The 113,188-nt window shown below is 50.4% G+C and carries 96 protein-coding genes and 2 tRNA genes (1 of these 98 running past the window's edge); 70 read left to right on the forward strand and 28 right to left on the reverse strand.

All coding sequences use genetic code 11. The annotated features are described in order from the left end of the window. The 3 genes in view from thrA to thrC are tightly spaced (at most 2 nt apart) and all read left to right on the forward strand, a layout consistent with a single transcriptional unit that may run on beyond the window. Positions 1-1,215, forward strand: the 3' portion of a protein-coding gene (thrA, locus tag L4C36_RS02525; protein WP_428476207.1) for a bifunctional aspartate kinase/homoserine dehydrogenase I. It extends 1,245 nt beyond the left edge of the window; 1,215 of the gene's 2,460 nt are visible here — the last part of the coding sequence; its start codon lies beyond the left edge, outside the window; the stop codon is at positions 1,213-1,215. A 1-nt stretch (position 1,216) separates the two neighbouring features. After that, the gene (gene thrB, locus L4C36_RS02530) at positions 1,217-2,173 is read left to right on the forward strand and encodes a homoserine kinase (protein ID WP_428476208.1); all 957 of its coding nucleotides are present in this window, start codon (positions 1,217-1,219) and stop codon (positions 2,171-2,173) included. A 2-nt stretch (positions 2,174-2,175) separates the two neighbouring features. Beyond that, positions 2,176-3,459: a threonine synthase gene (gene thrC / locus L4C36_RS02535; RefSeq protein ID WP_428476209.1), complete on the forward strand. Its 1,284-nt coding sequence runs from the start codon at positions 2,176-2,178 to the stop codon at positions 3,457-3,459. A gap of 149 nt (positions 3,460-3,608) precedes the next feature. On the opposite strand, the gene L4C36_RS02540 is transcribed toward thrC, so the two are convergent. Continuing rightward, positions 3,609-4,811, reverse strand: coding sequence for a dicarboxylate/amino acid:cation symporter (locus L4C36_RS02540; RefSeq protein ID WP_428476210.1), 1,203 nt, complete (start codon positions 4,809-4,811; stop codon positions 3,609-3,611). A 234-nt stretch (positions 4,812-5,045) separates the two neighbouring features. Further along, a complete protein-coding gene (gene grcA / locus L4C36_RS02545; RefSeq protein ID WP_428476211.1) occupies positions 5,046-5,423 on the reverse strand; it encodes an autonomous glycyl radical cofactor GrcA in 378 nt (125 codons plus the stop codon). A gap of 359 nt (positions 5,424-5,782) precedes the next feature. Here grcA and nfo point away from each other — a divergent pair, with 359 nt between their 5' ends. The 3 genes from nfo (at position 5,783) to L4C36_RS02560 (ending at position 8,005) form a co-directional block, all read left to right on the forward strand. After that, on the forward strand, positions 5,783-6,631 hold the full coding sequence (gene nfo / locus L4C36_RS02550) for a deoxyribonuclease IV (protein ID WP_428476212.1): 849 nt from the start codon (positions 5,783-5,785) through the stop codon (positions 6,629-6,631). A gap of 20 nt (positions 6,632-6,651) precedes the next feature. Beyond that, the gene (gene ung / locus L4C36_RS02555) at positions 6,652-7,332 is read left to right on the forward strand and encodes a uracil-DNA glycosylase (protein ID WP_428476213.1); all 681 of its coding nucleotides are present in this window, start codon (positions 6,652-6,654) and stop codon (positions 7,330-7,332) included. A gap of 136 nt (positions 7,333-7,468) precedes the next feature. Next, positions 7,469-8,005 (forward strand): hemerythrin domain-containing protein, encoded by a 537-nt coding sequence (locus L4C36_RS02560; RefSeq protein ID WP_428476214.1) that lies wholly within the window; start codon positions 7,469-7,471, stop codon positions 8,003-8,005. Between the two features lie 87 nt (positions 8,006-8,092). On the opposite strand, the gene L4C36_RS02565 is transcribed toward L4C36_RS02560, so the two are convergent. After that, positions 8,093-8,275 (reverse strand): DUF3545 family protein, encoded by a 183-nt coding sequence (locus tag L4C36_RS02565; RefSeq protein WP_428476215.1) that lies wholly within the window; start codon positions 8,273-8,275, stop codon positions 8,093-8,095. 572 nt (positions 8,276-8,847) lie between these two features. Here L4C36_RS02565 and L4C36_RS02570 point away from each other — a divergent pair. Together L4C36_RS02570 and yaaA are read left to right on the forward strand one after the other, a co-directional pair. Beyond that, positions 8,848-10,284 carry an alanine/glycine:cation symporter family protein gene (locus L4C36_RS02570; RefSeq protein WP_428476216.1) on the forward strand — a complete coding sequence of 479 codons (1,437 nt, stop codon included), beginning with the start codon at positions 8,848-8,850 and terminating at the stop codon, positions 10,282-10,284. 108 nt (positions 10,285-10,392) lie between these two features. Continuing rightward, positions 10,393-11,169, forward strand: coding sequence for a peroxide stress protein YaaA (gene yaaA, locus L4C36_RS02575; protein WP_428476217.1), 777 nt, complete (start codon positions 10,393-10,395; stop codon positions 11,167-11,169). 114 nt (positions 11,170-11,283) lie between these two features. Here the strand turns inward: yaaA and srmB are convergent, their stop codons facing one another. Next, on the reverse strand, positions 11,284-12,504 hold the full coding sequence (gene srmB / locus L4C36_RS02580; protein ID WP_428476218.1) for an ATP-dependent RNA helicase SrmB: 1,221 nt from the start codon (positions 12,502-12,504) through the stop codon (positions 11,284-11,286). A 171-nt stretch (positions 12,505-12,675) separates the two neighbouring features. Beyond that, positions 12,676-13,395, reverse strand: coding sequence for a tRNA1(Val) (adenine(37)-N6)-methyltransferase (locus L4C36_RS02585; RefSeq protein WP_428476219.1), 720 nt, complete (start codon positions 13,393-13,395; stop codon positions 12,676-12,678). 448 nt (positions 13,396-13,843) lie between these two features. Between L4C36_RS02585 and brnQ the strand changes: the two genes are divergently transcribed. Then, positions 13,844-15,160 (forward strand): branched-chain amino acid transport system II carrier protein, encoded by a 1,317-nt coding sequence (brnQ, locus tag L4C36_RS02590; RefSeq protein ID WP_428476220.1) that lies wholly within the window; start codon positions 13,844-13,846, stop codon positions 15,158-15,160. A gap of 93 nt (positions 15,161-15,253) precedes the next feature. On the opposite strand, the gene fldB is transcribed toward brnQ, so the two are convergent. Beyond that, positions 15,254-15,772 carry a flavodoxin FldB gene (gene fldB, locus L4C36_RS02595; RefSeq protein WP_428476221.1) on the reverse strand — a complete coding sequence of 173 codons (519 nt, stop codon included), beginning with the start codon at positions 15,770-15,772 and terminating at the stop codon, positions 15,254-15,256. Positions 15,773-15,958: 186 nt separating this feature from the next. On the opposite strand from fldB, the gene xerD reads away from it, so the two are divergent. The 7 genes from xerD to L4C36_RS02630 all read left to right on the forward strand — a co-directional run bounded on the left by xerD (position 15,959) and on the right by L4C36_RS02630 (position 25,004). Then, on the forward strand, positions 15,959-16,855 hold the full coding sequence (gene xerD, locus L4C36_RS02600) for a site-specific tyrosine recombinase XerD (protein WP_428476301.1): 897 nt from the start codon (positions 15,959-15,961) through the stop codon (positions 16,853-16,855). A 214-nt stretch (positions 16,856-17,069) separates the two neighbouring features. Continuing rightward, complete coding sequence (gene dsbC / locus L4C36_RS02605; RefSeq protein WP_428476222.1) at positions 17,070-17,792, forward strand: bifunctional protein-disulfide isomerase/oxidoreductase DsbC; 723 nt, start codon at positions 17,070-17,072, stop codon at positions 17,790-17,792. A gap of 265 nt (positions 17,793-18,057) precedes the next feature. Continuing rightward, the gene (gene recJ, locus L4C36_RS02610) at positions 18,058-19,782 is read left to right on the forward strand and encodes a single-stranded-DNA-specific exonuclease RecJ (protein ID WP_428476223.1); all 1,725 of its coding nucleotides are present in this window, start codon (positions 18,058-18,060) and stop codon (positions 19,780-19,782) included. A gap of 198 nt (positions 19,783-19,980) precedes the next feature. Then, positions 19,981-21,079 (forward strand): peptide chain release factor 2 gene (gene prfB / locus L4C36_RS02615; protein ID WP_428476224.1). Its coding sequence is split into 2 segments (ribosomal slippage): positions 19,981-20,055 and positions 20,057-21,079, totalling 1,098 coding nucleotides; the frame shifts between segments, so codons are not numbered across the junction. Positions 21,080-21,112: 33 nt separating this feature from the next. Next, entirely contained in the window at positions 21,113-22,621 is a 1,509-nt protein-coding gene (lysS, locus tag L4C36_RS02620) for a lysine--tRNA ligase (protein ID WP_428476225.1), read from the forward strand. A gap of 365 nt (positions 22,622-22,986) precedes the next feature. Then, the gene (locus L4C36_RS02625) at positions 22,987-24,321 is read left to right on the forward strand and encodes a sigma-54-dependent transcriptional regulator (protein ID WP_428476226.1); all 1,335 of its coding nucleotides are present in this window, start codon (positions 22,987-22,989) and stop codon (positions 24,319-24,321) included. A gap of 437 nt (positions 24,322-24,758) precedes the next feature. After that, positions 24,759-25,004, forward strand: coding sequence for a hypothetical protein (locus L4C36_RS02630; protein WP_428476227.1), 246 nt, complete (start codon positions 24,759-24,761; stop codon positions 25,002-25,004). A 98-nt stretch (positions 25,005-25,102) separates the two neighbouring features. Here the strand turns inward: L4C36_RS02630 and L4C36_RS02635 are convergent, their stop codons facing one another. Continuing rightward, positions 25,103-26,137 carry an NADP(H)-dependent aldo-keto reductase gene (locus L4C36_RS02635; protein ID WP_428476228.1) on the reverse strand — a complete coding sequence of 345 codons (1,035 nt, stop codon included), beginning with the start codon at positions 26,135-26,137 and terminating at the stop codon, positions 25,103-25,105. Positions 26,138-26,319: 182 nt separating this feature from the next. Here L4C36_RS02635 and L4C36_RS02640 point away from each other — a divergent pair, with 182 nt between their 5' ends. Beyond that, complete coding sequence (locus L4C36_RS02640; RefSeq protein ID WP_428476229.1) at positions 26,320-26,622, forward strand: DUF6482 family protein; 303 nt, start codon at positions 26,320-26,322, stop codon at positions 26,620-26,622. 103 nt (positions 26,623-26,725) lie between these two features. On the opposite strand, the gene mutH is transcribed toward L4C36_RS02640, so the two are convergent. Beyond that, positions 26,726-27,418 carry a DNA mismatch repair endonuclease MutH gene (gene mutH / locus L4C36_RS02645; protein WP_428476230.1) on the reverse strand — a complete coding sequence of 231 codons (693 nt, stop codon included), beginning with the start codon at positions 27,416-27,418 and terminating at the stop codon, positions 26,726-26,728. Positions 27,419-28,195: 777 nt separating this feature from the next. Here mutH and rppH point away from each other — a divergent pair. The 5 genes from rppH to L4C36_RS02670 all read left to right on the forward strand — a co-directional run bounded on the left by rppH (position 28,196) and on the right by L4C36_RS02670 (position 33,734). Then, on the forward strand, positions 28,196-28,714 hold the full coding sequence (gene rppH / locus L4C36_RS02650; RefSeq protein WP_428476231.1) for an RNA pyrophosphohydrolase: 519 nt from the start codon (positions 28,196-28,198) through the stop codon (positions 28,712-28,714). Positions 28,715-28,742: 28 nt separating this feature from the next. After that, positions 28,743-30,998: a phosphoenolpyruvate--protein phosphotransferase gene (gene ptsP / locus L4C36_RS02655; RefSeq protein WP_428476232.1), complete on the forward strand. Its 2,256-nt coding sequence runs from the start codon at positions 28,743-28,745 to the stop codon at positions 30,996-30,998. 15 nt (positions 30,999-31,013) lie between these two features. Then, the gene (locus L4C36_RS02660; protein ID WP_428476302.1) at positions 31,014-31,847 is read left to right on the forward strand and encodes a sulfite exporter TauE/SafE family protein; all 834 of its coding nucleotides are present in this window, start codon (positions 31,014-31,016) and stop codon (positions 31,845-31,847) included. A 46-nt stretch (positions 31,848-31,893) separates the two neighbouring features. Then, complete coding sequence (lgt, locus tag L4C36_RS02665; RefSeq protein WP_428476233.1) at positions 31,894-32,700, forward strand: prolipoprotein diacylglyceryl transferase; 807 nt, start codon at positions 31,894-31,896, stop codon at positions 32,698-32,700. Positions 32,701-32,882: 182 nt separating this feature from the next. Further along, positions 32,883-33,734, forward strand: a complete 852-nt coding sequence (locus L4C36_RS02670; RefSeq protein ID WP_428476234.1) for a thymidylate synthase — start codon at positions 32,883-32,885, stop codon at positions 33,732-33,734. Positions 33,735-33,856: 122 nt separating this feature from the next. Here L4C36_RS02670 and L4C36_RS02675 read toward each other — a convergent pair whose 3' ends face one another. After that, on the reverse strand, positions 33,857-35,005 hold the full coding sequence (locus L4C36_RS02675; protein ID WP_428476235.1) for a Na/Pi symporter: 1,149 nt from the start codon (positions 35,003-35,005) through the stop codon (positions 33,857-33,859). Between the two features lie 480 nt (positions 35,006-35,485). Here L4C36_RS02675 and nhaA point away from each other — a divergent pair, with 480 nt between their 5' ends. From nhaA to L4C36_RS02695, 4 genes are all read left to right on the forward strand, one after another. Next, positions 35,486-36,646, forward strand: a complete 1,161-nt coding sequence (gene nhaA / locus L4C36_RS02680) for a Na+/H+ antiporter NhaA (protein ID WP_428476236.1) — start codon at positions 35,486-35,488, stop codon at positions 36,644-36,646. Between the two features lies 1 nt (position 36,647). Continuing rightward, positions 36,648-36,917, forward strand: coding sequence for a hypothetical protein (locus L4C36_RS02685; protein ID WP_428476237.1), 270 nt, complete (start codon positions 36,648-36,650; stop codon positions 36,915-36,917). Between the two features lie 121 nt (positions 36,918-37,038). Further along, on the forward strand, positions 37,039-37,926 hold the full coding sequence (nhaR, locus tag L4C36_RS02690; protein ID WP_428476238.1) for a transcriptional activator NhaR: 888 nt from the start codon (positions 37,039-37,041) through the stop codon (positions 37,924-37,926). Between the two features lie 105 nt (positions 37,927-38,031). Beyond that, complete coding sequence (locus L4C36_RS02695) at positions 38,032-38,337, forward strand: ArsR/SmtB family transcription factor (RefSeq protein ID WP_428476239.1); 306 nt, start codon at positions 38,032-38,034, stop codon at positions 38,335-38,337. Positions 38,338-38,443: 106 nt separating this feature from the next. Here L4C36_RS02695 and rpsT read toward each other — a convergent pair whose 3' ends face one another. Next, positions 38,444-38,704, reverse strand: coding sequence for a 30S ribosomal protein S20 (rpsT, locus tag L4C36_RS02700; protein ID WP_428476240.1), 261 nt, complete (start codon positions 38,702-38,704; stop codon positions 38,444-38,446). Positions 38,705-38,911: 207 nt separating this feature from the next. On the opposite strand from rpsT, the gene murJ reads away from it, so the two are divergent. The 10 genes from murJ (at position 38,912) to L4C36_RS02750 (ending at position 53,803) form a co-directional block, all read left to right on the forward strand. Continuing rightward, positions 38,912-40,471: a murein biosynthesis integral membrane protein MurJ gene (gene murJ / locus L4C36_RS02705; RefSeq protein WP_428476241.1), complete on the forward strand. Its 1,560-nt coding sequence runs from the start codon at positions 38,912-38,914 to the stop codon at positions 40,469-40,471. Positions 40,472-40,634: 163 nt separating this feature from the next. After that, positions 40,635-41,606, forward strand: coding sequence for a bifunctional riboflavin kinase/FAD synthetase (ribF, locus tag L4C36_RS02710; RefSeq protein ID WP_428476242.1), 972 nt, complete (start codon positions 40,635-40,637; stop codon positions 41,604-41,606). Next, complete coding sequence (ileS, locus tag L4C36_RS02715) at positions 41,603-44,434, forward strand: isoleucine--tRNA ligase (protein ID WP_428476243.1); 2,832 nt, start codon at positions 41,603-41,605, stop codon at positions 44,432-44,434. The genes ribF and ileS overlap by 4 nt, the downstream gene beginning before the upstream one ends. Next, positions 44,434-44,964, forward strand: coding sequence for a signal peptidase II (gene lspA / locus L4C36_RS02720; RefSeq protein WP_428476244.1), 531 nt, complete (start codon positions 44,434-44,436; stop codon positions 44,962-44,964). The genes ileS and lspA overlap by 1 nt, the downstream gene beginning before the upstream one ends. Positions 44,965-45,074: 110 nt before the next feature. Continuing rightward, on the forward strand, positions 45,075-45,518 hold the full coding sequence (fkpB, locus tag L4C36_RS02725) for an FKBP-type peptidyl-prolyl cis-trans isomerase (RefSeq protein WP_428476245.1): 444 nt from the start codon (positions 45,075-45,077) through the stop codon (positions 45,516-45,518). Between the two features lie 3 nt (positions 45,519-45,521). After that, entirely contained in the window at positions 45,522-46,463 is a 942-nt protein-coding gene (gene ispH, locus L4C36_RS02730) for a 4-hydroxy-3-methylbut-2-enyl diphosphate reductase (protein ID WP_428476246.1), read from the forward strand. Positions 46,464-46,616: 153 nt separating this feature from the next. After that, positions 46,617-47,426, forward strand: coding sequence for a 4-hydroxy-tetrahydrodipicolinate reductase (gene dapB, locus L4C36_RS02735; protein WP_428476247.1), 810 nt, complete (start codon positions 46,617-46,619; stop codon positions 47,424-47,426). A gap of 560 nt (positions 47,427-47,986) precedes the next feature. Beyond that, positions 47,987-49,126: a glutamine-hydrolyzing carbamoyl-phosphate synthase small subunit gene (carA, locus tag L4C36_RS02740; RefSeq protein WP_428476248.1), complete on the forward strand. Its 1,140-nt coding sequence runs from the start codon at positions 47,987-47,989 to the stop codon at positions 49,124-49,126. A gap of 16 nt (positions 49,127-49,142) precedes the next feature. Continuing rightward, positions 49,143-52,370 carry a carbamoyl-phosphate synthase large subunit gene (gene carB / locus L4C36_RS02745; protein ID WP_428476249.1) on the forward strand — a complete coding sequence of 1,076 codons (3,228 nt, stop codon included), beginning with the start codon at positions 49,143-49,145 and terminating at the stop codon, positions 52,368-52,370. Between the two features lie 545 nt (positions 52,371-52,915). Next, entirely contained in the window at positions 52,916-53,803 is an 888-nt protein-coding gene (locus tag L4C36_RS02750; RefSeq protein ID WP_428476250.1) for a magnesium transporter, read from the forward strand. Positions 53,804-53,904: 101 nt separating this feature from the next. Here L4C36_RS02750 and dacB read toward each other — a convergent pair whose 3' ends face one another. Together dacB and L4C36_RS02760 are read right to left on the reverse strand one after the other, a co-directional pair. Next, complete coding sequence (gene dacB, locus L4C36_RS02755; protein WP_428476251.1) at positions 53,905-55,377, reverse strand: serine-type D-Ala-D-Ala carboxypeptidase; 1,473 nt, start codon at positions 55,375-55,377, stop codon at positions 53,905-53,907. Positions 55,378-55,479: 102 nt separating this feature from the next. Further along, the gene (locus L4C36_RS02760; RefSeq protein ID WP_428476252.1) at positions 55,480-56,502 is read right to left on the reverse strand and encodes a porin; all 1,023 of its coding nucleotides are present in this window, start codon (positions 56,500-56,502) and stop codon (positions 55,480-55,482) included. 508 nt (positions 56,503-57,010) lie between these two features. Between L4C36_RS02760 and greA the strand changes: the two genes are divergently transcribed. Continuing rightward, entirely contained in the window at positions 57,011-57,484 is a 474-nt protein-coding gene (greA, locus tag L4C36_RS02765; RefSeq protein ID WP_428476253.1) for a transcription elongation factor GreA, read from the forward strand. 84 nt (positions 57,485-57,568) lie between these two features. Here the strand turns inward: greA and yhbY are convergent, their stop codons facing one another. Then, positions 57,569-57,865: a ribosome assembly RNA-binding protein YhbY gene (gene yhbY, locus L4C36_RS02770; protein WP_428476254.1), complete on the reverse strand. Its 297-nt coding sequence runs from the start codon at positions 57,863-57,865 to the stop codon at positions 57,569-57,571. A 138-nt stretch (positions 57,866-58,003) separates the two neighbouring features. On the opposite strand from yhbY, the gene rlmE reads away from it, so the two are divergent. From rlmE to nlpI, 15 genes are all read left to right on the forward strand, one after another. Further along, positions 58,004-58,633, forward strand: coding sequence for a 23S rRNA (uridine(2552)-2'-O)-methyltransferase RlmE (rlmE, locus tag L4C36_RS02775; RefSeq protein WP_428476255.1), 630 nt, complete (start codon positions 58,004-58,006; stop codon positions 58,631-58,633). 49 nt (positions 58,634-58,682) lie between these two features. Next, positions 58,683-60,632, forward strand: a complete 1,950-nt coding sequence (gene ftsH / locus L4C36_RS02780) for an ATP-dependent zinc metalloprotease FtsH (RefSeq protein WP_428476256.1) — start codon at positions 58,683-58,685, stop codon at positions 60,630-60,632. A gap of 147 nt (positions 60,633-60,779) precedes the next feature. Further along, positions 60,780-61,610 (forward strand): dihydropteroate synthase, encoded by an 831-nt coding sequence (gene folP, locus L4C36_RS02785; RefSeq protein WP_428476257.1) that lies wholly within the window; start codon positions 60,780-60,782, stop codon positions 61,608-61,610. A gap of 51 nt (positions 61,611-61,661) precedes the next feature. Continuing rightward, on the forward strand, positions 61,662-62,999 hold the full coding sequence (glmM, locus tag L4C36_RS02790; protein WP_428476258.1) for a phosphoglucosamine mutase: 1,338 nt from the start codon (positions 61,662-61,664) through the stop codon (positions 62,997-62,999). 189 nt (positions 63,000-63,188) lie between these two features. After that, positions 63,189-63,521 carry a preprotein translocase subunit SecG gene (secG, locus tag L4C36_RS02795; RefSeq protein WP_428476259.1) on the forward strand — a complete coding sequence of 111 codons (333 nt, stop codon included), beginning with the start codon at positions 63,189-63,191 and terminating at the stop codon, positions 63,519-63,521. Between the two features lie 12 nt (positions 63,522-63,533). Beyond that, a tRNA-Leu gene (locus L4C36_RS02800) sits at positions 63,534-63,618 on the forward strand. A 62-nt stretch (positions 63,619-63,680) separates the two neighbouring features. Beyond that, positions 63,681-63,757, forward strand: a tRNA-Met gene (locus tag L4C36_RS02805). A gap of 179 nt (positions 63,758-63,936) precedes the next feature. Beyond that, positions 63,937-64,392: a ribosome maturation factor RimP gene (rimP, locus tag L4C36_RS02810; protein ID WP_428476260.1), complete on the forward strand. Its 456-nt coding sequence runs from the start codon at positions 63,937-63,939 to the stop codon at positions 64,390-64,392. A gap of 22 nt (positions 64,393-64,414) precedes the next feature. Then, positions 64,415-65,902, forward strand: coding sequence for a transcription termination factor NusA (nusA, locus tag L4C36_RS02815; protein WP_428476261.1), 1,488 nt, complete (start codon positions 64,415-64,417; stop codon positions 65,900-65,902). Positions 65,903-65,928: 26 nt separating this feature from the next. Further along, the gene (gene infB, locus L4C36_RS02820) at positions 65,929-68,673 is read left to right on the forward strand and encodes a translation initiation factor IF-2 (RefSeq protein WP_428476262.1); all 2,745 of its coding nucleotides are present in this window, start codon (positions 65,929-65,931) and stop codon (positions 68,671-68,673) included. A gap of 114 nt (positions 68,674-68,787) precedes the next feature. Continuing rightward, positions 68,788-69,186: a 30S ribosome-binding factor RbfA gene (gene rbfA / locus L4C36_RS02825; protein ID WP_428476263.1), complete on the forward strand. Its 399-nt coding sequence runs from the start codon at positions 68,788-68,790 to the stop codon at positions 69,184-69,186. Positions 69,187-69,189: 3 nt separating this feature from the next. Continuing rightward, complete coding sequence (gene truB, locus L4C36_RS02830) at positions 69,190-70,137, forward strand: tRNA pseudouridine(55) synthase TruB (protein WP_428476264.1); 948 nt, start codon at positions 69,190-69,192, stop codon at positions 70,135-70,137. A 409-nt stretch (positions 70,138-70,546) separates the two neighbouring features. After that, entirely contained in the window at positions 70,547-70,816 is a 270-nt protein-coding gene (gene rpsO, locus L4C36_RS02835) for a 30S ribosomal protein S15 (RefSeq protein ID WP_006646210.1), read from the forward strand. 241 nt (positions 70,817-71,057) lie between these two features. Continuing rightward, complete coding sequence (gene pnp, locus L4C36_RS02840) at positions 71,058-73,181, forward strand: polyribonucleotide nucleotidyltransferase (RefSeq protein ID WP_428476265.1); 2,124 nt, start codon at positions 71,058-71,060, stop codon at positions 73,179-73,181. 91 nt (positions 73,182-73,272) lie between these two features. Continuing rightward, positions 73,273-74,235, forward strand: coding sequence for a lipoprotein NlpI (gene nlpI / locus L4C36_RS02845; RefSeq protein WP_428476266.1), 963 nt, complete (start codon positions 73,273-73,275; stop codon positions 74,233-74,235). 135 nt (positions 74,236-74,370) lie between these two features. On the opposite strand, the gene L4C36_RS02850 is transcribed toward nlpI, so the two are convergent. The 3 genes from L4C36_RS02850 to L4C36_RS02860 form a co-directional block, all read right to left on the reverse strand. Continuing rightward, positions 74,371-75,249 (reverse strand): U32 family peptidase, encoded by an 879-nt coding sequence (locus L4C36_RS02850; protein ID WP_428476267.1) that lies wholly within the window; start codon positions 75,247-75,249, stop codon positions 74,371-74,373. Between the two features lie 9 nt (positions 75,250-75,258). Further along, complete coding sequence (gene ubiU, locus L4C36_RS02855) at positions 75,259-76,266, reverse strand: ubiquinone anaerobic biosynthesis protein UbiU (RefSeq protein ID WP_428476268.1); 1,008 nt, start codon at positions 76,264-76,266, stop codon at positions 75,259-75,261. 139 nt (positions 76,267-76,405) lie between these two features. Then, the gene (locus L4C36_RS02860; protein WP_428476269.1) at positions 76,406-78,439 is read right to left on the reverse strand and encodes a putative bifunctional diguanylate cyclase/phosphodiesterase; all 2,034 of its coding nucleotides are present in this window, start codon (positions 78,437-78,439) and stop codon (positions 76,406-76,408) included. Positions 78,440-78,644: 205 nt separating this feature from the next. On the opposite strand from L4C36_RS02860, the gene ubiT reads away from it, so the two are divergent. From ubiT to deoD, 14 genes are all read left to right on the forward strand, one after another. Next, positions 78,645-79,166 (forward strand): ubiquinone anaerobic biosynthesis accessory factor UbiT, encoded by a 522-nt coding sequence (ubiT, locus tag L4C36_RS02865; protein ID WP_428476270.1) that lies wholly within the window; start codon positions 78,645-78,647, stop codon positions 79,164-79,166. Continuing rightward, positions 79,156-79,659, forward strand: a complete 504-nt coding sequence (locus tag L4C36_RS02870) for a GNAT family N-acetyltransferase (RefSeq protein ID WP_428476271.1) — start codon at positions 79,156-79,158, stop codon at positions 79,657-79,659. Before ubiT ends, L4C36_RS02870 begins: the two co-directional genes overlap by 11 nt. Before the next feature lie 124 nt (positions 79,660-79,783). Beyond that, positions 79,784-80,185: a DNA polymerase III subunit psi gene (locus L4C36_RS02875; protein ID WP_428476272.1), complete on the forward strand. Its 402-nt coding sequence runs from the start codon at positions 79,784-79,786 to the stop codon at positions 80,183-80,185. Continuing rightward, positions 80,175-80,621, forward strand: coding sequence for a ribosomal protein S18-alanine N-acetyltransferase (gene rimI, locus L4C36_RS02880; RefSeq protein ID WP_428476273.1), 447 nt, complete (start codon positions 80,175-80,177; stop codon positions 80,619-80,621). Before L4C36_RS02875 ends, rimI begins: the two co-directional genes overlap by 11 nt. 302 nt (positions 80,622-80,923) lie before the next feature. Then, positions 80,924-82,504 carry a peptide chain release factor 3 gene (gene prfC, locus L4C36_RS02885; protein ID WP_428476274.1) on the forward strand — a complete coding sequence of 527 codons (1,581 nt, stop codon included), beginning with the start codon at positions 80,924-80,926 and terminating at the stop codon, positions 82,502-82,504. A gap of 181 nt (positions 82,505-82,685) precedes the next feature. Further along, positions 82,686-84,830, forward strand: coding sequence for a glycogen debranching protein GlgX (glgX, locus tag L4C36_RS02890; RefSeq protein ID WP_428476275.1), 2,145 nt, complete (start codon positions 82,686-82,688; stop codon positions 84,828-84,830). A gap of 45 nt (positions 84,831-84,875) precedes the next feature. Further along, complete coding sequence (locus L4C36_RS02895; RefSeq protein ID WP_428476276.1) at positions 84,876-85,049, forward strand: DUF5363 family protein; 174 nt, start codon at positions 84,876-84,878, stop codon at positions 85,047-85,049. Continuing rightward, on the forward strand, positions 85,033-85,830 hold the full coding sequence (locus tag L4C36_RS02900) for a TatD family hydrolase (protein WP_428476277.1): 798 nt from the start codon (positions 85,033-85,035) through the stop codon (positions 85,828-85,830). The genes L4C36_RS02895 and L4C36_RS02900 overlap by 17 nt, the downstream gene beginning before the upstream one ends. 218 nt (positions 85,831-86,048) lie before the next feature. After that, positions 86,049-87,338 (forward strand): NupC/NupG family nucleoside CNT transporter, encoded by a 1,290-nt coding sequence (locus tag L4C36_RS02905; protein WP_428476278.1) that lies wholly within the window; start codon positions 86,049-86,051, stop codon positions 87,336-87,338. A gap of 401 nt (positions 87,339-87,739) precedes the next feature. Then, entirely contained in the window at positions 87,740-87,910 is a 171-nt protein-coding gene (locus L4C36_RS02910; protein ID WP_428476279.1) for a XapX domain-containing protein, read from the forward strand. A gap of 440 nt (positions 87,911-88,350) precedes the next feature. Further along, a complete protein-coding gene (deoC, locus tag L4C36_RS02915) occupies positions 88,351-89,124 on the forward strand; it encodes a deoxyribose-phosphate aldolase (protein ID WP_428476280.1) in 774 nt (257 codons plus the stop codon). A 192-nt stretch (positions 89,125-89,316) separates the two neighbouring features. After that, positions 89,317-90,648 carry a thymidine phosphorylase gene (gene deoA, locus L4C36_RS02920; protein WP_428476281.1) on the forward strand — a complete coding sequence of 444 codons (1,332 nt, stop codon included), beginning with the start codon at positions 89,317-89,319 and terminating at the stop codon, positions 90,646-90,648. 11 nt (positions 90,649-90,659) lie between these two features. Continuing rightward, positions 90,660-91,880, forward strand: coding sequence for a phosphopentomutase (locus tag L4C36_RS02925; protein ID WP_428476282.1), 1,221 nt, complete (start codon positions 90,660-90,662; stop codon positions 91,878-91,880). A gap of 139 nt (positions 91,881-92,019) precedes the next feature. Further along, the gene (deoD, locus tag L4C36_RS02930) at positions 92,020-92,745 is read left to right on the forward strand and encodes a purine-nucleoside phosphorylase (protein WP_428476283.1); all 726 of its coding nucleotides are present in this window, start codon (positions 92,020-92,022) and stop codon (positions 92,743-92,745) included. Positions 92,746-92,865: 120 nt separating this feature from the next. On the opposite strand, the gene L4C36_RS02935 is transcribed toward deoD, so the two are convergent. Next, entirely contained in the window at positions 92,866-93,480 is a 615-nt protein-coding gene (locus L4C36_RS02935) for a YtjB family periplasmic protein (RefSeq protein WP_428476284.1), read from the reverse strand. Between the two features lie 104 nt (positions 93,481-93,584). Here L4C36_RS02935 and serB point away from each other — a divergent pair, with 104 nt between their 5' ends. Next, positions 93,585-94,535 (forward strand): phosphoserine phosphatase, encoded by a 951-nt coding sequence (gene serB / locus L4C36_RS02940; RefSeq protein WP_428476285.1) that lies wholly within the window; start codon positions 93,585-93,587, stop codon positions 94,533-94,535. 35 nt (positions 94,536-94,570) lie between these two features. Here serB and L4C36_RS02945 read toward each other — a convergent pair whose 3' ends face one another. Further along, positions 94,571-96,940 carry a PilZ domain-containing protein gene (locus tag L4C36_RS02945; RefSeq protein WP_428476286.1) on the reverse strand — a complete coding sequence of 790 codons (2,370 nt, stop codon included), beginning with the start codon at positions 96,938-96,940 and terminating at the stop codon, positions 94,571-94,573. Between the two features lie 140 nt (positions 96,941-97,080). Between L4C36_RS02945 and radA the strand changes: the two genes are divergently transcribed. Further along, positions 97,081-98,463, forward strand: a complete 1,383-nt coding sequence (gene radA / locus L4C36_RS02950) for a DNA repair protein RadA (RefSeq protein WP_428476287.1) — start codon at positions 97,081-97,083, stop codon at positions 98,461-98,463. Between the two features lie 68 nt (positions 98,464-98,531). Here the strand turns inward: radA and ettA are convergent, their stop codons facing one another. Beyond that, entirely contained in the window at positions 98,532-100,199 is a 1,668-nt protein-coding gene (gene ettA, locus L4C36_RS02955; protein WP_428476288.1) for an energy-dependent translational throttle protein EttA, read from the reverse strand. A gap of 516 nt (positions 100,200-100,715) precedes the next feature. On the opposite strand from ettA, the gene sltY reads away from it, so the two are divergent. Both sltY and trpR read left to right on the forward strand, forming a co-directional pair. After that, positions 100,716-102,644: a murein transglycosylase gene (gene sltY, locus L4C36_RS02960; RefSeq protein WP_428476289.1), complete on the forward strand. Its 1,929-nt coding sequence runs from the start codon at positions 100,716-100,718 to the stop codon at positions 102,642-102,644. 115 nt (positions 102,645-102,759) lie between these two features. Further along, on the forward strand, positions 102,760-103,074 hold the full coding sequence (gene trpR / locus L4C36_RS02965) for a trp operon repressor (protein WP_428476290.1): 315 nt from the start codon (positions 102,760-102,762) through the stop codon (positions 103,072-103,074). A 114-nt stretch (positions 103,075-103,188) separates the two neighbouring features. Here trpR and yjjX read toward each other — a convergent pair whose 3' ends face one another. The 9 genes from yjjX to L4C36_RS03010 all read right to left on the reverse strand — a co-directional run. Continuing rightward, positions 103,189-103,725, reverse strand: coding sequence for an inosine/xanthosine triphosphatase (gene yjjX, locus L4C36_RS02970; protein ID WP_428476291.1), 537 nt, complete (start codon positions 103,723-103,725; stop codon positions 103,189-103,191). Positions 103,726-103,846: 121 nt separating this feature from the next. Further along, entirely contained in the window at positions 103,847-104,485 is a 639-nt protein-coding gene (locus L4C36_RS02975; protein ID WP_428476303.1) for a helix-turn-helix domain-containing protein, read from the reverse strand. A 516-nt stretch (positions 104,486-105,001) separates the two neighbouring features. Further along, positions 105,002-106,108: a M20/M25/M40 family metallo-hydrolase gene (locus L4C36_RS02980; protein ID WP_428476304.1), complete on the reverse strand. Its 1,107-nt coding sequence runs from the start codon at positions 106,106-106,108 to the stop codon at positions 105,002-105,004. A gap of 171 nt (positions 106,109-106,279) precedes the next feature. Next, entirely contained in the window at positions 106,280-106,957 is a 678-nt protein-coding gene (locus tag L4C36_RS02985) for a Crp/Fnr family transcriptional regulator (protein WP_428476292.1), read from the reverse strand. Between the two features lie 202 nt (positions 106,958-107,159). Next, positions 107,160-107,885 carry a nucleoside phosphorylase gene (locus L4C36_RS02990; protein WP_428476293.1) on the reverse strand — a complete coding sequence of 242 codons (726 nt, stop codon included), beginning with the start codon at positions 107,883-107,885 and terminating at the stop codon, positions 107,160-107,162. Positions 107,886-108,036: 151 nt separating this feature from the next. Further along, positions 108,037-109,242 (reverse strand): NupC/NupG family nucleoside CNT transporter, encoded by a 1,206-nt coding sequence (locus L4C36_RS02995; protein WP_428476294.1) that lies wholly within the window; start codon positions 109,240-109,242, stop codon positions 108,037-108,039. Beyond that, a complete protein-coding gene (locus L4C36_RS03000; RefSeq protein WP_428476295.1) occupies positions 109,239-109,790 on the reverse strand; it encodes an NAD(P)H-dependent oxidoreductase in 552 nt (183 codons plus the stop codon). Before L4C36_RS03000 ends, L4C36_RS02995 begins: the two co-directional genes overlap by 4 nt. A 686-nt stretch (positions 109,791-110,476) precedes the next feature. After that, a complete protein-coding gene (locus L4C36_RS03005; RefSeq protein ID WP_428476296.1) occupies positions 110,477-112,675 on the reverse strand; it encodes a ParB N-terminal domain-containing protein in 2,199 nt (732 codons plus the stop codon). Continuing rightward, positions 112,675-113,188, reverse strand: a 514-nt coding sequence (locus L4C36_RS03010) for a hypothetical protein (RefSeq protein ID WP_428476297.1), incomplete at its 5' end; no start/stop codon positions are given. The genes L4C36_RS03010 and L4C36_RS03005, both read right to left, overlap by 1 nt.

Genomic DNA, 113,188 nt, shown 5'->3' on the forward strand with positions numbered 1-113,188 from the left:
TTCTTTACCTCGTTGGCAGAAGTGGACGTTAACGTAGTCGCGATTGCACAGGGCTCGTCGGAGCGTGCGATTTCTGCTGTGATCCCAGATGAGAAAGTCTCGGAGTCGGTCAAAGCGTGTCACGAGAATCTGTTTAACAGCCAGCACACATTGGATGTTTTTGTGATTGGTGTCGGTGGCGTCGGTGCTGAGCTGGTGGAGCAAATTCGTCGTCAGCAACCGAAATTGGCTGAAAATGGCATTGTGATCCGCGTATGTGGCTTGGCCAACAGCAAGGGCATGCTGCTCGATAGCAAAGGCCTGGCGCTGGATAACTGGCGTGATGTGATGGGCGAAGCGAAATCGCCGGTCAGCTTGGCCAGCATGCTCCAACTGGTGAAACGTAACCATATCATCAACCCTGTCATCATTGACTGTACCTCTGACCAAGGCGTGGCCGAGCAATATGCTGATTATCTGGCGGCTGGCTTCCACGTGATCACCCCCAACAAGAAAGCCAACACGGCCAGCATGGCGTATTACCAGCAATTGCGTCAGGCAGCACGTTCTACGCGCCGTAAGTTCATGTATGACACCACGGTTGGCGCCGGCTTGCCTGTGATTGAAAACCTGCAAAACTTGATGGCGGCAGGGGATGAACTGGAACGTTTCTCGGGCATTTTGTCAGGCTCCATGTCTTACATCTTCGGCAAACTGGATGAAGGCATGAGCTTTAGCGAAGCGACCACGGTGGCGCGTAACAACGGCTTTACGGAGCCCGATCCGCGTGACGATCTGTCTGGCATGGACGTGGCACGTAAGTTGCTGATTTTGGCGCGTGAAGCCGGATTAGCGCTGGAGTTGGATGATGTCGTTGTTGAAGCGGCACTACCACCGGGCTTTGACGCGGAAGGGTCAGTAGACAGCTTCATGGCACGCTTACCGGAAGCGGATGCGTATTTTGCGAATTGGTCGGCGGAAGCGGCGAAAGAAAACAAGGTACTGCGTTATGTCGGTGAAATCGATCATGGCCACTGCGCGGTGAAAATCGCCGCCGTTAACCCCGATGATCCGATGTTCAAAATTAAAGACGGTGAGAATGCCTTGGCCTTCTACAGCCGTTATTACCAGCCGATCCCGTTGGTGCTACGCGGTTACGGTGCCGGGACACAAGTGACAGCGGCTGGGGTCTTTGCGGATCTCATGCGTACGCTGGGCTGGAAATTAGGAGTGTAAGATGAGTGTTGTAGTGTATGCGCCCGCTTCGATTGGCAACGTCAGTGTTGGGTTTGATGTGCTGGGCGCGGCGGTGTCACCGATTGATGGCACCTTGCTTGGGGATCGCGTGCGTGTCGCCGCTGGCGATCAGCCGTTTACGTTGAACTGCGTCGGCCGTTTTGTCGATAAACTGCCGGCCCAAGCGGAAGAGAACATTGTGTACCGCTGCTGGCAGGTGTTTGCCCGTGAGCTGGATAAGCAAGGGCAAGCTGTTCAGCCGATTGCGATGACGCTGGAAAAGAACATGCCGATTGGATCAGGACTGGGATCCAGTGCGTGCTCGATTGTGGCGGCACTGGATGCATTAAACCGTTTTCATGATCACCCGTTGGATGAAGTGCAGTTGCTGGCCTTGATGGGGGAGATGGAAGCGGAGATCTCTGGTAGTTTGCATTATGACAATGTCGCCCCGTGTTATTTAGGCGGTTTGCAGTTCATGGTGGAAGAGTTAGGGATCATCAGCCAGCCTGTACCGTGTTTCGATAACTGGTATTGGGTGATGGCGTACCCGGGGATCAAAGTACCGACCGCAGAAGCGCGTGCGATTTTGCCTTCGCAATACCGCCGTCAGGACGTGATTGCCCATGGTCGTTACCTCGGAGGCTTCATCCATGCCTGTCATTCGCAGCAACCGGCGCTAGCAGCAAAAATGATCAAAGATGTGGTCGCTGAACCGTACCGTGAGCGTTTGTTGCCAGGCTTTGCCGATGCAAGGCAGTATGCGCTGGACGCGGGGGCATTAGCCAGTGGGATATCTGGCTCAGGACCGACCCTGTTCAGTGTGTGTGATGATCTGGGTGTGGCGAAACGTATTGCACGATGGTTGCAAGACCATTATGTTCAGAATGACGAAGGATTTGTCCATGTCTGTCGTTTAGACAGTCAGGGCTCAAAAGTAACAGGAAGTGAGCTGTAAGCATGAATTTATATAACCTCAAAGATCACCAAGAGCAGGTTTCGTTTGGCCAAGCTGTCCGTCAGGGCTTAGGTCGTCAACAAGGACTGTTTTTCCCTGAAACGCTCCCCGTTTTTGATGACGTTGACGCGTTGCTGGAATTGGATTTTGTCGCGCGCAGCAGCAAAATTTTATCCGCATTCATTGGCGAAGAGCTAACCGCAGAAACGGTCGCCCAGATGGTGGACAATGCCTTCCAATTCCCGGCGCCGATCGCCCAAGTGAAAGACGGCGTGTATGCGCTTGAACTGTTTCATGGCCCGACGCTGGCGTTTAAAGACTTTGGTGGCCGCTTCATGGCGCAGTCGCTGATGGCCGTGTCTGAGCGCGATGGCAAAATCACCATTTTGACCGCGACATCCGGGGATACCGGTGCGGCAGTGGCCCATGCGTTTTACGGTATGGATAACATCAAGGTCGTGATTTTGTACCCGAAAGGCAAGATCAGCCCGTTGCAGGAAAAAATGTTCTGTACGCTGGGCGGAAACATCACCACGGTGGCCGTTAACGGCACCTTTGATGACTGTCAGGCCTTGGTGAAAAATGCCTTTGATGATGCTGCGCTGCGTGAAGAGATTGGCCTTAACTCGGCAAACTCCATCAATATCAGCCGCTTGATGGCACAGATCTGTTATTACTTTGAGGCGGTCGCGCAACTGCCGAAAGAAAAGCGTGACGATCTCGTGATTGCAGTACCGAGCGGTAACTTCGGTAACTTAACGGCCGGTTTACTGGCCAAAGCGATTGGCTTGCCCGTGAAACGTTTTATTGCGGCTACGAACGTGAATGACACCGTACCACGTTATTTGCAAACCGGTGAGTGGACGCCTGCCCCGACAGTACCGACCATTTCTAATGCGATGGATGTGAGCCAACCCAACAACTGGCCACGTATTGAAGAGCTCTGCCGTTTGCAAGGCTGGGGCTTGGATACCTTGGGTTACGGTGCCGTTACGGATGAACAAACAGCGGAGACATTGCGTGAGATGGATGCAGCGGGCTATCTGTGTGAACCACACGGTGCCATCGCTTATCGCGTGCTGAATGAACAATTGGCAGAGGGCGAAACCGGCTTGTTCCTGTGTACGGCGCATCCGGCCAAGTTCAAAGATGTGGTCGATGACATCCTGAACAAAGACATTCCGTTGCCAGCGCCATTGGCGAAGCACAATGCGATGCCATTATTGTCTCTTGAGCGCGACAATGATTTCGCGCAAATCAAACAAGTGTTGCGTGACGCGCAATAACGGTTAGCGTGCGTTGAGTGTCGGCCGTTGGGGTGTATATACCTTGATTGGCGGCCATGAAAAAGGGGAGCCCTGTGGGCTCCCCCTTTGTTTGTATTTCAGTTTTTGTGTGCGGTCTTGACGACGGTTCGCTTAACGGCAACAGCGCGTTAGGCGGTTTGCTTATCGGCGGTATTCAGTGCCGCGTCGTCGGCTTCGTCATCGTGCACATCTTCACCTGCGTACTTGTCGACCCACATGGCCAACGCGCCGTCACCGGTGATATTACACGCAGTACCAAAGCCGTCTTGTGCCAAGTGCAGGGCAATTTGCAGGCCGATCATCGCTTCGGTAAAGCCCATCATTGAGCCGAGCAGACCGACGGCAGCCATCACAGCACCACCTGGTGCGCCTGGCGCGGCAACCATGGTGATACCTAGCATCGCAATGAACGGCAGGGCATCAATAAAGTTCGGTACGGTTGCATTACCTGACACCAGTAACACAGCCACACACACCGTGGTGATGCTGATCGCCGAACCGGACATGTGAATATTGGCACACAGTGGCACGACAAAGTTTGCAATGGGCTTACGCACGCCATTGTCCAGTGTTTGACGGAGTGTCACGGGTAAGCTGGCCGCAGAAGACATGGTCCCCAACGCGGTCACGTACGCAGGCATCATGGTTTTCAGTAAGCTCCATGGTGAGCGTCCGACTAATGCACCCGTACTGATAAATTGCAGGCTGAGCCACAACCAGTGCAGGACTACGATCAACGCCAACACCAAGGTGAAGGTTTGCAGGGTTGCAAACACCGTGCCTTTCACCGTCATGTCGGCAAAGACGCCCGAAATGTAAAACGGTAATGACGGCACAATGATCTTAGCGAGGAACAGTTCGATGATGTTGCGACCTTCATCGCTGATCTTACGCAGTTGCTCGCTGTTGGTCGCGCTGATCCCCAAGCCGAAGATAAAGGCGACGGTTAAGGCGCTCATCACGTCCATGATTGGCGGAATTTTCAAATCCACCAGCGGTGGCAATACACGCGCCACATTGCTGATCTCGGCACCGCCGTGCAGTAAAGGGGGTAAGACATGGCTAGCGACCAAGTAGGCCATCGCGCCTGCGCCCATGGTGGACAAATAGCTGAGGCCAACGGTGCGGCCCAGTAGTTTGCCCGAGTTCTTTGGCAGGTTGGCAATCCCGCTGGTGACAAAGAACAGAATTAATAACGGAATGGTGAAGCCAATCAGTTGGCTGATCAGCGCTTTCATGGTTATGAGGATCTGCACCAGCACATCGGGCGCAAAGAGGCCAAAGACAATACCGGCCAGAATGCCTGCAATGAGTTTTAAAATCAGTTTCATCACCAATTCCTATTGATAGGTTTGATTAGTCAGTATCAAAGCGAGCGGTGTTTTATCATTTCTTGGCGAGGTATGCCAAAAAAGGCGGTGGTTATAGGGAAAAGGGCTTAAAAAAAGTGCGCACTTGGTGGTTTAATGTGCAAGCTGGGGGCTTTATGACGGTGGAGCCAGAGGAATATCAGGCATAAAAAAACGGCATCAATGATGCCGTTTTTATACTAACAGACAGTAAAATTACAGGCTGCTAGTGAAAGTACGAGCGATAACGTCACGCTGCTGTTCAACAGTCAGTGAGTTGAAACGTACTGCGTAGCCAGATACACGGATCGTTAGCTGTGGGTACTTTTCTGGGTGCTTAGCTGCATCTTCCAACGTTTCACGCTTAAGCACGTTCACGTTTAGGTGCTGACCGCCTTCGATTTTAGCAGGAGCTTCGATTGCCACTTCACGGCTTTCGTATTCGCCAAGGTCTGCTGCTGGAATAACTTGGTCCGCTTCGAAACCTGCAGAAGCTGCAACACAGCGCGCTTCGTTAGTTTCGCTATCTAGTAGCCAGATAGAATTAAGTAGGTTGTCGTTAGCGGCTTTAGTAATTTGAATACCGGTGATCATGACTTTCTCCTTTAGAGGATGTAGTAAATTTTTCGATTTTTTGTCGAGCTTTGTATTATATATCTCGTTGGCGCTGATTGTGTATTGATTTAGATCAAATTACAACAAAAAACCTTAAAAAGTTTAGGGCTGTTTTATTGAGCTAGGTCAACTAAGCCTCACTTTTATGGGTTTAATTCGAATATTTTATCAATTAAAAAATAGTTGAATGGATCAAATGTAGTAAAATTACATCAAATTGATGAGTGAAAAAGCCGCAGAGGCTGATGTTATGGGCATTGTACGGTGCCATTTTGTAGTGAAAGACGTTGGTAAAGAACAGCTAAAAAAGACGTCATTGCATAGGAAAAAAAGTCATCATGAAACTTATTGGCGCGCACGTTTCTGCCGCAGGCGGAGTACACAAGTCTCCAGAGAATGCACGACAGATCGGGGCAAATGCCTTTGCCTTGTTTACTAAAAATCAGCGGCAGTGGGCAGCCAAACCCCTAGAGCAAGATGTGATCAACAAATTTAAAGCCTGTTGTCAGCTGTTTGGGTTTGGGCCGGAAGCGATCTTGCCGCACGATTCTTACTTGATTAATTTAGGGGCACCTGAAACCGACAAGTTGGAAAAATCCCGCGCTGCATTCATTGATGAGATGGAACGTTGCCAGCAACTGGGCCTGACCTTGCTGAACTTCCACCCGGGCAGTCACCTGAAAAAAATCAGTGAAGAAGCGTGCTTGTCGTTGATTGCGGAATCCATCAACTTGGCTCATGCCGCCGTGCCGGACGTGGTGGCCGTGATTGAAAATACGGCTGGTCAGGGCAGTAATATGGGCTGGCGCTTTGAGCACTTGGCCAGCATCATTGAGCAAGTAGACGATAAATCGCGTGTCGGGATCTGTATTGATACCTGCCATACGTTCGCGGCTGGCTATGATTTGCGCACAGAAGACGCGACGGATAAAACCTTTGCGGAATTTGATCAGATCGTGGGGATGCAATACCTGCGTGCGATGCACCTGAATGATTCCAAAGGCAAGCTGGGCAGCCACCTTGACCGTCACCACAGCCTAGGCCACGGGGAGATTGGTTTAGATTGTTTCCGCTACCTGATGCAAGACGCGCGCTTTGATAATATGCCGTTGGTCTTAGAAACCATTGATCCGGATCTGTGGCAGCAGGAAATCACCACACTGCGCAGTTTTATTCCGGCGAAATAAGTCAGTACAAGGAGCAAGTCATGCCGTCTTCCGTTACATGGCAAACCATCTTACAAGCCGAACGTGCCGAACCGTATTTTCAACACATAGAAACTTATGTGGCAGCCGAACGTGCGGCCGGCAAACACATTTATCCGCCTCAAGCGGATGTGTTCAGCGCGCTAGACAGCACACCGTTGGATCAGGTGAAAGTCGTGATCCTCGGGCAAGACCCGTACCACGGTCCGGATCAAGCCCACGGTTTGAGTTTCTCGGTTCGCCCAGGCGTGAAAGTACCGCCGTCGTTGGCTAACATGTATAAAGAACTGGCCAATGACATTCCCGGCTTCACCGTGCCGAACCATGGCTATTTGCAGCCGTGGGCTGAGCAAGGCGTGTTGCTGCTCAACACCGTCTTAACGGTTGAGCAGGGGAAGGCACATTCGCATGCGAAAATCGGTTGGGAGACCTTAACTGATCGACTGATTGCGGCGGTGAATCAACATTGTGATGGCGTGGTTTTCTTATTATGGGGCGCACATGCTCAGAAGAAGGGCAAGCAGATCGACTCGGCTCGTCACTATGTGTTGCAATCGGCGCACCCGTCGCCGCTGTCTGCTTACCGAGGGTTCTTCGGTTGCGGGCACTTTTCGCAGGCGAATACGTTGTTGAATCAGATGAACAAACCACCCGTGGATTGGATGTTAGACAATATCGCGTAATGTGATCGCATGATACGTGCTGTGTGTTTTTTGTGCGCTAATTGTTGCTTTAATAACCAAGATCAAGGCGTGATATTCAATGCGGGCATATACTTCCAGTGATAAGGATAGCAATAATCACTGGGAGGTAAGGGCAATGATATTGGATGACATTCATACCGAGCATGGCTACATCGGTCGGTTGCTTCGGTTGTTACAGCAGAAACTGGTCGCGATTGAGCAGGGTAAGGAAGTCGATTACACCTTGATCAAAGACACGGTGGAGTATCTGCAGCACCATGCGGAACGCTGTCATCATCCGAAAGAAGATGTGCTCTACCATTATTACCAAGCGCATTATGCTGATCAGAACGGCCAGTTAGACAGCCTTGAACGTGAACACGAGGAGTTGGCGGGTTTAACCCGTGAATTTGCCGATACGGTAGAGATGATTTTGATGGATGCGGTGATCCCGTTGGATTTGTTTGCTGAGAAACTCACGACGTTTGTTGAACGGCAAAGGGCGCATTTAGAGTTTGAAGAGCGCCAGATTATCCCGCAAATTCGAGAGCGTTTTACGGAACGCGATTGGCTAGCGGTATCCGATCTGTACGAAGAGTGCGGTGGCGACCCGTTATTTGGGCAACAAGTGTCTGAACGTTATCGAAATTTGGCTGCACGCTTGCACCAATAAATCTGTCACGAGCGTGATGAACGGCCCGAAAAGAAAAAGAGCCGGCAGTATGTCGGCTCTTTACTTTACATGTCCAAAACGGAAACGTTAGAAGTCAATATCGTTATCGGGTGAGTCCCTGAAGATATCAATATCGGCCAATTCACGACGGAGTCGTTGTCTGTCTTTTAACGCTTCAATCTCCCGCCATTTACGTTTTACGGGCTTACTGCGCGAGCCACGGCTGGGCATGTCTGTTGCGAGAATATCATCGAATGCATAGCTGTCCATAGAGCACCTCATCATTAATCATCGCTCGGTATTTAAATATCACAGTCTGCCCCACCATAAAATTGACGTGTTTCGCATTTGTTGCTTATTGATGAAAATTTTATGTGTCATGGCGCGATGAATGCGAGAGGCTGCTTAAATAATGACCAGTGAACGATGGTGAAAGGCGCTTATAAATCATCAATCAAGCTGCTTTTGTAGGCACCTAAGAGGGAGCAAGGGGGATTGGCGCATTATTCTTAAGTGGGATATTGATTTTTGCAGGCTAAGTTTGCATGATCGTCTGCCATCTACAGTGATGATCAGCCTGATACGACGTTCACGTTAACCGTGAGGCGTACGCAGTGACACTTCGATAACATCGTGGCTGTAGTAGGCGGTTCTGCATTTCGCATCTCTCTGCCGCTGTCATTTACCACATTATAAAACTAAGGTTGTAGTACTTACCGGTTGCGCGTGTCACAGGCCGTAATAGCCCATTGACCGGTGGCATTGCAGCATTTCCCTGTTTGTTTGTCGTTGGGTTGAATCCACCAGGCATTCAGCTTTTGATTGATTCTAAAGGGGTAAACGTGTCAAGCCAGATTAATTTTTTGAACGATCTGTTATGGGGATCGGTCCTGATCTACGTATTGATCGGTGTCGGCGTGTTCTTTACCTGTCGCTTGGGCTTCATCCAGTTTCGCCATTTTGGCCACATGTTTAGCGTGATGAAGAATAGCCGAAAATCAGACAGTGCTGGGATCTCTTCCTTTCAGGCATTGTGTACCAGCCTTGCAGCTCGCGTTGGCACCGGTAACATGGCCGGGGTGGCCGTCGCACTGACACTTGGTGGTCCCGGTGCCATTTTCTGGATGTGGTTGATTGCCATGCTGGGGATGGCGACGGCGTTTGCTGAAAGTGCGCTCGCGCAGCTGTATAAAACCCGTGATGATGAAGGGAACTACCGTGGTGGTCCCGCTTATTACATGGAAAAAGGCCTGGGTATGCGCTGGATGGGAGTGGTGTTTTCCATCTTCCTGATCATCGCGTTTGGCTTGGTGTTTAACTCGGTACAAGCGAACTCTATCACACAAGCCATGAACGTCGCGTTCGGGTGGAACCCGATGTACGTGGGTATCGTGTTGGTGCTGATGACCGGTACGATTATTTTTGGTGGTCTACGTGCCGTGGCCCGTACCGCTGAAATTCTCGTGCCTGCGATGGCATTGTGTTACTTGCTGCTCGCCCTGTTCATCGTGTTCACCAATTTGGAAAAACTGCCTGACGTACTGGGATTGATCTTCCGCAGTGCCTTTGGCTTGGAAGAAGCGGCCTCGGGCGCCTTGGGCTACACCATTGCCCAAGGCATGATCAACGGCCTAAAGCGCGGTTTGTTCTCGAATGAAGCCGGTATGGGCTCGGCGCCGAATGCAGCCGCCTCTGCCACGCCGTACCCGCCGCACCCTGCTTCACAGGGTTATGTACAGATGCTGGGCGTGTTCATGGATACCATCGTGATTTGTTCGGCCACCGTGGCGATCATTCTGATGTCTGGCGAATACGTGCCGCACAGTGAGATTACCGGTATCGAACTGACGCAGCGTGCCTTGAGTGCACAAGTGGGCAGTTGGGGGGAAGTATTCATTGCCGTGGCGATTTTCTTCTTTGCTTTTACCTCGTTGGTTGCGAACTATTCGTATGCTGAAACCAACCTGCTGTTTTTGAATCACAAGCATAAAGCCGGTTTGAATGTGTTCCGCTTGGTGGTATTGGGTATGGTGATGTTCGGTGCACTGGCTGACTTGCCGACCGTATGGGCGATGGCTGATGTCTCGATGGGGATGATGGCACTGATCAACTTGGTGGCCATTGTGCTGCTGTCGGGCACGGCGGTGAAGCTGGCGAAAGATTACAACGCCCAGTTAAAAATGGGCAAAGTGCCGACGTTTGATAGTAATGATTACCCAGAGTTGCACGCGCAATTGGAAGAAGGCATTTGGGATCGCTCTGCGAAAGACAACGCCTGATCATCGGTTAAACAGATAGCATTGATAGACAAGACCACGCGAATATCGCGTGGTTTTTTTTTACGATGCTGTTACCCTTTTGCTGACGTATTTTAGAAGGAAGATAGTATGTTGATCGTGGTTTCCCCCGCCAAAACCTTGGATTACGAGTCGCCGTTAGCGACCGCCACGTACACCCAGCCAGAGCTGACGGCCCATTCGGCAGCACTGATCGAGGTATGCCGCGAACTGACGCCAGTCGACATTGCCAGTTTGATGAAAGTCAGCGATAAAATCGCCGGCTTGAACGCGGCCCGTTTTGCTGAGTGGCACCCTGATTTTACCCCTGATAATGCCCGTCAGGCGATCCTGGCGTTCAAAGGTGACGTATACACGGGGTTGGCGGCAGAGACGTTGAGCGAAGCGGACTTTGCGTATGCACAGCAGCATTTCCGCATGTTATCAGGGCTATACGGCCTATTGCGTCCGTTGGACTTGATGCAACCTTACCGATTGGAAATGGGCACCAAGTTAGCGAACCCGCGTGGCACAAACTTGTACCAGTTCTGGGGTGACATCATTACCGATAAGCTTAATGTGGCGTTGGCCGAGCAGGGTGATGACGTGTTAGTGAATCTGGCGTCGAATGAATATTTCAAAGCGGTGAAACCGAAGAAACTGGCTGGTAAGATCATCACGCCCGTGTTTAAAGACGCGAAAAACGGTACGTACAAAGTGATCAGTTTTTATGCCAAGAAAGCCCGAGGCATGATGGCGCGGTACTTGATTGAAAATCAGATTGAGACGGTGGAAGGCATTCAAGCGTTTGATGTGGCGGGTTACTACTTTGTGCCAGCGGAATCGACGGCCACCGAGTTAGTGTTTAAACGCGAAGAGCAAGCGTAAGTCTCCCTTTCGGTGAAGTCGCTGAAGATAGCTGAAATAGCGAAGACTGGTGGAACGGCAGATAAAAAAAACGGGCTGGTGATACCAGCCCGTTTGCGTTGTTAGCGTTAGCGATTACTTCTTCGCTTTTTTCTTCACAGCGCTTTTTTTCTTTGAATCTTTTTTCTTTTTCTTTTTCACAATGCTCGATTTTTTGTGAGCAGGACGCAACCCTTCGATGAAGCGCTCTGGCACTTCTTCTTTCATGTAGCGACCGACACGTTCAATCATGCCTTGGTCGTGCGCTTCGATCAACGCGACGGCTGTGCCTTTCTTACCGGCACGGGCAGTACGGCCAATACGGTGCAGATACACATCAGCAGTACGTGGCATGTCGAAGTTGATCACATGGCTCACATCCGGTAAATCGATACCACGGGCCGCAACATCTGTCGCGATCATGATATTGATTTCACCGTCGCGGAAACGACGGATGGTGTTGTTACGTGATACCTGAGCCATTTCACCTTGGATCCAGCAGCATGGAATGTGCATTGCTGTTAGCTGATCACGCAGTGTGGCCAAACGCTCACGGGTTTTCACAAAGATAATGGTGCGTTCAGCATCTGTTTTAAGGATGCTTTCTAGCAGCGCCAGTTTGTGATCCATGGTGTCACAACGGTGGTAATACTGGTGGATCTTCTTACGTTCACGACGTGCAGGCTCGGCATTGACTTCCACCGGCTCATTCAAAATCGTGGTCGAGAAATCACGTACCCCTTTACCTTCCAGCGTTGCTGAGAACAGCAAGCTCTGACGGCGCCAGCGACATTCTTTGTTGATACGCTCAACAATCTTGGCAAAGCCCATATCCAGCATACGGTCAGCTTCATCCAAGATCAGGCATTCGATGGCACGGCAATCAAAACGCTCTGACTCGATGTATTCCATCAAGCGACCTGGCGTTGCCACGACGATATCTTGCGTTTTGCCTAGCAACTCAGCGTGTTCATCATAAGAGATCCCGCCGGTGATGGTGAAAACCTTCTGCTGGGTGTATTTCGCCAGTGCGCGTGCGTGATCGGCAACCTGGATCGCCAACTCACGGGTTGGGGTTAGCACAAGTACACGTGCAGGCCCCGGTTTTTTGCGCGGGAAATCCTGCAGGTGCTGAAGCATCGGCAAAAGAAACGCGGCAGTTTTTCCGGTACCGGTAGGAGCGGATGCCAATACGTCACGGCCTTCTAGGGCATGAGGGATCGCCTCTGCCTGTACAGCGGTTGGACGGTCATAGCCGATTTCTTCAATGGCTTGAAGTAGCTCGCTATCTAATTCTAATTCGGAAAAGTCTCTCACCAGTCAATTCTCCTCGGGAATAAGGCTGATCACCCGTTACGCCGGGCAAAAAAGGGTTGCCGGTTTCAGGCTGTATATATAAGGGGCGGCATTATAGAGATAATTGCCGCAACTATCACCGATAAAAGTATAAAAACTTTGCTAAGGCGGCAACGGCACGTGCCACTGTGCTTACATCTTAAGATAGAAATCTTGGGTTAGCGCCGTAAAGTGGGCGGAATAGCGGTCTGCTTCATGGATCGTGAGCGTGCTGTACTCGCAGGTTTGTGGGGAGTGCGACAAGGCGATCAGCAAGCGGCTGATGGGCTTGGTCGCGGTGCTACGCACCTCACACACCTGAGTGCAATACAGCTGATGATCCGCGGCGACCGCCATCAACCGCTGGCCTTCATACTCGGGCAAAATCAGGCTGGCCGTCCCGTGTTCACTGAGTAAATGAGAGAGGCTGGCTAATAAGGTGGCGTGAGACAAGCTGTCGGTATGGCGAGCAGTGGCGCGCGCCTGACAGTGGGCTTGTTCGCCGCTATTAAAGTAAGGCGGATTGCACACAATGCTATGAAAACTGGCGGCCGGTTGTTGCGCTGTCCACGCCGCCAGATCTGCATGCTGGGCATGTAAACGTTCGGCCCACGGTGACGCAGCAAAGTTTAATGTTGCGGCGGTAACGGCACCGGTATCAATATCGATCGCCGTAATAGCGGCAGGCGCATCAAGCTGCGTGCGCTGGGCGATCATCAATGCCAATAATCCACTGCCACAACCAATGTCTAACATCGGCCCGCGGGGAGTCAGCGTGGCCCACGCCCCCAGTAACACACCGTCGGTACTGACCGGCATCCCACACCCATGATCGTTGACGTGGAACTGTTTAAATGTGAAACCTTTTGCCATTGTCACTCCGAAACCGATACAAATTTGCCCGTGAATTATACCTAATCGCTTTACAGGCGGGGCGGATTATCAGCAAGAAAAGCCAAAAAACGCCGCGAAACAGGGGGGGGGGCACCAGAGCTGAGTCTCGGTCAAAAATAATCCTTAGACGTATTTGTTGTTAAATAACTGTTAAAAAGAGATTAACGCTGTTTTTTATCTTTTTGATAGTTTTAGTTTTTTGGGTTTAAGTTCTGATTGTTGTTTTTATTTTGGTGGTTAATTCTGGTTTTTCAATTGCCACTCCAAAGATCATGGTGTTTATGGCTGAATGGTTGCTTATTGAGTGCTTTTTCGTCATTATGCTGTGAACGAGGTCACATTCAGCTTTTCGTTTTTTGTGGTCAAGGGAATAAATAATTAAAAAACAGTTGCAGACACATCAACAATTCAGAGTGGAAGGTGAAGTTTGAAAAAATCACTCAAAGTAACAGACATCCTTGCGTTAGGTTTCATGACTTTCGCGTTCTTCCTTGGGGCCGGTAATATCATTTTTCCGCCACAGGCAGGCCAGCTTGCTGGTGATCATTTACTTTCCGGTATGCTGGGCTTCTTATCCACTGGCGTTACCTTGCCGTTGGTCGCAATCATTGCGGTAGCGGTTGCAGGTGGTTGGCAGGGGATGACGCGTGATTTGCCGTCGAAAGTGGCTACGTTCTTGGCGGTGATGATTTTCATCGTGATCGGTCCTGCGTTTGCAGCGCCACGTGCCGGTTTGGTTGCGTATGAAATGGGGGTAAAACCGTTCATTGATAACGCAGGGCAGCTTAGCTTAACGCTTTTCTCTATCGTCTTTTTTGCTATTGCTATGTTCCTGTCTCGCTCGCGCGGTAACCTTGTCGACATGGTCGGTAAGTTCCTGACGCCTATCTTGTTCCTTGCGCTGATTGTGCTGGCAGTAGCCGTGGTCATGGATCCACAAGATGCGATTGCGGCAGCAAAGGGTGATTACATCGACATGCCTTTCCTGAAAGGGTTTGTTGAAGGCTACAACACGCTAGATGCCGTTGCCGCACTACTGTTCGGTATGGTGATTGTGGATGCCGTCCGCAGTAAAGGCGTGACTGACGAAACAGCGACCCGTAAGTACCTGATTTACGCAGGTCTGATTGCGGCAGCCGGTCTGACATTTGTTTATGTATCGTTGTTCTACTTGGGCGCAACCAGTGTGAACATTGCCGCGAACGCCGCGAACGGCGGTGACATTCTGGCCATTTACGTAGCGGCATTGTTTGGCCCTGCTGGCCAGATCATCCTGTCTCTGATTGTACTGTTGGCGTGTTTGACCACCGTGGTTGGTTTGATCAGTGCCTGTGCGGATTACTTCTCAACCCTAACGCGTATTACGTACGAGCAGTGGGCGGTTGCCTTGTCAGTGGCATGTTGTGTGGTGGCGAACGTAGGCTTGAACCAGTTGATCACGCTGTCTCTACCGGCACTGTTTGCGCTGTACCCGATTGCGATGGCACTGGTTATTTTGACCTTCATCCGTCGTTGGTTGCCAAACCCAACCTTGTCTTACCGTGTGGTACTGTTGGTGGCATTGTCATTCAGCATGATTGATGCGGCGAAGGTGGCTGGCTTTAACGTCCATGCGTTTGAAATTCTGCCATTGTTTGATTACGGCATGGCATGGTTGATGCCAACAGCGATTGCATTGGTGATCACCTGCTTCATGGGCGCGCGAAAAGCAAAGTCTGTCGAGCAAACGAGTCAGACAGCCTAATGGTTAGGTAAAGCCATTCAGATAAACAAAGAGGGATGCCCATGGGCATCCCTCTTTTGCTTGGTGACCAGTGTTCATGACAAAGGTCAGTGTTTACAAAGATTCGCTGTATTCCGTCAGGATCTGCTCACACCACGTGGTGATGCGATCATCGCTCAGTTCGTACTGACTGTCTTCGTCCAGCGCCAGACCGACAAAGAAATCGCCGTCTTCCGTCAAGGCTTTGGAGGCTTCAAACGCGTAGCCTTCGTTCGGCCAGTAACCGACAAATTGTGCGCCCGTTGGCAGCAGTTTGTCGTGCAGCATCCCCATCGCATCAAGGAACCACTCGGTGTAGCCTTCTTGATCGCCCAAGCCATACAGCGCCACGGTTTTACCGTTCAGGTTCAGCCCGTCCAGTTGTTCCCACACGCTTTCCCAATCTTCTTGCAGTTCACCAAAATCCCACGTGGAAATGCCTAAAATCAGCATATCGTACTGATTCATGGCAGTGAGCGCTGCCTCTTTAATATTGTGGATCTCAACCAAATCAGCCCCGATGCAGGCGCGGATTTTTTCCGCGGCCATTTCGGTATAACAGGTAGTAGAGCCATAAAATAAGCCAATCTTCATGCTGCGTGTCCAATATGTTACGGAAGATGATGGAGAGCATATTACCTATCGCACGGCTATCTTTCATCACCTTTCCCTGCATGGTTACATTTGACGGCAAATCGACTACCATTGCAGTACTGTTTATATATCCATGTGTTTGATGGCGACAGCGCCGAAAATGGGCCGTATTTCCTTGAGGTAGTAGTGGAAAATGATGAAGTGATCATCGAGCGTTTTCTCGATGCGATGTGGATGGAGCGCGGGTTATCGGAAAATACCCTGACCTCTTACCGCAATGATCTCAAAAAGCTGCAAATGTGGTTGGGTGAGCAGGGATCCCGCCTAGAAACGGTCAGTGTGGATGATCTTCAGCGGTATCAACAATGGCTGCATGATGCCGATTACAAGCAGACGTCGCGTGCGCGTATGTTGTCGGCGATCCGCCGCCTGTTTCAATACCTGTATAGGGAAAAAATGCGCTTGGATGATCCCAGCGCGTTGTTGATCAGTCCGAAGTTACCCAAGCGTTTGCCGAAAGATATCACCGAAGAGCAGGTATGGGCGCTGCTGGATGCGCCGGACTTGAACGATCCGGTGGAGTTACGCGACAAAGCCATGCTAGAGCTGTTATACGCGACGGGCTTGCGTGTGACGGAGTTAGTGAGCCTGACCATGGAAAATGTCAGCTTGCGTCAGGGCGTGGTGCGCGTGACCGGTAAAGGGGACAAAGAACGCTTGGTGCCGATGGGGGAAGACGCCATTGATTGGATTGAGCAATTTATTCAGCATGGCCGCCCAGCGTTATTGGGGGAAAAAACCTCTGACGTGGTGTTCCCGAGTAAGCGTGCCCAGCAGATGACACGCCAGACGTTTTGGCACCGTATCAAACATTATGCGGTCATTGCGGGCATCGACAGTGATAGCTTATCCCCGCACGTGATGCGCCATGCCTTTGCGACTCACTTGTTGAATTACGGGGCAGATCTTCGCGTGGTGCAAATGTTATTGGGCCACAGCGATTTGTCGACCACGCAAATTTATACCCATGTGGCGACCGAGCGATTGAAACAACTGCATCAGACGCATCACCCTCGCGCGTAGCGCACACAAAGCACGCATAAAATGTTGTAAAGCGTGATACTAGTCCCGTTATTGTCAGATTGGTTATACTCCAGTGATGAGATATTTAGGGCGTGCTGAAATTATTTTGTACTCTCAGGGTCATATTTCTAAGTGGACGCTGATCGGTACGTCGAAGACGGCCATGCCTTGTCTGATACATTTGTGTTTATCTATTTAGTGAAAGGAAAAGTTAATGCGCTTTTTGGGCCGTACGTTACTTGCAACCGCTGTGGCAATGACAGCTTTTACCGCTTCGGCAAAACCGGATGAAGCGGCAATCAATAACAAATTGAGCAGTCTGGGTCTGAAGCCTGTCGAAATCAGCGCGTCACCGGTATCTGGCTTAAACGAAGTCGTGACTGACCGTGGTATTTTGTACATGAACGATGACGCGAGCTACTTCTTGGCGGGCAATCTGTTCAAGAGCGAAGACGGGGCACAGCCTGTGAACCTGACTGAGCAAAAAATGGCGAAGCTGAACAAAGATAAACTGAAAGGGATGGAAGATGAGATGATCGTCTATCCAGCCAAAGATGAAAAATACGTGGTGACGGTCTTTACCGACACCAGCTGTGGTTACTGCCGTAAGCTGCACAACGAGATGCAAGCGTACAATGATGCCGGCATCACTATCCGTTACCTGGCGTTCCCTCGTGGCGGTAAGAACTCACGTAACTTCAGCGAAATGAGTGCGATTTGGGGTGCCAAAGATCGCGCCAAAGCGATGCACGATGCGAAGAGTGGTACGTTTGACCAAAGCGGCCCGAAAAATGACGACATGATCATGCAGCAGTACGATCTGGGTGTGGCCATGGGTGTATCAGGCACGCCGGCGTTGGTACTGGAAGATGGCACCATGTTGCCGGGATACCAGCCAGCAGCTACGCTGCGTAAGATGCTCGACAGCCGCAGCTAATACGCGGGTCATCACGGCGACGTCGCCGTGATGGGCTCACCGTTAAACAGCCCGCCCACACACTTAGTTCGTGTGTAGGCGGGCTGTTGCGTTTCTGCGATATTTTTTTACCGTCCATTCGTGCCCCTTATTTCGCGGCACCCTTCTGCTCTGCGGCATAATGTCGGGTGTGTTCACTATCTGTGGCATGCTCAATCCGTCATCTTGTGATAACGTGGGTATACAGTGATTTTTCTTTTCTTCTCTCTGCCAGCAGACGTGCCCCATGATTGAAATAAAACGCCGCCCTGAGGCGGACACCAGCCAGTTTACTGATGCCACCCCGCCGTTATTACAGCGGATTTATGCCAGTCGCGGGATCACCTGCGAGGCGGAGCTTGAGCGCGGCGCCCGCGGGCTGCTGGGCTACGATCAACTGTTTGGCATTCAGCCAGCGGTGGATTTGTTAGTACAAGCGCTGGCTGAACAACGCCGCATTATCGTGGTCGGGGATTTTGACGCCGATGGGGCTACCAGCTCCGCGTTATCGGTGTTGGCCCTGCGTATGCTGGGTTGCCGTAATGTCGATTATCTGGTGCCTAACCGGTTTGATGACGGGTATGGTCTGAGCCCGGAAGTGGTTGAGCAAGCCGCTGCCCGTGGCGCAGAGATGATCATGACGGTGGATAACGGTGTCTCTTCCATTGCGGGTGTGGCAGCGGCGAAAGCCAAGGGCATGCAAGTGCTGGTGACCGATCACCACTTACCCGGTGATACCTTGCCGGACGCGGATGCGATGGTGAACCCGAACCTGCACGCGTGTGACTTCCCGTCCAAAGCCCTTTGTGGGGTGGGGGTCGCGTTTTACCTGATGTTGGCCTTGCGCGCGACGTTGCGCCAGAGCAATTGGTTTAGCGATCAGGGGATCAGTGAGCCGAACTTGGCTGAGTTGTTGGACTTAGTGGCATTGGGCACCGTGGCCGACGTGGTGGCACTGGATGGCAATAACCGCATCTTGGTCCACCAAGGATTACAACGTATCCGCGCCGGTAAGTGTCGTCCCGGGATCCGCGCGCTGATTGAAGTGGCGAACCGCGATCCCGCCAAGCTGGTGGCGAGTGATTTGGGCTTTGCCTTGGGGCCGCGTATCAATGCCGCTGGGCGCTTGGATGACATGTCGTTCGGGGTCGAGTTGTTATTGTGTGACAACATTCAGGCCGCACGCCGCATGGCGACCGAACTGGATGCGCTCAACCAGACCCGCAAAGAAATCGAACAAGGCATGAAAGAAGAGGCCTTGGCGATTTGTGAGCGGTTGAAATTCAATCAGCAAGACATGCCGTACGGCTTGGTGTTGTTCCAGCGTGACTGGCACCAAGGGGTGATCGGCATTCTGGCCTCGCGCATTAAAGATCGTTATCACCGCCCGGTGATTGCGTTTGCCGATGCGGGCAATGGGGAAATCAAAGGCTCATGCCGTTCGATCCCCGGTTTGCATATGCGTGATGTGTTGGATCTGATCGACACACAAAATCCGGGCATGATCCTGAAATTCGGCGGTCACGCCATGGCGGCGGGTTTAACTATTCAAGACACCCAGCTTGAAGCCTTCAGTCAGGCGTTTGATGCGGCGGTGCGTAACGAGTTGGATGAAGCCGCGCTCCAAGGTGTGCTGCTGACCGATGGCGAATTGCAGCCACAAGAACTGAGTATGCCAACCGCCGAGCTGTTGCGCGCCGGTGGCCCATGGGGGCAGCAATTTCCTGAGCCGATGTTTGACGGACAGTTCCGCCTGTTGCACCAAAAACTGGTGGGCGGCAAGCACCTGAAGATGATGTTGGAACCCGTTCACGGGGGCTGCGTGATTGATGCCATTGCGTTTAATATAGATTTACGCCGCTGGCCAGATGCTTCAGTGCAGCAGGTTGAGTTAGTCTATCGTCTTGATGTCAATGAGTTTAGAGGCAACAGCAGCCTGCAGTTGATGGTCGAACACATGGCCGCCCTGTAACCCCTACGTCGTCATCAGTGGCACGGTTTGTTTAGCCGCAAGCAGAGCAAACCGTGCATTGCAACCCCGTCGCCACGCTGTTTCTGTGACTGGGCTTAGAAAATAAATTCACAGATTCCCTTTCTTCCCCCCTGTATATTCTATCTACAATTCGATAGAATCCTTCGGTTATGTCCATTTCGGCTATGAAGAGTGGCAATGTTCGAGATTAATCCTATTAAAAACCGACTTGAGGATGTGTCAGCGCGTACTGATATCCTTAGGGGGTACCTTTGACTATGATGCTAAGAAAGAGCGTCTAGAAGAGGTCAACGCAGAATTAGAGCAACCTGATGTGTGGAACGAACCTGAGCGCGCCCAAGCGCTGGGTAAAGAACGTTCTGCATTGGAAGCGGTTGTCGATACCATTGATCAGCTAGACCAAGGCGTTGAAGACGTTGAAGGCCTGCTTGAGTTGGCGGTAGAAGAAGAAGACCAAGAAACGTTTGACGAGATCGAACCTGAACTGGCTGAGCTTGAAGCGAAGTTGGCGAAGCTTGAGTTCCGTCGTATGTTCTCTGGCGATCACGACGGCTCTGATTGTTATATCGACCTTCAAGCGGGTTCAGGCGGTACTGAAGCGCAAGATTGGACGTCAATGATGCTGCGCATGTACTTGCGTTGGGCTGACGCCAAAGGCTTCAAGACAGAAGTCATTGAAGTGTCTGACGGTGATGTTGCCGGTCTGAAATCGGTCACTGTCCGTATTGCGGGTGAGTACGCTTACGGCTGGCTACGTACCGAGACCGGTGTACACCGTCTTGTGCGTAAATCACCGTTCGACTCCGGCGGTCGTCGTCATACCTCATTTGCATCTGTCTTTATCTACCCTGAAGTGGATGACAACATCAATATCGAGATCAATCCTTCTGATCTGCGTATCGATGTGTACCGTGCTTCTGGCGCGGGTGGTCAGCACGTTAACACCACCGAATCGGCCGTACGTATTACCCACGTACCGACCAACACGGTCGTACAGTGTCAGAACGACCGTTCTCAGCACAAGAACAAAGACCAAGCGATGAAGCAGTTGAAAGCAAAACTGTTTGAACTTGAGATGCAAAAGCAAAATGCTGAGAAGCAAGCCAATGAAGACTCAAAGTCTGACATTGGTTGGGGTAGCCAGATCCGTTCTTACGTACTGGATGACTCTCGCATTAAAGATTTACGTACTGGGGTGGAGAATCGTAACACCCAAGCAGTACTGGACGGCGACTTAGACCGTTTTATTGAAGCCAGCCTGAAATCAGGTCTGTAACCGACACTGGTTTAAACATGTAAGGGTTAACCCATGACTGATCAATTACTAGATGAGAATAAGCTGATTGCTGAGCGTCGCGCGAAACTGGATATGATTCGCGAGAACTGCAAAGCAAACGGCCATCCGAATGATTTCCGTCGCGACAGCTTAGCGGGCGATCTTCAGGCTAAATTCGGTGAATTGAGCAAAGAAGAACTGGAAGAAGCGGGTCACGTAGTGGCTATCGCGGGCCGTATCATGGCTAAACGTGGTCCATTCCTTGCTATTCAAGACGTGTCTGGTCGCATTCAGGCTTACGCTGACAAAGCGGTTCAGGGCGAACTGAAAGAGAAATACTCAGGTCTGGATATCGGTGACATCATCGGTATTAAAGGTGCGTTGCACAAGTCAGGCAAAGGCGACCTGTACGTGAACATGGAACAGTACGAGCTACTGACCAAAGCACTGCGTCCGCTACCTGAAAAATTCCACGGCTTGACCGATCAGGAAATGCGTTACCGTCAGCGTTACGTTGATTTGATCGTGAATGAAGATTCACGTAATGCCTTTAAGATCCGTTCAAAGCTGATTTCAGCGATCCGCCGTTACATGGAGTCAAAAGACTTCATGGAAGTGGAAACGCCAATGATGCAAGTGATCCCGGGTGGTGCGTCTGCACGTCCGTTTATCACGCACCACAACGCGTTGGATCAGGAAATGTTCCTGCGTATCGCGCCTGAGCTATACCTGAAGCGTTTGGTTGTCGGCGGTTTTGAGCGTGTGTTCGAAATCAACCGTAACTTCCGTAACGAAGGTCTGTCTCCACGTCATAACCCAGAATTCACCATGATTGAATTCTACATGGCGTACGCGGATTACAACGATCTGATGGATCTGACGGAAGACATGCTACGCACTGTCGCGGTTGAAGTGCTGGGTAGCTCTTCAATGCCTTACGGCGAGCACACCGTTGAATTCGGCGGTCAGTACACGCGCATGAGCATGCTAGACGCGATCAAACACTACAACCCTGAACACGCTGACATTCAAGCGCTAACGTACGACCTTGTGGCTGACCGTGAGCACATGGCGAACATCGCACGCAGCTTGGATATCTACGTTGAGAAGTTCTGGACCTGTGGTCAGCTTCTGGAAGAAATCTTTGGTGAAACCGCTGAACCGAAATTGATGCAGCCAACGTTCATCACTGAATACCCAGCAGATATCTCGCCATTGGCACGTCGTAACGACAACAATGCCTTCATCACAGACCGCTTTGAGTTCTTCATTGGTGGCCGTGAAGTGGCAAACGGTTTCTCTGAGCTGAATGACTCGCAAGATCAAGATCAGCGTTTCAAAGCACAGATGAACGCGAAAGATGCGGGTGATGATGAAGCGATGTACTACGACGGCGACTACATCACAGCACTTGAGCACGGCCTACCGCCAACAGCGGGTCAAGGTATCGGTATCGACCGTTTGGCGATGCTATTTACCAATACGCACACCATCCGTGACGTCATTCTGTTCCCGGCAATGCGCCCACAGAACAACGGCTAACGGCTTTTGTGATGAAAAAACCACTCTTCGGAGTGGTTTTTTTTTGCCTGTGGTTCACGGTTTTTTGTCTGTTGTTCATGGCGTGATGGTAGGCGGACATGAAGCGGGGCACCGCTCGTTACACATATTCGTGCGATGAGTCGCAACCAAAAAGGCAAGCGTAGTACGAGAATGTGATGTTTTCACCGGTGTCGCATGTTTTTTTTGACATAGCATGACTAGCTATAATTTTGATAGTAAACAAGTTGCATTTAAATGATCATGCAACATATGATCAATGGCATGAGTATGGAGTCCTTACCGTAGTTGGTTGCTATGGTCCGTTGCGCATCTTGCAGGGGGCGGTGGCAAGAAATAGTAGTTGGATGAATATGGTGAAAACAAATAGCCCAGTACTGGGAACACTGGTGGTGTTAGGTGACGGTGTATGTACATGGCTACCGGCTTTGGAAAAAGCGGGGTGGCAGTGTCATCGTAGTCTGGACCTGCGTGCCGCCGATCGCTTGTTGCTGGAGACCGGACCGTGTATTGGGGTGGTGGATGTCACCCGGGATAATTTTAGTCTGCAAGGGATCGCCGGTGTTGTGAACCGCAACAAGCAAGCGCGTTGGCTCGCGTTAGTGCGGGATGATCAGCTCTGTAATGATGCGATTTGCCAGTTCATCGTCAACTTCTGTGTCGACTACTTTACGACCCCCGTACCGGAATCTCAGCTGCTTAAAACCATCGGCCATCAGCTGGGTATGTTGCAATTAGAACGCCGCGTGTGGCCCGAGTTGGGCCAGTTTGGGCAGCATGGTTTACAGGGCGAGCAAGCGGCGATGCAAAAGCTGCAGCACCAGGTGAAGCGGCTGGCCATGACCGATATGCCGGTGTTGGTACTGGGGGAAATTGGCACCGGAAAAGAGCTGGTCGCGCAAGCGATCCATCAAGCCTCTACCCGCGGGAAGTCTGCCTTTGTCACCGTCAATTGTGACGAGGTGGAGTCCGATTGGTGCGTGCCCGTGTTGCCCGATAACCAAGCGCAATGTTGTTTCTCTGCCGCGGAAAACGGGGTCTTGTTCTTAGATGAAATCGCCTTGTTAGACGATGCCTGTCAGCAAGATATCTTACGTTTTCTTGAGAGTGACGCCTTCACTACCACGTGTGGCCGTGCTATTCGCCCCAATGTACGTTTAATCGTCTCCACCCGCTATTCATTGGATGACCTACTGGAAGCGGGCACCTTGCGTGATGATCTTTACTACCGCCTGAATACGTTCCGTTTAACCGTGCCCGCCCTGCGTGAGCGCGGCGGAGATATTCAATTGTTGGCGGAATTTCTCTTGCTCAAATTTGCCCGTCAGTACAACAGTCCGGTTAAGCAGTTGTCCGCGAAAGCCAGCCAGTTATTGATGAATTATTCTTGGCCGGGGAACGTGCGAGAATTAGTGGGTCAGATCAAGCGGGCCATTTTGTTGGCTGACAGTAAAGTGTTGGATGTGGAGCATTTTGATTTGCCACGCATTAACGATGATCGCCAGAGTTTGAAGACCATCCGTGAAGAATCAGAGCGGGGGGCATTGTTGGCGGTGCTGGAAAACAACAAAGGGCAGATCTCGGCGGCAGCCAGAGAGCTGGGAGTATCACGCGCGACCATGTATCGCCTGCTCAATAAACATGATTTGGTGCCACCGCCGCGTCACTTTCGACAAAGCTAGTTGTGTCACTTCGCCCCCCAAGCAACGTGTGCAAAGGCGGTCATTCTCGACGTAAGCACTTACGCTAGCATTTTGGCGATAGGGAGAGCATTATTTTACATCCTCCCGCTTACTCTCTTTGCCATCAGCACAATATGGTTTTCCTCATTTTCAATGTGTTAGGCGGTTGTTTTTTCACCGCAGGCCATTACAATGAACCTTCATTCTCATTTCAACCCCCTGTTATTGGAGGAACACATCATGCTAGATAAACGCCTGACATTGACCTGTTTTTCCGATAATACGGTAATGTATTCACACCATTAACTTATTCGTTAATTGCTGTGTAAATAGGCCGCGGAGTACTGTCGCGGCTAGTTAAGTATTACTTATGTTGTCAGCCTGATACGGCAGTCCTGCGTCCTGAATTTAATTAAATTTATTAGGAGAGCATGACCATGCGCCAATCAGTCTATTTACGACTTGCCGTTTTTTTTGTTCAACTGGATTTTCAGCGTGAAGATACCCACTGGCGTCAGCAGCATCGCCGGATTCATGTCCATCTGCCGCATCTTTCAGCCCATTTGCTGAGCGATATTGGTATTGATCGTGACTCGCGTATTGCCAGCGACCGATTATCAACCCCGGCTAGTCGTAAGGTGCGTCACCTTAGACGTGTACACCGACCGCGATTACTGACGTAATCAGTCCCCCTGTTGTATGACGGCAGGGGGGGAGCGAGAAAATCAAAAGCCCCCGTCCTGTGACGGGGGCTTTTTTGTAGTGCGCAGTCTGTGACAGCTTATGGGCACGGGTTGGAGTATTGCACGCCCACAGCATGCAGATCGGCCATGACGTCCTCGCTCAGGTGGAGATCGATACTGGCAATATTGGCCTCCAGTTGGTCCAGTGTGGTCGCCCCAATTATGTTACTGGCGACAAACGGCCGTTGATTAACAAACGCCAAGGCCATTTGAGCGGGATCGAGGCCGTGCTTGTGCGCCACATCAACGTACGCTTGTGTGGCCGCGATGCCTTGGGGATTGAAATAGCGCGAGAAACGTTCAAACAAGGTACAGCGTGCTCCGGCTGGGCGCGCCCCTTGCAGGTATTTGCCACTCAGGGCACCAAACGCCAGTGGTGAATAGGCCAACAGCTCGACCCCTTCATGGTGGCTGATCTCAGACAAGCCCACTTCAAAGCTGCGGTTCAGCAAGTTATACGGATTCTGGATGGTCACGACTCGCGGTAAATCATGCTTTTCAGCCAGCTTCAAAAACGACATCACGCCCCATGGCGTCTCATTGGACAGGCCGATATAGCGTACTTTGCCTGCCCGTACGAGGTCTGCCAGTGCGTCGAGTGAATCATTGATCGTGACGCCGGACTGATCGTCTTTCGGGGTGTAGTTGAGCTGGCCAAAGCAATTGGTTTCCCGTTGTGGCCAATGCAATTGATACAAATCGATGTAGTCGGTGTGTAAGCGTTCAAGGCTGGTTTCTACCGCATCATGAATGTTGCGGCGATCGAGCGCCATGTCGGGGCGAATATACGGCAAGCTGCGTGGACCCGCGACTTTGGTGGCGAGAATCACTTTGTCACGACGGCCGGTTTTTTTCAGCCAGTTGCCAATGTAGCGTTCGGTCAGGCCTTGTGTGTCAGCCTTGGGCGGGACGGGGTACATTTCTGCGGTATCAATGAAGTTAACGCCGCGTTCAAGGGCCAAATCGAGCTGACTGTGGGCCTCTTTTTCGGTGTTTTGTTCACCAAACGTCATGGTGCCAAGACAAATTTTGCTGACTTCCAGATGGGTGTTCGGGATCGTGTGATAGTGCATGAGTCCTCCTTGGACGGCGTGCGTAACCGATAAGCCATGATTTGACTATAACGTGATGCCGCCTTGCTGAGAAGCCGGGTTTTCGCGGAGGGAACTTGCTGACTGACAGGAACTGACCAATAGTTAAAAACAGTTATTGTTCATCAGGGTAACGGTTCGTCACCCGCACGTTAGGGCACGCTATGAAATTGTCACAGTTAAAACATTGGACGCAGGCCAATACGGGCACATTGCCCCATTGCATTGTCACCAGTTATGCGGGATGTGCTGACTATTTGATGGAGGTGGAATACAAGCACCATCTTGAGCCATTGAAAAATGACGCCGGGGAGATGGTACGGTTTCAAACGTTAGATCAGGTCGGTGAGTTGTTGCGGCCGCTGGGGATCACGTCGGTGACGTTGCGCGTCACCGATCCGTATGACGAGTTTTCCCCGGATGGTCAGTTTTCTTCCTGCCGGGAAGACATGACGATCGCTTTGTAGTTGGATCGTTTTGTCGTGGTATAGCCTTGTCGTGGTATAGCTGTCGTCGTATGGCAGTGCGGCATGCCCATGCGAGAGCGGCCTAATAATGAAAGCCGAAAAATCAGAGAATAAAGTAACGCTCAAGCAAACCCGCAGTGAACGCGGTTTTGAGGTAAAAGCCCCGCGGCAAGGTTTTGATCGGCTGACCATTCGCGCCATAGGCTTCGGTTAAGGCCCGGCTGTTGGCCGCTTTAGGACGAAGCTGTAAAACGTCCCCATGGCGAGCCGTGATCTGCTCGACGCGACCCAGAACGATCATGTCCATCAACTCTTCCCAGTCTTGGCGTAGTTGTTGTTCCTCATCGGCGGACGGACGCCAGAGTAAGGGCGAGCCGACATGGCGTTCAGCCAATGGGATTTCACGTTCGCCTTCGACGGGGATCCAAAGCACGTGGGCGAGCTTATGGCGAATGTGGCTATTTTCCCAGTTCAAGCCCTGTAGTCCAATTAATGGGGCGACACAAACGAAGGTGGTTTCAAGTGGCTTGCCGTTATAACCGATCGGGATGGTTTTGAGTTCAATGCCGAGTTCGGCAAAGTCAGGGATCGGTTTGCTGCCCGCACTGGCGCCTAAGTGCCATTCCAGTAATTGGCCGACCCAGCCTTTATCGCGTTTGAGATCGGGTGGGGGAATGATCCCTGCTTCTGCGGCTAATTCACCCAATGTCATGCCTGCAAGTGCATGCGCCCGTTCAAGCAACGCCTGTTCAGTGGTGGGAGTGGGCTTGGGAGGCAATTTGTCTACAGGTTTCATAAGATCATCGTATCGTTGGGTCTGTGGTCATCGCGTAGGATTTTATCATAGTGAAAGACACTGCGGGTGGGTAAAAAAACGGCGAAGCCGTGCGTCAATACCGCACGATCACTGGGATTGCTGCGAGGCGTGACGGTTGATGTTGACGGGTGTTTTTGTCTATCACTATGAAAATACGTCATTTTATCGAGTGCTTCATACGATCTTCGTAAAAGGCGAGGTTTGTGATGGGCGAGGTGGGAATGATCTTCTCTGTTTAGTTATCCACAAGGGAGGTAGGCAAATTTCTTTATAATCAATAATATGGATAAATACACAGGGGTTTGGTGGTATTTTAAACGCATAAGAGAGGGTTTTTTATGCGGTTATTGTCGTGTGGTGTGGATAAGGGCGTTATTGTTCGATCTTTGACCGCTCGCCTTGTGTCGAGTGTGGATCCAAAGTGTGATCGATTTGTTTTTGCGTTATTTTGATTTTATCTTATTGTTTTAATGTGATTTGTTTTTTGCGTCTGTTGGTAATTTCAACAGTTTAGCAGTGTGAAGATCCTGTGGTATTCGCCCGTTTCATGGTTTCTTCACAAATCTATCCACAGAAAACGTGTATAAATGTGGCCTAGGTCTCATTTGATTGTTTATAAAAAAAGCACCTGTGTGAAGTTATCCAGAATATGCGGCTTTGGTAGGAAAAAGACGTGATAAATTAGAATGTTTGTTTACCCGTTGCACTGACTATGAAAAAATCACAATTAATAGAGATTTATATTGAGGTCGTCCAGTGATTGATGGCGATGGATACCGCCCGAATGTGGGTATTGTGATCTGTAATAGCCATGGCGAAGTATTCTGGGCTCGACGATATGGACAACATTCCTGGCAGTTTCCGCAGGGCGGGATTGATGAGGGGGAAACCCCTGAGCAAGCCATGTATCGGGAACTCTACGAGGAAGTGGGACTAACCAAGAAAGATGTGCGAATTTTGGCGTCAAGTCGCCATTGGCTTCGTTACAAACTTCCTAAACGGTTAGTTCGCTGGGATTCTAAGCCTGTTTGTATCGGCCAAAAGCAGAAGTGGTTTCTGCTCAGTCTAGAATGTGATGAGTCAAAGGTGAACATGCAGCGTGGCACGACACCGGAGTTTGATGGTTGGCGTTGGGTCAGCTATTGGTATCCGGTGCGGCAGGTTGTGTCCTTCAAGCGAGACGTTTACCGGCGTGCACTAAAAGAATTTGCCGCAATGGCAATGCCGTTTAAAGAGCGAAAAGACCGCAAAAAGCGCCGGATTAATCGAGGATAAACGCGGTAAAGAGGGAATAGGGCAAAGTATGCTGACGCAACTGAGAGAAATTGTTGAAAAAGTGGCCAGTGCCCCAAGCCTTCTTGATGCGCTTGACCAGTTAGTGGTGAGTACGTGTCAGGCGATGAAAACAGACTGTTGCTCTGTGTATATCGCCGATCACAAGCGTCGACGCTACACCCTAATGGCGACAAAAGGTTTAAAAAAGCCCTCCCGTTACACGGGCCTTGCGTTTGGCGAAGGGCTGGTCGGGCTGGTCGCTGACAGGGCAGAGCCTATCAACGTCGCCGATGCGCGTCATCACCCCAATTTTAAGCGTCTCCCGGGCACGGGAGAGGACGCATTTCGCTCGTTTTTTGGTACACCGATCATCCACCAGCGTCAGGTGTTGGGGGTATTGGTGATCCAACAGCGTGAACAGCGTGAGTTTAATGAGGGTGAGGAATCCTTTATGGTGACCTTGGCCGCTCAGCTCGCGGTGCTGCTGGCGCATGCCAAAGCGCAGGGGATGTGGCCGGATCAACACAACGGTTTACACTTGCAAGGCTCGGCGGCATCGACCGGTGTGGCGGTTGCCCGTGCATGGTGGGACGATAACCAACCCCGATTGGAATTGGTTGCCCCCGCCTCCTGTTTAGATCGCGAAGCGGAACAAGAACGCCTGAGCATTGCCATTGAACTGGCCAGTGCCGAGTTTCGCCGTCTGCGTAAACGCTTTGACAGTGAACTGCAAAAAGAAACCCTCGCGATTTTCGACCTGTTCAGCCATTTGTTGAATGATCCTATGCTCCGCAAAGATCTGTTTGGCAAGGTCGCCAGTGGTGACTTGGCGGAATGGGCGATCCGCCAAGTGGTGGAGACGTATTCAGCCCGTTTCACCAACATGAAAGACGAGTACCTCAAAGAGCGTGCGCAAGACATTCGCGAGCTCGGGCAGCGTTTACTCTATTTCCTCAACAATGACGCTGCGACCGAACACCAGTGGGATGAACCCGTGGTGTTGCTGACCCGTGAACTGACCGCCGCCATGCTGGCCAGCGTGCCGCGTGATAAACTGGCGGCGGTGGTGTCGCAAGAAGGGGCCGCGAACTCGCATGCAGCGATTCTTTCCCGTGCACTAGGGATCCCCGCCATCATGGGGGTGGATTTTGTGCCGGAGAAAATCCATGCCTGTCAGGTCATTGTGGACGGCTACCGGGGGGATTTGCTGGTTAACCCCAATCGCCATGTGTTGGCGGAATACACCCGTCTGTTACGCGAAGAAAACGAGTTGGCAAAAGTGGTGGAAGTGGGCTTGGACAAGCCGGCTGTGACCCGTGATCAACAGCGCATCAATGTATTCCTTAATGCCGGTCTCAGTGCTGATACCAGTATCGCGGTGAATCGCGGGGTGGATGGTGTGGGTCTTTACCGTACCGAAGTGCCGTTCTTGTTGCAGCGCAGTTTTCCCTCGGAAGAAGAGCAAACTCACCAGTACCAGTCGATTCTGGCGACGTACCCGAATAAACCGGTGGTGATGCGTACCTTAGATATCGGGGGGGATAAGCCGTTACCGTATCTGACCATTGAAGAAGATAACCCGTTTTTGGGCTGGCGCGGGATCCGTTTTACCCTCGACCATCCCGAAATTTTTCTGATCCAAGTGCGTGCCATGCTGCGAGCCAGTATTGGGCATGACAACATGGACATTTTGCTGCCGATGATCTCCGGTATTGCCGAGCTTGATGAGTCGATTTTGCTGATTGAGCGGGCCTACGCGGAAGTGGCTAAAGTGGCGGAAGCGCAAGGTCATACCCTGCGTCGGCCACGGATTGGGATCATGATTGAAGTCCCGTCCATTTTGTACCAATTACCGGTGCTGAAAGGACGCGTCGACTTTATTTCGGTTGGCAGTAACGACTTAACCCAATATTTACTGGCCGTTGATCGGAACAATGCCCGGGTTGCCGGTGTCTATGATGCACTGCACCCTGCCGTGATCCATGCACTTAAGCACATTATTACTGCGAGTCAGCAATTGCAGATCCCCGTGAGTGTGTGCGGTGAGTTGGCTGGTGATCCGATCGGGGCTTTGCTGTTGGTGGGTATGGGCTATCGCTCACTCAGTATGAATACCCGTAATGTCGCCAAAATCAAATATATCCTTCGCCACATTTCACTGGCGGAGATGGAGGAACTGGCGCAGTATGCACTGTCAGCCACGTTCGCTGATGAAATTCGAACCCAAACAACGGCCTTCGTCGATAGCCATGGATTGGGTGGCTTAATCCGTGCGGGTAAATAGAACATCATGGTAGACATGTGGAACAGCGTCATGGCGGGTGAGGCCGTGTACAGCAATGCGTTGTGGGCGTTTGCATTTTGTTTGGGGCTGGGCGCCGTGGTCGGTGTGTTAGCCGGTCTGCTGGGGATCGGGGGCGGTTTGCTGGTGGTGCCCGCGTTGGTTTGGTTGCTGCCTTTGGCAGGGATTGAAAGCCAACAAGTCATGCACATGGCGTTAGCCACATCGCTGGCCAGTATCGTGATGACCTCTGGGTCATCCGCGCGTAATCACTACCGATTAGGCAATATCGACTTTGTGGTGGTGAAAAGCCTCGCCCCCGGCGTGATTTTGGGCGGCTTAGGCGGCAGTGTCGTGGCCGAATTGGTGCCCAGTGACAGTTTGCCGCAAATTTTTGCCATAATTGTGTTACTACTGGCGGTACAAATGCTGCTTTCCATGCGCTTTACGGGCAACAAGCCGTTACCCGGCGCCGGTAAAACCTTTTGTGCCGGTGGTGTGATTGGGGTGTTGTCGAGCCTAGCGGGCATAGGGGGGGGATCGTTAACTGTCCCTTTCCTTAACTGGCATGGGGTAGAGATGCGCCGTGCGATCGGCTGTGCGTCTTTTTCCGGGGCACTGATTGCGGTTGCGGGCATGGTTGGCTTTATTGCGGCAGGTGCCGGGGATGAGGCCTTACCGCCATTGAGCGTGGGGTATGTGTATGTGCCTGCACTGGTGGGTATTGCGATCACCTCTATGTCCACGACTCGTTTTGGGGCGGCGTGGGTGAGTCGCTTACCGACCCCGATGCTGAAAAAAATATTCGCGGTTTTCTTGCTGTTTATTAGTGCGAAAATGTTTATGGGATAATGCATCACAGAGACTCCCCTCTGTGTGACAGATTGAGATAAGTAGAATGAGCCAAGGTTTTTTAACGTTCCCGACGATTGATCCTGTATTGATTGAGATCGGGCCGTTGGCCATACGCTGGTATGGCATGATGTATCTATTGGGATTTGTGTTTGCCATGTGGTTGGCAAACCGTCGCGCGGATAAGCCGGGCAGTGGTTGGACACGCGATCAGGTCAGCGATCTCCTGTTTGCTGGTTTCTTGGGTGTGGTCTTGGGTGGCCGTATTGGTTATGTCCTGTTCTATAACTTCGACATGTTCCTTGATAACCCATTGTACCTGTTCAAAGTGTGGACGGGCGGCATGTCATTCCACGGTGGCTTGCTGGGTGTGATCACCGCAATGTTCTGGTATGCCCACAAGCATAACCGTACCTTCTTTAACGTGGCAGATTTCATTGCCCCACTGGTACCGTTTGGTTTGGGGGTCGGCCGTTTGGGCAACTTCATTAACGGTGAGCTATGGGGCCGTACCACGGATGTGCCGTGGGCGATGGTGTTCCCAACCGGCGGACCGCTGCCGCGTCATCCGTCGCAGCTGTACGAATTCTTCTTGGAAGGCGTGGTGCTGTTGATCATCTTGAACGTGTTCATTCGCAAACCGCGTCCAGCGGGGGCGGTGTCAGGCTTGTTCTTGCTGGGCTACGGCAGCTTCCGCTTTATCGTGGAGTACTTCCGTGAGCCGGATGCGCAGCTAGGTTTGTTTGGCGGTTGGATCAGCATGGGGCAAATCCTGTCGCTACCGATGGTGATCGCCGGTGGCTTGATGCTGTTGTGGGCCTACAAGTGCCAGCCAAAGAGCAAAGCCGCGTAATCACGCATGATCTTAAGCATGAAAAAGCGACCCTCGGGTCGCTTTTTTTGTTGGCGCAGAATGAGAGTCGCAGAGATTTTGAACAGTGGTAGGTTAGAGGTAGAAAGCGGCATGCCAAAAAGGCACGAATTCTGTAGAATCATCCACAATTGTATTAAAGCAGTAATGAAGGCCAGCAGGACATGAAACAATATTTAGCCCTTTGTCAGCGCATTGTTGATGACGGCGTATGGATTGAGAACCAGCGCACCGGTAAACGTTGCCTGACCGTGGTAAATGCCGATTTGAATTATGATGTGGCGAACAATCAGTTCCCGCTGATCACCACGCGTAAAAGCTATTGGAAATCCGCCATTGCAGAGCTACTGGGTTATATCCGCGGTTACGATAACGCGGCGGATTTCCGTGCACTGGGCACCAAGACCTGGGACATGAATGCTAACGACAACACGGCATGGCTGAACAACCCGCACCGTAAGGGTGAAGACGATATGGGCCGTGTGTACGGTGTGCAGGGTCGTAGCTGGCAGAAAGCCGATGGTTCAACCATCGATCAGCTGCGTAAGATCGTGGATAACCTGACAAAAGGTATCGATGACCGTGGTGAAATTCTGACGTTCTACAACCCAGGTGAGTTCGACATGGGCTGTCTGCGTCCGTGTATGCACACACACACCTTCTCACTGCTGGGGGACACCTTGTACCTGACCAGCTACCAGCGTTCGTGTGATGTGCCGTTAGGTTTGAATTTCAACCAAATTCAGGTGTACACCTTGCTGGCCTTAATGGCGCAAATCACCGGTAAGAAGCCAGGACAGGCGTACCACAAGATCATCAACGCCCATATCTACGAAGATCAGTTAGAGCTGATGCGTGATGAACAGCTCACGCGTGAGCCATTCGCCTCGCCACAGCTCATCATCAATCCGAAGATCAAAACATTGGAAGACTTGGAAACGTGGGTGACCATGGATGATTTCGAGGTGGTCGGTTACCAGCATCACGATCCGATTGCTTACCCGTTCTCTGTGTAAACGTCAGGCTTCACGATGAAAACAAACGGGAGAGAACAGAGGTTCTCTCCCGTTTTTTCTTTTCGTCTAAACGCAAAAAGCCCCGCATTATGCGGGGCTTTTTATTATCTGTGTGACAGCGATTAAGCGGTCAGTGCAAGGATAGCACTTGGGATGAAAACGAATACCATACCAATGTAACCCGCAACTGCTGCTTTGCTCTTCGTACCTAGGTCGCCTAGGAAGAAAGCGCCCTTCAGTGGTAGTTCACGTAGGAACGGTACACCGAAGATTAAAAGAGTTGCCAGCAAGTTGAAGCATAGGTGAACCAGTGCAATCTGTAGTGCGAACACTGCGAATGGACCGGTTACTGCAGTTGCTGCAAGTAGCGCTGTGATACACGTACCGATGTTAGCACCTAGGGTGAACGGGTAAACGTCACGGACTTTCAGTACGCCAGTACCCACCAGTGGAACCATCAAGCTTGTTGTCGTCGAAGAAGACTGTACCAAGATAGTGACGATAGTCCCTGAAGCAATACCGTGTAGTGGACCACGACCAATGGCGTTCTGTAGCATGTCACGTGCACGGCCAACCATTAGCGTACGCATTAGTTTACCCATTGCAGTGATAGCAAGGAAGATAAGACCAATACCTACAGCGATCATGATAATACCCGCTGTTGTGTCGCTCAAGCCGCCCAGTGGCATCTTGACAAGGTCAACACCTGGCGATGTTAGCGCTTTCATGAAATCCATACCGTTCATGCTGAGATCACCGGTCTTCATTAGCGGAGATACTAACCAGCTTGATAGTTTGTCCAATAGGCCAAACATCATTTCTAGCGGTAGGAAAATCGATACAGCCAACAGGTTGAAGAAGTCATGCACGGTTGCACTTGCAAACGCACGACGGAATTCTTCTTTACAACGCGCATGGCCAAGGCTTACCAATGTATTGGTCAGCGTAGTACCGATGTTAGCACCCATTACCATTGGGATTGCCGTTTCAACAGGCAGACCACCAGCAACAAGACCAACAATGATAGACGTTACTGTGCTTGATGACTGAATAAGCGACGTCGCTACCAGACCGATCATCAAACCAGCAATAGGATGAGAAGCAAACTCAAATAACGTTTTAGCTTGTTCACCAACAGAAAGTTTAAAGCCGCCGCTTACAATAGAAACAGCAACAAGTAGAAGGTAAAGCATGAACGCTAGGTTTGCCCAGCGGACCCAACGCATAGAGCTGCTCATAGGCTGTTCAGCAGTAGTGGCTTGGGTAGTCATAATCATTTCTCCGTGACAGGGATATGTCATTAGGGTTTCATTTGTTTGAAATCTGGTGGCGATGGTAGAGATCGAATATTTCAGAAATATGACACTGACTGTCACAAAGTCGCTTTGTGATTATTTTGTGAGCTATGGCGGCACTTTGATGCGTATAATATTGTTTGCTTGAAATATAAGTGCATGATATTTATAGGTTTAAAGAAGGGTAATAAAAAGTGGAATTAGTGAATATTTTTTGCTGCTTTTTGAGGGTTATTTAGTTTTATTTAGCAGGGAGGGCACAATATGACAGTGAAATCCCTCAAATATGACAGTAAAAAGCAGACGGTGCGGTTATAGCTTAAGATTAGGGGTGATACCTCGGTTTTTCCGATCTTTATCTTCTAAACAAACGATTTAACAGTTTGGTGCTGTGACAGCTAAACTAATTTTACATTTTATTTGTGCTATTTGTTTCACGCAAAGGAGTTCCGGTCGATGACCGATGCTATTCGTAAGTTTCTGAAATTAGAGTCTGCTGGTGGGATCATCCTGATCTTCGCGGCTTTGATTGCAATGATTATTGCCAACTCGCCAATGGCGGATTTATACAACACGGGTCTGTACACGTATGTCGCAGGCTTGTCAGTGTCTCATTGGATCAATGATGGTCTGATGGCGGTGTTCTTTCTTCTGATTGGCCTTGAAGTAAAACGAGAGCTGATTGAAGGGGCGCTGAATACCAAAGAGAAAGCGATTTTCCCTGCCATTGCTGCCGTGGGCGGTATGTTGGCCCCCGCGCTCGTCTATGTTGCCTTTAACTTTGCCGATCCGATGGCGATTAAAGGGTGGGCGATCCCAGCGGCAACGGACATTGCGTTTGCCTTGGGGATTATGGCGCTGTTAGGCAGCCGTGTACCGGTGACACTGAAAGTGTTCCTGTTGGCACTGGCTATCATTGATGACTTGGGTGTGATTGTCATTATTGCCTTGTTCTACAGCAGCGATTTGTCGACATGGGCATTGGCTGTGGCGTTCGCGGCAACGACAGCCCTCTTTATTATGAATACGAAAAACGTGACCAAGTTGTCTTGGTATTTGATTGTCGGCGCCATCTTGTGGGTGAGTGTCTTGAAATCAGGTGTTCACGCCACCTTGGCGGGTGTAGTGTTGGGCTTTGCTATTCCACTGTCGGGTAAAGACGGCGGTCACTCAGATGAAGAGTCCCCACTGAAGCACCTGGAGCATGTATTGCACCCGTATGTGGCCTTCTTTATTCTGCCGGTCTTTGCGTTTGCCAATGCCGGTATTTCATTGGACGGCGTGTCCATGGAAGGTTTGACCGCGATGTTGCCACTGGGTATTGCATTGGGTCTGCTGATTGGTAAGCCACTGGGTATTTTCACGTTTAGCTACGTGGCAGTAAAAGCCGGTGTCGCCAAGATGCCAGAAGGCATTAACTTCAAGCACGTCTTTGCAGTATCTGTGTTGTGTGGTATCGGCTTTACGATGTCTATCTTTATCTCGTCGCTGGCCTTTGTCGGCGCACCAGAAGACTTTAGTACGTATTCCCGTCTGGGGATCTTACTGGGGTCAACGGTCTCAGCCGTTGTCGGTTATGTGTTGCTGAGCCGTACGTTACCAAAAACGGAGGTGTAACATGAAACGCTCTCTTCTTATCCTGTCCATGATGATGTCGTCACTTGCGGTGGCGGCACCGAATTACGAAAACTGCGGGCAAGACAGCAATAGCGACATTTGCCAAGCGTATTTTGCTGGATTGAATCAAGCGCAACCTGTACTTGAAACCGCCTCAACGGTGAAGCAGGACGATACATTCCGTTCACGGGCATTGGAGCAGCGTGTAGGAGAGCGTTATCGTAAGATGGAGTTGATTGACCAAGTGTCTGATCCCTCCACCCAGCACTGATATTTCTCCCGTTTTAATCGGGAAGAGAGTTGATGCACCCAGAAGCTCGGCGTAAGCTGGCTTCTGGGTTTTTTCTTTTCTGGGGATCGCTAATCGGCTCCCCGTGACAAATGGCAGTGCAATGTCTCATCTAAACTATAACCACCTTTATTACTTCTGGATGGTGTGCAAACAAGGATCGGTGACCAAGGCGGCGGATGCCCTGTTTTTGGCGCCCCAAACCGTGACAGGCCAAATTCGCGCGTTGGAAGAGCGGCTCAAAGGTAAATTGACCAAGCGCGTCGGCCGTAACATCGAACCGACTGAGTTGGGGCAGCTGGTATTCAAATATGCCGATAAGATGTTTGATCTGAGTTATGAGATGTTAGATATCGTCAACTATACCCAGCGTGAAAACGTGCTGTTAGAAGTGGGCGTGGCGGATGCGTTGTCTAAGCGCCTTGTCAGCAAAGTGTTAATGGAGGCCTTACCCGACGATGAACGTATCCATTTACGGTGTTACGAATCCACCCACGAGATGTTACTTGAACAGCTCGCCCAGCATAAGTTGGACATGATTCTATCCGACTGTCCGGTGGATTCCAGCCAGAGTCCAGGACTCTATAGTAAGAAGCTGGGCGAATCGACCATGAGCTTCTTCTGTACGGAACCCGACAAAGTGTTCAATTTCCCTGCCTGCTTGGAAGAATACAAGTTGCTGATCCCCGGTCGCCGTACCGCGATGGGCCGTAAATTGCATCATTGGTTCGATCAAATGGGGATCACCCCGAACATTTTGGGCGAATTTGATGATGCCGCGCTGATGAAAGCGTTTGGGTTGTACCAGCAGTCTATGTTTGTGGCGCCTTCTATTTATGCCGCTGAGCTTGAAGAGGGTAGCAACATCCGTGAAGTGAAGCGCATTCGTGAAATTCGCGAAGAATATTACGTGATTTTTGCTGAGCGAATGATCATGCACCCAGCGGTAAAGCGGATCTGTGAGGCAGACTTTGGAAAAATGTTTAAATAACGTTGCGGGATCTGTGTGTTTACCTCAAAGTTCCCACCATTCGGCTAGAAAATCCTGCGCAAATTAAGTACATTAGCATTAACTTAATTGAGAGAGGGTCGCCGGATGGAACTTGAACATATGGCGAAAAATGCCCCAAAGGCCGTCGCCCTGCTCAAAGCCATGGCCAATGAGCGGCGTTTGTTCATTCTGTGTTATTTACTGGAAGAAGAAATGTCGGTCGGGATGATGAGCGAGAAGCTGAGGTTGAGCCAGTCGGCGTTGTCACAGCATTTGGCGTGGCTACGACGTGATGGCCTCGTCGCTACCCGTAAAGAGGCGCAGACGGTCTACTATCGACTTAAAAGCGATGAAGTGAAGGCGATGATTCAATTGCTACACAGCATGTACTGTGGCTCAGAAGAGGCATGAGTCCGTGGGGTACGATGCGTCAATAATCAGCGCGTTTGAGACACAAACAGCAGATATAAAAAAACCGGCCTAGGCCGGTTTTTTTTAGCAACATCAAAAACTCAAATTAAAGAGCTTTGATTTTCGCAGCTAGACGAGCTTTGTGACGTGCAGCTTTGTTAGCGTGGATCAGGCCTTTAGTAGCCATGCGATCCATAACAGGTTGCATATCAGCGAAAGCTTGTGTTGCAGCTTCTTTGTTGCCAGCTTCAATAGCTGAAATTACTTTCTTGAAGAAAGTACGCATCATAGAACGACGGCTAGCATTGTGCTGGCGACGTTTCTCTGAAGTAAGCGCACGTTTCTTAGCAGATTTGATATTTGCCAAGGGTATAACTCCAAAACTTGGTGCGGTGACAATTTAAGGCCGAGGACTATGCCTCTTAAACCGAACATTGTCAAATGATTTGTGCAAATAACCGCCTAACCAATTGAATTGGCGCTTGCGGAATAACACGGTTAATATGGCGACAGATTTTACCAGCATTTGGGTTCAGAAGTCACCTTTTGGGGCCATCTTTATGAGGTTTTTTTTGTGAGCAAGCGTCTTTTGCGCTCAGGACTGATTGTCAGCACAATGACATTGGTCTCTCGAGTGCTTGGTTTGGTGCGTGATGTGGTGGTGGCAAACCTGATGGGTGCGGGGGCTGCTGCCGATGTTTTCTTCTTTGCAAATAAGATCCCGAACTTTTTGCGGCGGCTATTTGCAGAAGGGGCGTTCTCGCAAGCCTTTGTCCCCGTCCTAACGGAATACCATGCCGCTGGCGACATGGATCGTACCCGTCAGCTGATTGCGCGCGCATCGGGCACATTGGGTGTGATTGTCACCGTGGTGACGTTATTGGGGATTCTCGGCTCGGGTGTGGTCACGGCGTTGTTTGGCGCCGGGTGGTTTCTTGACTGGCTCAATGACGGCCCAGCGGCCCCTAAATTTGAGTTGGCGAGCTTCTTGCTCAAAATCACCTTCCCGTATTTGTGGTTCATTACCTTCGTGGCGTTGTCGGGCGCGATCCTGAACACGTTAGGGAAATTTGCCGTCTCTTCTTTTACGCCTGTGTTCCTGAACGTAGCCATCATTGGGTGTGCATGGTTTGTGGCACCTCAGTTGGCACAACCGGAAATCGGTTTGGCGATCGGTGTGTTCCTCGGCGGCTTAATCCAATTTTTATTCCAGATCCCTTTCTTATATAAGGAGGGAATGCTGGTAAAACCGAAATGGGGTTGGCGTGATCCTGGGGTGGTAAAAATTCGCACCTTGATGATCCCGGCGTTGTTTGGGGTGTCGGTCAGTCAAATCAACCTGTTATTAGATACCTTTATTGCCAGTTTCCTCGCGACGGGTTCGATCAGTTGGTTGTACTACTCAGACCGTTTGTTGGAATTCCCGCTGGGTCTGTTTGGTATCGCTATTGCTACCGTGATTTTGCCCGCACTGTCGCGCAAGCATGTGGATCAAAATGCGGAGCACTTTGCCCAAACCATGGACTGGGGCGTGCGCATGGTGCTGTTGCTGGGCTTACCCGCGATGCTTGGTTTAATGGTTTTGGCCAAACCGATGCTGATGGTCTTGTTCATGCGCGGTGAGTTTACGCCAATGGATGTGGAAAATGCCTCGTTGTCGTTATTGGCTTACGCCTCCGGCTTGCTGAACTTCATGCTGATTAAAGTGTTGGCGCCGGGTTACTACGCCCGTCAAGACACCAAAACACCCGTGAAGTACGGCATCATTGCCATGAGCACCAACATGGTCTTCAATGCGATTTTTGCTTATTTCTACGGTTATGTGGGCCTTGCCATGGCCACGGCGCTGTCGGCGTTGGTGAATGCCGGTTTGTTGTACCGTGGTCTGCATATCGGTGGGGTGTACCGCATCAGCAAAGCGACCCTCGCGTTTGTCGGCCGCTTGGTGGTCGCGGGCGTAGTGATGGTCGCGACGTTATTGCAGGCATTGCCGGCGATGAATGAATGGCTGGCGTGGTCTTTCTTGCACCGCGCGGCATGGCTGGCTGGCTTGATCGGTATCGGTGCCATGGTGTACCTGATTGCCGTGCTGGTGCTGGGGATCCGCCCGCGTCACTTACGTGCGGCGGTCTAAACCTGAGAACGGCAGCAGAGAGGGCCTCTCTGCTGCTTTCTTACCAACGGCTGCCTAAGAAAAGGGCAGCAAAGCCGGGGGTAAGGTGATTCAGATTGGTATGATGGGTTGAGAGTAGTATATAATCCGTCAGTTTTTCACTCTGCGATAATGAACATGACGCATGGAATTGATCCGAGGAATACATAATATCCAACCCCAGCATCGCGGTTGCGTGCTGACGATTGGTAATTTTGATGGTGTGCACCTAGGCCACCAGGCGGTCTTACGTCAGGTCATGGCGAAGGCAGACGCCTTAGGCTGTCCCGCGACAGTCATGAGCTTCGAGCCCCAGCCTCAGGAGCTGTTCGCAGGTGATAACGCCCCCGCACGGTTAACCCGCTTTCGTGACAAATATTTACAGCTTAAGCAGATCGGCCTCGATCGTTTTCTGTGTGTGAATTTTAATCACCATTTTGCACGCCAAACGGCAGAAGATTTTGTCCACCGCTTGTTGGTTGAGCAATTGGGTGTTAAGTTTCTGGTAGTTGGTGATGATTTCCGCTTCGGTCAAGGCCGCAAGGGGGATTTTGCCATGCTGGAAGCGGCCGGTAAGCGCTATGGCTTTACTGTCGTCAGTACACAAAGTTTTTGTGTCTCACAGCAACGTGTCAGCAGTACCGCGATTCGTCAGGCATTAGCCGGCGATGAATTGGCACTGGCTGAGTCCATGCTAGGGCGTCCATTTGCAATCAGTGGGCGCGTCTCTCATGGGCGGAAACTTGGGCGAACGATCGGCTTTCCGACCGCAAATGTTCCGCTCAAGCGCCGGGTGTCTCCGGTGTCCGGCGTGTATGCTGTCGACGTCTATGGCGTGGCAGCGACCCCGCTACCCGGTGTCGCTAATGTTGGTCGTCGACCAACCGTCAACGGTGTCCGCCGCCAACTGGAGGTACACCTGTTTGATTTCCAATCTGATCTTTACGGAGCGCAGATTGAGGTCGTGCTACGTCATAAGTTGCGCGACGAAATAAAGTTTGAATCATTTAGTGCACTACAAGCACAAATCGAACGTGATGCCCAGTTAGCACGGGTGTGGCTGACTGAGCGTAATAATGTCCAACTTCGCCCAAGTAACGGAATCGAGAATCAATGAGTGACTATAAAGATACCCTGAACCTGCCTGAAACAGGGTTTCCGATGCGAGGCAACCTAGCTCAGCGTGAGCCTGCAATGCTTAAGCGTTGGTATGATGAAGATCTTTACGGTGAAATTCGTAAAGCCAAGAAGGGTAAAAAATCCTTCATCCTCCACGATGGCCCTCCCTACGCCAACGGTGATATTCATATTGGTCACGCGCTAAACAAGATTCTTAAAGACATTATTATTAAGTCAAAGACTCTGTCTGGCTTTGATGCACCGTATGTACCGGGTTGGGATTGCCACGGTCTACCTATCGAACTGATGGTAGAAAAGAAAGTCGGCAAACCAGGCCAGAAAGTAACCGCGGCGGAATTCCGTGAAAAGTGCCGTACTTATGCGGCCGGTCAGGTCGAAGGCCAGAAAGAAAGTTTCATGCGCCTAGGTGTTCTGGGTGAGTGGGACAAGCCATACCGCACAATGGACTTTGGTACTGAAGCGAACATCATTCGCTCTCTGGGCAAAATTGCCGATCAAGGCCACCTACTAAAAGGCTTTAAGCCTGTTCACTGGTGTACAGACTGTGGTTCTGCACTGGCTGAAGCGGAAGTGGAATACAAAGACAAAGTCTCTCCGTCTATCGATGTACGCTTTAAAGCGGCAGACGAAGCAGCAGTGCTGGCTAAATTTGCACTGACGGAAGGCCACGAAGGTCACGGCGATATCTCTATCGTGATCTGGACAACAACGCCTTGGACACTGCCTGCAAACCGTGCGGTCTGTCTGCGTGACGATCTTGAATACGTACTGGTTCAAGTAGAAGGCGAGCAGCCTGAGCGTATCATCGTTGCTGCTGAGTTGGCGAAAGACCTGATGGATCGTGCCGGTATCGAGCATTTCCATAACCTGGGCTTCACCAAAGGTGCTGATCTTGAATTGGCCCAGTTCCAACACCCATTCTACGATTTCACTGTCCCTGCGATTCTTGGCGATCACGTAACGACTGATTCTGGTACGGGCGTGGTACACACGGCACCTGGCCACGGTCAGGAAGACTTCGCGGTGGGTCAGAAGTACAACCTAGAAGTGGCGAACCCAGTGGGTTCTAACGGCGTTTACTTGTCTGATACGCCGTTGTTTGCCGGTCAGCACGTGTTCAAAGCGAACGACGCGGTGGTTGAAACGCTAAAAGAACATGGCGCATTAATGCACCACCATGCTTACGAGCACAGCTACCCACACTGCTGGCGTCACAAAACGCCAATCATCTTCCGTGCAACGCCACAGTGGTTCATCTCGATGGATCAAGCTGGCTTGCGTGCGAAAGCATTGGAAGAGATCAAAGGCGTACAATGGATGCCGGAATGGGGCCAGAGCCGCATTGAGAGCATGGTAGAAGGCCGTCCAGAGTGGTGTATTTCACGTCAGCGTACGTGGGGCGTGCCAATCGCACTGTTCGTTCACAAAGAAACACAAGAGTTGCACCCTAACTCACCAGAGCTGATTGAAAAAGTCGCGAAACTGGTTGAGCAGAAAGGCATTCAGGCATGGTGGGATCTAGACCCTGCTGAGCTAATGGGCGAAGCCGATGCAGCAAACTACGAGAAAGTACTCGACACCCTAGACGTATGGTTCGACTCAGGTGTGACGCACTTCTCTGTGGTAGATAGCCGCGAAGAATTCAACGGCGCAAGCGCTGACCTGTACTTAGAAGGTTCGGATCAGCACCGTGGTTGGTTCCAGTCATCATTGATTTCATCGGTAGCGATGAAAGGTGTGGCACCGTACAAGCAAGTATTGACGCACGGTTTCGTGGTCGATGGCCAAGGCCGTAAGATGTCAAAATCTATCGGTAACGTTGTGGCACCAAAAGATGTGACCAACAAGCTGGGTGCAGATATTCTGCGTCTTTGGGTTGCCTCAACGGATTCAACCGGTGAAGTCGCGGTTTCTGATCAGATCCTAAACCGCAGTGCGGATGCGTACCGTCGTATTCGTAACACCGCACGTTTCTTGCTGGCAAACTTGAATGGCTTCAACCCTGAAACCGATATCGTTCCAGTCGAAGAGATGGTGGCGTTGGATCGTTGGGCTGTGGGTCAAGCGAAAGCCGCACAAGAGGCTATCGTTGCCGCGTACGGTGATTACAACCTACACACAGTGACGCAGCGTTTGATGCAGTTCTGTTCGGTTGAAATGGGTTCATTCTACCTAGACGTGATCAAAGACCGCCAGTACACCGCGAAACGTGGTGGCCACGCACAGCGTAGCTGTCAGACCGCGCTATACTACATCGTAGAAGCGTTGGTACGCTGGATGGCACCTATCATGTCGTTCACTGCAGATGAAATCTGGAACGACATGCCAGGTCAGCGCGACAAGTTCGTGTTCACTGGCGAGTGGTATGAAGGTCTGTTCGGTTTGTCTGATGACGAAGCAATGAACAACGAATTCTGGGCTGAAATCCAGAAAGTACGTGGTTCTGTGAACAAACTGCTAGAAGCGGCGCGTAGCGAGAAAGTGATCGGCGGTGCATTGCAGGCAGAGTTAACCTTGTCTGCGACACCGGCATTGGCAGACAAACTGCGCCTATTGGAAGACGAGCTACGCTTTGTATTGCTGACCTCGAAAGCCGATGTGGTTGTCGTTGAAAGCCAGCCTGAAGGCGCGCAAGCGACTGACGTTGAAGGTTTGTTCGTGACCGTTAAAGCCTCTGAAGCGGCGAAGTGTGACCGTTGTTGGCACCACGTTGCTGATGTTGGCACCATTGCCGGTCATGAAGAAGTGTGTGGCCGCTGCGTGAGCAACGTAGACGGTGATGGCGAAGAGCGTAAGTTTGCCTAATGACCAAGTTATCGCCTGAAAACGGGATACCGCTGAAACACTCTGGCGTGCGCTGGCTTTGGCTAGCGGCGCTGGTGTTTATCATTGATATCGCCAGTAAGCTGTCGGTCATGAACAGCATGGAATACGGTTGGCCTAACCGTATTGAATTGCTGCCATTCTTCAACCTGCTCTATGTGCACAATTACGGTGCGGCATTTAGCTTTTTGAGTGATGCGGGTGGTTGGCAACGTTGGTTGTTTACGGCGATAGCCTTGGGCGTGTGTGGCATGTTGACGTACTGGATGCGTAAACTGCCTGCCACACATAAACTGGCTAATGTCTCTTATGCGTTGATTATCGGTGGTGCACTGGGCAACTTGTTTGACCGTTTGTACCATGGTTTCGTGGTGGACTTTCTGGATTTTTATGTCGGGAATTACCACTGGCCTGCGTTCAACATTGCCGACATGGCAATTTGTATCGGCGCTGGCTTGATCATTCTGGAAGGCTTTTTGTCTGACAGAAAGAAGCAAACCGTGAAGCACTGATCCACACCGCGTGAAAACCTAAAGCGCCGTCCGTTGATACGGGCGGCGCTTTGTTGTTAAATGGACGTAACAAAACCGTCTTTCGACTCACCATCATGAAGGGATCCCACATGTCAGTCATTACGGAACGCAGTGAAGTACTTATGCATTTTGCCATTAAACTTGCCGATGGCTCAGTGGCCGATTCGACGCAAGCGAGCGGGCGACCGGCAAAATTTCGGATGGGTGATGGCAGTTTGACCGTCAACTTTGAAAAGTGCCTGTTAGGGCTCGCCATCGGACAGAAACGCCAGTTTGAGTTGGCGCCGGAAGATGCGTTTGGCCTGTCTAATCCCGACAATATTCATCATCTGGATCGGGCGAAGTTTGGTGTCGAGGCACCGGCGGAAGTGGGCAATATTATTGCGTTCTCGGGCCCTGATGGGCAGGACGTTCCGGGGATCATCACCGATGTGACGGGCGATTCGGTGACCGTCGATTTTAATCATCCTCTTGCAGGACAGCGTGTAACGTTCGACGTTGACGTTGTCGCAATTGAAAATGAAGAGCTGTAAGTCATGAAAATCTTACTCGCAAACCCGCGGGGTTTCTGTGCCGGTGTTGACCGAGCGATCAGTATTGTAGAGCGTGCACTGGAACTGTATCAGCCGCCGATTTATGTCCGTCATGAAGTGGTGCATAACCGCTTTGTGGTGGAAGGGCTGAAACAGCGTGGTGCGGTTTTTGTTGAAGAGCTGCATGAAGTGCCCGATGACAATATCGTGATCTTCTCTGCACACGGTGTGTCGCAAGCGGTACGTAATGAAGCCAAAGCTCGTCAGCTAACGGTGTTTGATGCGACATGCCCGTTGGTGACCAAAGTGCATATGGAAGTGGCGCGCGCCAGCCGCCGCAATATGGAAGTGGTGTTGATTGGCCATGCGGGTCACCCAGAAGTGGAAGGCACCATGGGGCAGTATGCCAGCGATACTGGTGGCATGTATTTGGTTGAAAAGCCAGAAGATGTGGCCACGCTGACCGTCAACGATCCAAGCAATCTGCATTATGTCAGCCAAACCACCTTATCAGTGGATGAAACGGCGGATGTGATTGATGCGCTGCGCCAGACGTTCCCAGGCATTCAGGGACCCCGTAAAGACGATATCTGTTACGCGACCCAAAACCGCCAAGATGCGGTACGTGAAATGGCAGAGAGCGTGGATGTGATGATTGTGGTGGGGTCAAAAAACTCCTCCAACTCAAACCGTTTGCGTGAACTGGCTGAAAAACTCGGTACGCCGGGGTATTTGACGGACTGTCCGGAAGATGTGGATGCACAGTGGTTTGCGGGTCAAACCCGTATCGGGATCACGGCAGGAGCGTCAGCACCGGAAGCCTTGGTGAACCAGATCATCGAGCGTATTCAAACCTTAACGGGCGCCTCGGTGGAAGAACTCAGTGGCCGTGAAGAAAATATGTTCTTTGAAGTGCCGCGCGAGTTGCAGGTAAAGAACCTCTAACCTCGAACATATCACTGTCCCGTGCGTGATTGTGCAACCGGTTAATGATGCCTCATTGAAAGCCCTGGCCTTGCCAGGGCTTTTTTTATTGCCGTCAACAAGCTACATTGGGGCAAAGTGAAACACATACTCAACTAAGGGAGAACTTACCCCATGGTAAGAATTGCGATTGCTGGTGCGGCGGGACGCATGGGTCGCCAGCTACTCAAAGCCACCCATTTGTCAGAGCACGCGGCATTAGGGGCAGCCACAGAGCGTTCAGAGTCGACGTTGGTGGGGGCCGATGCGGGTGAACTGGCTGGGATCGGTGCCGTTTCGGTAGCGATTGTGGATGATTTGGCGAAAGCCGCGGATGACTTTGATGTCTTGATTGACTTTACCGCACCCGTGGCGACATTAGCCAATATTGCGTTTTGCCAGCAGCATGGTAAGAAAATCGTGATTGGTACCACCGGGTTCTCGGAAGAAGAGCGTGCGCAGATCGATGCCGCTGCTGCCGTCATACCCGTGGTGATGGCCCCTAACTACAGTGTGGGCGTGAACCTCGTCTTTAAGCTGTTAGAAAAAGCGGCCAAAGTGATGGGGGATTACTGCGATATCGAGATCATCGAAGCCCATCATCGCCACAAAGTGGATGCCCCTTCTGGTACCGCGATCGGAATGGGTGAAGCCATCGCAGGCGCGATGGGGAACAAGCTCAGTGATGTTGCGGTGTATGCCCGCGAAGGGATCACTGGTGAGCGTAGCCGTGATGAAATCGGCTTTGCCACGATCCGTGCGGGTGACATCGTGGGTGAGCACACCGCGATGTTTGCTGATATCGGTGAGCGTGTTGAAATTACCCATAAAGCGACCGACCGCATGACATTTGCCAATGGGGCGGTTCGCGCCGCAGTATGGCTTAATGACAAGCCTGCCGGCTTTTATACCATGCAAGATGTACTGAGCTTGGATCAACTCTAACGCATAACCGGTCAAAAACGCCGCATTATCGATACCCCTTTCTCGAATATCGCCAAGGGGTATCCTTTTTTCTTGTTATTCGCCTCTCAAATCCCTCATGAATAAATAGTGAATATCGTTGCCGTGCTGCAGCGTGTATTTACCTGTATTCTCACGCTTAAAAAACACATAAAAAACTGCTTCTTTTGTCTTGTTGGTTTCATTCTTCCCGTTTTTTTCTTGAAACTCGCAATTAAGTTGGCGATTTTTTCTGTTTATATGTCTGTTTTTTGTTTTTTGTTTTTGTTGGATTTGCGCAAACGATAAAATTTTTAATGATGAAAATTGCGGCAGTTTAACGATGGGTTTTCTTGTTATTATTGCGCCTTAGTGGTGTTTTAGTGGCTAACTGCCTATAAATAAATTTATTTTTAGCCGCATTGTTGACAGCGCAAACGGTCGCCTCTAAAATGCGCGCAATTTGTCAAAAATCTTCTTGTTGTGATGGTTGACATGGTATTGAATGGGTAATTGCAAGTTTATCTGTTTCTGTTGCATTTTTATTTATTTTGGAGGTTGTCTTGAGCAAATCAGCGCTGTTAGTCCTGGAAGATGGGACAGTGTTCCGCGGCGTGTCCATTGGGGCAGATGGTTCGGCCGTTGGTGAAGTTGTTTTTAATACCTCGATGACGGGGTATCAGGAAATTCTCACCGATCCCTCCTATTCTCAACAGATTGTGACACTGACTTATCCCCATATTGGCAACACCGGCACCAATGCCGAAGACGAAGAATCCTCCTCTATCCATGCGCAAGGCTTGGTTATCCGCGATCTCCCACTGATTGCTTCTAATTTCCGTAATGAACAGTCCCTTTCTGATTACCTCAAATCTCAAAACATTGTCGGCATCGCTGACATCGATACCCGTAAACTGACCCGACTATTACGCGAAAAAGGGGCACAGAACGGCTGTATCGTGGCAGGTAACAATCTGGATGAAGCATGGGCATTGGCACAAGCGAAAGCCTTCCCGGGTTTGAAGGGGATGGATTTGGCGAAAGAAGTGACCACGGCGGAAACCTACACGTGGAAACAAGGTTCATGGACACTGGAAGGCGGCTTGCCTGAAGCGAAAGATGACTGCGAGCTGCCATACCACGTTGTCGCGTATGACTTTGGTGCGAAACGCAATATCCTGCGCATGCTGGTTGACCGTGGTTGTCGCCTTACGGTAGTGCCGGCACAAACGTCAGCGGAAGAGGTGCTTGCACTGAACCCGAACGGTGTCTTCCTATCCAATGGCCCGGGTGACCCTGCGCCATGTACGTACGCCATTGAAGCGACCAAAGTGTTCCTAGAAAAAGGCCTGCCGATTTTCGGTATCTGTCTGGGGCACCAAATTTTGGCACTCGCCAGTGGTGCTGAAACCGTCAAAATGAAGTTCGGTCACCACGGTGCCAACCACCCAGTGAAAGACTTGGATCGTAACGTTGTGATGATCACCAGCCAGAACCACGGTTTCGCGGCAGATGAAGCAACGCTACCGGATAACCTGCGAGCGACGCACAAGTCATTGTTTGATGGTTCTCTACAAGGTATTCACCGTACCGACAAGCCTGCATTCAGTTTCCAAGGCCACCCAGAAGCAAGTCCGGGTCCGCTTGATGCAGCGCCTCTGTTTGACCACTTTATCGACCTTATTAAGCAGCACAGCGCCTAAGCCGGAGTAGTAAGCAATGCCAAAACGTACTGACATTAAAAGTGTTCTAATCCTGGGTGCTGGCCCAATTGTTATCGGTCAGGCTTGTGAGTTTGACTATTCAGGCGCCCAAGCCTGTAAAGCCCTACGAGAAGAAGGCTACCGCGTTATTCTGGTGAACTCGAACCCTGCAACCATCATGACCGATCCGGACATGGCGGATGCAACGTACATCGAGCCGATTCACTGGGAAGTGGTGCGCAAGATCATTGAAAAAGAACGTCCAGATGCGGTTTTGCCAACCATGGGTGGCCAGACGGCACTGAACTGTGCGCTAGACCTTGAAAAGCACGGCGTACTGGCTGAGTTTGGCGTCGAAATGATCGGTGCAACCGCAGACGCGATTGATAAAGCAGAAAACCGTTCGCGTTTCGATAAGGCAATGAAATCTATCGGCTTGGCGTGTCCGCGTGCCGATACGGCTCAAACCATGGAAGAGGCGTATAAAGTCCTCGATATGGTTGGCTTCCCATGCATTATCCGCCCATCGTTCACCATGGGTGGTACGGGCGGCGGTATCGCATACAACAAAGAAGAGTTCGAAGAAATCTGTCGTCGTGGCCTAGATTTGTCACCGACGAACGAACTGCTTATCGATGAATCCCTGATCGGCTGGAAAGAGTACGAGATGGAAGTGGTTCGCGATAAGAACGACAACTGTATCATTGTGTGTGCGATTGAAAACTTCGATGCGATGGGTATCCACACGGGTGACTCCATCACCGTTGCACCGGCCCAAACGCTAACGGATAAAGAATACCAAATAATGCGTAACGCCTCTTTGGCGGTACTGCGTGAAATCGGCGTAGAAACGGGCGGTTCAAACGTCCAGTTTGGTATCAACCCGAAAGATGGCCGTATGGTTATCATCGAGATGAACCCACGTGTATCTCGCTCTTCAGCATTGGCGTCAAAAGCAACGGGCTTCCCGATTGCCAAAGTGGCGGCGAAACTGGCGATCGGTTACACCCTTGATGAGCTGATGAATGACATCACAGGTGGCGCAACACCGGCATCGTTTGAACCGACTATCGACTACGTTGTTACCAAGATCCCTCGCTTCAACTTTGAGAAGTTTGCCGGCGCAAACGACCGTCTGACCACACAGATGAAGTCAGTGGGCGAAGTCATGGCCATTGGTCGTAACCAACAGGAATCTTTGCAAAAAGCACTGCGCGGTCTAGAAGTTGGCGCGAATGGCTTTGATGAGATGGTTGACCTTGATGCGCCCGATGCCCTAACGAAGATCCGCCACGAGCTAAAAGATGCAGGTGCTGAGCGTATCTGGTATATCGCGGATGCGTTCCGTGCCGGTATGTCGGTGGATGGTGTCTTTAACCTGACCAATGTGGATCGCTGGTTCTTGGTTCAGATTGAAGAGTTGGTGAAGCTAGAGAATGCAGTGAAAGAAGGCGGTTTTGCCGGTCTTAACGCTGACGTACTGCGCAAGTTGAAGCGCAAAGGCTTTGCGGATGCCCGTCTGGCTAAGTTGCTGGGTATCGCCGAGTCTGAAATTCGTAAACTGCGTGACCAGTATGATATTCATCCAGTGTACAAGCGCGTGGATACCTGTGCGGCAGAATTCTCGTCTGACACGGCTTACATGTACTCGTCATACGATGAAGAGTGTGAAGCGCAGCCAACCGACAAAGACAAGATCATGATCTTGGGCGGCGGTCCAAACCGTATCGGCCAAGGTATCGAATTCGATTATTGCTGTGTACACGCGTCGCTAGCGCTGCGTGAAGACGGTTACGAAACCATTATGGTGAACTGTAACCCTGAAACGGTTTCAACCGACTACGACACGTCTGATCGCTTGTACTTCGAGCCGGTTACGCTGGAAGATGTACTGGCTATCGTACGCGTTGAAAAGCCAAAAGGTGTGATTGTTCAGTACGGTGGCCAAACGCCGCTGAAACTGGCGCGCGCACTGGAAGCAGCGGGTGTGCCTATCATCGGTACTAGCCCGGATGCGATTGACCGTGCCGAAGACCGTGAGCGTTTCCAGCAAGCCGTTGACCGCCTAGGTCTGCTACAGCCGGAAAATGCGACCGTGACGACCATGGAGCAAGCGATTGAAAAGTCGAAAGACATTGGTTTCCCATTGGTGGTTCGCCCGTCTTACGTACTGGGTGGTCGTGCGATGGAAATCGTGTATGACGAAGCCGACTTGCGCCGTTATTTTAACGAAGCCGTGAGCGTATCGAACGAATCACCAGTGTTGCTTGACCGTTTCCTTGATGATGCGATTGAAGTCGATGTGGATGCGATTTGTGATGGTGAGCAAGTGGTTATCGGCGGCATCATGGAACACATCGAACAAGCGGGTGTTCACTCGGGTGACTCAGCCTGTTCTCTGCCCGCTTATACGCTGAGCAACGAGATTCAGGATGTGATGCGTGAGCAAGTGAAGAACCTTGCGTTTGAGCTGGGTGTGCGTGGTTTGATGAATACGCAGTTTGCCGTGAAGGACAACGAAGTTTACTTGATTGAAGTGAACCCGCGTGCGGCACGTACGGTACCGTTCGTGTCAAAAGCAACGGGTGCACCACTAGCGAAAATTGCAGCACGTGTGATGGCGGGTCAGTCGCTGGAATCACAAGGTTTCACCAAAGAAATCATTCCACCGTATTACTCAGTGAAAGAAGTGGTGTTGCCATTCAACAAGTTCCCGGGTGTTGACCCACTGCTTGGCCCTGAAATGCGCTCAACCGGTGAGGTAATGGGTGTGGGCAATACGTTTGCTGAAGCGTTTGCGAAAGCCGAACTGGGTTGTGGCAAAGTGAAGCAGGCGAAAGGCCGTGCGCTACTGTCTGTACGTGGTAACGACAAGCAGCGTGTGGTTGACTTGGCCTCGAAGCTAGTGAAACAAGGCTACGAGCTGGACGCGACACACGGTACCGCAGTGGTACTGGGCGAAGCAGGCATTAACCCTCGCTTGGTGAACAAGGTACATGAAGGTCGTCCACACATTCTTGACCGTATCAAGAACAATGAGTACACCTACATTGTGAACACGGCAGAAGGTCGTCAAGCGATTGAAGATTCTAAGTTGCTACGCCGTGGTGCATTGGCGGAGAAGGTGAACTACACCACGACGCTAAACGCGGCATTCGCAACGTGCATGGCATGGGCTGCCGATGACCGTAATACGGTAACGTCAGTACAAGAGCTGCACGCGCGTATTAACAACAACGCGTAATTGCCCTTAAGGCACACTCTGGAAAATCCCTCGCTGAGCGAGGGATTTTTTTTGCCAGTACATTCTGACGGTGTTATTCCGTCACACTGGGCGCGTCATGCATGACACATGCTGTGACGTTTTTGTCTGTCTTTTTCTGTCTAGAGGCTGGTATGTATGCCAAAAGGGCGTAAAATGACCGCTGTCGTATAAGCGACATATTTTCTTTGGAGACATCATGAACGATACCGACCATCCCCCGAGTATGAAGCTGGAAAATCACACCTGCTAACGGCGTCGTCGGTCTCCTATGTCCGAACCGCCCTCAGGTTCGGAATTGTTTGTTTTGCTTATCTTTTGATACCTCTTTAAAACATCATCTCCTTGATTTTCTTGCCTTATTCTCAATAGTGAGTGTCCACTGACGTTATGTGTCTGTGGCCGTGTCCTTGTGTGCCTGCACGGTGAATGTCTATTCCGTGTGACATCGTGGCAAGGCTGTGCCTATAGCATGTATACCGTGGTACTCCGGTGGTCGTTACTGTTAGCCAATCGGGAGATTCGCCATGGCGGTAATGCACTATGCAGCAGGTGCTGCAACAGAAAGAACAGAAAGAACAGAACAACAAACACCACACACCGCGACCTTTGCTCAGCGTGATATTTTGGCGGTGCGTAATGCGTTTTTGAAATACAGCGACGATGAACAAGCCGCATTGCTGGTTAAAATGCCATTGGTTGAAGCCATTGCTGTGCTGCACGAGATCCCTCTACGTCACGTACAGAGTTTGCTCGACAGACTGGATGAAAGGGGGGAAGAGGTGTGTATGCGCCACTTAGCCAGTGGGTTAGGGCTGATTTGCTCGGAAGCGGAGCCCGCAGGTCACTACTTGCAAAACAGCGTGTTCAGCCATGTGCGTGAGCGTATCGGCTGGATTGTTGGCCTGGCACTGCTGGGAATTGTGTCTGGTTTGATCATCTCACACTATGAAGATACCTTGAGTCAGCTTGTGCTGCTGGCGATCTACATGCCTGTGATCGCAGCTGCTGGCGGTAATACGGGCTCACAGGCAGCGACGTTAGTGGTCAGGGCATTGGCGATGGAAGAGATCCATTGTCGAGATTGGGGGCGGGTGATGTGGAAAGAGTTTCGTGTCGCCTTGGTCCTTGCGGCGGTGTTGGCCTCCGTGATCGTGGGCCGCGTGCTGCTGTTCAGTGACAGTACCTTGTTGCCATTTGGTATGCAGCTCAGTGATATTGCGCTGGCGATTGGGGTGGCGATAGCCTTGCAAGTGGTGTTGTCGACCACCGTGGGCGGCGTGTTGCCCATGATCGCCCGTGCGTTGAAATTGGATCCCGCTGTGTTGGTCAGCCCGGTGCTGGCCTCGGTGGTGGACATTACTGGGATGATCATTTACTTCAACACGGTGAATGCGTTCTTGGGGTTGGCCTAAGGGAAAGGTCAAATCAAAGGTCAAAAGGCAAAAGAAAACGGCGAGTGTGATGAGCACTCGCCGTTTTTTATTGCGTTGTGTTTGTGGCTATTGCGTGATGGCTAATAGCGACCGCGATATAAATCGCCATACAGCGATGTTTCAAAGGCTTGAATCGCAGGCGTGACAGGAGGAGCCCCTTCTGGCGCGGGAGCCGGGTGATAGTTAGTGACCATTTGCACCACGATCAGCGTCTTGCCCGATTGGGTTTTCACAAACCCTGCCAAATTATAGGTGCCATACAGTGAGCCACTTTTGGCCTCAATGCGTCCCGCTAGCGGCGCTTGGCGCAGGCTTTGGCGATAACGTAGCGTGCCGGTCTTACCGCTGGTCGGCAGTGTCTTGAGTAACCCTAGCGTATTGTCATGCTGGTGGAGGTAGGTCAGTACCGCCATCATTTGTTTTGCAGTCAGGCGGTTATTGCGTGATAACCCTGAGCCGTCGGCCAATACCGCATGGCTGAGATCAATATTCGCCTTTTCGCTGAGGATCGCTTTAATGGCCGCGGTACCATTGCTGAAGTTCCCGCTTTGCTGGTAATAGCGTGCGCCCAGCGTTTTAGCCAGATTGTCAGCGATCAGGTTATCAGAATCCTGCACCATGGTAGTCAGCAGGGGATCAAGCGGCGCTGAACGATGACGAGCGATGACTTTGCCGCTGGCGTTATCATCTCGGCGGACGCTACCTTCAAGGCGCATGCCTAATCGCTTCAGTTCCTGCTGGATCGTTGCGCCGATATACGCGGCGGTATCTTGCACGGCAAAGTTCAGTGGCAACGGTTTTTTACGTTGCGGTAAGCACCCACTGAGCTGATAGTGATTGTTCGCCAATAGATCAAGTTGCAGTTCGCAGAAGTCGGTGTCTTTCGGTGCCACTGGCCCGACGGTGGCATCGCTGGTCACCGTAATAGGTTGGTGGCTTGGTACATTTACCCGCGTGGCTTGGCCGAACGCCCGGTTGCTGTAGAGAGCACCTTGCACGCAGTTATGCTCTAAGCTGAGGCTGCTGGCCGGGGCACTGTAGCAAACGCCCTGAATATCCCACGGTAACCCCGTGGCATGTTCGTGACCATTGAATACGTTGCCATTGAGCAAAATATCCCCTTTGATGGTGCGGATCCCTTTTTGCTTGGCTTGCTTAAGTAAGGCGGCGAGTTGTTTGCGTGACAAGGTTGGGTCGCCACTGAATTGGATAACAAGATCGTTGCCTTGTTGGGCAAGTGTGGTTTCAAAGCGAAAATCTGAAGGTAAATACAGTTTTGCCGCCAGTGCCGTCAGTAATTTTTGAATGCTGGCGGGGGGCTGGAGCTTGTCGGCGCGCTGTTTGTATAGCGTTTTGCCACTTGCGGCATCTGCCACCAACAAGGCCGTATCATGACCCGCAGGCAATAAATGATAGGGTGGTGTCCATTGTTTTACGCTGGCCGCTTTTGGCGCGTCAGCTTGCTTGACGGGTTGCTTCACATTAGCAGTATCCGCTGCGGTTGCGGGTAGCGCGAGCGCGAGGCTCAAAGAAGCGATCAGAATACGCAGCATGCGTCACCTTTTATTAATGCACCAAGATGAGCATCATAAAACAAAAAAGCGCCAACCCGAAGGTCAGCGCCAGTATTCGTTATGATATCAATCCCAATTGGATTAGAAGTCGTAACGTGCACCCAGTACGAACTGGTCAGATGCTGCTGCTTTGCCCACTTTATCGCTGTCTAGTAGGTTGAATTTGTAAGATGCGTAAGTGCGGAAGTTCTTGTTGAAGTAGTGTGTCGCATCAACGGCGATTGCATCTTTAAGATCTTTTGCGTTGCCAGATGCATTCGTGTCTTCTAGGTAGTTCCATGTTGAAGTGAACACAGTCTGGTTCCAAGAGTACGCAGCGGCTAGTTCGTAGCCGCGAGAATCTTTAATTAGTCGGTCTTGGCTACCAGTCACGTTTACAACAGTGTTTTCAGCGTCTTGGTACAGACCCGCTACGTAGAAATCACCGAAGGTGTAAGATACGGCACCGAATGCTTGCTTGCCTTTAGCTGTTTCAGTCGTTGCGCCAACGACACCTGTTTGACCCTCTTGCTCACCGTAACCCGCACCGAATGCTAGGCCCATGTCCATTGCATACATAGCGGCTGCAGAGTAACCGTCAGTGTTTTCACCGTCGTCAAATACGTAGTTCGCTTTAACAGTTAGGTTGTTGCCAGAAAGGTCGAACGAACCTACGTAAGACAGGTTGTTGCTAGTACGGTCGCCGGCAGCAATTTTGTTACCCGCTTCGTTACCGTTGTAAGCCATGATATCGGTGAAGTCTGTTAGCATGCCCAAAGAGCCGTCTGCTTTACCGTAAACCACTTGGCCGTAAGTGCCACCTAGACCCGCGTAAGCATAACGGGTTTCGTCATCACCGCTGTCTGCACTTTGGAATTCTTTTTCGAAGAAACCGACACCGTATAGGCCTTCAGAAATATCTGTTTTACCTGCTACGTTAATACGTACTCGTGTTGCATCAGTAACTTTGCTGCTACTTTCGTTATCGTCAGCCAATACGCCGCGCGCTTCAAAACGACCGCCAACCGCTAGGCTAGATGTTTCGTCAGAGTACACTTCAGCCGCATTGGCTAGAGAAGAAAGAGAAGCCGCCGCTACCGCTAGAGCAATCATTTTTTTGTTCATTGTCGAATCCTTTTGGAAATTATGTCGGATGCATAACCGTGCTAAATGCATGGCGTTCTTTTTACTGGTGTGCTGACGAAACTGTTAGTAAAAAAAACTGAAAAATACTGTAAAGGTATGAATTGATCTGGTTTTTTATTTTTATTTTCTAGTAAATTCAGGTGGTTGCGAATAAATTGAAAAGTTCATTGCAGCTGAGGGATTTAGTTATTTTTAGGCTTTTCTTGTCGTCAATTTAGGCGCAAAAAAATGTGCTATTACGTATATTTGTGATCGATAACGCATAAAAAAAGTACAACATCCGTTATGGGATAAAATGGACGCCCTAGTGACTGATTTCGTTTTATTCGCTTGGGGGCTTAGATCACGCAACAAGGATGATCTCTTGGGCATCTTTGTTTAGAATAAAGCGATCCCTTATTTAATCTATTGGTTCGGTAATGATGCCGGACTGGCTTTTTTTTGCCTTTTATAGCGAGCGCTATAAAGGCGTTGAGGTAAGACATTTATGGAAAAGATTCCAATGACGGTACGCGGCGAGAAGCTGCTACGCGAAGAACTGGAAGTCCTAACAAAGCGTCGCCCGCTTATTTCTCAAGCAATTGGTGAAGCGCGTGAACTGGGTGATTTGAAAGAAAACGCGGAATACCATGCGGCACGTGAAGAGCAGGGTATTTGTGAAGCGCAGATCCGTGATATCGAATATAAGCTATCGGTTTCACAGGTGATTGATGTCACAAAAATCAGTAATACTGGCAAAGTGATTTTCGGTACGACCGTTACGTTGATTGATATCGATACTGAAGAAGAAGTGACGTATCAGATCGTGGGTGACGACGAAGCGGAAATCAGAGCGGGCCGTATTTCGGTGAACTCGCCAATCGCACGTGGCTTGATCGGGAAAATGAAAGATGACGAAGTCACGATCGTTACGCCTGGCGGTAAACGTGAGTTTGAAATCGCAGAAGTGACGTACATCTAATCGCGTTTTGTGCGGTGTAGAGTGTCGTTCATGGCGTTCCGTGCCATGAAAGAAAAGTAAAAAAGGCCGCAGCGGCGGCCTTTTTTATTTGCGCGGCAGCTCGATCTTGCGATCTTGGCTTTGGCGGAATAGCACTAGGGTCTTACCGATAACCTGAACTTTTTCAGCTTTAGTTTCGCGGACAATAGCGTCAACGATCAAAACTTTGGTCTCGCGCTCTTCAGCAGCCACTTTAACCTTGATAAGCTCATGGTGATTAAGCGCCAGCTCAATCTCGGCAAGTACGGCTTCTGTTAGGCCATTGGCACCCATAAGAACTACAGGTTTTAGGTTGTGGGCAAGACCTTTAAGGAATTGCTTCTGCTTGGTGCTTAGATTCATGTCGACTCTATATTAACTTTAGGGTTGAAAACCGCGTATTCTAACGCCATATAGTCTAGATGACTAATTTGTTTAGTATACGCCATTTGTGGTGTTGCTGAGTATACTTGATAAGTACCCAAACTCATTAGGTAAATCATGAGTAAAAAAAAGCATTCGGGCAGTTCTGGCCGTTGGTTGAAAGAACATTTTGACGATAAATACGTTTTAGAAGCGCAAAAAAAGGGCTACCGCTCTCGCGCTATTTTTAAAATTGAAGAAATTCAACAGAAAGACAAACTACTGAAGTCGGGTATGACAGTGGTCGATCTCGGTGCTGCACCGGGCGGTTGGTCACAGTATGCGGCAGAGGTAGTAGGTGATGATGGACAAGTCATCGCGTGTGATATTCTATCGATGGACTCCTTGCCGGGCGTGAGCTTTCTGCAAGGGGACTTTCGTGAAGAAGCAGTGTTGAATGCGCTATTAGAGCGTATCCAACCTGATATGGTGGATGTTGTGTTGTCAGACATGGCACCCAATATGAGTGGTAATCTTGCATCTGACCAACCTAGAGCAATGTATCTTGTTGAACTAGCATTAGATATGTGTCGACAAGTGCTTGCGCCGAATGGCAGCTTTGCGGTAAAAGTTTTCCAAGGTGAAGGCTTTGACCAATATCTGGCAGACGTGCGTAGTATGTTCAAAGTGGTCAAAATTCGTAAGCCTGATTCGTCACGAGATCGCTCTCGTGAGGTTTATATTGTAGCTACAGGTTATAAACTGTAGTACCCTAAATTCATCTATTAGTTATCGCGAGGTTAACACCTTGAGTGACATGGCAAAAAACTTGATTCTGTGGTTGGTTATCGCTGTGGTTCTGATGTCTGTATTCCAGAGTTTCGGACCCGGTGACAATGCTGGCCGTCAAGTCGACTACACAGCATTTATCCGTGAAATCGGAGCAGGCGAGGTAAAGGAAGTTCGATTCAATGATCGTGAACTGACTGTCACTAGAGACAACGGCTCACGATATGTCACTTATCTGCCCGTTTATAACGATCCAAAGCTGCTAGACGACCTGATCAACAAAAAAGTAACAGTGATGGGCACGCCTCCTGAGGAACAGAGCCTACTTGCTTCTATCTTTATTTCTTGGTTCCCGATGCTATTGCTCATCGGTGTCTGGATTTTCTTCATGCGTCAAATGCAGGGCGGCGGTGGCAAAGGCGCTATGTCCTTTGGTAAATCCAAGGCCCGCATGATGGGCGAAGATCAGATCAAAACGACCTTTGCGGACGTGGCGGGCTGTGATGAAGCAAAAGAAGACGTGAAAGAACTGGTGGATTATCTGCGTGATCCAAGCCGTTTCCAGAAGCTGGGCGGTAAGATCCCGACCGGTGTCTTGATGGTCGGTCCTCCAGGTACAGGTAAAACCTTGCTGGCGAAAGCCATTGCAGGTGAAGCAAAAGTACCGTTCTTCACGATTTCTGGTTCTGATTTTGTCGAAATGTTTGTCGGTGTGGGTGCATCCCGTGTCCGTGACATGTTCGAACAAGCGAAGAAAGCGGCGCCTTGTATCATCTTTATCGATGAAATCGATGCCGTAGGCCGTCAACGTGGCGCGGGTGTAGGTGGTGGTCACGATGAACGTGAGCAAACCCTTAACCAAATGCTGGTTGAAATGGATGGTTTTGAAGGTAATGAAGGCATCATCGTGATTGCTGCGACCAACCGTCCTGATGTACTTGACCCTGCACTATTGCGTCCTGGTCGTTTTGACCGCCAGGTTGTCGTAGGCTTGCCAGATGTACGCGGTCGTGAGCAGATCCTGAAAGTGCACATGCGTAAAGTGCCGCTAGATGGTGACGTGAAACCTGAACTGATTGCACGTGGTACACCAGGCTTCTCAGGTGCAGACCTTGCGAACTTGGTGAACGAAGCAGCCTTGTTTGCTGCGCGTGGTAACAAACGCACCGTGTCAATGGTGGAGTTTGAACTGGCTAAAGACAAGATCATGATGGGCGCAGAGCGTAAATCGATGGTGATGTCTGAAGAGCAGAAAGAATCCACGGCATATCACGAAGCGGGTCACGCGATCATCGGTCGTCTCGTACCAGACCATGATCCTGTGTACAAAGTCTCTATTATTCCACGTGGCCGTGCGCTGGGTGTGACCATGTACTTGCCTGAGCAAGATCGTGTGAGCCACTCGCGTGAGTTCCTTGAGTCAATGATTTCAAGCCTGTACGGCGGTCGTTTGGCTGAAGAACTGATTTACGGCGTAGACAAAGTGTCAACGGGTGCATCAAACGATATCGAACGCGCAACTGACATTGCACGTAAGATGGTCACCCAGTGGGGCTTCTCTGATAAGTTAGGTCCATTGCTGTATGCTGAAGATGAAGGGGAAGTATTCCTTGGTCGTTCAGTGACACAAAGCAAGCACATGTCTGATGACACAGCAAAACTTATCGATAATGAAGTGCGTGCGCTTATCGACCGCAACTACGAACGTGCCCGTGAAATCCTTGAGCAAAACATGGATATCATGCACGCAATGAAAGATGCGTTGATGAAGTACGAAACGATCGATGCTGGCCAGATTGATGATCTGATGGAGCGTAAGAGCGAAATCCGAGCACCAAAAGGCTGGGATGACGAAGCTGACACGCTAAAAGCATCGGCTGTCGACGAGACAAACGCTGAGCCTAAAGCTGATGAGGGTGAAAAAGCCCCTGAAGCGACCTCGCTAAAGAAAAACGAAGACGATAAGCCACAGGCTTAACGGCATTCAAGCGATACCAAACCCCGGCCTAGGTCGGGGTTTTTTTTATTAACCTATTTATTGACCCATTTTCTTGGGTTCTGTTTTTCCCTCCAGTGCCCATGTGAGAGAGGGAGTAAACAGGAAGGATTCAAGGAGATTCCATCCGTGATATTGACCAGTAAAGCAAAAACGCTTGATTTAAGCCGTCCTCACACCATGGGGATCCTCAACCTCACGCCTGATTCCTTCTCTGATGGCGGCCAATTTAATCAACTCGACAGTGCATTGCGTCACGCCGAGAAAATGGTATTGGCTGGCACCAGTATTCTGGATGTCGGCGGGGAGTCCACCCGTCCTGGCGCAGCAGAGGTGAGTGAAAGCCAAGAGCTTGAACGTGTGATCCCGGTGATTGAAGCCTTGCGCCAACGGTTTGATTGCTGGATCTCGATAGATACCAGCAAAGCGGCGGTGATGCGTGAGTCGGTATTCGCCGGGGCGGATTTGATTAATGATGTGCGTGCATTGCAAGAGCCGAATGCGTTAGCTGCGGTGGCACAAGCGGGTGTCCCTATTTGCTTGATGCATATGCAAGGTCAACCACGTACAATGCAGACCCAGCCGACATACCGTGACGTGATTGCGGATGTGGGCGAGTTTTTAACCGAGCGTGTTGCGGCATGTGATGCGGTGGGGATCCCACGCTCACAGCTGTTGCTGGATCCGGGGTATGGATTTGGCAAGACGCTCGAACAGAATTATCAATTGCTTGCGCATTTGGACGATTTTCATCGTTTCGGTCTACCCTTGTTGGTAGGGATGTCCCGTAAATCGATGATCTTTAAATTATTAAATAAAAAACCTGCGGAATGTCTTGCGGGCAGCTTGGCGTGTGCCGCCATTGCCGCAATGAAAGGGGCGCAGATTATTCGCGTTCACGACGCAGCAGAGACGGTTGATGTGCTAAGAGTCTGTGAGATGACCTTGTCGCAACGTTGAACAGTCATGCAGCATGACGCATAGGTTGATAAAATTTGCTAGGAGCGAATCATGACAGAACGTAAGTTCTTTGGTACGGATGGCGTACGCGGTTTAGTGGGTCAAGCACCGATCACCCCTGATTTTGTGTTGAAACTGGGCTGGGCGGCTGGCCGTGTCTTGGCGAAGCAAGGCACGCGTAAAGTCATTATCGGCAAAGATACGCGTATTTCAGGGTACATGTTGGAATCGGCGCTAGAAGCGGGTCTTGCAGCAGCAGGCTTGCAGGCAGCGTTTACGGGCCCAATGCCAACCCCTGCGGTTGCCTATTTAACCCGTACCTTCCGTGCGGAAGCGGGCATTGTGATTTCAGCGTCTCACAATCCGTATTATGACAATGGCATCAAGTTTTTCTCGTCTGAAGGCACAAAGTTACCGGATGACGTTGAAATGGCCATTGAAGCGGAAATGGAAAAACCACTGACATGCGTGGAATCAGCATTGTTGGGTAAAGCATTCCGTATTAATGATGCGGCGGGCCGTTACATTGAATTCTGTAAAGGTACGTTTCCAAGTAAATATGATCTTGCCGGTTATAAGATCGTAGTGGACTGTGCCCATGGCGCGACTTACCACATTGCACCGAATGTATTCAAAGAGTTAGGTGCAGAGGTGATCACCATTGGTTGTGAGCCGAACGGGACTAACATTAACGACAAAGTCGGTGCGACCGATGTGGCAGCTCTGCAGGCGAAAGTATTGGAAGAGAAGGCGCACTTTGGTGTGGCATTGGATGGTGACGGCGACCGTATCATTATGGTCGACGAAGAAGGCAACAAGATTGATGGCGATCAGATCGCCTACATCATTGCCCGTGATGCGTTGCGCCGTGGTGAATTGAAAGGGGGCGTTGTCGGTACGCTGATGACAAACCTGGGAATGGAAAACGCCCTGAAAAATCTGGGTATTCCGTTCGTTCGTGCCAAAGTGGGTGACCGCTATGTCATGGAAGAACTGAAAAAACACGAGTGGTTGATTGGCGCAGAAAACTCCGGCCATGTGATTTTGCTTGATAAAGTGACCACCGGTGACGGTATTGTTGCTGCGTTGCAGATCATGGCATCCATTGTGGGAAGCAAAATGTCGCTGAAAGAGTTGGCAGATGGCATGACCATGTACCCACAGGTGCTGGAGAATGTACGCTTTGCTGGTGACAATAATCCACTTGAATCAGAAGCGGTATTAGCAGCACAAGCGGCCGTAGAAGCTAAACTGGGAGAGAAAGGGCGCGTTTTGCTACGTAAATCGGGGACTGAGCCGCTGATCCGTGTCATGGTCGAAGGTGAAGATGCCCAATTGGTACAAGATTCTGCCTTGCAGATCGCGCAAGCAGTTAAAGATAACTGCTAGATACTCTTAACTTAGTGCTGGTTTTGCCTAAAACTTCGACAAGTAATTCATGGAAAGAGCTTTTTCGCAAAATTTTACTTGTCAGTACACAGCAGTTTCGCTAGTATTCATTCCGCTCCTGAGGGAAGGGGTGCGCTGGCACTGCTTTGTTGGCAAAGCCGGCACAACAATTTAACCATAGGTGGAAACATGTACGAAATTCTACTTGTGATTTATCTGTTGGCTGCGCTTGGTGTTATTGGCCTAGTTTTGGTTCAGCAAGGTAAAGGCGCAGATATGGGAGCTTCATTCGGCGCAGGCGCATCAGGTACACTGTTTGGCGCAAGCGGCTCCGGTAACTTTTTAACCCGAATGACTGCAATTTTAGCAACTGTATTCTTCATTATCAGTCTTGTTCTAGGCAACATGAGTGCCAAGCAAGCTAATGAAACCAGCGGTTGGGAAAACTTAAATGCCCCAGCGACTGAGCAAGCAGTTGAGAAAACTGAGAATACACCCGTTAACAGTGATATTCCTCAGTAAATAAAGAATTTAGCCGAGATGGTGAAATTGGTAGACACGCTAGCATGAGGTGCTAGTGCCGCAAGGTGTAGGGGTTCAAGTCCCCTTCTCGGCACCATTATTCCGTTACTCACTTGAAAGAGTAACCTCTGAACGATATAATCGTTATCAGATTACGGACGCGGGGTGGAGCAGCTTGGTAGCTCGTCGGGCTCATAACCCGAAGGTCGTTGGTTCAAATCCAGCCCCCGCAACCACTTTCCGAAAAAACGACTACTCTTAACGAGATTTGTTTTTTCTATCAAAGTGTCACTGCTTTGGTATTCAGGGTCCAGTGATAATAAACCCCGTAATTCGGGGTTTTTTATTATCTGAAATATGACCATTCAGATATCTCCTGGGCTTTATGCCCTTTTTTTGTTTCCGGGGGGTTGTCTTGACAGCTTTAGAGATGCAATTGACCGAACTGCTTGAGGCGCCTGTAACGGCCACAGGCTATGAATTAGTCGGTTTGGAATTTATCCGTGCCGGTGCACACTCAACATTACGTGTTTTTATTGACCATGAAGACGGTATTTTTGTTGAAGGTTGTGCAGAAGTTAGCCGCCAGATCAGCGCTGTGATGGATGTTGAAGATCCAATCACTGTTGCTTACAACCTGGAGGTATCTTCCCCTGGTCTAGAAAGACCGCTGTTTAAAGCCGCACATTACCAACAGTTTATTGGCCACGAGGTCAGCTTGGTGTTGAAAATGGCGATGGGCAACCGTCGCAAGTGGAAAGGTGACATCGTGACCGTTGACGGTGAGCTTGTCACATTAAACGTTGATGGCAATGAAGAAACATTTGCACTAAGCAATATTTCCAAGGCCAACCTGGTTCCAAAGTTCTAACCGCTAAATTGGGGCATTAGAAATGAACAAAGAAATCTTGGCTGTCGTTGAAGCGGTATCCAACGAAAAAGCTGTTCCTCGTGAGCGTATCTTTGAAGCACTAGAGATCGCGCTGGCTACAGCAACAAAGAAAAAACACGAAATGGAAATTGAAGTTCGTGTCGAAATCGATCGTAAAACAGGTGAGTTCGAAACCTTCCGTCGCTGGAAAGCCGTGGCAGAAGTAACGCAACCTACGCTAGAGATGACCATTGAAGCGGCGCAATATGACGACGAAACAATGGAGCTTGGCGGTTACGTTGAAGAAGAAATTCAATCTGTAACGTTTGACCGTATTACGACGCAAACGGCGAAGCAAGTGATCGTACAGAAAGTACGTGAAGCTGAGCGCGCACAAATTGTTGAGCAGTTCATCGACAACGAAGGTGAGTTGATCACCGGTGTTGTGAAAAAAGTGAACCGTGATGCCGTGATCATCGATTTAGGTAGCAACGCAGAAGCGGTTATCCTACGTGATGATCAATTGCCACGTGAAAACTTCCGCCCGGGTGACCGTGTGCGTGGTTTGCTGTATGCTGTACGCCCAGAAGCGCGCGGTTTCCAGTTGTTCATGACCCGTTCTAAGGCAGAAATGTTGACTGAACTGTTCCGCATCGAAGTGCCAGAAATTGGCGAAGAGATGATTGAACTGATGGGCGCGGCACGTGATCCAGGTTCTCGCGCGAAAATCGCAGTGAAAACCAACGACAAGCGTATCGACCCAGTGGGTGCGTGCGTAGGTATGCGTGGCGCACGTGTTCAAGCCGTTTCTGGTGAACTTGGCGGTGAGCGCATTGATATCGTGCTTTGGGATGAGAACCCAGCGCAATACGTTATCAACGCAATGGCACCAGCTGAAGTAAGCTCTATCATCGTTGACGAAGACAACCACACAATGGACATTGCTGTAGAGAAGGACAACCTTGCTCAAGCAATCGGCCGTAGTGGTCAGAACATTCGTCTAGCGTCTCAGCTAACTGGCTGGGAACTGAACGTGATGACTGTAGAAGATCTACAGAAGAAGCATGCTGAAGAAGCACAAGAATCGATTGAAACGTTCACTAAACACCTAGATATCGACGAAGATTTCGCGACGGTATTGGTGGAAGAAGGTTTCACTACGCTAGAAGAAATTGCTTACGTACCAGTAGCCGAGCTGATGGCTGTTGACGGTCTTGATGAAGACACTGTTAACGCCCTGCGTGACCGTGCGAAAGAAGCGCTAACCACACTTGCACTTGCGCAAGAAGAGCAGTATGAAGGCCTAGAGCCTGCTGATGATCTTCTTGGCCTTGCTGGCCTAGAGCGTGAACTTGCATTTAAGTTGGCAGCTAAAGGCGTATGCACACTGGAAGATCTTGCTGATCAAGGTACCGACGAACTGATGGATATCGACGGTCTTGACGAAGCAAAAGCGGGCGAGCTAATTATGGCTGCTCGTAACATCTGCTGGTTCAGTGACGAAGCTTAAAATATTAATCGCAAGGGAGGAGCAGCATGTCAGAGGTTACAGTTAAAGCATTAGCCGAGGAAATCGGCACGCAGATTGACCGTTTGCTTCAACAGTTTGCCAGTGCTGGTATTAGCAAGAATGCTGAAGATAGCGTAAGCCAAAAAGAAAAACAGTCGCTGCTGGCCCACCTAAAGAAAGAACATGGTGGTGAAAGCAGCGCTGGCGAGGTCCCTACACGCCTTACTTTGCAACGTAAGACCCGCAGCACGTTGAGTGTTTCGGGTTCTGGTGGCAAGAATAAAAGTGTTCAGGTAGAAGTGCGCAAAAAGCGCACCTACGTTAAGCGTTCTGCGCTTGAAGAAGAACAGCGTGCCGCGGAAGAAGCGAAACGTGAAGCGGAAGACAACGCTGTACGTGACGCGGACCAAACCGCTCAGCGAGCAGCCGAAGAAGCTGCTAAGCGTAACGCTGATGAGCTGGCAAAACGTGAAGCTGAACAAGCTGCACAGAGCGCCGCTCAAGAGACGCGTTTAGCTGAAGAACAAGCTAAGCAAGATGCAGAACAGAAGGTGAAGCGTGATGCTGAGGAACAGCAGAAGCGTAACACTGATGAAAAGCGTTCGACTGACAAAAAAGTCAAACGCGCCGCCGCTGATGAACAGGCTAAGATAGATGCCGAGGCGCTACAACGTCGCCGGGAAGAGGAAGCCAAGCGTAAAGCCGAAGAAGAAAGTCAGCGTCAGCTAGAAGAGGCACGCAAAATGGCAGAAATTAATGAAAAGAACTGGTCAAAAGCTGACCAGGAAAAAGGTAATATGGATAAAACAGACTACCATACTACAACGTCTACCCACGCTCGTGCGGCGGAAGACGAACAAGATCGTAAAGAAGAAGGCGCACGTCGTCGTAAGAAAAAGAAACCTGCTGCTAAGCAAGACAACCGCGGTGGTCGTAACCAACGTGGTCGTGGTAAGCCTCAAATGGCTAAACCAACGTCTATGCAGCACGGCTTTGATAAGACAGCTGTTGTCGCGAAACAAGATGTTATTATCGGCGAAACGATTGTTGTTTCTGAACTTGCTAACAAGATGTCTGTAAAGGGCGTTGAAGTTATCAAGGTGATGATGAAGATGGGTGCTATGGCAACCATCAACCAAGTTATCGACCAAGAAACCGCATCACTAGTTGCAGAAGAAATGGGCCACAAGGTTATCTTCCGTAACGATAACGAGCTTGAAGACGCAGTGATGTCTGACCGTGATGCTGATCTGGCTGTTGTGCCACGCGCACCAGTTGTGACCATCATGGGTCACGTTGACCACGGTAAAACATCGACCCTTGACTACATCCGTAAAGCACACGTTGCTTCGGGTGAAGCGGGTGGTATTACCCAGCACATCGGTGCGTACCACGTTGAAACTGACAACGGTATGATCACCTTCCTAGATACACCGGGACACGCAGCGTTTACATCTATGCGTGCTCGTGGTGCTCAGGCAACGGACATCGTTGTTCTTGTTGTTGCGGCAGACGATGGCGTAATGCCACAAACGATTGAAGCTATCCAGCACGCGAAAGCGGCAGGCGTACCTCTTATCGTTGCTGTGAACAAGATCGATAAAGAAGATGCAAACCCAGATAACGTTAAAAATGAGCTAGCTCAGTATGACGTTATGCCTGAAGAGTGGGGCGGCGAGAATATCTTCGTTCACATCTCTGCGAAGCAGGGTACAAACATCGATGGCCTACTTGAAGCTATCCTTCTTCAGGCAGAAGTGCTTGAACTAACTGCAGTAGCAGAAGGTATGGCGAAGGGTGTCGTTATTGAATCACGTCTTGATAAAGGCCGTGGTCCAGTAGCAACCGTTCTTGTTCAAGAAGGCATGCTACGCAAGGGCGATATCGTTCTTTGTGGTCTTGAGCATGGCCGTATTCGTGCAATGCGCGATGAACTAGGTCAAGACATCGAGTCTGCAGGTCCGTCTATTCCAGTTGAGATCCTAGGTCTTTCTGGTGTGCCATCTGCGGGTGATGAAGCGACAGTTGTTCGTGACGAGCGTAAAGCACGTGAAGTTGCGCTATTCCGTCAAGGTAAATTCCGTGACGTGAAACTGGCTCGCCAGCAGAAAGCGAAGCTAGAGAACATGTTTGCGAACATGGCTGCAGGTGAAGTTGCTGAACTGAATGTTGTACTGAAAGCTGACGTACAGGGTTCTGTTGAAGCGATTGCTGAATCACTACGTAAGCTATCGACTGATGAAGTGAAAGTGAACATCATCGGTTCTGGTGTGGGCGCGTTGACTGAAACAGATGCTGTATTGGCAGCTGCTTCAAACGCTATCCTACTTGGTTTCAACGTTCGTGCGGATGTTCCAGCACGTCGTGTGATTGAAACTGAGAACCTTGATCTGCGTTACTACTCAATCATCTACCAGTTGATTGACGAAGTGAAAGCAGCAATGGGCGGCATGCTTGCACCTGAATTCCGTCAGGAAATCATTGGTCTTGCTGAAGTTCGTGATGTGTTCAAGTCTCCTAAGATCGGCGCAATCGCTGGCTGTATGGTGACTGAAGGTACTATCAAGCGTAACAACCCTATCCGCGTACTGCGTGATAACGTTGTTATCTATGAAGGCGAACTAGAATCTCTACGTCGCTTTAAAGATGATATGCCAGAAGTTAAGAACGGCTACGAGTGTGGTATCGGCGTTAAGAACTACAATGATGTTCGCGTGGGTGACCAGATCGAAGTTTACGAAATTGTTGAAATTAAGCGTACGCTTGACTAATACTGACAGTCAGACGCTGCTTTATAACAATTAATCCTATGGGGAGCTTCGGCTCCCCATTCTTTCAACAGAGCATTCTTCATTAGAGAGTTCTCTTTAAAGAGAGATAGAAAAATGGCAAAAGAATTTAGCCGTACACAGCGTGTTGCCCAACAGCTTCAAAAAGAGCTAGCGGTGATCCTGCAGCGTGAAATCAAAGATTCTCGCATCGCGATGACAACCATTTCGAGTGTAGATGTATCTCGTGATATGAACTACGCAAAAGTGTATGTGACTTTCTTTACTGTGGGTGAGCAAACACCTGAAGGGAGCTTGGAAGCGCTGCGTGAAATGGCACCGTATATCCGCTCACTATTGGGTAAAGAAATCCGCTTGCGTGTGACGCCTGAAATCAACTTCATTTTCGACCAGTCATTAACAGAAGGTATGCGTATTTCGAACCTTGTGTCTAATGCGGTGCGTAGTGATGAAGAGCGCCGTGGCGATGAACCTCAGTCGGAAGACGAGGAGTAATCCATGGCACGTCGTCGTAAGGGCCGTCCAATTGATGGCGTGATCCTGTTGGATAAACCGACAGGGTTCAGCTCAAATGATGTCCTGCAAAAAGTAAAGCGCATCTTCTTTGCGCAAAAAGCAGGGCACACCGGCGCACTCGATCCGCTGGCTACGGGTATGCTGCCAATTTGTTTTGGTGAAGCGACCAAGTTTTCACAGTTCCTATTGGATTCGGACAAGCGTTATATTGTGATCGCCAAATTGGGTGAACGCACAGATACGTCTGACTCTGACGGTGAAGTGGTGCAAACACGTGACGTGAATGTGGGCCGTGAGCAACTGGAAGGCTGCATTGATAAGTTCCGTGGTACCACGGATCAGATCCCGTCCATGTATTCCGCACTGAAGTACCAAGGCCGTAAGTTGTACGAATATGCCCGTGAGGGGATTGAAGTACCGCGTGAATCACGCAAAATCACGGTTTTCTCGGTCGATCTTCTGCGCTTTAGCGACAACGAAGTGGAAATGGAACTGCACGTGTCAAAAGGCACGTACATCCGTACCATTGTGGATGACCTTGGGGAAATGCTGGGTTGTGGCGCACACGTGTCGTACTTGCGTCGCACTGGTGTGTCTAACTTCCCGCTGGAGCGCATGGTTACGCTGGAGCAATTGGAAGCGTTGCTGGAGCAAGCCAAAGCGCAAGACATTGCCCCAGGCGATCTGTTGGATCCTTTGTTGCTACCGACCGATACGGCGGTACAAGATTTACCTGAGGTAAACATTGTACCGGCCTCTGCGGTGTTCATTTTGCATGGTAATCCTGTGAATGCAGGCACTGTTCCGGCAGAAGGCACGCAGGTACGTATCACCGTTGGTGATGAACGTGAGTTCATCGGCGTGGGTGTGATTGACCGTGAAGGTCGATTGGCACCAAAGCGCGTGATGGCGAACGAGCAAGCGGAATAAGTTAGCGAGTATCGAGGGGCGAGAAGGAGCGGAAAAGAGCGGTTCTTGGCCCTGAGGTCCTATGGAAAAGCAAGCGTGAATGCGCTTGCTTTTTTTTATGCGTGTGAAAAAGGGTTTGTAGAACCTAGAACCTAGAACCTAGAACCTAGAATCATAGCCTCGCCTTTACGCGACACTCTAAACTCGCCTCTGCTTTTTGCTCTTCCTCGTCCCGCCCCCACTCGATACGCGTTCCCGCTTTTATTAGGCCCATTTTTTCGCACTTCGCGCCGACTCAAATCTTGCTCCTTGTTGTGTGATTATTCACTTGTAGTCCAACCTGCCTCCACGTATAATCCGCGGTTCGGGTGCCGGCTGAATCAGAGATTGGCGGCACAAATTTGAAACATCTTTGTATTAGGAATGAGTTATGTCTCTGAATGCAGAAACTAAAGCAGCAATCGTTGCTGATTACGCGCAGTGCGAAAACGACACTGGTTCTCCTGAAGTTCAGGTTGCTTTGCTAACAGCACAGATCAACCACCTTCAAGGTCACTTTGCTAACCACAAACACGACCACCACAGCCGTCGCGGTCTACTACGTATGGTTTCTCGTCGCCGTAAGCTTCTAGACTACCTAAAAGGTAAGAACCTAGATCGTTACCAAGACCTAATCAAGCGTCTAGGCCTACGTCGCTAAGATTGCTTTTAGAAAGGAGCCGGATGGCTCCTTTCTTTTTATCTGCTCTTTATCACATTCCACGAGTCGTTTTCGTCGACCTAGAGGTCGCGACTAATGACAGTTCTTTCTTCCCCGAGAATTTTCATTAGTCGCGATGCGTGAAATTGCGGTAAATAGCCTTTCATCACATGACGCTTTTCTTTGTCTCAGATATACTTAACGGCGCAAATAGAAAGCGGAATAAATTAAGGAAATTCACGTGAATCCTATCGTAAAGACTTTCCAGTACGGTAACCACACGGTTACCCTTGAAACTGGTGTAATGGCTCGTCAAGCGACAGCTGCAGTTATGGCTAGCATGGACGATACGTCTGTATTCGTATCTGTTGTTGGTAAAAAAGAAGCAGTAGAAGGTCAAGATTTCTTCCCTCTAACAGTGAACTACCAAGAGCGTACTTACGCAGCGGGTAAAATCCCTGGTGGTTTCTTCAAGCGTGAAGGTCGTCCTTCAGAAGGCGAAACACTGACTGCTCGTCTGATTGACCGTCCAATCCGTCCGCTATTCCCATCAGCATTCAAAAACGAAGTGCAGGTTATTGCAACTGTGGTTTCTGTAAACCCAGATGTACAGCCAGACATCATCACGATGATCGCTACTTCAGCAGCACTTGCTATCTCTGGTCTTCCGTTCAACGGTCCTATCGGTGCTGCACGTGTTGGCTTCATGAACGACCAGTTCGTACTGAACCCAAGCAAAACTGAACTAGACAGCAGCAAGCTAGACCTTGTTGTTGCAGGTACAGCTGGTGCTGTATTGATGGTTGAGTCAGAAGCTGACCGTCTATCTGAAGAGCAAATGCTACAAGCGGTTGTTTACGGCCACGATCAGCAGCAGGTTGTTATCAATGCAATCAACGAATTCGCAGCAGAAGTCGCTACCCCGTCATGGGATTGGACTGCACCGGTTGTTAACGCTGAACTGAAAGCACGCGTTGCTGAAAAAGCAGAAGCTCGTCTAGCTGACGCTTACCAGATCACTGAAAAAATGGCGCGTTACGAGCAAGTTGGCGCGATCAAGAATGACGTAGTAGAAGCACTACTTGCAGAAGACGAAGCGCTAGAAGAGCGTGAAATCCGTGGCATGCTAGGCAAACTAGAGAAGAACGTTGTTCGTAGCCGCATCATCGCTGGCAACCCACGTATTGATGGCCGTGAAAAAGACATGGTTCGTGCGCTAGACGTACGTACTGGTGTACTTCCACGTACACACGGTTCTTCTTTGTTCACGCGTGGTGAAACTCAGGCGTTGGTAACAGCGACCCTAGGTACTCAACGTGATGCACAGATCATCGACGAACTAACGGGTGAGCGTAAAGATCACTTCCTTCTACACTACAACTTCCCTCCATACTGTGTAGGTGAAACAGGCTTTGTAGGTTCACCTAAGCGTCGTGAAATCGGCCACGGTAAACTGGCTAAGCGTGGTATTGCAGCGGTAATGCCAAGCGTTGATGAATTCCCATACACCATCCGTGTTGTATCGGAAATCACTGAATCTAACGGTTCATCTTCAATGGCGTCTGTATGTGGTACGTCTCTTGCTCTTATGGATGCAGGTGTGCCAATCAAGAAATCTGTTGCGGGTATCGCAATGGGTCTTGTGAAAGAAGGCGATGATTTCGTTGTTCTTTCTGACATCTTGGGTGACGAAGATCACCTAGGTGACATGGACTTCAAAGTAGCGGGTACTGATGACGGTATTACTGCACTTCAGATGGATATCAAGATCGAAGGTATCACGAAAGAGATCATGCAGATCGCTCTGAACCAAGCTAAAGGCGCGCGTACGCACATCCTTAGCGTAATGGATCAAGCTATCAACGCACCTCGCGACGATATCTCTCAGTTTGCTCCTCGTATTCACACGATGAAGATCAACCCTGAGAAGATCAAAGACGTTATCGGTAAAGGTGGTGCGGTAATTCGTGCACTAACTGAAGAAACTGGCACAACGATCGAAATCGAAGACGACGGTACAGTGAAGATTGCAGCGACCGAAGGGACTGCAGCACAAGAAGCTATCCGCCGTATCGAAGAAATCACCGCTGACGTTGAAGTTGGCCGTGTTTACACCGGTAAGGTAATGCGTATTGTTGATTTCGGTGCATTCGTTTCTGTTATCGGTGCGAAAGAAGGTCTAGTACACATTTCTCAAATCTCGCAAGAGCGTATCGAGAAAGTGGCTGATCACCTTGAAATGGGTCAGGAAGTTCAAGTTAAAGTACTTGAAATCGACCGTCAGGGCCGTATCCGTCTAAGCATGAAAGAAGCCGCTGAAGATCAAAACCCAGCAGCTGCAGCAGCAGACAAGCCAGAAGCATAAGGCTTTTTGCTAAAAGCATGATATAAAGGGGCTATTAAGCCCCTTTTTTATTATTACCGTTATCGCCGCCATGCTTGCGCTACGATCGTATATGCTAGACATAGAGGCGTCTCACCGAGGGAGAACGGCATTGATTGCAAATCGGATAACACTGGCCTGTGCCGCATTGGTCATATTACTGACGGGGTGCGCTTCATCCCAGCCACAGTGGGCCCAGCCACCGATGGCGGTGCCATTCCAGCCAACCATTCAAGAACAAATTCAACTTGCCCGTATTGATCAATTGTTGCGCCGCAACGATTTGAATGACGATACGCTGGCACAAATGTATTACGAGCGTGGCTTATTGCATGACAGCATTGGTTTGCGTGATCTTGCTCGCCTCGACTTTAATCAGTCGCTCTCTTATAAGCCGAATCAAGCGGATGTTTTCAATATTCTCGGGGTGTATTTTACCCAGAGCGCCCATTTTGATGCTGCGTATGAAGCCTTTGACTCCAGCCTTGAGCTGAATGCCCATCACCCGTTTGCGCAGCGTAACCGTGGTATCGCCCTGTATTACGGCGGCCGTTACGACTTGGCCTTTGACGACTTAAATGCCCATTACCAGCAGAACATCAATGATCCTTACCGGGTGATTTGGCTGTACTTGGTGGAGCTGGAACAAGATCCCGTGAAAGCACAAGAGAAGCTGCGTCTGCGCTATGACAACAGTGACAAGCAGGATTGGGGCTGGCAGATCGTACGTTGGTACCTCAACGACATCTCTGAAACCGAATTTTTAAATCAGATCGCGCTGGAAAGCGAAGGCAATGCGCTATTGGCGGAGCGTCTGACGGAAGCCTATTTCTACATGGCCAAACTCTACTTCCACAACAAAGACTACGGCACGGCACTGATGTTGTATAAGTTGGCGTTGGCGGGCAATGTGTATGAGTTTGTTGAGCATCGTTTTTCATTGTTGGAGCTGAGCCGTTTGCAGGCAGCGATCAATGAACAGCAGCAATTTGATGCGGTACTGGATGTGGACAGCGAAAGTGACGCTGCGCGGTAATATTGGTGCATTGCGACTGTCCGATCGAATAGTTTAATACAGACGGTTCAATACCGATAATCCAGTAAACAAACGATAAAGAAAAGCCGCGACGAATCGCGGCTTTTTTGTGTGTGGTGTCTTTGTCAGTATGGCTTATGACTCGATGTTCAAACCAGCCACGTTGTGCCAGTAACCATTACAGTGATGACCACCTTTCAGCGCATGACGGGTGTGACCGTGCTGGTTGGCACGGAAGTCATCGACCAGCGACAGAGTATCAATACCCAGCGGGCTCAAGCGGATCACATCCACCAAGCCTTCCATGCCAAGCTGATCGTTGATCAGGTTGTAGCAGTAGCCGGATTGGGTCTGAATGCCGTTTAAGGTAAAGACTTTCTGCTCTTCCTGACTGTTTACCGTGATCCCATTTGGGTACTTGATACAGCAGGTTTCACAATCATCTTTCGCTTTGTCTTCCGCACGCGCGGTAAAGCAGCGAGCAGAGTAAGCCAGTGGCAGGTAGCCATAGCTGAACACTTCGGTTTCAAACTGGCTGCGAATGCCCATCTGCTCACACTCACTGACCACGTTTTGTAGCCATTGGCGAGACAACTCGACCGGCATACACCAGCGGATCATGCCCTTTTTCAAGAACAGGTTCAGGGTTTGAGCGTTGTAGCAGTTCACAGCCGGGCCGACCACAAACGGCACGTGGTTTTCATGCGCCAGTTGGATCGCGGACACGTCGTTGGCTTCAATAATGAAGTCGCCGTTATCAATGTACTTTTTCATGACATTGACTTCGCTTGGGGCTTCCAGCAGCGCCATGGTTGACAGCACGACTTGCTTACCGGAGGCCGAAATGTCTTTGGCGATCTCGAACCAGTGCGCAGGTTTCATTTCACGGCGCTTAGAGCACACCGTTTCACCCAGATAGATGATGTCAGTGTTGGCCTGCATGGCTTGCTGATAGAATGCTTCCACGTCGGTTTTCGGCCAAAAGTACAGTAGGGGGCCAAGGGCGTATTTCATGTTGGCTCCTTATTGCCATTTGCGGTGGTAAGCACCGAGCGTTGTTTGTTTACCTTCAGAGACGTTACCTAAGCAACTGTTCCATGCAGGTTCTACGCTGTAGCCTTCAGGGTTCGCTTTGTAACGGTCAATCGCCGCGCGCCAGGTTTTAGTGACCTGCTCAACGTAAGCCGGGCTACGCTGGCGGCCTTCAATTTTCACTGACGCAATGTTGGCTTTAAATAGTTCAGGTAAAATCTCCAGCGTATTCAGGCTGGTAGGCTCTTCTAATGCGTGATAACGGCGATCAACGCCGTCCAAGTTCACGTCAAAGCGGCCTTTACACAGGGTAGGATAGCCTGCGTTTTCGCCTGCGGCGTAACGGTCAATCAGCACTTCATTCAAGCGGGATTCCAACCCTTGTGGGGTTTCCTGCCAGCGAACGTATTTTGCCGGTGAGCACGCGCCCACGGTGTTTGGCGATTCGCCTGTCATGTACGATGACAGGTAGCAGCGACCTTCCGACATGATGCACAAGCTACCAAAGGCAAACACTTCCAGTTCCATATCGGTGTTACGTGCCAATTGTTTTACTTGGTGGATCGACAGCACGCGTGGCAGTACCACACGCTTTATATTGAAGTTCTGTTTGTAAAAGTCGATAGCGGCCGTGTTGGTCGCCGAGGCTTGTACAGACAGATGCAGTTCCAGATCCGGATACTTCGTGGCGGCATACTCCAGTACCGCGATGTCCGCCACGATCAAGGCATCCACGCCCATCGAGGCGGCTGTGTCGACCGCGGTACGCCAGCGGTCAAAACCGTCTGGGTGGGCAAAAGTATTCAGGGCAACATGCAGTTTACGGTCGTGGTCTCGTACATACTGCACGGCTTTTTCTAGTTTACGTCCTGTAAAATTTAAGCCGGCAAAATGGCGTGCATTGGTATCGTCTTTAAAGCCGATGTATACCGCATCTGCGCCATTATCAATGGCCGTTTTCAACGCCGGAAGGTTCCCGGCGGGGCAAAGTAGCTCCATGTTGATGTCATCTACCAGTCTGGAAATAAAGTCATAGCGCAAATAGTAGGGGGCACGCGGCCCCCATGTTTTGATGTCAGGCAGGTTTTGTTGATTTAGGACAACTTATTTTGCATTTTTAGTCGCTAACGGATCACGACTAATGGTGAGTATGCTTATGCAAAATGGCTTCAAGTTCGTCTTTAGGTAGCGGCTTGTAGAAGTGGAAACCTTGGATAGAGTTGCAGTGCAAGTTTGACAGCAAAGTGGCTTGCTCGCGGGTTTCGACGCCTTCAGCGACCACGCTCATGTTCAGGGCTTTACCTAAATTAATGATGTTTTCAATCAATGTGAGCTGCTTGGGCACACTGTCGATATCCTGAATAAAGGCGCGGTCGATCTTGAGCTCATCCAGCGGGAAGCGGGCGAGGTAAGACAGCGATGAATACCCGGTACCAAAGTCATCAATTGACAGCGCAAAGCCGAGTTTTTTGATCGCATTCAGCATCTGGATCGTGTGCTCACCATCGCTCATGACCGCACTTTCGGTCAGCTCAAAGGTGATGTCGTTCGGGTTAACCCCGATGGACTTGTGCAGGCGATCCACAAACTTGATCAGGTTCGGGTTACCAAATTGCTGCGGTGACAGGTTGATCGCCACACGGCCGGTCAGCAAGCTTTGGGATTTCCATTGCTTCACGGTAGTAAACACTTCACGCATCACCACTTGGCCCAGTTGTTCGATCAGGCCTGAACGTTCCGCGACCGGAATAAATTGCGCGGGGCTGATGTAGCCTTCGACCGGATGGTTCCAACGTACGAGGGCTTCTGCGCCATCAATGGCAAAATCGCGGGCGTTGACTTTGGGTTGATACCAGACTTCCAGCCCATTATTTTGCAGCGCTTTTTGCAACTCGATTTCCAGCCATAGCTGCATGCGCGCTTCTTTGTTCATTTCTTCGCTGAAGGCCACGGCACGGTTACGGCCGCGATTTTTCGCTTCGTACATGGCCGTATCGGCATTTTGCAGCAAAATACGGGCATCGTTGCCATCACCGGGGAAATTGACCATGCCAATCGAGCACGCTAAGTGCTTGCTGAAATGGTGAAGATTAAACGGCTGATTGATCAGAGCAATGACTTGCTCTGCGGTTAAATCGCCCACCTTGTGATGCTCGGGGTGGGACAGCAAGATGGCAAATTCATCGCCACTCAAATGGCCGATAATGGCCTCTTTGGGCAAGGCACGCAGCAGTCGCTTACCAATTTCTTGCAACACCTGATCGCCAATGTGATGACCAAGAGAGTCATTGATATTTTTAAAGTTATCAATGTCGAGGTAAAGCATGAAAAACGGGATGTCTTGTTTGATGGTCTGCTCCAGCTTGCGGCTGAAACCGTGACGGTTCAACATGCCCGTTAAGGGATCGGTTTGGACCAATTGGTCGAGCTTTTCTTGTTTACTGAGCTGTTGGTTGTTGTCTTGCAAAAGCAACAGGCGAGCAGGCGAACCCAGTAGGGGGATCGGCGAAGCCGACAGGCGTAATGCACGTTGGCTCGGGCAGAGCGGGCTGGTTTGGCAGTTGCGACTTTCGCCTTTACCCAGCGATTGCAACTGGGCCTTTTGTAGCGGCTTGTTGTTGCTGTCGACCAGTAGCTTGCCTAACTCCGTGCCTTGCAGATCGGCCACCGACTCAAAGCCCAGCAGCATCGCCGCATTGGCATTGGCAGAAATAATGGTGTTCTCTTCGACAATGCAGCATCCTTCATGCATCATCTGATTGAGCACTTGCAGCTGTTTTTCTAGCTCTTGGATGGTGTTGACCAACACTTGGCGTTCCGAGGTGTCGGCACAATGCAACACAATGTGCTGGACTTGTCCGTCGGCAGTGCGCAGGGGAGACAAACTGAAATGCATACTGGTGTCATGACGGCTGTCATCGAGCACCACTTCGCCTTCGACGGTCTCACCGGCAAAGGCCCGTTGGTAATACGGTGACATGGCCCGATAAAATGTTGGGCCTAACGTGTCATTATCATTGAGTCCGAGCAGCTCTGTGCGCTCTAGTCCGCTGATTTCACAATAGCGATTATTCACCGCCAGATAATTATGCTGCTGATCGAGCACCGCAAAAAGAAAAGGGCTGTTATCAGTCAGTAGGGGAAACCAGTAATGGAGTTGCTCTGTCGGCATGGTATGAAAGGGATATCCGTATGTAGCTGCCCGCAAAAGAACAAGGCGACAGGTGTGTTTTTTATTACTATACCTTGCCTCTTGGCGGTAATCCCAAACTTTGCGGCATGAATACCGGTTTTTTTGACTCAAGGCATAAAATGGCGGCCCTTTCTTGCCATACAATCAAGCGTCCCATGCGACCTTATACAGGAAAAGATTAATAGTGATTGCTCAACTAAGACAACAGCTGGTTCAACATGGCCCAGCGTTTTTACGTGTACCTGCCAAACTGACGCCGTTTGCCGTTCAGAAAAAAGTCATGCTGGAAGGCTTGGCCATGGTTTTCAAAGAAGCCTTGGAAGACGGTGATTTCGAGTTTTTGGATGATCGTTGGTTAAAAGTCGAAGTGAGGGATCTGGATCTGCGCTGGTACATCAGTTACCAAAACGAGCAACTGGTGGTGTCAGAGCATGTTGAACAAGAAGACGTGAGTTTCAGCGGCGAGTGCAATGACTTGGTGTTGATTGCGGCGCGCAAAGAAGACCCGGACACGCTGTTCTTCCAGCGCCGTTTGCGCATTGAAGGCGATACTGAATTGGGGTTGGAAGTGAAGAATCTGATGGACAGCATCGATTTGGATTCACTGCCAGCACCGGTGAAATTTTTGCTAAATCAGTCCGCCGATTTCATTCAAAAAGGCATGCAATCGTCGGCGGAACGTAAAGAGGTGATGAATGCTCATTAGAACGGAAGCGCCAGCCGATATTTTGCCGATTGATCGTCTACTTAAAGACGTGTTTGAGACCGAAGCCGAAGCCAACTTGGTGATGCGTTTGCGTGAAAATGGCAACCGTACCTTGTCATTGGTGGCATGCAACGATGACGGCGAGCTGGTTGGTCACGCGTTCTTCAGCCCGGTGACCCGTGACGGTGAAGACGAAAGCTGGCAGGGTTTGGCCCCGCTGGCCGTACGCGCAGACTATCAGCGCCAGGGCGTGGGCCTGGCACTGATGGAAGAAGCGAAGCAAATGTTGGCCGAGCTGAGCTACCCGGTGATTGTGGTATTGGGCAGCGATCAGTACTACCCGAAAGTGGGTTTCAGCCAAGCGTCATTGCAAGGGTTAACGTGCTCGTTCCCAGTACCGGAAGCACTCTTCATGGTGCTGGAATTGTTGCCAGACACGATCGCGGGCAAACAAGGCATGATCGAATATTGCCCTGAATTTGCCGATGTCTAAGGCGTGACCGTCTTGCGAGCGAAAATACCACCTGTCGGTGGTATTTTTTTTGCGTGTCTTTACTGTGTTCCGGCGGGGATCTGGTAGTATCACCCGCCAGAATGAACAGCATGTAGGTGAGTGGATGAAACAGCGCGATTTACAGCTCATGCAAGAGATGGGATTGACCTACTGGCAAGTCCGTAAACCGGATTTTTATCCGGGACGCGATCTGCCGGCAATCGATTTGCCGCCCTCCTGCCAGCTGCTCTTTGTCTGTGATGACGAATTGGATGAGCACGATCGCTGGTTGTTTGGCCGTATTCTGAGCAGCATGAAACTCACGCCTGAACAGGCACTGTGTCTGCCTTCTGTCGCCGTCGAGCAGATCCGCGAACACCATTTAACCTGGTGCTGGATCGCCGGTTGTGAAGCCGTGCATCCGACCGGATGCCAATTGCTGACCTCTACCGCGTTAGCGCAGATGCATACCCATCCAACGAGTAAAAAAGCCCTTTGGCAACAGATTTGTTCTTATGACACATAACATCGTATTACTGGCGCCGCATCACTTAGATGATGTGTGGCGCATTGAACAAGCCGCTCACGCGTACCCGTGGGCGGAATCCATGATCCGCAAAGCGCCCAACAAGATCGCCCTGAACTGTGGGTTAGAAGTGGACGGCACGCTGGTCGGTTATTGCTTCGGTCAGCTGGTGGCTGGTGAAGCGACCGTGCTGAACATTGCCATGGATCCGACTTGGCAAGGCAAAGGCTTGGGTAAAGCCTTAATGGAAGGCTTTATGGCGCTGCTTGAAGCGCGCAATGCCGAAGAAATTTGGCTGGAAGTGCGAGAAAGCAACACCCGCGCTTATCAGCTGTATGAATCGTTAGGTTTCAATGAAATCAACCGACGAGTGGGTTACTACCCCGCAGACAATGGCCGCGAAGATGCGTTAATCATGACGTATATGATGATGTAGCCGTTGCGAGGGTAAACACCCGCGCAAACAGGGGTCTCTTGCCTCTGTCGCTTTGGGCGGAGTTTGCGTATAATTCCGCCATATTCAACGCTCCTATCACCTTATAACGATGCTGTGCCAGCTAGAGGACGTCATGTAATTGTTGATTATTGATTCATCCATTTATTGATTTATCTATGTCTGCCAGCGCAGAGACGCCGGATCCTCGTGGATCTTGGCATTAGGAGCTTGCCAACCCGTCAGCGTGTCTTGCACGGGACGCAGTTCGATTATTGAAATCTCTCACAGGATTATCAACGCTTATGTCTTTTCTACCTGAAGTGAACAAACGCCGTACGTTTGCGATCATTTCTCACCCCGATGCGGGTAAAACAACCATCACTGAAAAAGTGCTGTTATTCGGAAACGCGATCCAGAAAGCCGGTACCGTTAAAGGCCGTGGCTCTAACCAGCATGCTAAGTCTGACTGGATGGAGATGGAAAAAGAACGTGGTATCTCGGTGACCACGTCTGTTATGCAGTTCCCTTTCAATGGTCGTCTGGTGAACCTACTGGATACCCCGGGACACGAAGACTTCTCGGAAGATACCTACCGTACGCTAACGGCGGTTGACTCCTGTTTGATGGTGATCGATGCGGCGAAGGGTGTCGAAGATCGTACCCGTAAGCTGATGGAAGTGACCCGTCTGCGTGATACGCCGATCGTGACGTTCATGAACAAATTGGACCGTGAAGTACGTGATCCAATGGAAGTCTTGGACGAAGTAGAAAACGAATTGGGTATGATGTGTGCGCCTATTACTTGGCCAATTGGCTGTGGTAAAGAGTTTAAAGGTGTTTACCACATCCACCGTGATGAGACGATTCTGTATGAATCAGGTCACGGCCATGAAATTCAAGAAGTGCGTATCATTAAAGGGCTGGACAACCCAGAACTTGACGAGAAAGTCGGTGCAAGCCTAGCAGAAAGCGTGCGTGAAGAGCTTGAACTGGTGATGGGTGCGTGCCCAGAGTTTGATCTTGATGCGTTCCTGACGGGTGAGCTGACACCGGTTTACTTCGGTACCGCATTGGGTAACTTTGGTGTTGACCACATGCTAGAGGGCCTGACCGAGTGGGCGCCAGCGCCGAAAACGCGTCAAGCCGTAGAGCGTGATGTTGAAGCAACAGAAGAGAAATTCTCTGGCTTCGTGTTTAAGATCCAGGCAAACATGGATCCAAAACACCGTGACCGTATCGCCTTTATGCGTATCGTATCGGGTACATATACCCAAGGCATGAAGATGAACCACGTGCGTACCGGTAAATTGGTCAGCATTTCAGATGCCGTTACGTTCATGGCGGGCGACCGTTCACGCGCTGAAACCGCATATGCGGGTGATATCATTGGTCTGCACAACCACGGTACCATTCAGATTGGTGATACGTTCACGCAAGGCGAAAGCCTGAAGTTTGCGGGTATCCCGAACTTCGCACCGGAACTGTTCCGTCGCATTCGTCTGAAAGATCCGCTGAAGCAAAAGCAGTTGCTGAAAGGTCTGGTACAGCTGTCTGAAGAAGGCGCGGTACAGGTTTTCCGTCCATTGCAGAATAACGATCTGATCGTGGGTGCGGTGGGTGTGCTTCAGTTTGACGTGGTCGTGGCCCGTCTGAAATCGGAGTACAACGTAGAAGCGATCTACGAAGGTGTGAACGTGGCCACCGCCCGTTGGGTGGAATGTGACGACGTGAAGAAGTTTGAAGACTTCAAACGTAAGAACCAGTCGAACCTTGCCCTTGATGGCGGCGACAACCTGAGCTACATCGCGCCAACCATGGTGAACCTGAACCTGGCGAAAGAGCGTTTCCCAGAAGTGGATTTCCGCGCGACACGCGAACACTAATTGTTACGAGTAGACGGAATCATCCCCGTTGCTGGTAGGAAAGAAAACGAAAGCCGTCACAGTTGTGACGGCTTTTTTTATGCTTTTGTGAAACGCCGCGCTATCACAGGCAACCGACCCAAGGATAGGGTCTACTATTCTGGGTAGTGAGAGTTATCGTCAAGCCAAGGAGTGCAGACCGATGAAAGACCATCCGACCCAAGACGCATCAGCGGCGCTAAGCCGCATGCTGGCCGCCGAAAAATCGGTATACACTTTACAAGGCGAAGCCCACCCACTTGGCGCCTCTGTCCTTGCAGATGGGGTGAATTTTAGCGTCTATTCCAAGGACGCCACACGGGTGACATTGCATTTGTTCACCCATGCCGATGCCACTCGCCCGCAGCATTCGTTTGAATTGAACCCTTCCCTGCATAAGCGGGGGCATTACTGGTTTATGTTTGTGGGGAACATCGGTCACGGCCAGCATTATGCCTTGCAGGTGGATGGCCCTTGGATCCCCGGCAAAGGGCTGCGCTTTAACCCGGAGAAAGTGCTGATTGACCCGTACAGTCAGGCGATCAGCTTGGGAACGGTGTACTCCCGTGAACGGGCGATCGCCCCAGAGTGTAATATCGATGCCTGCATGAAAAGCATCGTGGTAGATCACCGCGGGTTTGACTGGCAAGGGGTACGGGCCCCACGCCATTCCCTGACCGACACCATCATCTATGAAATGCACGTGGGCGGCTTTACCCGTGATCCGTCATCGGGTGTTGACCCCACCTTACGCGGCACTTATGCTGGTGTAATTGAGAAAATTCCGTACCTGAAAGCCTTAGGTGTGACCGCGGTTGAACTGATGCCAGTGCAGCAGTTTGATGTGGATGATGCCCCTGACGGCAAACAAAACTATTGGGGCTATAGCCCGATTAACTTCTTTGCCGTACATGCGGGCTACAGCGTGGAAAACGATCCCCTCTGTGCCATTGATGAGTTCAAAACCTTGGTGCGAGAGCTGCACAAAGCGGACATAGAAGTGATCTTAGATGTGGTATTCAACCATACTGCGGAAGGCGATGAACACGGCCCCACGTTCTGTTTTAAAGGCTTGCAGAACGGCGCGTATTACCTGATTGATCATGAAAATGGCCACTACAGCAACTACAGTGGGTGTGGCAATACCTGCAACGCGAACCACAGTGTGTTACGTCGAATGATCATTGATGCGCTGCATTTTTGGGTCACGGAAATGCATGTGGATGGCTTCCGATTTGACTTAGCCTCCGTCTTATCCCGTGATAGCCAAGGCCATCCGATGCAAGAGCCGCCGTTACTGTGGTCCATCGACTCGGATCCCATCTTGTGTAATACCAAAATCATTGCCGAAGCGTGGGATGCCGCGGGCTTGTATCAAGTGGGCTCGTTTATTGGTGATCGCTGGAACGAGTGGAACGGCAAATACCGTGATGATGTGCGAGCGTTTTGGCGTGGCGACAGCGGGAGTGTCAGCCTTTTTGCCTCACGTTTGCTAGGCTCACCTGATATTTATTGTCGCCACCACCACACCCCGCACCGCTCCGTGAACTTTATTTGTGCCCATGATGGATTCACCCTGAATGATCTGGTCAGCTACGGTCAGAAGCATAACTTGGCCAATGGAGAGGCCAACCGCGATGGGGATAACCACAATATTTCCAGCAACTACGGGGTGGAAGGGCCGACCGACAACCATGATATTGAAGCCCTGCGTCATCGCCAGTGTAAGAACATGATGGCGACCCTCTTTTTGTCATTGGGCACCCCGATGATGAGTATGGGGGACGAAGTGCGTCGTACTCAGCAGGGCAACAATAACGCCTATTGTCAGGATAATCCTATTAGCTGGATGGACTGGACGCTGGTGGACAAGCATGCCGATTTGCTGCGGTTTGTGACCTTACTCAGTGAGATCCGCACCGCGGAACCCACCATCGACTGGAACATGCACATGTCGCTCAATGCGGTATTGGAAGATGTAAGCATTCGTTGGCACGGAGTACAGCCGGATCAGCCAGATTGGTCGGAACACTCACACTCGTTGGCGTTGACCGTGTACCATCCTATCACCCAAGACGAGCTGTACGTGGTGTGCAATGCGTACTGGGATCCACTGAACTTTACGTTGCCGAGCCGTGAAGGTAGTGAGTGGCACATGTTGATCAATACCGCCAAAGCGGCGCCACACGATATTTATCCGGTCGGCAAGGCGCCAATTTATCCGTATGATCGTGTGCTGGCCAGTGGCCGAAGTATGATTGTTATGGTGGCCAAGTCGACCCAAGATGTGCCAGCGAGGACATCGTGATCGTGGTCACAACAGGAAAGAACGAGGAATAGAGAAGAGCCCCCCATGATAGCTGTATTACGACGCGCCCTAGCGGCGTATGACCGTTGGTGTCGAGACATGGGATTAGCCCCAGAGCACCGGCGCAGTTGTGCGCCGGTGCGCTATGACGAGGACGATCCACGTCATCCGGCCCAGCGTGCTTTGCGTGCGACAAGGGGTAATGATGCTGATCGATAGCCATTGCCATTTCGACTTTGCACCGTTTTGTGACGATCCGGCGCAGTATTTGGCGGACGCGCGGCGCGTCGGGGTCGAAAAGTTGGTGATCCCTGCCGTGGGGGTGCGCAATTGGGCCGCGGTACAAGCCTTATCGGCGCAGTATGACGGGGTCTACTTTGCCTTAGGGTTGCACCCCTTCTTCAGTGCCGAGCATACGCCAGACGATGTTACCGCGCTGGCGGATGCACTGGCTGCTGACGCACTTTTGCGAGCACAATTGCGCAGCAAATGCGTTGCAGTCGGGGAATGTGGGCTAGACTTTGCCATTGCTGATGCCAATAAAGATCAACAGATGGCGTTATTGGACGCACAGCTCCAATTGGCGAATCAGTATCGCCTGCCTGTGATCTTGCATTGTCGCAACGCGTTTCCCGAATTGGTGCGTTTGTTGCGGCAACATACACCGGTTGCCGGTGGGGTCTATCACGCTTTTAGTGGGAGCTATCCACAAGCGAAACAGCTTCTTGATCTAGGTATCAATATTGGGGTGGGGGGTACGATAACCTATCCGCGCGCCAATAAGACACGTCAGACGATAGCGGCCTTGCCATTGACGGCGTTGTTACTGGAAACGGACGCGCCGGATATGCCTATTGCTGGCTATCAAGGGCAACCGAACCGACCAGACCGATTGGTGCATGTGTTGCATGAACTTGCAGCGATTCGAGGGGAAAGCGAACGAGATGTTGAGCATGTAGTTACCTTAACCACCGCTGAACTTTTTGGTATTCCGATGTGAACCAAGCTCACATAAAAAACGATTGCGTTAAACGATTGCGCAATCGTATCCTGCTTTTTGTGATCGGTCTCACGTTTGCGGTTTTGCTTTCACTTCATTTCCTTGCAAATTGTGAAGTCGGCATTATTTTATCCGGCGTAGCATGAGTATAATGCGCCGGACTCTTAATGAGCCGAATTGTCGAGACGCCAAACTTAACTTGAGGGATGCCATAAACTATGAGCGTGTTTATGAGCCTGGTTGGGATGGTAGTACTGCTACTGATTGCTGTACTTCTATCTGATAACCGTAAAGCTATTAATCTTCGTACTGTTGGTGGTGCATTTGCCATCCAATTTATTATTGGTGCATTTGTTCTTTATGTACCAGTCGGTCGTGACGTGCTATACGGCATGTCTCAAGGTGTTGCTAACGTTATCAACTATGGTAACGACGGTATCAACTTCTTGTTCGGCGGTTTAACGTCAGACAAAATGTTTGAACTGTTCGGCGGTGGCGGTTTCGTCTTTGCCTTACGTGTACTACCTGTCATCGTTTTCTTCTCTGCATTGATCAGCGTGCTGTACTACTTGGGCGTCATGCAGGTTGTCATCAACATTCTTGGTGGTGGTTTACGTAAAGTTCTGGGCACGTCTCACGCAGAATCTATGTCTGCAACAGCGAACATTTTCGTCGGTCAAACGGAAGCACCATTGGTGATTCGTCCGTTCGTACCGAAGATGACACAGTCTGAGCTGTTTGCCGTTATGTGTGGTGGTCTAGCCTCTGTAGCCGGTGGTGTATTGGCGGGTTATGCGTCAATGGGCGTACCGCTAGAGTACTTGATTGCCGCGTCATTCATGGCAGCACCGGGTGGTCTTCTCTTTGCTAAGATCATCAAGCCGGAAACTGAAACCCCTGTGACTCAGTTGGCAGACGACGCAACGTCTGGCGACGATAAGCCAGCAAACGTGATTGACGCAGCCGCAGCGGGTGCTTCTTCAGGTATGCAACTTGCGTTGAACGTTGGTGCGATGCTACTGGCATTCATCGGTTTGATTGCACTGGTTAACGGTATGTTGGGCGGCATCGGCGGTTGGTTCGGTATGCCTCACCTAACACTAGAATTGATTCTGGGTTACGTGTTCTCACCACTTGCATTCCTGATCGGTGTGCCTTGGTCAGAAGCAACAGTTGCAGGTTCATTCATCGGTCAGAAACTGGTTGTGAACGAATTCGTGGCTTACTTGAACTTTGCCCCTTACCTGAAAGATGCAGCGGATGGCGGTATGCTGGTTGCTGAAACAGGTGCGGCAATGTCTGATAAGACACAAGCTATCATCTCGTTCGCATTGTGTGGCTTCGCTAACCTATCATCAGTCGCTATCCTACTGGGTGGTCTGGGTGGTCTAGCACCAAGCCGTCGTCACGACATCGCACGCTTCGGTATGAAGGCAGTAGCAGCAGGTACATTGTCTAACCTGATGTCAGCGACAATCGCAGGTCTGTTCGTGACCCTATCGATGTAAGACTCGAATGTCTGAATCGCATTGAAAAACGCCGCTGTGGCTTCCACAGCGGCGTTTTTGTTTGTTTAGAGAAACGGGAAGCGAGATTCGAGTGTCGTGTCTTCGAGTTTCTAGTTCTTGTTTTTTCTCGACACTCGAAACCCGCTACTCGCCACGGATTCCCGCATTTCTCGTTCCTAGTCCCTCGTCCCTGCTTTTGCTTTATCTAGGTTCCAGGTTCTCGTCTCTCTTTCCCTGCTTCTCCCTGATCAACACATACGGTAAACATCCGCGATCTTGCGACCAAGATATGTCATAAAATCGATTGCGCTCCGGTTTCAGCCGTCCCCCTTTGCTAGCATTACATTCGTGGTTTAGGCGACTACACTTTCTGTGTGCAAAAGCAGACAGAGAGAGAAATCATGAGCGAAGTACTGTTGGCATTAGCGGCTGGCTTTATCGTAGGGATCTTGTTTTCAGCGCTTAAACTGCCTATTCCCGCCCCGCCGGTATTATCGGGGGTGATGGGTATTGTCGGGGTCTACGTTGGCGGGATTGCGTACCAGTGGATCGTCGAACGGTTTTTTACCTAGTGACGGCAGCGTTGTTTACTCCGGTGGCCAGTTTTTCGTTATGGAAACACATTGTCCACACTAGGAAACGCAACTTTCATGGTGAGGCCTAGGCTGCCTTGGTATGATTGACCGGTACCATCGAAATAAGATTTACGCTGTATTTGCCTTGCTTTGTCATTATGTTATGACCAGTGAGTGCAAGTGAGCATCACGGCCGAGTAACCCCATCATGCGGTTATCGGCGCGGTGAAACGGATAGCAATTCGCTCCCTGATCTCGCGATAGGGGGAGAAGACTTCAGGGAATCAAGTCCGTTATACCTGAATGACAGCGGTGCGCTGCATCGGGTATCACTGTTCACATCGCGGGCCGTTTGGCCGTGACATTGACTGTCACTGTCAGGCGTAGAGGAACAGTGTTTATTAGCTTGTTTACATAGAATTGGACTGGAGAAAGTCATGAGCGATTTAAAAGCGGCTGCACTGCGTGCGCTTCAACTAATGGATCTAACAACACTGAATGAAGACGACACTGACGCAAAAGTGATCGCACTGTGTAAAGATGCAAAAACAGCGGTAGGTAACACGGCTGCTATTTGTATTTACCCGCGTTTTATTCCTGTGGCGAAAAAGCAACTGCGTGAGCAAGGTACACCAAACGTGCGCATTGCCACCGTGACTAACTTCCCGCACGGTAACGACGACATCGAGATCGCTGTTGCTGAAACCAAAGCGGCTGTGGCTTACGGTGCAGATGAAGTGGACGTGGTATTCCCATACCGTGCGCTAATGGCGGGCAACGAAGAAGTGGGCTTTGAACTGGTTAAGCAGTGTAAAGCGGCATGTGGCGATGTATTGCTGAAAGTGATCATCGAAACCGGCGAATTGAAAACCGAAGCGCTGATCAAAAAAGCCTCTGAAATTTCAATCAACGCGGGCGCAAACTTCATTAAAACGTCTACCGGTAAAGTGCCTGTGAACGCGACCCCAGAATACGCTGAGATCATGCTAAACGTGATCAAAGACATGGGCGTGGCAGAAACCGTTGGTTTTAAACCAGCCGGTGGCGTACGTACGGCAGAAGATGCTCAGCAATACCTAGCGATGGCTGACCGCATCTTGGGCGACACGTGGGCAGACAACATGCACTACCGTTTTGGCGCATCAAGCCTGCTAGCAAGCCTACTTCACACCCTGGGTGAAGGCGAAGCAGCGGCGGAAGGCGGCTACTAATCCATTCCAATAAGGTGGCCGACTGGCCGCCTTATTTTTATATCCATTTTACGTTTTACTTTCTGGTTTTTATTTACGGTTTTTGCCTACGTGTGCTTTGTGCAGCGTCTACAGGCGGCTCGCGTACACCTGAAAATCACCGACAGTAAACCGTGACGATCCTACACTCGCTATTATTTATTGGGGAATACCATGTATTTACCACAAGAAATCATCCGTAAGAAACGTGACAACATCGAGCTAACGGCTGACGAAATCAATTTCTTTATTCAAGGTATTGCCAAAGATACCGTGTCAGAAGGCCAGATCGCGGCATTCGCGATGGCGATTTACTTCAATGATATGACCATGGATGAGCGTGTTGCGCTGACCTGTGCGATGCGTGATTCCGGTATGGTGATTGACTGGAGCCACATGCAGTTCGATGGCCCAATCGTCGATAAGCACTCTACCGGTGGTGTGGGTGACGTGACATCGCTGATGCTTGGCCCAATGGTGGCAGCCTGTGGTGGTTACGTGCCGATGATTTCTGGTCGTGGCTTAGGCCACACCGGCGGTACATTGGATAAGCTGGAATCCATTCCAGGTTACAACATTACCCCAACCAATGACGTGTTCGGTCAAGTGACCAAAGACGCAGGCGTGGCGATTATCGGCCAGACCGGTGATTTGGCACCGGCGGATAAGCGTGTATACGCGACCCGTGACGTGACCGCGACTGTGGATAACATCTCCCTGATCACCGCGTCTATTTTGTCGAAGAAATTAGCCGCGGGCCTTGGCTCGCTCGTGATGGATGTAAAAGTGGGTTCGGGTGCCTTTATGCCGACCTACGAAGCGTCGGAAGATCTGGCAAAATCCATCGTTGCTGTGGCGAACGGGGCGGGCACCAAAACCACCGCGTTGCTGACCGATATGAATCAGGTACTCGCATCAACGGCGGGTAATGCGCTGGAAGTTCGCGAAGCCGTGCAATTCCTGACCGGTGAATACCGCAATCCTCGCTTATTTGAAGTGACCATGGCATTGTGTGCGGAAATGCTTGTAAACAGTGGTTTAGCGGCAGATATTGATCAGGCGCGCACGGATTTGCAAACGGTGTTGGATAACGGTAAAGCGGCAGAGTGCTTTGGCAAAATGGTCGCTGGCCTTGGTGGTCCTGCTGATTTTATGGCGAACTACGACAACTACCTAGAACGTGCTGAGATCGCCAAGCCGGTATACGCCGAGCAAAGCGGTTATGTGTACGCGATGGATACCCGCGCATTGGGTATGGCCGTTGTGGGCATGGGTGGCGGTCGTCGTGTGGCGGCAGATTCCATTGACTACGCGGTAGGCTTGAGCGACATGATCCGTTTGGGTGATGAAGCCAATGCCGAGCAACCACTGGCCGTGATCCACGCGCGTACTGACGCACAGTGGGAAGAGGCGGCCAAAGCCGTGCGTGCTGCAATTACGATTGCGGATGAAAAGCCGGCACCCACACCGGTTGTTTACCGCCGTGTTCGTCCTGAAGATGTTTGATGGAGTGCAAAATGAAACGTTCAATTATTCTGGTTCTGGATTCTTTTGGCATTGGTGCCACTGCAGACGCCGTTGATTTCGGTGATGTAGGTGCCAATACCCTGGGCCATATTGCACAAGCGTGTGCACGCGGCGAAGCCGATAACAGCTTACGCAGTGGTCCATTGCACTTGCCAAACTTAAACCGTTTAGGCTTGGGTAAAGCGTGTGAAGAGTCGTCAGGTGAGTTCCCAGCAGGGCTTGACCCGCAGGTTGAGATCACGGGCGCTTACGGCCACGCGGCTGAATTGTCTTCAGGGAAAGACACCCCATCGGGTCACTGGGAAATGGCCGGTGTACCGGTCTTGTTTGATTGGGGCTATTTCTCTGATCACAGCAACAGTTTCCCGACCGAATTGACCGACCGTATTCTTGTCCGTGCTGGCCTTGAGGGCTTCTTGGGTAACTGCCACGCATCAGGCACACAAGTGCTGGATGACTTGGGCGAAGCACACATGAAAACCGGCTGGCCGATTTTCTACACCTCTGCGGACTCGGTATTCCAGATCGCGTGTCACGAAGAGACCTTCGGTTTGGATAAGCTGCTTGAGCTGTGCCAGATCGCGCGTGAAGAGCTGGCCGATTACAACATTGGCCGCGTGATTGCGCGTCCGTTCATCGGCCCAGCGAAGGGCCAGTTTGAGCGTACTGGTAACCGTCGTGATTTGTCGGTTGAGCCACCAGCGCCAACCCTGCTACAGAAGTTGGTGGAAGAGAAAAACGGCGACGTGATCGCGATCGGTAAAATCTCTGACATCTATGCGGGCTGTGGTATCACGCAGAAAGTGAAAGCGACCGGTATTCCGGCGTTGTTTGACGCGACGCTAGCACAAATGCAGGTCGCGGGGGACAACACCATCGTGTTCACCAACTTCGTCGACTTTGACTCTGCTTACGGCCACCGCCGTGACGTCGCCGGTTATGCCGCGGCGCTGGAATATTTCGACAAGCGTTTGCCTGAAATTCTGGAACTGCTGCAGGAAGACGATGTGTTAGTTATGACCGCCGATCACGGTTGTGATCCCACGTGGCCAGGCACGGATCATACCCGTGAGCACATCCCTGTTTTGGTCACTGGTCCGAAGATCAAAGCGGGCTCGCTAGGCCGTCGCGACACGTTCGCCGACATCGGCCAGAGCTTGGCGGAATACTTTGGTACCACCGACATGGAATACGGGAAATCTTTCCTGTAAGCCGAACGAAAAAGACTGATCCCAGCGCCGTTTAGGTCTATATTTGCTTAGATTAACACTGCGCTGGGCAGATCTGTTGACATTGGGATGGGCGATAACAATAAGACCCACACCAACCCATGATATAAAGGAAATAACAATGGCGACTCCTCACATTAACGCAGAAATGGGTGATTTTGCAGACGTAGTATTGATGCCGGGTGATCCACTTCGCGCAAAATACATTGCAGAAACCTTTCTAGATGACGCAAAAGAAGTGTGTAACGTACGTAACATGTTCGGTTATACCGGTACGTACAAAGGCCGTAAGATCTCTGTCATGGGTCACGGCATGGGTATTCCTTCTTGCTCTATCTACGCTACTGAGTTGGTAAAAGACTTCGGCGTGAAGAAAATCATCCGTGTGGGCAGCTGTGGTGCGGTACGTGACGATGTAAACCTACGTGATGTTGTGATCGGCATGGGCGCATCGACGGATTCTAAAGTGAACCGTATGCGTTTTGGCGGCCACGATTTCGCGGCACTGGCTGATTTTGGCATGGTGAAGAACGCGGTTGATGCGGCGAAAGCCAAAGGCATCGACGTTAAAGTAGGTAACATTTTCTCTGCGGATCTGTTCTACAACCCAGATTTCGATTTCTTCCAAACGATGAACAAATACGGCATCGTGGGTGTAGAAATGGAAGCGGCAGGCATCTACGGTCTAGCGGCAGAGTTCGGCGCGAAAGCCCTAACTATCTGTACCGTGTCTGACCACATCCTACGTGGCGAAGCGACGACCTCTGAAGAGCGTCAGCTAACGTTCAACGAGATGATGGAAATCGCGCTTGAGTCTGTGTTGCTAGGCGACGCTGACGAAGCATAATCGTCATCAATCAGACGATAAAAAAGGGCAGACCTGTGGGTCTGCCCTTTTGTTTATACGGCTTTGTTTATACAGCTTGTCTATATAGTTTTGTTTTGCCGCATTAGCTCGCACCCTGCATTAGTCTTTCTTATTGGCGGTGAGCAAATACGGAAAATGCCAAATGTCTTTGCGACGGCCAAAGGTGAAGGCCAGCATGAAACCGATGACCACGGCTGCAATGATCAACGAGCGGATCACCGAGGTGATATGATCAATGTCATACAGCGTCCGTGCCAACAGGCGATCGTGCTCTAAGGTTAAGCGCAGAAATCCCACCACCTGATGCGACGTCATGATCGGTTCCACAATTTGCTGACGGCCATAACTGGCCACCGCCAACGGGGTTGAGAGTCCGGTGACTTGGGTGAGCGGCATCGCGTCGGTATTTTTAGCGATGGTCGCCCCCTCCAAACTGTAGATCGTGGCATCGAGGATCAAGGGTTCATCGGCCAAGCGTTCCACCAGCACCTGCAACTTGTCTTGATGATTCTCAACCACATTCAAGCTCGCGGTTTGTGCGGCCTGACGGGCCATCAAGCGGGTGAGGGTTTGGGTTTGTTCACTCAAGGCTTGGTAATTACGTTTGGTCAGATCCGAGCCGTATTCCAGCATCGTAATAACCGCGGCTAAACAGCCGAACACGACAAACAGTTGCCATGCTTTTTGAAAGCGCGTTTTTTTATATTTCATCATCTCAGCAGTACTAAGTGTGCCAATATTATCTTTGGGCTTGCCCTGGTAATTTACAATAGGGTAACGTGTGGCAAGACATTTACTTTAACATGGATGGTGTATAAGTGCTTAAAATAAGGAAACATACCTCTCTATATCAACGGTATCCTGCCGTGGTATCGGCCAGTAACCGTGATCGCCGTCGTGCGAACACCCTGATTTATGGTCAAGCGATCTGCCCTGAAATGGTTGCGTCCATCGAATCGACGTTGGCGGTTTCGCTGGGGTTGGCGGCGGCGTGGAAGGTAGGGCAGTATGATTGTCTGTTGGCCACGATTCCTTATTCTGAGGCGTTGGCGGAATGCGTGATCGCCCATCAGCTGGATATTGCCCATGTGCAGGATGTGCCGGATTTGTTAGAACCCGGTTTAGTGCTCATGGATATGGACTCCACCGCCATCCAAATTGAATGCATTGATGAAATCGCCGCCTTAGCCGGTGTCGGTGAAGAAGTGGCGGCCGTCACTGAGCGTGCCATGCAGGGGGAGCTGGATTTTGCCCAGAGTTTGCATCAACGCGTCGCGACGCTTGAAGGGGCTGACGAAGCGATTTTAGAGCAGGTGCGGGCAGGGTTGCCGTTGATGCCTGAGCTGCGTGAGCTGGTGGACACCTTGCACCATTATGGCTGGAAAACGGCCATAGCCTCTGGCGGTTTCACTTATTTTTCTGATCACCTGCAACACGAACTGGGACTCGCCCACGCCCAATCGAATACCCTTGAGATTGTCGATGGCAAACTGACCGGCAAGGTGCTGGGTGAGATTGTCGACGCACAAGCCAAGGCGACCATTTTGCATCGCTTGGCCGCGCAATATGACATTGCCCCGCACAATACCGTGGCGGTCGGTGATGGCGCAAATGATTTAGTGATGATCAAAGCAGCAGGGCTTGGTGTGGCCTACCACGCCAAGCCGAAAGTGCAGGCCGAATCGCCCGTGGCTGTGCGCTATGCAGCCCTCGGCGCGATTATCTGTGTATTGTCTGTCTCGTTACTGCCTCACCACCTCCGCTGGTGATCCCCGGAGCGTGAGGGCAGCGCGAGACCGTTCGGCTAGGTGATTTCTAGCCGGATCAAAACTTCATCGGTGATGTCATGCAACTCACCACACCCCATCAGAGTGCTGAGTTCTTCTTCCAAGGCACGGGCCCGGTGTAGGGTTAACCGCGCCAGTTCCCCCAATTCGCGTCGGATCAGCGTCGTCATCGGGCTCAGTACCGGCACGGCAGTGATCCGTAACGCAATGAATTCGCCGTGATAACGGGCCTGCTTAATAAATTGAATCCGTGCGTTTGTATCGGCAAAGTCATCATACAGTCGTCCTTCCACATGCTGCACCGTGTCGCCCTCCCGCTCAACCCACACATACACTTCATGCACATACGGTTGCTGGATCTCGGCGGGGCGTAAGGGGGCGGTCAGCATCCGCTTGTGACGGTCACGGAAAATCGGTTCCAGTGAGTAGCCCTCTTGTTCACCAATTTGGTGGAACAGTTTCACCAGCGGCGGCACCGGGAAGTTACAGCCAATGGCTTTGATGGTCACCTTATGGGCGTTTTTTTCGGCAAAATACGGCACGCTGTTGAGGCGGCCAAGCAGCATTTGGTGCATCGCCAGTAACAACTCGCCCCGAGGCAAACTTTCGCCACTGCGGGTCAGTTTATTCTCGTTATGCTGGATCAGTTTACGCAGGAACTGCTCGCATTTTTCGGCGCGTGCGCCCTTGCCAGTGATGAGCTGGATCTGTCGGTAATCAGGGCTGATCCGCACCACACGATAGGGGATCTGTTCCAGTGGCGCCCGTTTGTCCATCTGCTGCAAACGCGGGAAGCTGATGGTGATCGTGTCGTGGCGCTTGAGTGACAACGGCGATGATAAGGCGATGTTCAAGCCACGAGAGGAAAAATCCACGCTCTTACCGGGCAAGTTCACACCATCTTCGGTGTGAATATGTACCGGTGTTTGAAACAAGAAACGGTCTTCGCAGCGTTGCGGTTTGGGATCAAAATACACCGCTTTGGCACTGGCTACCGGATCGCGCAGGTGACGGAAAGGGTGCAGGGCACTTGCCGGCATTTTCGGTTTGAAGATCAACCGGTAGTCATGTTGCGCCTCGCAGTTACTCAGATCTTGCAATAGCCCGACATGGGTTAAGGCGCTGAGTGGGCCGATCATCTCGGGTGCGATGTCTTTGAGTGCGTCCAGGTTGTCTTGGCTGATCGGCTGTAATGTCAGGCGATACACCCGCCAACTGGCACGTTGGGCACCGACATGCCAAAACAGCTGACGCTGTTCGCGGTTCATTTCAGGCAGCGCCGCCGAGTAAAAATAGGTGTTGCCATTGTGGCAGTGGCTGAAACTATAGAGCAGGGTGCTCGATTGCTTCAGTCCGGCTTTGCCCAAGCTGGTTAAGCGGGCTTCCGACAATAATTGGTTTATCACCGGCTGGTTACGCTCATCATGCCAGTCGTCCCACACATGACGGTTGTGTGGGGTCAATAAGCTGTATTTGAGCGTGGTGCCGGAAAAGAACAGTGGCATCGCACTGCTGTGTTTGAGGTAGCAGTGTTCATAGCCGCGCGTGCGTACTTGGATCACCTTGTCTTCGTGATCTTGACGAGCGCGGTTCTGGGTACGGTCAAGGTAGTCTTCAATGGCGCTTTTGATGACGGAGCTGTCACCCACAATTTTCAGACGCAGCCATTTATAACTGTCGTGCTCATGGCTTTCGTCGATCGCCAACACGCGGTAAGCCAGGCCTTGCATCAAATGGGGGGTATTCAGTACGTCCGCCATGTTGGGAAAACGGGCGTGAACAATCATGCCAAGATGATAAGCAAACGCGGACGGCACCTTGAATTTGGCGCCGGAAAACGACAGATCGGCGGTAATGGCATTCACCACATGGCCGTCAGGCAGCTCCAGATTGACCGGTGTGCTGATATGCAGGCGGTTTTCATGGCGTGTCAGGTAATGACCAAAACGGAGCAAAGGCACATCATGCTGCGTGTCACGGCTGAGCATGGGCGTGTCGTCGGCTTGCTGCAGGGCTTGCTGTTGTTGTTTTTCCTGCTGGTGCATCACGCGGAAATTGTTGTGTGTGTTTGTCAGCGCCTCATAGAGTCCGACCCGAAATTGGCCGCTAAACGCTTTGATGCCTTGGTGATAGGTGTTCAGTGCCACGTCATCCAACCAATGGCGCAAGCCGTGTAATTCATACGGGCGACAGTCACCATTGACGCGGCCACGCAAATCAACAATTTGGTGGCAGGGCGCCATCAGGCGGTGCAGTTCCATCTTAATTTGTAACCGTGTCGGGCCATCCTCGCCTTGGGTCATCATGTCGAAGGTGTCGGTAAAGTCATCGCGGTCATAGACGGGAATGAGGCTTTCAATCACCCCTTTATACGTGTTGAGTAACATAGTACTTTTTTATTTTGAAGGTCTTCGTTTATTATCGGTCCTTTGCCCCAAAAATTGAGCCTATATACGTGTGCAATGGTCATATTTCTTGTTGCTGAGCCGTTGGCGGGGCAGTGTGTGCCGTAAAGTGAGGGGCTATCATGGCGAAAATCAAACGTGCGTATGTCTGCAGTGATTGTGGCGCCGACTTTCCTCGCTGGCAGGGGCAATGTAGCGCCTGTGCTGCCTGGAACACCATAACCGAATTTACTGTACCGAAAACCCGTGCGGCGGTTGGGGCGACGAGTGCCGCCAACAGTTATGCTGGTGCGGCGACCAAGGTACAAAAACTCTCAGACGTTGAGAGTAAAGATTTACCGCGTTACACCTCGGGGATCTCTGAACTGGACCGCGTGTTTGGCGGTGGAATTGTGCCGGGCTCGGTATTGTTGTTGTGTGGCGATCCGGGGGCGGGCAAATCCACCTTGCTGTTGCAAAGCATTGGTGCGGTGGCGAGCACTAAAACCGTTTTGTATGTATCGGGTGAAGAGTCGATTCATCAGATCTCTCAGCGTGCGCAGCGACTGGGTACGCAAAATGTAGACAAAATTCATGTGGTGGCGGAAACCTCGGTCGAGCAGGTTATCCAGCATATTACCGAACACAACATTGAATTTGTGATCATTGACTCGATCCAAACCATGACGGTGGCGCACAGCGATTCAGCGGCCGGTAGCCCGAGTCAGGTGAAAGAGTCAGCCGCTGCGCTGACTCGCTTTGCGAAGACGCAAGGGGTGACCTTCATGATCGTGGGCCACATCAATAAAGATTCCAATGTGGCAGGCCCGATGCAGCTGATCCACATCGTGGATGGTCTGTTTGCACTGTCGTCGACCGCGGATGAAAAGTTCCGCGTCTTGCGCACCTCGAAAAACCGTTTCGGGGCTGATTCCGAGTCGTGCTTCTTTGCCATGACCGAAACCGGCATGAAACAGGTGAAAAACCCGTCGGCCTTGTTCCTGAGCCGATCGGATAAGAACCATGCGGGCTCGGCCTGTACCACGTTGTGGGAAGGGACGCGTCCGTTGCTGGTGGAGATCCAGGCGCTGTGTAATAACTCGGTGACAGAGAACCCACGCCGTTTAACCGTGGGGTACGACGGTAACCGCTTGGCGATGTCGATTGCCGTATTGGCGCGCCACGGCGGGGTGATGCTGTCAGACATGGACATTTTCGTGAACTGTGTCGGCGGGATCAAGATTGAAGAAACCTCGGCGGACTTGGCGGTGTTGCTGTCGATTTTCTCTAGCTTTAAAAATGCGCCTATTCCGCAGGATGTGTTGGTGTTTGGGGAAATTGGTTTGAACGGGGATATCCGTCCGGCCGCGAATGGTATCGAGCGTATTCGTGAAGCCGCAAAACAAGGCTTTACGCGAGCGATTGTGCCAAAAGCCAATGCCAGCCGTCAGATCAGCGGGATTGAGATTATGCCCGTTGAAGACTTGCAAGAGGCATTGTCTGCGTTTGATCGCGTGGCCAAATAACGCCGCGTTGTTGAGAACAACAAAAAGGGCTGCCATGAGGCAGCCCTTTTTTATAGGGTATAAACGAATTACTTCGTCATACGCTTGTACTTGATGCGGTGCGGCTCTGCCGCCTGTGCGCCAAGGGTTTTCTTCAACCAATCGGTGTATTCGGTGTAGTTACCTTCAAAGAAGTTAACCTGACCTTCGTCACGGTAGTCAAGAATGTGGGTAGCAATACGGTCAAGGAACCAACGGTCGTGCGAGATCACCATGGCACAGCCAGGGAACTCCAACAACGCTTCTTCCAGTGCACGCAATGTTTCTACGTCCAAGTCATTGGTCGGTTCATCGAGTAGCAATACGTTGCCGCCCGCTTTTAGCAGTTTGGCTAAGTGAACACGGTTACGCTCACCACCGGATAGGTCACCAATGATTTTCTGCTGATCGCTGCCTTTGAAGTTAAAGCGAGACGCATATGCACGAGCAGGAATTTCAAAGTTGTTGATACGGATGATCTCCGCCCCTTCTGAAATTTCTTGATAGACCGTGTTCTTGTCGTTCATGCTGTCACGGAACTGATCCACCGACGCCAGTTTCACGGTTTCACCCAGCTCAACGGTGCCCGAATCAGGCTGTTCAACACCGCTTAGCATCTTAAACAGGGTCGATTTACCCGCGCCGTTCGCACCAATGATGCCGACAATCGCGCCTTTTGGCATGCTGAACGACAGGTTGTCGATCAGTACGCGATCGCCAAACGATTTCGTCAGGTTCTTCACTTCCAGCACTTTGTCACCTAAACGCTCACCCGGCGGGATGAACAGTTCGTTGGTTTCGTTACGACGCTGGTGATCGGTGGTGTTAAGCTCTTCAAAGCGCGCCATACGCGCTTTTGATTTCGCCTGACGGCCTTTTGGATTCTGGCGAACCCACTCAAGCTCTTTCGCGATGGTTTTCTGGCGAGCATTCTCTTGAGAAGATTCTTGCTGCAAACGCGCATCTTTTTGCTCAAGCCATGAGGTGTAGTTACCTTGCCATGGAATACCTTCACCACGGTCAAGTTCTAGGATCCAGCCAGCCGCGTTATCCAAGAAGTAACGGTCGTGCGTGATAGCCACAACGGTACCGGTGTAATCAACCAGGAAGTGCTCCAGCCATGCAACCGATTCTGCATCCAAGTGGTTCGTCGGTTCATCCAGCAGCAGCATGTCTGGCTTATCAAGCAGCAGGCGGCAGATCGCCACACGACGACGCTCACCACCCGACAGGAACTTCACTTTCGCGTCCCATTCAGGCAGGCGAAGGGCATCGGCCGCACGTTCAAGTTGCATCTCAAGGTTGTGACCGTTTTTGGTCTCGATCAAGGCTTCTAGATCGCCTTGCTCTTTGGCCAATTTGTCAAAATCGGCATCTTCTTCTGCGTAGGCCGCGTAAACCGCGTCCAGACGCGCGAGCGCATCTTTCACATCCGCGACGGATTCTTCAACCACTTCACGGACGGTTTTTTCTTCGTCCAGTACCGGCTCCTGTGGGAGGTAACCCACTTTAAGGCCAGTTTGTGGGCGTGCTTCACCTTCGATGTCGGTATCAATACCCGCCATGATGCGAAGTAGGGTGGATTTACCCGAACCGTTCAGACCCAATACGCCGATTTTGGCGCCAGGGAAGAAGCTCAGTGAAATATCTTTTAGGATTTGACGCTTTGGTGGGACGATTTTACCCACGCGCGACATGGTATAGACGTATTCAGCCATATCCGTTTGCGATCTCTAAACTAAATGAAAGGGAGTATTTTACCTGTTCTGGACACAAGTTTAACAGCTATGTTGATAATTGTTGGCGATTACCCGATGCATTCTGATGCTTCTCGGCCACTTCGCGAACATGTTCGTGGACGCGATCACAGTCACAGGCAAGATGGACGGTGTGCTGACGTGGCGGTTGTGTGAGCGATAACGGGACGAGAGACGGGCAATCGGGGTGCGTTGGCGAAAAAAGCCGATGAAAACGGTAAGAAAAAACCACGGGAAATACCCCCTAATACATACCTGCCGACGATGAGGCTGTCTATAATTTTAGTGTTTGCGCTCCGTGGATGTGTGCAGGGTATCATTCAGTACAGTGCGGGGTTTGACGTCAATCCAACCTTGCCGAGCGTGACTTGTGGTCGATGGCAGATATATGCAATATAACACTGTTATCGCGACCGAAATAAAAGATAACCAGAATCGGCATGGACGAACGAAGAATGGGATGGTGCTGTGCATAGCATGAAAAATCGAAACAGATTATCAGGATGGGCCTTGTCGCTGGGGATGCTGCTATTGCCGCTCTCTATGGCGCAAGCGGCCACCTTGGACGAGCAGCGCGAGTGGTATGCACAAGCGCAGGCCGCATTAGACGCGCAAGACATGCCGGCCTACCAAGCCCTACGCAGCCAGTTGGATGCGTATCCCTTGGTGCCGTATTTGGATTACCGCGAGTTTTCCCTGTTGCTGCCGACCAAAAGCCCGGAAGACGTGAAGACGTTTGTTGAGGAATTTAACGCCTTGCCGTTCAGTGGCACGATCCACGATCGCTATCTGTACCAACTGGCGCGCACGCAACAATGGAAAACCTTCCTGACCATGCAACCGGAGGCGCCGCGAGGCCAGGCATTGCAGTGTTATTACTACACCGCCAAATTGGAAACCGGCGACAAAGCGCAAGCATGGAAAGGTGCCAAAGCTGCGTGGCTGACAGGCAATTCGACCCATGATACGTGTGATCCGTTACTCGATGCCTGGAAAGGGGCGGGTAAGCTCAGCAATGGCCTGATCTTGGATCGCATGCTGTTGGTCTACGGTGAGGGTAACAAGAATCGCCTCAAGTACCTGCGCAAGCAGTTATCCGGCAACAGCCAGCAAGCGGGCGACACCATTATTAGCCTGTATGATAAACCGGCAGGGGTGGCCGCGTTTGCTAAACGCAGTAAGGTCACGCCGTTTAACCAACAGCTGACCACCTTGGCGTACAAAAAACTGGTGCGCAGCGATGTGGACGAGGCGATTGCGCAATACACCGCCACCATGAAAGGGCAGCATTTCAGCCAAGTCAAACAGCAACAGTTGGCGGACTACACCGCCAGCCGCTTAATGGCGACGCAGGATGCCGACATGCAGCAGTGGCGAGATAAGACGTTGGCACAGAGCCAGTCTATTTCACTGCTGGAGCGACGGATTCGCCAAGCAATGCGCGAAGACGATTGGGATGCGGTGGTGCAGTGGGTTGATCGCTTGCCAGCAAAAGCGAAAAAAGACATTCGCTGGCGTTTCTGGCAAGCCCGATTGGATGAGATGGCCGGCCGTGATGAGCAGGCCAAAGCCGGTTATACCGCGCTATTAGGTCAGCGTAATTTCTACAGTGCGGCTGCCGCGACGGTATTGGGTGAGCCGATCACATACCCGACCAAGACGGTGACAGACACCTCGGCAGTGACCAAAAAGTATCAAGAGACATTGGTGCGGATCAAAGAGCTGGTGGTGGAAGACAAAGTGCTGGCCGCAAACCGTGAGTGGCATTATTTGATGCGCGGTTTAGATCAGAACGAGATCGCGGCGCTGGCGGCGTATGCCGCCAAGCACAAGTGGCACCACTTGGCTGTGCAGGCGACCATTGCCGGTAAACTGTGGGATCACATTCCGCTGCGTTTCCCGATCGCGCATAAATGGTGGTTTGATTTCTTCAGTAAGCAGCGTGAACTGTCGACGGTGACCATGATGGCACTGGCGCGACAAGAAAGCGCGATGAACGTGGAAGCCATGTCGCCGGTGGGCGCACGCGGCTTGATGCAGTTGATGCCCGCCACGGCGAAAGCGACCGCGAAGAAGTTGGGACGCAATTACGCCGGGAAAGACAGCCTGTTTGATCCGGGGGTCAACATTCGCTTGGGGAGCGGTTACCTCAAAATGATGCTGGAGCGTTACGACAACAACCGTATTTTTGCCTTTGCCGCCTACAACGCGGGCCCGAGTCGGGTGGATCGCTGGCGTGCAGGCACGGACGGTAAGTTGGACGCGTATGCCTTCATTGAAGCCATTCCGTTCAATGAAACGCGCGGTTACGTGCAGAACATTTTGATGTTTGAGATTTATTACGGCGAGTTGATGGGACAAATGCCGCCGTTGCTCAGAAAGAATGAATTAGCTGCAAAATACTGATTGTTTTGGACTGAACGACGCAGCGTAAAAGGAATTTTCGGGCTAGGGGCTAGGTAGTCTTGGCGTAAAGGGATAGAATCAGTACTCGAAAACGAGTACATCAAATGAGGATGACATGTCGAATAGCCAAGAAACACCGGAATTTACCGAGTGGCAACAAGTACTTGATATTTTACGTCAAGCAACCAGCGAGCAGAGAGACGATACGTTACTGAAGCTGTTGTTGACCCCAGATGAACGGACGGTGTTACTCTCGCGCGTCAATATTCTGCATGAATTGCTCAACGGTGATCGCAGCCAACGTAAAATCAGTGAGTTATTAGGCGTTGGGGTGGCGACCATCACCCGTGGCTCCAATGAACTCAAGCACCATGATAATGACACCAAGGTGTGGTTATCTGCCTTGTTGGACGCGCAAAAGCCGCGTTAAGGCATGTGTGCCGGATGTAAAAAGCCCCCAGCGTATTCGCGCTGGGGGCTTTTTTATGTGCGGTGATCCGTTCTACATCCCGGTATAACAGCGCGATGCGTAGGATGCGTGCATTCAGGCGGTTTCGGCCGGAAACAGTTCCGGCTGCATGAATGGGATCAACGCCAAAATCAGGGCTTGCTGATACACCGAGCTGCGGCTGAGTAAGTGGTGGGTCAGCAGGGCAATCGCACCGCCTTTTTGTTTGATGTTGGTTTGGTTAAACATCGCATCCATCACATCACCGAGTTCCAGCCCTTGGTGCAGTTGTTCGAGCGCGGCAGGGGGCAAAGGCAGTGAGGCAGAGCGGGCTTCGCCGCGACGTGACGTGTGACCGTCTTCAATCACCATCCACGCGAAGGTCAGATCGCCATCCAGCCCCGCTTCAAGTCCCACATAGTAGTCGGCCTCGGGTATGGCGTGTTTGGCATTACGGACACGAGTGCGCGCACCGTGCAGGGTTTCATCTGCTGTCATGGGTTGTTCGCTGACCCCACTGGCGACACTGACCCCTTGAATGGAAAAATTCAGTTGGGGAAAGGCGAGGGCAAACGCGTGCTCAACGGCAGAAATTTTAGCAGGGTTGGTGGAAGCAACAACAATGGCAGGCATGACAATCATCCATTTGAAAGAGAGGGGATGATTGTATCGTCTTACAGGGACAAGGGTATACGTCTTGGCGGCGCAATGTTACACCGCCAAGCGATACGTCATGGCTGCAAGGCAGCGGATATTAACGATCGTAAGCCCAATCTGACTGGATGATGAAGCCGTGGATCTGGAATTCACCGTTGTTCACAAACAAGTTCGGGAAATCCGGTTGTGAGGTCGAGAACACCACGCCGTCAGCCAACTGCGTCATGTGGTAGAAATCCGGCTCACTGCCGCGTACTGACGCGAATACAGGTTGCTTAGGACGGTATGACGCCGTTTTGGTTGCCAGTGCGTAGCTACCGATCGGTGCACACTGTGCGATGTTTTCATTATCAACCAGCAGACCGAGGCACTCTTCACGCACCAAGTGTTGTGGGATCGCACGCTTGCTTACCACGTCGACCGTTGCACCATTGCTGAAAGACATGAAATCTTTACGGTGAATAATCGGGATGTAGGTGCTGGTTGTACCTTGCTCTGACGCGTTATTAATTGTCGTAGTGGCCTGAGTACCGGTGTCTACTTGTCCGGTTAATAGGTAGCTGATAGAGGTGTTGAGGGCTTCCGCGATTTTTTCCAGTTCACGGACTTCAATCCCGTATTTGCCGGATAGCTTACGGCTCATCGTTCCCTGCTGTAGCTCAAGTGCTTCGCCAAGTTGTTTCTGGCTGATCCCTTGAATTTTCGCTAAACGCTTAATTCGCTCTAAATATTCCATACTCACTAGCTTCCTGCTCAAAAAAAGGTTAGATGCAACATGCATTCTTAAAAGTCATATTGATTGTACTGATAACAGCGAAGAAGGGATCCAAAGGGTATAAAAAATGCGATTGGTTTCGACATGGGAATATCGCTAATTTATAAGATGGGAAATTTTTGGCTCAAAATTTTGTAATCGAATTAAGCGGTGACCCCTCTTCGCCGTGGAGCAAGATCACTTTTTATGGTCGGATGTCCAGAGTCGTCACTTTGAGTCAAAAAAGTCTCGTTTATTGATTTTTGTCACAAGCCTTTGTTTTTTATGGGCTTTGTGTGTTTCTTGCTTTTGTTGATAAAAATAACAAAACAACGGTTTATGAAGTGATGGTCGGCGTGCATTTTATTTGTCACTAATGACCTTTTTCTTGATTAAGCGTCAAAAATAAGATGATAAAGCCAACATTTTGACGTGAAGGGGGTATTCTTTTGAGGAATAAAGAAAAGGGTGCGCAGAGCAGGCGCCCTGCGCAGGCTGTTAGCGGGTCAGGTAAGTCACAAGGAACTGGCTGATCGCCACCATGTCTTCGACTTTAATGAATTCTTCCGTGGTGTGTACCTTCGACATGCCCGTCGATAGGTTCACGGTTTTCAGGCCACGGCCATTGAAGACGTTCGCATCGCTGCCACCGCCGGTGGATTTGGTGATAGCGTCAATGCCATTGGCTGCAAAAGCGGCTTTAATACCGGCAATCAGACTGTCGTCTTCGTTGATGCGGTACGCGTTGTAGGCACGGGATGACACGATATCGACCGTGGCGCCGTGCTTGTCTGCGGCTGCTTCAAATGTCGCCACCATGTGATCCACCTGCGCTTGCAGCTTGGTATCGTCTAGCGAGCGCGCTTCGCCTTCAAGGTAGAGTGATGGCATGACGATGTTGGTCGCTTGACCGCCTTTCACCACACCAATGTTGGCGGTGGTTTCATGGTCGATACGTGACAGTTGCATGTGGCTGATTGCATCCGCGGCTACTGTCAGGGCATTGATCCCTTCTTCCGGCGCCAAACCTGCGTGTGCCGGTTTGCCCTGAAGGGTGATTTTCAGGTTTTGCTGACCCGGTGCCGTGGTGATGATGGTGCCGATCGGGCCGCTAGAATCCAATACGATCGCTTGTTGTGATTGGATCTGACTCATGTCGAAGTTTTTCGAGCCGTGCAGGCCGCCTTCTTCAAACACGGTGAAGGCGATTTCGATACTCTGGTGTGGCAAGCCCGCGGCTTGGATCACGCGGATCGCTTCGAGAATGGCGGCAATACCGGATTTATCATCGCCACCCAAAATGGTGTCGCCTTTTGAGCGGATGATGCCATCTTCAATGATGGGCTCAATGCCGATGCCTGGGGTCACGGTGTCCATGTGGCAGCTCAGGAGAATGCTGCCCGGCAGCGTGCCTGCCAGTTTGGCGTACAGGTTAAAGCCATTAGACAGATCGGCCGGTACTGCCAGCTTGTTCACGCTGAAGCCCAGTGCGCCAAGTTGTTCAGCCAAGGTTTCTGCGACGGCTTTTTCGTTGCCCGATTCGCTGTCGATTTTTACCAGATCAATGAAGTGTTGAACCAAACGGTCCTGATTAACTTGGGTCATCATGTATCCTCGAGAATCCCATCAAAGGGGATCATCTTAAGGGAATTTCCCCATGACTTTTTGATCTTGCCCCCAATATCGCGGGGTGAATCACTAACAATTGGCGCTTGTTAAGTGTGTTATATCGACTTGTTAATGGCATTTGGTGGATGTAGCCATTCTGCGGCGTATTCAGCAAACCGCAATGAAAGCCTCAAGCGCGGCGTGATCCACAATGTGGATGTGGTTGCCGTTTTTCGCAATCAAGTTTTGCTCAATCAAGGTATTTAAGGCGCGGCGGTAGACGCGGCTGGAGGTACCAAAGCGCTCGGCTTCTTGTTCTATCTTATCAAACGCCCCCAATGAGACTTGGCTGTTGTGACGTTGCCAAAGATCGAACGCGATGTTGTACGCGATAGGGTGCAAGACGCGGTGGGTGTAGATCTCCATCGATTCCTGATAATCCCACGCCAGTGCCGAGGCGAAAAACAGGGCCAGATGCGGTTGCTCGGTCAGGCATTTTTGCAGGCGAGTGGCACAAATGACCTTGGCGTCGAGCGGTTCATCGGCCACCACATTCCATTGGCACGGCTGACTGGTGAAAAATTCCATTTCGCCGAATACGTGCTGATCACACTGTACTTCTCCGAGCTGAAACCGGCGACCATTACTGGCGCAGGTGTGCATGGACACACGCCCGGTAGGGATCACAAACAGTTGGGTGACCGGTTGGCCTTGCTCTAACAGGGTATCGCCAGCCGTCAGTATGCGGGTACCGGTTTGGCACGCAAACAACGCCTGCTCAAACGCCTGTTGTTGCGGCGCAAGTAAATCGGCAAAGCGGGTGGAAGGCATGGGATGTAATTGCATTTTGAACGGCACTCAAAATAAAGAGCGCGCAGTATACAAAAAAGTGCTCGTCGTCCCAAGGTGTAGAAGGCCGCTGATCGCACCCCGTGTGGTCTTTTTGTATGGGGTGTGATCAGGGCTGGGTGTCAGGGATGTCCCCTGTGTGTTGTGTTGCTTTTACTTATTAGTTTCGCTTGCTAGCACCGAGAACCTAGAGTCGCGATCAACAGGTCAGCGCATGCAGCGCCGCCAGAATGGCATGGCGCTCTCCTTGGCTGGTGGCCTCAGACTCGGCCACATAATCGGCCACGCCTTCTTGTACATCTTGCTCAAACCGCACCACGTTCGTCAGGATCGTAGCCACTTTCATGCCACGCAGACGACCTACCGTTAGTAGGGCAGCGGTTTCCATATCCGCACCTAATACGCCTTTTTTGTGCCAAAATTGGCAGATCTGCTGTTCCTCATCGGTATAGAAGCTATCGTGTGAGCGCACGACACCGGCGTGAGCCGTAATCGCCGCGTGGGCACAGTAAGCCTGCAGGCCGTTGATCAGGCTGGTATCGCTGTAGGCCGGAAACGCCGCCGGTACATAACTGTTTGATCCGCCCTCATCACGCACGGCCGCTTCGGCGATGATCAACTCGCCCAAGCCAATGTGGTGTTGCAACGCCCCGGCCGAGCCGACGCGCACCAAATGTGTCGCGCCACACAGGCGCAGTTCTTCTAATGCGATTAGCGCAGAGGCCGCACCAATTCCAGTGCTGCACACGGTGATCGGCGTGCCTTGGTACTGGCCGCGCATCAAGCGGAATTCACGGTTTTCGGCCAGACATTCCACGTCCGTCAAATGTTCAGCGATACGGTTAACGCGGTCTGGCTCACCACACACAATGACCTTGTCTGTGATCTGGTGGGGTTCAACTAAAAGGTGAGGCTGCTTGCTCATTAATGCCCTTACTCCGCCATCGTGACGGCTTGTTACAGTTACTAAAAATGGGTGTTACACAGAACGTCACACAAAAAGGTGACGAAAAAAGAACGATAAAAAAGCCGTGGGCTGACAAGCGCCAACCCACGGCGGTATTGCTAAAACGTTGTTAGACGAATAGGCCGACAATCGCCGCGTTCATCAGGTTGGCCAGCGTTGCCGCCAACAGTACCTTCATGCCCAACTGGCCGATCAATCCTGCGCGTGCCGGGATCATCTTGCTCAGCGCACCACACACCATGGCGACCGAGCCGATGTTGGCAAAGCCACACAAGGCGATAGTCATGATCGCGGTTGAGCGATCGGTCATCTCTACGCTGTTCATGCTGGCGAAGGCCACGAATTCATTCATCGCGATCTTCTGGCCCAAGAAGGCCCCTGCGGTCATGGCTTCATCCCACGGAATACCGATCAGCCATGCCACGGGCGCAAACAGGGTACCGAGAATGACATCCACCGACAGGTTCGGTACGCCCAGCAATTCGCCAATCGCGCCAAGGCCGCCGTTCAGCATCGCCATCAGGCCGATACACGAGATGATCACCGCACCGACAATCGCGGCAATGCCCACGCCGGTAATAGCGCCTTTGGCGACTGCATCAATGAAGCTGGTGGGCTTCTCATCGTCTGGCAGCTCAGGCACTTCATCAATAGTGGATTCGCTTTCTGGAATGATCATTTTCGCGAACATCAGGCCCGCGGGTGCCGACATGAAACACGCCATGATCAGGAAGTTCAGATCCACGCCCATGCCCGCTAAGCCTGCCAAAATCGACCCCGCGATAGACGACAGGCCGCCTACCATGATGGCGAAGATCTGCGCGCGGGTCAGTACGTGGTGGTACGGTTTCACCAATAGCGGCGCTTCCGTTTGGCCCAGCACAATGTTACCGGCCGCATTCATTGATTCTGCGCGCGAGGTGCCCAGTACTTTTTGCAGGCCGCCACCGATGATCAACACGAACCACTGCATGATGCCCAAGTAGTAAAGTAACGAGGTCAGTGACGCGGTAAAGATGATTTGTGGCAGCACTTGCAGCGCCCAGACAAAGCCGATGCCATCAACGCTGAAGTTCACCAGATTGCCAAAGGCAAAGCGGATCCCTTCTGCGCCGTAGCCAAACACCTTGCCCACGGTATTAGAGACCGCCAGCAGCACGCCGCCGCCGGCTTCAGTAGCGAGTACGAAAAACGCGACTGTCAGGATGATGCCGAAGGCACCGACCACCGCACGCCAGCTAATTTGGCGACGGTTTTCAGAGGCTAAAAAGCCGATGGAAAGTAGGACTGCTATCCCTAGCAATGATTGCATCATGCACGTGACTCCTGGTGCGCGTTAACCGCGTCGATAATGCGTGTGGCATGGGTGTGCGCCAGTGCCAGCGTGTTGTCTTTGTCGCCGCCTTCTTTAGGCGTCGCGTTCATTTCAAAGGTGATTAGGGTATCTAAAATCGTCACTTCTGCCGCGCGGAACGGGTGTTCATACGCGACTTGGTAATGCTCAAACGGCAAGAAGTTAAAGCCGGTGGTGCTGTAAGACTCGGCCGTTGCCCCCGCTGTGACTGAGAACAAGAACGGCTTGTCTTTCAGTTGACTGCCTTCTGGCCCAAAGGCAAAGCCGTAGGTGAACACGTCATCGATCCACTTTTTCAGCACGGCCGGATAGGTGCTCCAGTACAGCGGGAACTGCACCACAATCACATCCGCGTCTAGCAGGCGTTGTTGCTCGGCGCGAATATCGCCGGCAAAGCCCGCTACCGAATGAAAAGTCCAATCCGTTTGTGCGGTCAAGTCCGCCAGAATCGTCGCGTTCGACACCGATTGAGACAAGTCAGGGTGTCCATTGATAACAAGTACGTTCATACAGAATCCTAAAAAGAGAGCAAGGGCCTGAGCGTGCCGTTCAGGCTTGTCAAAAGGGTCTATCACCGGTTATTCAACCGGGTGGTACGGGGTGTTACGAGGTGGTTTTACCACCGGGCAGGCGATTGTTATTGTTATGCGCTGCCTTTATGGCCGCGATTATAAAGAGCCTCGTCGGGGAGGTGTGAGGACATTTGTCCTGTGGTTCCTGAAATAGATTACATGGTGTGAGAAAGTTAATAGCACTCATTGTTTTTTATAAATTTGGTAGGAATAATACGGAAAAGAAGGCGAATCACATACTTTTAGAATAAGAAACACAGATGCATTCAATGAGCTGTAAAACCTTCTATTAAAGTTAACCATCTGTTTTTACTGCACTGAGAGCTATAGTGTGTACGCGGTTAACCTAGCAATATATAAACACATCATTGGTAATAAATATACGTAAAGAATAGAAGTGACCAACTAGAAGTTACGGATGCGACTCAAGCAATTAGTGTATAAAAAAATAGGATGATCTAAAAGTGAAGGAATGCACGATAAAGTTATTTATACGTCTGTAGCGCCTTATTTTCATTTGTTATCAACTGGTTGGAGTTACGACCTACAAAGACAAGGAGGATGATATGAATAGAGAGGAGTACAAGATTACTTCTCACTATTCATATGTTGAAAATAGTAATTTAAATTACTGATTTTCTATTTAAATGACCAAGCATTGATTTGTAAATGTTTTTCGWGTCATTTTTAAGCTGCGATTTTATCTCTGTGCTAAGTTCGACGTCAGATGGTAAACGCTCTTTTCTAATGYATTTGGAAATTTCTCTTTTATAAACTTTATCTTCAACATCATTCCTCAGCAGGGATAGTTCATCGCTTAAAACATCTTTAAGGTGATGGTCGATAGGTAGTGATTTATCCCACAGCTCTAAGAGTAAGTATCGATATGCAGGCCAAGCATCAGGTTGCATGTCAGATGGATAAACGACGCTTCTAAATGTATCATCTGAGTTTTCAGAGATATGTTGGAAATCATCAACGCTATCACCACTTACATTACCTGAAAGTAAACAAATTAGATTTTTTAATTTTGAAATTGATTGTGGTACAAATGTAGCTTCAATGCTTTGTAAGTAATCATCAAAATATTGACTAGCATTATCTTCTTGATCAACTTTTGCAAGTATATCGAAAAAACCACAAATGATAGCGCTTTGGAATGCGACTGATGTGAATATGTTTGAATACCATTTGTCGATTTCTTTTCTAAGGTGTGATTTAAGCTTTCCTGTTCTATCATCAATAACTTCACTGTTACTCAAATTAGATAAAAAGCGTTTTGCACGCATTTCTTTAAAGTCTTCAATTTGAACATCCAGTGCTTCTTTAGTCGCATCAAGGTTGTATTTTAACTCTTGTAATCGTGGTAAATTTGAGTTTTGCTTTATTTTCTCTGAAAGGTTATCTCGATGGTCTTCAAATGTTCGGATAATTCCCTGACCTTCGAAAAGCATAGGCTTTAGTTGTACATTAGAATGATTGTTTACAATATGCCTTAATGCTTCAGCGGCATCATTATGTGATGAGTAAATTTTTAACGTCTCAAACGTTTTAATTATAATTGAACCGTATGTTTTATCGAATTTTTCGGTTAACTTTTCTATCTGTTCTTTATTGAAAAAATCTCTTCGTATTGATTCTACAGCATTATGACCAAGAGATTCGTAACAATTCAATCGTCTCAGAGCCGGTTTTATTTTTTCATTAGTTGTTCTAGTTGAAAACCGCCCACTTCGATTTGATAATCCATTTAAGTCACCTGAGTCATTTAACATTAAGTGTTCAATAATGTAATAAAAGTGGTTGACTGCAGATAAGGCTATCGGGTTAGATATTTTTTGCTTATCACCATCTTGATCTAGTTCAATGCAATGAATATTTAAATTAGAGCTTGAATTTATGTCTGATTTTTTAATTTTTGATAGTGTTGACCTCATAAAGCTGGAAATAATGTCATTATCATTTAATAACATGTTGCGTGTTTTAGTTACTGGCTTTGCATTTTTATTTAAGGTAAGAAATATTGATCTTGCTGCTTTTTTTAGATCGAAATTATTATCAGGGTTTTCATTACTATATTTAGCATCAAGAGAGGGTACTGTGCAAAGTATTACAGGAAGTTGAATTGAAGCTAAATCAAATTCTCTGATGTAATCAGAAGCCCATTCTTCATAATAACTTTTAAACGGTTTTCTTCTTTCGTCTGTCCATTTATCCTTTATGTTTCTGAATAATGCTAATAAGGCCATTGCACGATGTTGACCATCGACAATGATCATCTTTGTTCTTGATGTGCTAATCGAAAATCTTGCTAAGTCATGGTTTAACTTATTTCCTTCAGTGAAAGGTTGCTTGAACTCAAAAGCATCACCTGCTCTTGTTACATAGTATCCATCAGGACAACTATCATCGCCATCGACCACTCCGTTAAATACTGTAGGGTAATAGTCTGCAGGTTTGTTAGTATCACCTTGCAATGGTAAACACATAACTACTATTGGTGGGAAAAATTTGATAGTTCCTGATTGTGACGAGTCTAAAATATAAGGTATTAACTCTTTCGATACTCTTGCATCATCAATATCACGTTGCATCATTTCATCAAATTCTTGTGCATTAATATCAAAAATTTCACGAACAGGGCACAGTGCGTTTAGAAAATTCTCATTGTCACCTTCCGTAGTGTCAAGACTTACATGAGTTAAAAAATATTTAACCTCTTGAGACTCATCTCCACCAAAAGATACTTTAAAATTACCTATTGAACCTTCAAGACGTAGGTCCAAATTAGCTTGTCTTCTTCTTACTGGCGCTAGTCCCATTACTTTCTCCCCAATATTGGATAATTAATTCGATTTAAAATATTTTCAAATGCGTTATGAAYTCTATCTTGTCCTTCAATTTCAATATAAACAACAAACATAAATGATGTTATATATGATCTTTCACAAACTCTATGTGCAAAGCTGCTATCTCTTATATCAGTTTCATCATTTGTTGTTTCTAGTTTATTTCCTTCCTTAATTTTTATTATCTTTTCTTTGTGTTGGTTAAGTCTCTGATACAAATTATCGGCCATACCGATATAAACTGGGCTTAGGAAGTGTTCACTAATAGAACCTAGTATTTCTTTTATTTGTACAAGTGAAATTTCTTTTGTTTCAATTTTATTGATTAAGCTATCCGAAACCAGATCATCATGACTAACCAATCCTTTATACGAAGGTTTTAATTGGCCTGAAATGGTAACAATATAATCCTCTTCCTTATAGAAATTAAATATATTATCCATTAGGAATTTTTTTATTATGCTCTTTCTTTCATTTGTTTTTTTT

This window comes from Photobacterium japonica, assembly GCF_050337005.1.
In the GTDB taxonomy this organism is placed as follows: Bacteria; Pseudomonadota; Gammaproteobacteria; order Enterobacterales; family Vibrionaceae; genus Photobacterium; species Photobacterium japonica.

What these genes read in the sequence shown, in the direction of transcription:
- yjjX (WP_428476291.1), bottom strand. Translation starts at nt 103,725, where the DNA reads ATGCCTGCCATTGTTGTTGCTTCCACCAACCCTGCTAAAATTTCTGCC.
- L4C36_RS02670 (WP_428476234.1), top strand. Translation starts at nt 32,883, where the DNA reads ATGAAACAATATTTAGCCCTTTGTCAGCGCATTGTTGATGACGGCGTA.
- L4C36_RS02760 (WP_428476252.1), bottom strand. Translation starts at nt 56,502, where the DNA reads ATGAACAAAAAAATGATTGCTCTAGCGGTAGCGGCGGCTTCTCTTTCT.
- deoA (WP_428476281.1), top strand. Translation starts at nt 89,317, where the DNA reads ATGTATTTACCACAAGAAATCATCCGTAAGAAACGTGACAACATCGAG.
- L4C36_RS02540 (WP_428476210.1), bottom strand. Translation starts at nt 4,811, where the DNA reads ATGAAACTGATTTTAAAACTCATTGCAGGCATTCTGGCCGGTATTGTC.
- ileS (WP_428476243.1), top strand. Translation starts at nt 41,603, where the DNA reads ATGAGTGACTATAAAGATACCCTGAACCTGCCTGAAACAGGGTTTCCG.
- L4C36_RS02895 (WP_428476276.1), top strand. Translation starts at nt 84,876, where the DNA reads ATGATAGCTGTATTACGACGCGCCCTAGCGGCGTATGACCGTTGGTGT.
- nhaA (WP_428476236.1), top strand. Translation starts at nt 35,486, where the DNA reads ATGACCGATGCTATTCGTAAGTTTCTGAAATTAGAGTCTGCTGGTGGG.
- L4C36_RS02870 (WP_428476271.1), top strand. Translation starts at nt 79,156, where the DNA reads ATGCTCATTAGAACGGAAGCGCCAGCCGATATTTTGCCGATTGATCGT.
- ftsH (WP_428476256.1), top strand. Translation starts at nt 58,683, where the DNA reads ATGGCAAAAAACTTGATTCTGTGGTTGGTTATCGCTGTGGTTCTGATG.
- L4C36_RS02990 (WP_428476293.1), bottom strand. Translation starts at nt 107,885, where the DNA reads ATGAGCAAGCAGCCTCACCTTTTAGTTGAACCCCACCAGATCACAGAC.
- mutH (WP_428476230.1), bottom strand. Translation starts at nt 27,418, where the DNA reads ATGAAACCTGTAGACAAATTGCCTCCCAAGCCCACTCCCACCACTGAA.
- rpsO (WP_006646210.1), top strand. Translation starts at nt 70,547, where the DNA reads ATGTCTCTGAATGCAGAAACTAAAGCAGCAATCGTTGCTGATTACGCG.
- L4C36_RS02875 (WP_428476272.1), top strand. Translation starts at nt 79,784, where the DNA reads ATGAAACAGCGCGATTTACAGCTCATGCAAGAGATGGGATTGACCTAC.
- dacB (WP_428476251.1), bottom strand. Translation starts at nt 55,377, where the DNA reads ATGCTGCGTATTCTGATCGCTTCTTTGAGCCTCGCGCTCGCGCTACCC.
- L4C36_RS02640 (WP_428476229.1), top strand. Translation starts at nt 26,320, where the DNA reads ATGAAATTGTCACAGTTAAAACATTGGACGCAGGCCAATACGGGCACA.
- ptsP (WP_428476232.1), top strand. Translation starts at nt 28,743, where the DNA reads ATGCTGACGCAACTGAGAGAAATTGTTGAAAAAGTGGCCAGTGCCCCA.
- deoC (WP_428476280.1), top strand. Translation starts at nt 88,351, where the DNA reads ATGAGCGATTTAAAAGCGGCTGCACTGCGTGCGCTTCAACTAATGGAT.
- glmM (WP_428476258.1), top strand. Translation starts at nt 61,662, where the DNA reads ATGACAGAACGTAAGTTCTTTGGTACGGATGGCGTACGCGGTTTAGTG.
- yaaA (WP_428476217.1), top strand. Translation starts at nt 10,393, where the DNA reads ATGTTGATCGTGGTTTCCCCCGCCAAAACCTTGGATTACGAGTCGCCG.
- L4C36_RS02585 (WP_428476219.1), bottom strand. Translation starts at nt 13,395, where the DNA reads ATGGCAAAAGGTTTCACATTTAAACAGTTCCACGTCAACGATCATGGG.
- lgt (WP_428476233.1), top strand. Translation starts at nt 31,894, where the DNA reads ATGAGCCAAGGTTTTTTAACGTTCCCGACGATTGATCCTGTATTGATT.
- carB (WP_428476249.1), top strand. Translation starts at nt 49,143, where the DNA reads ATGCCAAAACGTACTGACATTAAAAGTGTTCTAATCCTGGGTGCTGGC.
- rbfA (WP_428476263.1), top strand. Translation starts at nt 68,788, where the DNA reads ATGGCAAAAGAATTTAGCCGTACACAGCGTGTTGCCCAACAGCTTCAA.
- thrB (WP_428476208.1), top strand. Translation starts at nt 1,217, where the DNA reads ATGAGTGTTGTAGTGTATGCGCCCGCTTCGATTGGCAACGTCAGTGTT.
- L4C36_RS02975 (WP_428476303.1), bottom strand. Translation starts at nt 104,485, where the DNA reads ATGGAATATTTAGAGCGAATTAAGCGTTTAGCGAAAATTCAAGGGATC.
- glgX (WP_428476275.1), top strand. Translation starts at nt 82,686, where the DNA reads ATGAAAGACCATCCGACCCAAGACGCATCAGCGGCGCTAAGCCGCATG.
- L4C36_RS02900 (WP_428476277.1), top strand. Translation starts at nt 85,033, where the DNA reads ATGATGCTGATCGATAGCCATTGCCATTTCGACTTTGCACCGTTTTGT.
- yhbY (WP_428476254.1), bottom strand. Translation starts at nt 57,865, where the DNA reads ATGAATCTAAGCACCAAGCAGAAGCAATTCCTTAAAGGTCTTGCCCAC.
- ribF (WP_428476242.1), top strand. Translation starts at nt 40,635, where the DNA reads ATGGAATTGATCCGAGGAATACATAATATCCAACCCCAGCATCGCGGT.
- fldB (WP_428476221.1), bottom strand. Translation starts at nt 15,772, where the DNA reads ATGAAGATTGGCTTATTTTATGGCTCTACTACCTGTTATACCGAAATG.
- thrC (WP_428476209.1), top strand. Translation starts at nt 2,176, where the DNA reads ATGAATTTATATAACCTCAAAGATCACCAAGAGCAGGTTTCGTTTGGC.
- L4C36_RS02750 (WP_428476250.1), top strand. Translation starts at nt 52,916, where the DNA reads ATGGCGGTAATGCACTATGCAGCAGGTGCTGCAACAGAAAGAACAGAA.
- L4C36_RS02860 (WP_428476269.1), bottom strand. Translation starts at nt 78,439, where the DNA reads ATGCCGACAGAGCAACTCCATTACTGGTTTCCCCTACTGACTGATAAC.
- prfC (WP_428476274.1), top strand. Translation starts at nt 80,924, where the DNA reads ATGTCTTTTCTACCTGAAGTGAACAAACGCCGTACGTTTGCGATCATT.
- nusA (WP_428476261.1), top strand. Translation starts at nt 64,415, where the DNA reads ATGAACAAAGAAATCTTGGCTGTCGTTGAAGCGGTATCCAACGAAAAA.
- L4C36_RS02695 (WP_428476239.1), top strand. Translation starts at nt 38,032, where the DNA reads ATGGAACTTGAACATATGGCGAAAAATGCCCCAAAGGCCGTCGCCCTG.
- recJ (WP_428476223.1), top strand. Translation starts at nt 18,058, where the DNA reads ATGATTGAAATAAAACGCCGCCCTGAGGCGGACACCAGCCAGTTTACT.
- L4C36_RS02910 (WP_428476279.1), top strand. Translation starts at nt 87,740, where the DNA reads ATGAGCGAAGTACTGTTGGCATTAGCGGCTGGCTTTATCGTAGGGATC.
- dsbC (WP_428476222.1), top strand. Translation starts at nt 17,070, where the DNA reads ATGCGCTTTTTGGGCCGTACGTTACTTGCAACCGCTGTGGCAATGACA.
- radA (WP_428476287.1), top strand. Translation starts at nt 97,081, where the DNA reads ATGGCGAAAATCAAACGTGCGTATGTCTGCAGTGATTGTGGCGCCGAC.
- L4C36_RS03000 (WP_428476295.1), bottom strand. Translation starts at nt 109,790, where the DNA reads ATGAACGTACTTGTTATCAATGGACACCCTGACTTGTCTCAATCGGTG.
- nlpI (WP_428476266.1), top strand. Translation starts at nt 73,273, where the DNA reads ATGCTAGACATAGAGGCGTCTCACCGAGGGAGAACGGCATTGATTGCA.
- L4C36_RS02630 (WP_428476227.1), top strand. Translation starts at nt 24,759, where the DNA reads ATGCGCCAATCAGTCTATTTACGACTTGCCGTTTTTTTTGTTCAACTG.
- L4C36_RS02850 (WP_428476267.1), bottom strand. Translation starts at nt 75,249, where the DNA reads ATGAAATACGCCCTTGGCCCCCTACTGTACTTTTGGCCGAAAACCGAC.
- lspA (WP_428476244.1), top strand. Translation starts at nt 44,434, where the DNA reads ATGACCAAGTTATCGCCTGAAAACGGGATACCGCTGAAACACTCTGGC.
- nhaR (WP_428476238.1), top strand. Translation starts at nt 37,039, where the DNA reads ATGTCTCATCTAAACTATAACCACCTTTATTACTTCTGGATGGTGTGC.
- L4C36_RS02925 (WP_428476282.1), top strand. Translation starts at nt 90,660, where the DNA reads ATGAAACGTTCAATTATTCTGGTTCTGGATTCTTTTGGCATTGGTGCC.
- greA (WP_428476253.1), top strand. Translation starts at nt 57,011, where the DNA reads ATGGAAAAGATTCCAATGACGGTACGCGGCGAGAAGCTGCTACGCGAA.
- secG (WP_428476259.1), top strand. Translation starts at nt 63,189, where the DNA reads ATGTACGAAATTCTACTTGTGATTTATCTGTTGGCTGCGCTTGGTGTT.
- deoD (WP_428476283.1), top strand. Translation starts at nt 92,020, where the DNA reads ATGGCGACTCCTCACATTAACGCAGAAATGGGTGATTTTGCAGACGTA.
- trpR (WP_428476290.1), top strand. Translation starts at nt 102,760, where the DNA reads ATGTCGAATAGCCAAGAAACACCGGAATTTACCGAGTGGCAACAAGTA.
- L4C36_RS02985 (WP_428476292.1), bottom strand. Translation starts at nt 106,957, where the DNA reads ATGCAATTACATCCCATGCCTTCCACCCGCTTTGCCGATTTACTTGCG.
- dapB (WP_428476247.1), top strand. Translation starts at nt 46,617, where the DNA reads ATGGTAAGAATTGCGATTGCTGGTGCGGCGGGACGCATGGGTCGCCAG.
- L4C36_RS02905 (WP_428476278.1), top strand. Translation starts at nt 86,049, where the DNA reads ATGAGCGTGTTTATGAGCCTGGTTGGGATGGTAGTACTGCTACTGATT.
- L4C36_RS02635 (WP_428476228.1), bottom strand. Translation starts at nt 26,137, where the DNA reads ATGCACTATCACACGATCCCGAACACCCATCTGGAAGTCAGCAAAATT.
- nfo (WP_428476212.1), top strand. Translation starts at nt 5,783, where the DNA reads ATGAAACTTATTGGCGCGCACGTTTCTGCCGCAGGCGGAGTACACAAG.
- L4C36_RS02945 (WP_428476286.1), bottom strand. Translation starts at nt 96,940, where the DNA reads ATGTTACTCAACACGTATAAAGGGGTGATTGAAAGCCTCATTCCCGTC.
- fkpB (WP_428476245.1), top strand. Translation starts at nt 45,075, where the DNA reads ATGTCAGTCATTACGGAACGCAGTGAAGTACTTATGCATTTTGCCATT.
- rimI (WP_428476273.1), top strand. Translation starts at nt 80,175, where the DNA reads ATGACACATAACATCGTATTACTGGCGCCGCATCACTTAGATGATGTG.
- ubiU (WP_428476268.1), bottom strand. Translation starts at nt 76,266, where the DNA reads ATGGAGCTACTTTGCCCCGCCGGGAACCTTCCGGCGTTGAAAACGGCC.
- ispH (WP_428476246.1), top strand. Translation starts at nt 45,522, where the DNA reads ATGAAAATCTTACTCGCAAACCCGCGGGGTTTCTGTGCCGGTGTTGAC.
- rlmE (WP_428476255.1), top strand. Translation starts at nt 58,004, where the DNA reads ATGAGTAAAAAAAAGCATTCGGGCAGTTCTGGCCGTTGGTTGAAAGAA.
- grcA (WP_428476211.1), bottom strand. Translation starts at nt 5,423, where the DNA reads ATGATCACCGGTATTCAAATTACTAAAGCCGCTAACGACAACCTACTT.
- ettA (WP_428476288.1), bottom strand. Translation starts at nt 100,199, where the DNA reads ATGGCTGAATACGTCTATACCATGTCGCGCGTGGGTAAAATCGTCCCA.
- infB (WP_428476262.1), top strand. Translation starts at nt 65,929, where the DNA reads ATGTCAGAGGTTACAGTTAAAGCATTAGCCGAGGAAATCGGCACGCAG.
- L4C36_RS02935 (WP_428476284.1), bottom strand. Translation starts at nt 93,480, where the DNA reads ATGATGAAATATAAAAAAACGCGCTTTCAAAAAGCATGGCAACTGTTT.
- L4C36_RS02980 (WP_428476304.1), bottom strand. Translation starts at nt 106,108, where the DNA reads ATGACCCAAGTTAATCAGGACCGTTTGGTTCAACACTTCATTGATCTG.
- lysS (WP_428476225.1), top strand. Translation starts at nt 21,113, where the DNA reads ATGACTGATCAATTACTAGATGAGAATAAGCTGATTGCTGAGCGTCGC.
- L4C36_RS02660 (WP_428476302.1), top strand. Translation starts at nt 31,014, where the DNA reads ATGTGGAACAGCGTCATGGCGGGTGAGGCCGTGTACAGCAATGCGTTG.
- L4C36_RS02685 (WP_428476237.1), top strand. Translation starts at nt 36,648, where the DNA reads ATGAAACGCTCTCTTCTTATCCTGTCCATGATGATGTCGTCACTTGCG.
- L4C36_RS02565 (WP_428476215.1), bottom strand. Translation starts at nt 8,275, where the DNA reads ATGGACAGCTATGCATTCGATGATATTCTCGCAACAGACATGCCCAGC.
- L4C36_RS02995 (WP_428476294.1), bottom strand. Translation starts at nt 109,242, where the DNA reads ATGATGCAATCATTGCTAGGGATAGCAGTCCTACTTTCCATCGGCTTT.
- L4C36_RS02675 (WP_428476235.1), bottom strand. Translation starts at nt 35,005, where the DNA reads ATGACTACCCAAGCCACTACTGCTGAACAGCCTATGAGCAGCTCTATG.
- L4C36_RS02625 (WP_428476226.1), top strand. Translation starts at nt 22,987, where the DNA reads ATGAATATGGTGAAAACAAATAGCCCAGTACTGGGAACACTGGTGGTG.
- L4C36_RS02560 (WP_428476214.1), top strand. Translation starts at nt 7,469, where the DNA reads ATGATATTGGATGACATTCATACCGAGCATGGCTACATCGGTCGGTTG.
- ung (WP_428476213.1), top strand. Translation starts at nt 6,652, where the DNA reads ATGCCGTCTTCCGTTACATGGCAAACCATCTTACAAGCCGAACGTGCC.
- sltY (WP_428476289.1), top strand. Translation starts at nt 100,716, where the DNA reads ATGAAAAATCGAAACAGATTATCAGGATGGGCCTTGTCGCTGGGGATG.
- truB (WP_428476264.1), top strand. Translation starts at nt 69,190, where the DNA reads ATGGCACGTCGTCGTAAGGGCCGTCCAATTGATGGCGTGATCCTGTTG.